Here is a 112,686-nt window from a genome sequence, read left to right as displayed (position 1 = left end):
TGGGCCCGCCGACTCAGCCCGGAGGTTGAGGAGGGCCGAAGACCGGCACGTACGGCTCGGAGGTTGAGGAGGGCCGAAGGCCCGTCACGAAACCGGAGGTGGGCAGCCGAAGACCGACCAGCGCGGCCCGGAGGTTGAGGAGGGCCGAAGGCCCGTCACGAAACCGGAGGTGGGGCAGGCGTCGTGGGCACAGCCTTGCGGACCTGTTGCGCCGCCCAGGCACGGCTAGCCAGTTGTCTGATCACGGCTTCGTCACCCTTGATCAGGGCTTCTCGCTTGGCGCGTGACCAGCCCTGGATCCGCTTCTCCCACTCGAACGCTTCTGCGATGCGCTGGAACTCAGCGCACCAGACGAGTTCGACGGGCCGTCGCCGACGGGTGTAGGCAGCGCCTTCCCCGCCTTGGTGCTGGTTGACCCGGCGTTCGAGGTCCCAAGTGCTGCCGACGTAGTAGCTGCCGTCGGCACAGCGGAGCATGTAGGTCCACGGCATGCGGTCCACAGTTGCCTCGTGAGTGGTTTCCAAAACCACCTTCTCGGACCTGTGGACCAACCCCGGGGTTTCGTGACAGGCCTTCGGCCTTCCTCAACCGCCGGGTCCCTCGGCCTTCCTCAACCGCCGGGTCGGTGGCGCCTGCCCGGCGCTTCGTGACAGGCCTTCGGCCTTCCTCAACCGCCGGGTCCCTCGGCCTCCTCAGGCGCCGGGTCCCTCGGCGCTTCTCGAGCCCCGCGACAGCATTGGGTCCCAATGAGCCTGGGTGTTCCCGTGCGCGGCTTCGGTTTCTGGATAGGGTCGTGTGCATGGCCCAGGAACAGAAGCAACCGCGCAAGTCCAGCCAGGATCAGACGGCGACCGAAGAGGTCGTCGAGTCCGACGTGGCCGAGCGCAAGGAGGTCCTCGATGACGACATCGACGCCATCCTGGACGAGATCGACGACGTGCTCGAGACCAACGCCGAGGACTTCGTGAAGTCCTTCATCCAGAAGGGCGGCCAGTGAACACCCCATCGAGATCCTCGCTGCGCTGCGGTCTCGACAGGGACCCCGTATGAGCGACCCACGCCTGCCCGCGGCCTACCTGATGCCGGGCTCCTCGTCCTTCAGCGACTTCCTCGCCGTACAAGCACCCGACCTCCTGCCCTCGCGGCGCGCCGTCCCGGCGGGCAATGCCGGCGACCTCGCACCCCACGGGACCACGATCGTCGCCGCGACCTTCCCCGGCGGCGTGGTCATGGCCGGTGACCGTCGGGCGACGATGGGCAACATCATCGCCCAGCGCGACATCGAGAAGGTCTTCCCCGCCGACGAGTTCTCGGTGGTCGGCATCGCCGGCACAGCCGGCCTGGCGGTCGAGATGGTGCGGCTGTTCCAGACCGAGCTCGAGCACTACGAGAAGATCGAGGGGATGACGCTGTCGATGGACGGCAAGGCCAACCGCCTCGCCGCGTTGATCCGCGCCAACCTCGGTATGGCGATGCAGGGCCTCGCGGTGGTCCCGTTGTTCGCCGGCTTCGACCTCAACCACGACCAGGGCCGCATCTTCAGCTACGACGTCACCGGCGGCCGCTACGAGGAGACCGCCTTCCACAGCGTCGGGTCCGGCTCGCTGTTCGCCCGCGGGTCACTCAAGAAGCTCTATCGGGAGGACCTCTCGGCGATGGAGTGCGTCACCGCGGTCGTCCAGGCGCTCTATGACGCCGCCGACGACGACTCGGCGACCGGTGGTCCCGACCTGACCCGCCGGATCTTCCCGGTCGTCCACGTCATCACCGCCGACGGCGGCCGACGGGTGCCCGACGCCGAGGTGGCCGAGATCGCCGATCGCATGCTCGCGGCCCGCATGCAACGTCCCGACGGCCCGGCCGCGGCCCTGATCTGAGGACTGAGATGAGCACCCCGTTCTACGTATCGCCCGAGCAGATGATGAAGGACCGCGCGGACTTCGCGCGCAAGGGCATCGCCCGCGGTCGTTCGGTCGTCGCCATCCAGTACGTCGATGGCATCCTCTTCGTCTCCGAGAACCCCTCCCAGGCGCTCCACAAGGTCTCCGAGATCTATGACCGGATCGCGTTCGCGGCCGTGGGTCGCTACAACGAGTTCGAGAACCTCCGGATCGCCGGTGTCCGGCTCGCCGACATGCGCGGCTATGCCTACGACCGGCGTGACGTGACGGGTCGCGGACTGGCCAACGCCTACGCCCAGACCCTGGGCACGATCTTCTCCAGCGGCGGCGAGAAGCCCTACGAGGTGGAGATCTTCGTCGCCGAGGTCGGTGACGCCGCCGCCGACGACCAGATCTATCGGCTCACCTACGACGGCCAGGTCGCCGACGAGCACCAGTTCGCGGTCATGGGCGGCAACGCCGAGTCGACGGCCGCCCACCTCAAGGAGCACTACGAGGCGGGCGCCACCCTCGAGGACGCCCTGCACGTGGCCGTGGCTGCCCTCGGCCACACCGACGCCGGCGACCGCGTGATCCCGGTTGCCGACCTGGAGGTCGCCTGCCTCGACCGCACCCGGTCCCAGCCGCGCAAGTTCCTGCGTCTGCGGGAGAGTCGGCTGACCGAGATCCTGGGCGATCGCGGACCCGAGCAGCCCGACGCACCCCAGCCGGACGACACCAGCGGGGCCAGGCCCCCGTCTGCGCCCGCGACCGACGACCCGGCAGACCCCACCGATCAGGTGAGCGGAGGCATCCCCCCGCTGGAGAACCCGATGACCGGTGCTCCCCACCATTCAGACCCGGCGCCGACAGGTCCGCCCACCGCACCGGCGCCGGCGCCCCAGCCCCCGCCCGTGGCGCCACCGGCTCCGCCCCAGCCCCCGCCCGGACCGTCCCAACCCCCGCCGCCGGGGAGCCGGGTCAGATCTGACGCAGCGGCTCGGTCGTGGGGCCCTCGAGCACGGACCCGTCGGGGGCGAAGCGTGATCCGTGGAGGGGGCAGTCCCAGGACTTCTCGGCGTCGTTCCACGTCACGATCCCGTGCAGGTGGGGGCACACGGCCGAGACCTCACGAGTCTCGCCCGCAACGGTGCACCTGGCGATCGGGGCGAGACCCCGGCGCGTGACGACACCCTCGCCCTCCTCGGGTCGGTCATCGTCCGTGGCGACGGCTGCGTCGAGCCAGCCGCGCGCCATCTGGAAGCCGACGGAGCCGTTGGCAACCAGCGCCTTGGGCAGCCCGGTCGCCTCCCACGGTGACCAGCTGCTCATGGCCGCCGAGTCCGGCTGTGTGGCTCCGGTGATCTGCGCCGTGAGCAGCTCGGCCGCCGCCGGAGCATTGGTGAAACCCCACTTGTCGAAGCCGGTCGCGACCAGGATGTGGCCGTCGTGGGGCAGGAGCGGCCCGACGTATGGCAGCTCGGCGGCCGGCCCGTGGTCCTGGGCCGACCAGGTGTGCGTGACTTCCGTGGCGCTGAGCTCGGTTCGCGCCCAGTCGAGCAGGCCTGCCAGCTGCTTGGCCTCCGAGCTCGTCCGACCCGTGACGTGGCCGTGCCCACCGACCAGGAGCAGGGGAGCACCGTCGTGGTCCACCCGACGGATCGAGTGGCTGGGGGAGTCCGCGGAGAGATACATGGCGTCGGGCACCCATCCCGGACGCAGCGCCGCTGCGTAGGACCGCTGGGGCACGAGCCGGGCGAAGAAGCCGCCCCGGTCGAGGATGGGCATGCTGGTGGCGATGATTAGGTGGCAGGCCGTCACCGACCCAGCCTCGGTCTCGGCCCGGACCCCGGGGGACTCATGGCGCACGCGACGCACCCGGGAGTGCTCGAACAGCTGACCGCCGGCGTCGATCAGCGCCTGCGCCAGCGCGTCGACCAGCTCGACCGGGTGCATCTGGAACTGGTCGCCGAGGCGGATGGCTCCTCGTATGGCGAAGGGCAGCTCGGTCTCGTCGGTCCACTCCACCGGCAGGCCGACCTGTTGGGCCACCTCGAGCTCGCGTCGGATCTGCTTCTCGCCGCTGCGGCCGGTCGCATAGGTCAGGGCGGCCTGGTCGTCCACGGGCACGCCGTGGTCGAGGCAGAAGCCGCGCAGCCAGTCCTGGCCGCGGCGGTTGGCGTCGACGTACGACCTGACGAGGTCTTCGCTGCGACCACGCCGGATCCGGGACAGCTTCGTGCCCTGCAGCAGGCTCACCTTGGCGGTGGTGTTGCCAGTGGTGGCGGCGCCGGCGGTCCGTGCCTCCAGGAGCACCACGGATCGGCCAGCGCGGGCCAGCAGCAGGGCGGTCACGAGTCCGGTGACGCCAGCGCCGACCACCGCCACGTCGCAGGCGACGTCGTCGTCGAGGGTCGGTCGGGTGGGGCGGGGTCGATCGAGCCACAACGAGGTCATGCCCCGTGTCTACCCGATCAACGCTCGCCCAACCCCTGCTGGGCCCCAGGACCGGGCCGGCGAACCGCGACAGGGCCTCAAGTTGTCCGATTGCTTGATTTCATCCCCCGCTGCCGTGGCATCGCGGACTAGGGTCTGGTCATGGACCGGCGGATCTTCGGGATCGAGAACGAGTACGGCGTCACGTGCACGTTCAAGGGGCAGCGCAGGCTGAGCCCGGACGAGGTCGCGCGCTACCTGTTCCGCAAGGTCGTGAGCTGGGGGCGGTCGAGCAACGTCTTCCTCCGCAACGGCGCGCGGCTCTATCTCGATGTCGGCAGCCACCCCGAGTACGCCACCCCGGAGTGCGACGACATCGTCGAGCTGGTCACGCACGACAAGGCGGGGGAGCGGATCCTCGAGGGACTCCTGCTGGACGCCGAGCAGCGCCTCCACGACGAAGGCATCGCGGGCGACATCTATCTGTTCAAGAACAACACCGACTCGGCAGGAAACTCCTACGGCTGCCACGAGAACTACCTCGTGGGACGCGCAGGCGAGTTCAGCAAGCTCGCCGACGTCCTGATCCCGTTCCTGGTCACCCGGCAGATCGTCGTCGGTGCCGGGAAGGTCACCCAGACGCCGCGGGGTGCCTCCTTCAGCGTCTCCCAACGAGCAGAGCACATCTGGGAAGGCGTCTCCAGCGCCACCACCCGCAGCCGACCGATCATCAACACCCGCGACGAGCCCCATGCCGACGCCGAGAAGTATCGACGCCTGCACGTGATCGTGGGTGACTCCAACATGAGCGAGACGACCACGATGCTCAAGGTCGCCTCCTGCGACCTGGTGCTGCGGATGATCGAGGAGGGCGTCGTGATGCGCGACCTCACGATGGAGAACCCCATCCGCGCGATCCGGGAGATCTCCCACGACATGACGGGCCGACGCAAGGTCCGGCTCGCCAACGGCAGGGAGGCGAGCGCGCTGGAGATCCAGGGCGAATACCTCGGGAAGGCCCGCGACTTCGTCGACCGGCGACAGATCAGCACCCCGCTCATCGAGCAGGCCCTCGACCTGTGGGAGCGCGGACTGAAGGCCGTCGAGTCCGACGACCTCGGCCTGGTCGACCGCGAGCTCGACTGGGTGATCAAGTGGAAGCTGATCGACCGCTACCGCGCCAAGCACGGCCTCCCACTGGGGCACCCGCGGATCGCGCAGCTCGACCTCGCCTACCACGACATCCACCGCGGCCGAGGCCTCTACTACCTGCTCGAGAAGCGGGGAGCCGTCGCCCGGGTGACCACCGACCTGAAGATCTTCGAGGCCAAGAGCGTCCCACCGCAGACCACCCGGGCCCGTCTGCGGGGCGACTTCATCCGCCGGGCGCAGGAGCGCCGCCGCGACTTCACGGTCGACTGGGTCCACCTCAAGCTCAACGACCAGGCCCAGCGCACCGTCCTCTGCAAGGACCCGTTCCGGGCCTTCGACGAGCGGGTGGAGCGGCTCATCGAAGGCATGTGAGTCGTCCCCAGCGCTCGGCGCAGCCACGCACTCGACACACTCAGGTTCGGCTCAGCCCCGCCGGATAGGGTGACCGCGCTGTCCTGCTCCCCAGATGATTGGTTCTCCCACCGTGCCCCGTCTCGCTGCCACCGCCCACCCGCGCCGCTCCCGTCTCGCCGCTGCGGGCGGGGTCCTGCTGCTCTCCACGCTCGGGCTGTCGGCCTGCGGCGACGACGAGGGCGGATCCGGGAGCGAGCAGGCTGCCGGCCTGAGCAGCCTCGAGGTCAGCGGAGACGTCGGCAAGGCACCCGAGGTGACGTTCGACGGGCAGGTCAACCCCGACGAGATCGAGACCGAGGTCCTCACCGAGGGCGACGGCGAGACGCTCGAAGCCGGTGACGGCGCGTTCGCCCACATCTGGATCGGCAACGGCTACACCGAGTCCGAGGTCTACAGCACCTATGAGACCGAGACGCCCCAGCTGCTCAACGGAGAGATGTCCGAGCCGTTCAAGCTGGCGATGGAGGGCCACAAGGTCGGGTCCCGGGTCGCCGTGGTGAGCAGCGCGGAGGATGCGTTCGGCGAGTCCGGCAACCCGCAGCTCGGCATCGGCAACAAGGACGGTGTCGTGTTCGTCGTCGACCTGATGGGCAAGGTCATCGACGAGCCGGCCGGCGAGGACCGCGAGCCCGCCAAGTGGGCGCCCAGCCTGGTCGAGTCCGACGGTGTCATCACCGGGTTGGACTTCGCCGACGCCAACAAGCCGAGCAAGAACCTCCTCGACACCACCCTCATCAAGGGCGAGGGCGCAGTTGTCGAGAAGGGCCAGACCATCGCGGTGAACTACCTCGGCCAGGTCTACGAGGCCAAGAAGCCCTTCGACGAGAGCTACTCCAAGGACCCGACCTCGTTCAAGATCGGTGTCGGCGCGGTCGTCACCGGCTGGGACAAGACCCTCGTCGGCAAGACCGTCGGCTCGCGGGTGATCCTCTCCATCCCGCCCGCGGACGGATATGGCCCCCAGGGCAACGAGGGCGCCGGGATCAAGGGCACCGACACGCTGTTCTTCGTGGTCGACATCCTCGGCACCACTTCCTGAGTCGCGAACGGTCAGGGGAGCGGCATGGCGGAGAAGTCGGAGCGGTTGCTCAACCTCTACATCATGCTGCTCGCCCAGACCCGGTTCGTCTCCAAGCAGGACATCCGCCGGGCCAACTACGCCGAGCACCCTGACTCCGCGCGCGGCAACGAGGCCTTCGAGCGTGCCTTCGAGCGGGACAAGGAAGACCTGCGAGAGCTCGGTGTGGTGATCGAGGTCGGATCTCTCGACAACTACTTCGAGGACGAGCCGGGTTATCGCATCTCGCCCGACAGCACTGCGCTGCCGGAGATCCGGTTCGAGGCCGACGAGGCGGCGGTCCTGGGCATCGCCGCCCGCGCCTGGGAGCAGCACACCCTGGCGCGCGCCACCACCGAGGCGATGCGCAAGCTCACGGCCCAGGGCGTGGAGGTCGACGCGACGCGCCTCGACCTGGTCCCGCCCAGCCTGCGGGCCGAGGAGCCGGCCTTCGACGCGTGCTGGGAGGCGACCCAGAAGCGCCGGGTCATCACGTTCGACTACCAGCGACCGGGCGAGGAGCCTGCCACCCGTCGCCTCCAGCCGTGGGGAGTCGTCCGATCCTCAGGACGCTGGTATGTCGTCGGCCTCGACATCGACCGTCAGGCCGAGCGGGTCTTCCGGCTCTCCCGGGTTCGCGGCCGGGTCCGGCTCGGTGGACGGACCGAGGCCTTCGACCTCCCGGACGGCGTCGACGTCGCTGCGATCGCCGACCGTCTGGCCCACCGGGCCCCGGACGTCGAGGCGACGGTGCTGCTGCGGCAGCGGACCGGGGTGGCGCTCCGGCGCACGGCCGACAGCATCGAGGAGGACGTGGCCGGACCGGACGAGCTCTCGACCTGGGACCGCCTGGTCGTCCGCGCACCGTCTCGTGAGCTCGTCGACCAGGTGCTGACCCTGGGTGCCAACGCCGTCATCGAGAGCCCGACCGATGTCAGAGACTCCTTGGTGTCGCGACTGAGCGAGGTCGTGCGATGACGCCTCCGGTGCACTCTGCGCGCGAGCAGGTGGGACGTCTCCTGGCGCTCGTCCCCTATCTCCACCAGCACGGGGAGGTGCGGGTCTCCGAGGCTGCCGCCGCGCTCGGCGTCGAACCGGCACAGCTCGACAAGGACCTGCGGGTGCTGTTCATGTGCGGACTTCCCGGGGGCTATCCGGACGACCTGATCAACGTCGATCTCGACGCCCTGGAGGGCGAGGGAATCATCCGCGTCGACAACGCCGACTACCTCGCTCGCCCGGTCCGCTTCGGGCCCACCGAGGCCGCGGCCCTGGTGGTCGCCCTGCGCGTCATCGCGCAGAGCGCCTCTCCCGAGACCGCCGAGGTCGTCGAGCGAACCCTGTCCAAGCTGGAAGCGGCAGGGGCGGCCTCCATGCACGACCAGGTGCACGTCGACGCCGATCCGGACCCCGGGTCCGAGCTGCTCCCGGTGTTGCAGGCTGCGATCGACCGCGGCCGCCAGCTCGAGATCACCTACTACGTCCCGAGTCGCGACGAGCAGACCACCCGAGTGGTGGAGGCGCGAGCGATCACCCGCGTCGGTGACGCCTCCTACCTCGACGCCTGGTGCCACACGGCCAACGGCGACCGCGCGTTCAGGATCGACCGGATCCTGGCCGCGACCGAGCTCCCTGAGCCTGTCTCGGAGCGCGCCGGCGGAGCACGTGACCTGTCGGACGGCTGGTTCAGCGGGGGAGACACCGTCCAGGTGACGTTGCGGCTCCAACCGCCCGCGCAGTGGGTGCCGGAGTACTACGCGGTGACCAGCAGTGCGCCCGGCCCGGACGGCTCGCTGGACGTGGTGCTCGACGTCGCCAGCGAGGCGTGGCTGCGACAGCTTCTCTTCCGCGTGGCGCCCGATGCCCGTGTCGTCGAGCCCCCAGAGTTTGCCGAATCGTTCATCTCAGGTGCGCGAGCCACTCTCTCCCTCTATCAGGCTGGCGGCGTAGGATGAGTCACACAGCCGTCCCAAGAGCTTGGAGCAACCCATGATCAACCCGCAGTTCGGTATGCCCCAGGGCATGGAATGGCTGATCATCCTGGCGATCGTCGTCCTCGTCTTCGGCGCGGCCAAGCTGCCCGAGCTCGCGCGCGGCACCGGTCAGGCCCTGCGGATCTTCAAGACCGAGACCAAGGGCCTGCACGACGACGACAAGAAGGACGCGCAGACGCCGCCTGCCGCGCTGCCGCCGACCTCGACGACCCAGGCGCAGCCGGTCGAGCAGTCGGATGTCGAGCCGGAGTCCCGCGCTGACAAGCACACCGGCTGAGCCGGACCGCAGCAACCGACACACGTGAGCTTCGTCGGACGGTTCGCCCGTCTCTACTCGACCAAGCCCTCGCAACCCATCGGACCGGGCGGCCAGATGGCACTGGGCGACCACCTGCGCGAGTTCCGTGGACGGGTGTTGCGAGCCGGGACCGTGATGATCCTGGTGCTGATCGTCTCGCTTCTCTTCTTCGACCAGATCTTCGACGTGGTCTACGGCCCCTACGACAGCGCGCGGCAACGTCTGGACGAGGGCACCACCATGCCCACGACCAGCGGTGCCGGTGGTCCGCTGATGCTGCACCTGAAGCTGTGCGGCTTCACGGCGCTGGTCCTGACGGCGCCGTACTGGCTCTATCAGGTCTGGGCGTTCATCCTGCCCGGACTGCACGCCAATGAACGCAAGTGGTCGCGGATCTTCATCGCGGTCGCCGGTCCGCTGTTCCTCGTCGGCGTGGTCCTGGGCTACGTCACGCTCGCCAAGGGCCTCGAGGTGCTCATCGGGTTCACCCCGGAGGGCTTGTTGAACATCGTCGACTTCAATGACTACCTGCAGTTCTTCACCCGCACCCTGCTCGTGTTCGGCCTTGCCTTCGAGATCCCGGTGTTCGTGGTGATGCTCAACCTGGCCGGGATCGTCAGCGGCAAGACCCTCGGCGCCCACCGTCCGTGGATCATCGTCGGGATCTTCGTCTTCGCTGCGGTGGCGACGCCGTCGGCCGACCCCTTCACGATGACGTTCATGGCCGTGCCGATGGTGATCCTCTACTTCATCTCCGAGGTCGTCGCGCGCTGGAACGACCGCCGCAAGGCCGCACGCTCCGTCAACGCGGGACTGTCGCCCGACGAGCTCTCGCCGATCTGAGGTCGACGAGCCGATGACCGCCCCTGCTCCGCTGGCCGACGTCGATCCTTTCGACCTGCCCGACTGGCTGGGAACGGGTGAGGTGATCTGGCACGCCGACGAGGGCCTGCGCTCGGGACACGTCGTGGCCGGTCGGCTCGTCTGCGGTGACGACGCGCTGGTCTGCGACCTCCTCGCCGTGGACGAGGCATTCCCCGTCCCGGTCGCCGACGACGCCACCCGCCACCGTGCCCACCAGGCCTGGCGGCACGGGCAGGTCCTCCTCGGGGAGGCGGCTGGCCGTCTGACCCTGGCCGTCCCCGGCACCCGGTTCGACGCCGAGCTGGTCCTCGACGCGCTCGCACGCCTGGCCCGAGCAGTGGGCGGGTCACCGGACAACATGGCAGCGCTCCTGCGGATCGGTTCCGAGAAGCCGACCCGCCGCTGACGGGAGGCCGGTCTGCTGCCCTGCGCTGGATAGGGTCGCGGCATGGCCCGCGAGATCGCTCTGATCACCAACCCGACGGCGGGCAAGGGGAAGGGCGGTCGCTACGGCGACGCGGCCCTGGGACGTCTGCGCGACAGCGGTCTGGTGGTGCGCAACCTGCAGGGGCGAGACGGCGACGAGGCTCTCGACCTGGCCCGTGCATGCGTGTCCGACGGCGTCGAGGCGCTGGTCGTGTGCGGCGGTGACGGACTCGTCCACCTGGGCGCGCAGGCGGTGGCCGGCACCGGTGTCCCGCTCGGCATCATCCCTGCCGGCACCGGCAACGACGTCGCCCGCTACTTCGGCCTGCCACGCAAGGACCCGGTCGCCGCCGCCGACCGCGTGATCGCGTCGAGGACCCGCACGATCGATCTCGCCCGCGCCGGGTCCAAGGTCTTCGTCACGGTGCTGGCCGCCGGCTTCGACGCAGTCGTCAACGAGCGAGCCAACGAGATGAGCTGGCCGCGGGGCCAGATGCGCTACAACATCGCCACGCTCGCAGAGCTCCGCACCTTCCGGCCGCTGCGCTTCTCCCTCGACCTCGACGGCCGAGCACTCTCCCTCGACGCGATGGTGGTCGCAGTCGGCAACGGGCCGTCCTACGGCGGGGGCCTGCGCATCGCCGAGGGAGCCCTGCTCGACGACGGTTTGCTCGACGTGGTCATCATCAAGGAGATGACGAAGGCCAAGCTGGTCCGCACCTACCCCCGACTCTTCTCGGGGACGCACGTGACGGTCCCCGAATACGAGCACCACCGCATGCGGTCGGTGACGGTCGCCGCGCCGGGCGTCGTGTCCTATGCCGACGGCGAGCGGTTCGGCGAGCTGCCGTTGACCATCACCTGCGAGCCCGGTGCGATGGCGGTGTTCGCATGAGTGAGCACGAGCTCGATCGGGAGCTGTCGCCGTCCGAGCGCTACTCGGCATACGCGAAGAAGAAGGCCCACCCCGTGACGGCCGAGTTCAGTGACCTCTACGCCTTCCCGCTCGACGACTTCCAGGTCCGCGCCTGCAAGGAGATCGAGGAGGGGCGCGGCGTCCTCGTGGCCGCGCCGACCGGGTCCGGCAAGACCATCGTCGGCGAGTTCGCCGTGCATCTCGCCCTCGAGACCGGCCGCAAGTGCTTCTACACGACGCCGATCAAGGCACTGAGCAACCAGAAGTTCAACGACCTCGTGGCGCGCTACGGCGCCGACAAGGTCGGGCTGCTGACCGGCGACAACGTCGTCAACGGCGAGGCCCCGATCGTGGTGATGACCACCGAGGTGCTGCGCAACATGCTCTATGCCGGCTCCCAGACCTTGATCGGGCTCGGCTTCGTGGTGATGGACGAGGTCCACTACCTCGCAGACCGGATGCGCGGCGCCGTCTGGGAGGAAGTGATCATCCACCTGCCCGAGTCGGTCACCCTGGTCTCGCTGTCGGCGACCGTCTCCAACGCCGAAGAGTTCGGCGAGTGGCTCGAGACGGTGCGCGGTGAGACCACCACGATCGTCGAGGAGCGCCGACCCGTGCCGCTCTTCCAGCACGTGATGGTCGGCCGCCGCCTCTTCGACCTGTTCGCCTCCTCCGACGTCGACGCGAGCGCCGGCTTCGTCAAGGAGGGCGCACCCGTCAACGACGAGCTGGTGCGGATCGCGCGCGACGACTGGGCCAGCTCGAGGCTGATGCGTGACCGCCGCTCGCCCCGCAAGGGCAAGCCTGGCTCCTCGAAGAACCCGCGTCAGGTGGGCAACGGGCGGCGGGTGTGGATCCCCAGCCGGGTCGAGGTGCTCGAGCGACTCGAACGGGAGGGGCTGCTGCCGGCGATCGTGTTCATCTTCAGCCGGGTCGGCTGCGACGCCGCGGTCACGCAGTGCCTGGCGGCCAACGTCCGCCTCACGACGAGCGAGGAGCGCGACACGATCCGTGCCTACGTCGAGGAGCGCTGCCGTCATCTGCCCGACGACGACCTGCACGTCCTGGGCTACCACGACTTCCTCGAGGGGCTCAGCCGAGGCGTGGCCGCCCACCACGCGGGGATGCTGCCGGCGTTCAAGCAGTGCGTCGAGGAGCTCTTCGTTCGCGGGATGGTGAAGGCGGTCTTCGCCACCGAGACGCTGGCGCTGGGCATCAACATGCCGGCCCGGACCGTGGTGATCGAGAAGCTCTCGAAGTGGAACGGCGAGACACACGCCGACATCACACCGGGGGAGTACACCCAGCTCACCGGGCGCGCCGGACGCCGCGGTCTCGACATCGAGGGACACGGCGTCGTCCTCTGGCAGCCCGGGATGAACCCGAAGGAGGTCGCGGGCCTGGCCAGCACCCGCACCTACCCGCTCCGCAGCTCCTTCCGGCCCTCCTACAACATGGCCGTCAACCTGGTGCACCAGTTCGGTCGGGAGCGGTCGCGCGAGCTTCTGGAGCAGTCCTTCGCGCAGTTCCAGGCCGACAAGGCGGTGGTGGGTCTTGCCCGCCAGCTGCACAAGGCCCAGGAGGCGCTCGACGGGTATGCCGAGGCGGCGACCTGCCACCAGGGCGACTTCATGGAATATGCCGCGCTGCGCCGGCGGATCTCCGACGTCGAGAAGACTGCCGCTCGCGAGCGTCGCACCGATCGGCGCAACGATGCCGTGGAGTCCCTGTCGAAGCTGAAGCCGGGCGACGTGATCATGGTGCCGGGCGGGAAGTTCGCCGGTTTCGCGGTCGTCATCGACCCCGGGACCAGCGGCTACGAGCCCCGCCCCTACGTCCTGACTGCGGAGCGACAGGCGCGCAGGCTGGCGCCGATGGACTTCCCGACCCCGGTCGTGGCGCTCGCCCGTCTGCGGCTGCCCAAGTCGTTCAACGGTCGCAACCCCGCGATGCGACGTGACCTGGCCTCGGCACTGCGGGCCAAGACCCACAACCTCACGCCACCCCCCGTTCGCCGTACGGCGGCGCGTGACTCCTTCGCCGAGGCGCCGGCCCACGACGAGGTGGCCGCGCTCCGGACCCAGCTCAAGCAGCACCCGTGCCATCAGTGCCCCGAGCGCGAGGACCACGCGCGCTGGGCCGAGCGCTGGTTCAAGCTCACCCGCGACGCCGAGACCCTGAAACGGCGGGTGGAGTCGCGCACCAACACCGTGGCCCGGACCTTCGACCGCGTCTGCAGCGTCCTGACGGCGCTGGACTACCTCGAGGGAGACTCCGTCACCGAGCGGGGTCGCCACCTGCGTCGGATCTACACCGACATGGACCTCGTGGCCGCCGAGTGCCTGCGCGACGGACTCTGGGACGACCTGACGCCCTCCGAGCTCGCAGCTGTGCTGTCCGCGCTCGTCTATGAGGCGCGGCGCGCTGACGACGCCTCCGCGCCGCGCGTGCCGGGGGGCCGGGTGCAGCACGCCCTGGTGGAGACGGTCCGCATCTGGGGACAGCTCGACGCCCTCGAGCGCGAGAACAAGCTCGACTTCCTGCGCGAGCCCGACCTCGGCTTCGCCTGGGCCGCCTACCGATGGGCCGAGGGCGACGACCTCGACGACGTGCTCGGGGATGCCGACCTGGCCGCCGGTGACTTCGTGCGGTGGATGAAGCAGCTGCTCGACCTGGCCGGTCAGGTCGCCGACGCGGCGGGCGATGCACCGCTGCGCAAGACCGCTCGGCAAACGGTGACGGCGCTCAAGCGGGGGGTCGTCGCCTATTCCTCGTTGACGGACTGAGCGACCCCGACCTGGCGCAGGCCCGGCTGACGGCGGCGGATCCACGCCGCCACCTCGTCGGCGTCCGGCCTCAGACCGGGCAGCTCCAGCCAGACGAGCAGCGCGCCGCGTTCGGAGACGCCGGGAACGACGTCGCGGCGGGGGTCGCGCGTGGGCACCCGGCCGGCCACCCGGTCGTCACTGACCGGCACGAACTGGACGTAGCGGCGGGGCTGGATCGGGAGAGCGTGGTCACGTCGGGCCGGGCTGACCACGACGGCCGCGCAGTCGGTCCACGACAGCTGGGCGGGCTCGGGGTTCAGCGGAACGTCGCGCACCGTGATCCCGAGGTCGTCGAGGACCAGCGTGGGGACCCCATCGAGAGGACTCGCCACTTCACCCTGGCCGGCTGGACGGTCCGGACGAGCACATAGGTCGACCAGAGGACCACGATGGCTGCAATGGCCAGGACTGCGGCGTGGCCGGGACGGGACAGCACGAAGGCTGCCGATCCGCCGATGCTGGCCAGGGCCCACAGCGCATAGGCCACTTCCCGGGCGAAGGCCGCCCGGACCAGCGCCGGGTTGGGCGTCACCCGGACGACGAGGGTGCCGGGGGCGTCCATCGGAACGTCTCCTCGCGTCATCTGCCTGCGAGAACTCCGGTCAACCGTTCGACAGGGCTCGTGAGCCCCCAACGCTCGACGAGTGCAGCCAGCGCGTCGGGGTCCCTGGGGGAGTCCGGGAGCGCCGAGTCGACGACCTCCAGGTCGATGTCGCGTGCCACGGCCACGACGGTCGGTGCCACCTCGAGATAGTCCGCCGCCGCGAGGATCTTGCCGCGGGGCCCGGGGCCGAGCCCGGACGCCGGATCGGCCGCTGCTGCCCGGATGCCGGCCATGTCGCCATACTGCAACAGCAGGCTCGCGGCCGTCTTGTCACCGACGCCGGCGACGCCCGGGAGCCCGTCGGAGCTGTCACCGCGAAGGGTCGCGAAGTCGGCATACTGCTGTGGCAGGACCGAGTACTTCTCGACCACGGTGTGCTCGGTGAACCGCTCGTGCTTGCCCACACCGCGGGCGGTGTAGAGGACGCGCACCTCGGCGGCGTCGTCGATCAGCTGGAAGAGGTCACGGTCTCCGGTGACGATGTCGACGGGCATGCCCGCCCCGGTCGCGAGCGTGCCGATGACGTCGTCGGCCTCGTAGCCGTCGGCGCCGACGATGCAGATGCCGAGGGCATCGAGGACGTCGACGATGATCGGGATCTGGACCTCCAACGGGTCGGGGACCTCCTCGATGTCAGGAACCCCCGCGGGACGGGGCGACTCGACGCGGTGCGCCTTGTAGGAGGGGATGAGATCGACCCGCCACTGGGGCCGCCAGTCGTTGTCCCAGCAGCAGACAAGGTGAGTCGGCTCGTACTGCTCGACGAGGCGGCTGATGAAGTCGAGGAGTCCCCTGACCGCGTTGACGGGGGTGCCGTCGGGGGCCTGCACCGAGTCGGGCACACCGAAGAAGGCCCGGAAATAGAGCGAGGCCGTGTCGAGGAGCATGAGTCGCTGTGTGGTCACGCCGGGATCCTGCCACGAGTTCTCGCTAGCCTGAGCGCGTGACGAGCCCCGCAGTGGAGACCACCGACCGCCTGATCCTGTCGCTGCTGGCTGCCGAGGGGCGGATGTCGTTCACCGATCTCGGCAAGGCCACCGGCCTCTCGACGTCGGCGGTGCACCAGCGCGTGAAGAGACTCGAGTCCAAGGGCCTGATCCGGGGCTATGCCGCGCTCATCGACCACGAGCAGCTGGGCCGGCCACTCACGGCGTTCATCTCCATCACCCCGATCGACCCCGCCCAGCCCGACGACTACCCCGAGCGGCTCGTCGAGATCCCCGAGATCGAGTCGTGCTGGTCGGTGGCCGGCGAGGAGTCCTACATCCTCAAGATCCGCGTCGCCACGCCGAGCGACCTGGAGAACCTCCTCGCCCGCGTCCGCGCAGCCGCCAACGTCTCCACCCGGACCACCATCGTGCTCTCCACGGCCTATGAGAACCGTCCGCTCGACTGATTGGCCGGCGTCCCCGGGGAGGTTGCCTCCGAAGGAACGGGCTGTGCGCCGCCTTTCGGGTGCGGGCTATCCGCTCTTGTCGGGGTCCCCGCCCGGGCGGGGACTCCTGCACGTATAGGGGGTTGCAACCGGCACCCAGTGCCAGACTCGCCGACAAAGTCCGCTTCAGGCGGCGGGCTTCGTCCGACCTGACAGGAGCTGCGAAATACGGCGTGCTGTCCGGACGGGGTTCTCGAGGTCGGCCCACGTGATTCGGATGCACACCCACCCGGTGACCTGACAGATCAGCTCTTCTCGGCGTTTCTCGCGCATGAGGTATTGCTCGAGGGTCTCGCCTGGGCGACGAAACTGCTCATACTTGAGCCTGCCGTCGAACTCCAGAAAGACCCCGGCCTTGCGCCAGAGGAAGTCGACGATGCCGAGCAGTGCGCCGAACTCGTCATGCACCTTGACCTGGGGCTCCGGCCTTGGGATCCCGCGGTCGTGGAACAACTGCCAGGTGCGAGCCTCGGCGACACTGGTGAGTCGGTGATCGGCGCGCGCGAGCACGATCCGCGCGTGGAGACTGTTCGGCCAGCGCTGGGCAGCCTTGGCGGCTGAGCGCAGATCGCCACTGGTCGCGTGCCCACGGCTGAGAACGCCGCACGCCGTCACCAGGCCCACCTCGGGGCGATGAGTGAGGATCACCTCGATCGCGGCGCGCGCGGGCACGACGACAGGAACTCCGTTGCGGACCGTCCAGTCATCTGCCGGCAGGTTTGCTCGGTGATGGACGATCCCGGCTTCCCTCCGCCCGGCCCTACCGTCGGTCCTGGTCAAGTCGACCGCGTCCAGCGGAAGGCCCCAGAGCGGTTCACCCCACTCAGCGAGAGATGCCTGGTGACTCAGCACCGAGGACGGATGAGTGGTCTTGAGCACGGCCCGCGAGCGCACTCGCATGCGTCCGACCGCGTCCAAGTGGACTACGAGCGAGGCTGAGACGTAGGCGCCGTACCGCACCCGGGCCAACGTCCCGAGGCGGACCTGACGTGCAATGTCACGGTCGGTCCACCCTTCCTCGATGAGGTCGCGTCGCAGCCGGATGTCCTCGAGCTGGACCGGAAAGTCGTCGCTGTCCATGCTGCCATCCGTGCCCGACTGGACCGTTCGTCCAAACCGGGGCGCGCGGGCCTGTGGACAACCCGAGCGCCGCCACTTGGTGGGCGAGTCGCGCACGTGTTGGGTGGTGCAACCCCCTATGGGTGCAGGAGTCCCCGCCCGGGCGGGGACTCCGCAGCCTCAAGCACCGACCGATGACTCGAGTGGAGGCTCACCAGGCCTGCAGTGCAGCGGTACGCCGCGACGCCTCCGCGACCTCGGCGGCCTTGAGCGCGGACTCGTCGAGCTGGCCGTGCTCGGCCCACCACGCCTGGCCCGCAGCGGGGAGGGTGTGGATCGGGTCGTAGTACTCGTAGGTGCGGGTCAGCGCGTCCTCGTCGGTGGCCTCGATGGAGGTGCGGTAGTTCTTGCTCCAGTAGGAGATGCCGCGCTCGGTGTCGTAGTCGGCGAGCTGGTGGACCCAGCGCTTGCCGACGAACGGCACGTCGCAGACGATGCGCGGGGTTGCGAAGCCGGGGAGATATCCCATGATGTGGTGCTGGAGGCGCTGGGCGTCGGCCACCGAGACGCGCCAGTGCTCCGAGAACGGGATCATGTCGCACATGTAGAAGTAGTAGGGCATGATCTGCGCCCCGTCGAGGAGACGGAAGCAGAGGTCGAGGAGCGCGTGCGGGTCGGCGTTGACGCCGTTGAGCAGCACTCCCTGGTTGCGGACGTCGCGCAGCCCCGCGTTCAGCATCGCGCCGGCGGCCTGGGCCACCAGCGGCGTCACCGAGTTCGCGTGGTTGGCGTGGGTGTGCATCGCGATCGAGACACCACGCGAGCGCGCGACGGCGCAGACGCGGGCGACACCGTCGACGACGTCGGGCTGGAGCCAGTGCTGGGGGAGCCCGACAAGCGCCTTGGTGGCGAGGCGGATGTCGCGGATGTTGTCGATCTCGAGCAGCTGGTCGAGGAAGGCCTCGAGCCTGGGCCACGGCATGTTGGCCACGTCGCCGCCGGAGACCACGACGTCGCGCACCGACGGGGTGCGCCGCAGGTAGTCGATCATGTCCCCGAGCCGGTCGTTGGGCTTGCCGACGAACTTGAGCTTGTCGATGACCGGGGTCGAGTTTCCGACGAGGTCCATGCGGGTGCAGTGGCCGCAGTACTGCGGGCAGGTCGGGAGCAGCTCGGCGAGGACCTTGGTGGGATAGCGGTGCGTGAGCCCCTCGGTCGCCCACATGTCGTGCTCGTGGAGGGAGTCGCGCGCCGCGTGCGGGTGCGACGCCCAGTCCGTACGGCGATCGCTGAACACCGGGAGCATGTAGTGACGCACCGGGTCGGCATAGAAGGCCTCGGTCACCGCGCCGGGGCGGGTCGGCTCGAAGCTGGGGACCATCGTGTTCATCATCTGCGGGGGGACCAGCATCGACATCGTGGCGCGCTCGGCCTGGTCGCGCTCGAGGTCGGCATAGAACCGCTCGTCCACCACGTCGCCCAGCAGCTCGCGCAGCTGCTTGACGTTCTTGATGCAGTGGGCGCGCTGCCACTGCACGGAGGCCCACTCGGCACTCGTGACGTCCTTCCACCCCGGGAAGCGGGTCCAGTCGGGCTCGACGAGCTCCGTGCGCTGGTAGGGGTACGGCTGAGCCGTCTCCAGGCCGATGGCGGTCTCGATGCTCATGCTGCTCCCAGGTGAGTGTGCGTTCCACGGTTACGGCGCGTCAGTTGTGTGACCTGCGCCTCCTCTGTCACGATACGAGGAGATCATCCGGCAAGTCCAATGGCGCTCCGCAAGATTTCCGGTTAGACACCACCCACGACGGAGGACAAGCGGCATGACCCGCCCTCGACCCAGCGATCCAACGGGCCTGCACCGGGTCCTCGACCCCGGCAGGGTGCTGCCGCAGGCCGCACAGCGCCTCGACACCCGCTGCGAGCTGTGGCCCGACGAGGTGCGGGTCCGTGTCGAGCGGCTCAACCTCGACGCCGCCTCCTTCCGTCAGCTGGAGCGCAAGCACGGCGGCGACGGGGCAGCGGTTCGCGCCGAGGTCCTCGACATCGTGCGCACGCGCGGGAAGATGCAGAACCCCGAGACCGGCTCCGGCGGGATGCTCATCGGCGTGGTCGAGGAGGTGGGTCCCGAGTCGACCCTGGGGCTCGAGGTGGGGGACCGGGTGGCGACGCTCGTCAGCCTGACCCTGACCCCGCTCGTCATCGAGGACGAGCTGGCCGGGTGGGACGGGCTGGGGGAGCAGGTGCCCTGCTCCGGCTACGCGGTCCTCTTCGGCCGGTCGATCGCCGCGCGGATTCCCGACGACCTGCCGGCCGACCTCAGCCTGAGCGTCATGGACGTGTGCGGCGCGCCCGCCCTCACCGCCCGCGTGGTCGCCGACTACGTCGAGCCGACCGTCGCGGTGATCGGCGGCGGAGGCAAGTCCGGCTCGTTGAGCCTCGCGGCAGCTCGCCAGGCCGGCGCCGGTCGGCTCATTGGCGTCGTGCCGCACGAGACGGAGGCGGCACTGCTGAGAGACTCGGGGCTGGCCGACGAGGTCGTCGTCGCCGATGCGCGCGATCCGATCGTGCTCCGCGACGAGGTGCACAAGGCCGGGGGACCGGCCGACGTCACGGTGGTCTGCGTCGACGTACCAGGCTGTGAGGGTGGCGCGATCCTCGCGACCGCCGAGCGCGGCACCGTCATCTTCTTCTCGATGGCGACCTCCTTCCCTGCCGCAGCGCTCGGCGCCGAGGGGCTGGCGGCCGACGTGCGCATGGTCATCGGCAACGGCTACGTCCCGGGGCACGCGTCCTACGCCCTCGAGCTCCTGCGCGGCAACGACGGCGTGCGCGACCTCTTCGAGCGGCGGCTGTGATGGCCGGCAAGCTCGGGCTCGACGCTGCCCAGGTCCGCGAGGCGCGCTCGCTCGCACGCCGGGTCGGGCGGCCCATCGTCAACACCGCCAAGAAGCACACGACCGTCTCCGTCGAGCGCGCCACCCTGCGGCTCGCGGGCCTGCAGGGTGCCGACGCCGAGGGCACACCCTGGGTCAACCGGCTGCTCGACGTGGTGCGCGCCGACGTCGGCCTCGAGCACGGTGTGGCCCTCCCGGTCTGGGACGCCCTGCGGCGCGGTGAGGCCGAGGACCTCCTCGTGCTGGCCCAGAAGGCGTCCGCAGGTTCGGTGACCTTCCGCCTCCCCGAGGGCAAGGACGCCGCGCGGGCCACCTCGGCAGCGCGTACGGCGGTGGGCAAGGGCATCCGGCGCATCGACCGCCGCCGCGTGGAGCGCGAGCGCATGATCACCAGGATCGGCGACGCCCCGCACAAGCCGTGGATCTATCTCATCGTGGCCACCGGCGACATCCACGAGGACATCCCGCAGGCGCAGAACGCGGCCCGTGAGGGCGCCGACGTGATCGCGGTCATCCGCAGCACCGGGCAGTCCCTGCTCGACTTCGTGCCCGAGGGTGCGACGCGTGAGGGTTTCGCCGGGACCTACGCCACGCAGGAGAACTTCAGGCTGATGCGCGCGGCGCTCGACGAGACGTCACGCGAGCTCGGCCGCTACGTCCGGCTGACCAACTACGCCTCGGGGCTCTGCATGCCCGAGATCGCGGCGCTGGCCGGCATGGAACGCCTCGACATGATGCTCAACGACTCGATGTACGGCATCCTCTTCCGCGACATCAACCCGATCCGCACCTTCGTGGACCAGCGGTTCAGCCGCCAGGTCCACGCCCGCGCAGGCATCATCATCAACACCGGCGAGGACAACTACCTCACCACCGCCGACGCCGTCGAGGCTGCACACACGGTCACGACCAGCCAGCTCCTCAACGAATACTTCGCCAAGGAGGCCGGGCTCGAGGACTGGCAGCTCGGCCTGGGGCACGCCTTCGAGATCGACCCCGAGGTGCCGGACTCCTTCCGCCTCGAGCTCGCGCACGCGATGCTGGCCCGCGACCTGTTCCCGAAGGCCCCGCTGAAGTGGATGCCGCCGACCCGGCACATGACCGGCGACGTCTTCAAGGGCTATCTCCTCGACGGCTTCTTCAACCTGGTGGGCGCCCTGACCGACCAGGGGATCCTGCTGGTCGGGATGATGACCGAGGCCGTGGTGACCCCCTGGCTCTCCGACCGCGACCTCGCGCTGCAGAACGTCCGCTACGTGATGAACGCGGTCGGCAACCTGCACGAGGACTTCCAGCCCAAGCCCGGCGGGTTCATCGTCAACCGGGCCAACGAGGTCCTCGGAGACTCCATCCAGCTCCTCTCCGACATCGAGAGGCACGACAACGGCCTGCTCGACGCGATCGCCGACGGCACCTTCGGCCTGATGAAGCGCCCCGCCGACAAGGGCCGGGGCCTCGACGGCGTGGCTCGCAAGGCCCGCGACTACTACAACCCGGCGACCGAGATCCTGGAGGCCAAGGAATGAGTGCGGGCACCGACACGCAGTCCCACATCGTCCGTCCGTATGGCGACACCACCGGCGACGGCATGGTGCAGCTGTCCTTCACGCTGCCCGTCTCCTCGGTCGGCGAACGCGAGTCGAAGGTCGCCGAGGGTGCGGCGGCGCAGCTCGCCAACAAGATGGGCATGGACCCGGCCCTCGTCGTGCACGCGAAGGCGATGGGACCCGACTTCACCTTCTTCGTCGTCTATGGTCGCGTCAACCACCTCGTGGACACCAGCAAGGTCGAGGTCGTCGAGCGCGACTACCCCCTGCTGACGCCCAAGGAGGCCAACGCGGCGATCAAGCGGGCCATGCGCCGCCGGCTGGTGGTCGTGGGCGGGTGCATCGGCACCGACGCCCACACCGTCGGCATCGACGCGATCTTGAACATCAAGGGGTTCGCGGGGAGAAGGGGCTGGAGTACTACCGCGAGGTCAAGGTCGTCAACCTCGGCGCCCAGGTGTCGGTGCCCGAGCTGGTGGCGGCTGCTCGCGCGGAGAAGGCCGACGCCGTCCTGGTCTCCCAGGTCGTCACCCAGCGCGACGCCCACCTGCTCAACACCCGCGAGATGTCGGCTGCCTTCCGCGAGTCCTACCCTGCCGCCAAGCGACCGCTCCTCGTGGTCGGGGGCCCCCGGTTCGACGAGAGCATGGCTGCCGACCTGGGCGTGGACCGGGTGTTCAGTCGCGGCACGACCCCCGGCGAGGTCGCTTCGTTCCTCGTCCACCGCCTCACCGCAGCCCCCCAGGACAGGACGGCGTCATGAACGACTCTCGTGTCGGTACGGCGATCACGCACCGCCGCTACGTGCCGTACAGCCACACCCACTACGCCGGCAACCTCGTGGACGGCGCCTACTCGCTCGGGCTCTTCGGCGACGTCGCCACCGAGCTCTGCATCCGTCTCGACGGAGACGAGGGACTTTTCGCGTCCTATTCCGACGTGCAGTTCAAGGCCCCTGTCCGGGCAGGGGACCTCCTGGAGGTCACCGCGACCCTGGTCCGAGCGGGCACCCGCAGCCGGGTCATCGACTTCGAGGTGAGGGTGGTCGGCCGAGGTGCGCCCACCCCTGAGGCACCCGGTGCCGCCACGATCCTGGAGCCGGCCATCGTCGCCACGACAGCCACCGGAACCGTGGTCGTGCCCGCTGCCGCCCCCTGACGAAGACCGCTCCCGGCGTGTCTCGCGACGACACGCCGCTCTCTCGACAATTTGCCCACTCGTTGTGCGGAGCGGACGCTGCGCTGACCAGCCAGAACACCCGTTTCCGCAGGTCAGCGACGTGTTGACACCAGGGCTCGCGGCGACGAAGGTTCCGGAGTCCACCCGTGCAGAACGTGCCGGGCGGACCGACGTCCGAGTGGCGGATCGGAAGGTGTGAAGCCAGCATCTGAGCCGAACCGGTCCACGGAGGTCGGTTCGCTCCACGTGGGCGGACACGGGAGGGGCGCAGGCTCCGTAGACAACTTCCTGCCGTCCGCAGCCAGCGCGACGTCGGGTTGGTCCGAAGGGTGTGCGACCCTCCCGTCCACTGCAAGTCAGGTGTCTGAGGCTAGTTTGTGCCCGTGCTGGTCCGCTGCCTCGCCGCCGTTCTCGGCGGCCTCGTGCTGTCGACGGGGTTCGCGCCGGTCGGTTTCGCAGCCGCACTGCCGTTGGGGGTGGCGGTCCTGGCCCTCAGCGTGCGCGGGACCTCACTGCGCCGCGCGTGGCTGCCGAGCTGGACCTTCGGGCTCGCGTTCTTCGGCGCCCTGCTGTGGTGGCTGCGAGCGGTCGGCGTCGACGCGTGGGTTGCCCTGGCCGGCGTGCAGTCGCTCTACTTCATCCCCCTGGGGCTCGGCCTGGCCGCGGTCGCTCGGCTGCCTGCCTGGCCCGTGTGGTCGGCCCTCCTGTGGGTCTCCGTCGAGACCTGGCGCGGGGCCTGGCCCTTCGGAGGGCTCACCTGGGGGCGGTTGTCCTTCGGCAGTGCCGACACGGTGTGGGCGGCCGGACTGCCCTGGCTCGGCATGACCGGCACCAGCCTGCTCATCGCCCTGACCGGCACGACTGCGGCCTGGCTGGTCACCAGCCGGCTGCGCAACCGGATCCCGGCGGCCGCGGCGGTGGCGGCGCTGGTGGCGGCCTGCGGGCTGCCCATGGCGCTCGACCTCGACATCGCGCACGAGGAGCGGCTCGACGTCGCAGCGGTGCAGGCCGACGTGCCGGGGGACGGCACCGACGTCCTGGCCCACCACCGCGAGATCACCCGTGCCTTCGCCGACGCCACCGTCGACCTGGCTGAGTCCGGCGACGGCGTCGACCTGGTCGTGTGGTCGGAGAACTCCACCGCCGTCGACCCGTTCCTCGACGCGGAGGCCAACTCGCACATCACCCGGGCCTCTGATGCCATCGGGGTGCCGATCCTGGTGGGCGGCATGGTCGACTCGCCGCGCGAGAAGGAGGTGCTCAACCAGGGCATCGTCTGGCAGCCCCAGACCGGCGGGGGAGACCGCTACACCAAGCGGCACCCCGTGCCGTACGGCGAATACATCCCGTTCCGCGGTTCGTTCATCCCCGACTCCTACGGCCAGCTCGCCCTGATCCCGCGGGACATGGCGCGCGGCACCAGCCTGGAGCCGCTGCGTGCGGCCGGTGCCCTGGTCGCCGACGCGATCTGCTTCGACGTGTCCTACGACGACGTCATCCACGGCCAGGTGGCGGGCGGCGGCCAGCTGGTCACCGTGCAGACCAGCAACGCGATGTTCATCAACACCGCGCAGATCGACCAGCAGTTCGAGATCAGCCGCCTGCGTGCCATCGAGACCGGGCGCTATGTCGTGGTCGCGGCCATCAACGGCGTCTCCGGGATCATCGCCCCCGACGGGAAGGTCCTGGAGTCGGCACCCCCGCGGACCCGAGCCGTCCTGCAGGGTGAGGTCGCCCTGGCCGATGACCTGACACCGGCGGTGGCGATGGGAGCATGGCCGGGACGCGTCATCGTCTTCATGTCCATCCTCTGTCTCACCTTCATCCTGGTCACGTATCGTCGACAAGGTTCGCCCACGTGGTCGGGCAAGCGACCGACCCGAGACCGAACACACCTGAGGGGAGACCGGTGAGCCCAACCGAGCTGGGACGGATCGTGATGGTCGTCCCGACCTACAACGAGGCCGCCAACCTCGAGCTGATCGTGGGGCGCCTGCGATCAGCGCAGCCCGGGGTCGACATCCTGGTCGTCGACGACAACTCGCCGGACGGCACGGGCGACATCGCCGACCGGCTCGCCGCCGCCGATCCGCAGGTCAAGGTCGTCCACCGCACGGCCAAGCAGGGCCTCGGCGCGGCCTACCTCCACGGCTTCGCCGTCGCCCTCGAGCACGGTTACGACGTGATCGGGGAGATGGACGCTGACGGCTCGCACCAGCCCGAGCAGCTGCACCGGTTGATGGCAGCCCTCGCCGACGCCGATCTGGTGATCGGATCGCGCTACGTGCCCGGGGGCGCGGTCGTCAACTGGCCCAAGGGGCGCGAGCTTCTCTCCCGCGGCGGCAACCTCTATGTCCGGCTGCTGCTGGGAATGGGCATCAAGGACGCGACGGCGGGGTTCCGCCTGTTCCGGCGTCCGACCCTGGAGAAGATCGACCTGCCGAGCGTGAAGTCGAGCGGATATGTGTTCCAGACCGACCTGGCCTACCGCACGATCATGGCCGGGCTGCACGTCGTCGAGGTGCCGATCGAGTTCATCGAGCGGGAGCGAGGGGACTCCAAGATGAGTGGCCAGGTGGCGAGCGAGTCGCTGAAGAAGATCACCATGTGGGGCCTCCACGAGCGACGCAAGCGACTGAGGGGCGTCCTGGACCAGCGCAGGCGGCGCGGATGAGTCGACGCAGGTTTCCGGCATGGCTGCTGGTCGTGGCGTTCGTCGTCGTCCCGCTGGTGGAGATCTTCGCCCTCATCCAGGTCGGGCAGGTCATCGGGCCGTGGTGGACGATCCTGCTCCTGGTGGCCGACAGCGTCTTCGGCGCGTGGCTGATCCGACGGGAGGGGGGCCGCGCGTGGACAGCCCTGCGGACGTCACTGCAGTCGGGCCGTATGCCGAGTCGCGAGCTGGCCGACGGCGCGCTCATCCTGGTCGGCGGGACGCTGATGCTCACCCCGGGTTTCGTGACCGACGTGTTCGGGATCCTGCTGATCCTGCCCGTCACGCGCCCCGTGGCTCGTCGACTCCTCACCAGGGTCCTCGCCGACCGTCTGGTGGGCGGGCGGACGGGTGCCCAGGGTCGTGTCCCCGGAAATGCACGACGCCCCCACCCGGATCCTGGGGGATCCGTGGTGGAGGGCGAAGTGGTCGACTAGGAGCCCAGGGCCCCGGTCAGGAGACCTTGCGCTTCTTGGCATTGGCCCGGTGCAGGTGCGCCGGACCGATCTGACCGCCACGGAGCAGGTCGAGCCGCTCCTTGAGGATGTCCTCGAGCTCCTGCGTCGAACGCCGTTCCAGGAGCATGTCCCAGTGGGTTCGAGCAGGCTTCTCGGCCTTCTCCTCCGGCAGGATGCCGGCCGTGCTGAGTGCCTGCGCCCCACAGCGCGGACACTCCCAGTTCGCGGGCACATCGGCCTCGACGGACATCGTGATCTCGAACTCGTGGCCCTGCTCGCAGCGGTATCCAGACTGCTGCCGGGCCGCGAACTCGATGCCTCGCTCGTCCTCGAAGCTCTGGCCGCCGAGCCTTGCGCCGCGTAGCGTACGTTCCGCCACCTCGCCACCTCCAAGTGTTGCTGACCTCATCCACCGGTGGGTGGATGCGAAATCGAGACGAACGGGACTGGTTGTCTCAGACGCCGATGACCGGCGTCCTTCGCCTCTATTCCAACAACGGTAGCGGTGCGGTCGAAGTTTCGGGCAATCCCGAGATTTCGCTCACCCCTGTGGGTGCGGTGCCCTCTCAGACGACCTGCGGCACCTCGTTGCCGGCGTCGCGGATGCCCCGCTCGGTGTCGACGCGCGTCAGGAGCAGGGCGCCCAACGCGAAGAAGATGATCAGGGCGAAGATCGCGGGACGATAGGACCCGGTCCACTGCAGCATGATCGCCATGGTGGCCGCCCCGAACCACGAGGTTCCTCGGTCCATGGCGTGGTAGAAGCTGAAGTATTCAGCCTCCTTGCCACGGGGGATCAGCAGCGAGAAGTAGGAGCGGGCCAAGGCCTGGGTGCCGCCGAGGACGACGCCGATCGCGACCCCCAGGGCGAGGAAGAACGGCACGTTCTTCTCCGGCAGGAACAGCGCAGCCGTGACGATCACCATCCAGATGACCAACCCGCCCAGGATCGTCCGCTTGGCGCCGTACGTGTGCGCGAGGCGTCCGAAGAGGAGCGCACCGCCGAAGGCGACGAACTGCACGAGCAGGATGGTCGCGATCAGGATGGTCTGCGAGTGGCCGAGCTCCTCGGAGCCATAGACCGCCGAGGCGCCGATGACGGTCTGGATGCCGTCGTTGAAGAAGAGATAGGCGAGCAGGAACGTGATCGCCATCGGGTAGTTGCGCAGCTCGCGCAGGGTGTCGCCGAGCTGTCCGAAGCTCTGCTTGATCACGTTGCCGCTCTGCGGCACGACGTCGGCCGGCGGGTGGTTGCTGAGTCGCAGCACCGGGATCAGGGTGAAACCGGCCCACCAGATCGCGGCCGAGAGCATGCACAGGCGCGCCGCCAGACCCTCGGTCAGACCGAAGGTCTCGTGCATGGTGAAGACGACCAGGTTGACCAGGAGCAGGAGACCGCCGCCGAGATAGCCCATCGCCCAGCCGCGGGACGAGACCCGGTCGCGATCGTCCTCGTCGGAGATGAGCGGCAGGATCGAGTCGTTGACGACCATCGACGCGGCCAGGAAGAAGTTGCCGCCGACGATGCCGACTGCGGCGAGGTGCCAGTTGTCACCGGTGGCGAAGAAGATCAGCGCGGCGAACGCCGCCCCGGTCCACGCGAAGATGCCGAGCAGGCGCTTCTTGTTGGCGGTGCGGTCTGCGATCGCACCCAAGGGGGCAGGAGGAAGGCGCCCATGATCGTGGACGCGGTGATCAGCCAGAAGAAGATGGAGCCCGGCTCGAGGTTCATCCCCAGCACCGGCACCCGGTCGCCGCCTGCGTTCTCGGCCGCCTTGTCGGCCAGCGAGATGAAGTAGGGCCCGAACATCACGGTGCCGATGGTGGTGACGTAGGCGCTGTTGGCCCAGTCGTACCAGTACCACGCCTTCTGGTCCTTGGCCTGTGCGAGCGGCTCCAGGTTGGCGATGCCGGTGCTCCCGGCGGCGTTCGTGTCGGTCACGAGTTCCCCTCCCATTGGCCGCGGGCTCGCAGCACATCGATGAGTATGTCGGTGCGATCGGTGATCAGGCCGTCGACACCACGGTCGAGCAGCTCTGACATCTCCGCCGGGTCGTCGATCGTCCACACGTGCACGTGCAGGCCGTTGGCGTGGGCCCGGCGCACCACCCCAGCAGAGGCCACCCGGAGCCGCCCGCGACGATGGGGGATCTGTAGGGCGTCCGGACGACCGCGCGTCAGCACCCGCGCGAGCCTCGCGCTGGGGCTGAGCACATAGGCGGCGACCTCCAGCGGGTGCGCCGAGGTCGCCACCCGCCGACGGGTCAGCCGGCGGAACGCCGCGAGCCGGCGCTGCGAGAACGAGCCGACCAGCACCCGGTCCCAGGCGTCGTGCTCAGCGATGAAGTCGACCAGCGCAGGCACCGCGCCCGCGGACTTGATGTCGATGTTGATGCGCACGTCGGGGAATGCCGAGAACAGCTCAGCCAGGGTCGGCACCCGCTCGCTGCCACCGATCAGCGCGGCCTGCACCTCGGCATACGTCGTGTCGGCGATGTTGCCGGTGCGGTCGGTGACCCGGTCGAGGACGTCGTCGTGGAAGGCGAGGAGCACCCCGTCGCTCGTGACGTGCACATCCGTCTCGAGATAGGTGTAGCCGAGGGCGACGGCGTGCCGGAAGGCCGCCATCGTGTTCTCCAGGCCCTCGATCTCGGGATGGTAGGCACCACCGCGGTGGGCGAACGCCAGCACGCCGTGGTGTTCGAGGTAGCCCCGGGTGTTCACGGCAGCAGTATGGCGGCCTCAGCCGCCGCTGTGGTCGCGACGCCACACAAATGGCGACGTGGTCGTGACCCGGGTCAGCCCCGCACGCTCGAGGATCGGCCGCGACATCTCCGTGCAGTCGGACTGGAGATAGCGGGCTCCCAGGCGAACAGCCGACCCGGCGCGAACGGCGACCAGGGCGCGATAGATGCCCCTGCCCCGCCACGGCTCCGCGGTCGCACCGCCCCAGAGACCCGCGAACTCGGTGCCCGGGACCACCTCGAGCCGGCCGGCACAGACGACCTCGTCGCCGACCTCGGCCACCCACGCCTCGCACAGGCCGCCGGGATGCGTGAGCCGGGCCACCAGGTCGTCGCTCGCGGCGGCCGGGCCGAACGCGGCGGCCTGCATGCCCTCCATGCGTCGGACGTCGTGGACGAAGCCGGGGGAGCCGGGGTCGAGCCTGCGGATCGACACGCCGTGGGGCGGGTCCGCTGTCGCGGCGAGGAGAGCCGCCTCGCCGACCATCACCGTCTCCTCCGCCTCGGCACGCAGGCCGGCCGCCGTGAGCCGCCCGCCCAGATCGCCGGGGACGTCGTGACCGCGCGTCTTCCACTCGAAGTCCTCGACATCGGTCTCGTCGCGGAAGTAGGAGATCGTGCGGTCGATCAGCGCGTCCAGATCGGCGCCGCTGTGCCCGCCCAGGTCTCGATAGGTGACGAAGCCGCTGTGGTGGAAGCGGGCCCGGACCAGCGGGCCGTCGAGGGTGACGTCCGTGGCCGTCAGCACCTCGGCCTCGCGCCGCAGCTGGGCGTCGTAGGCGGCGAGCAGGGCCGACGAGACCCTCAACTCAGATGTCTCGGAACGTCTCGATGTTGGCGCCGAGGAGGTTGAGACGCTCGGCGAGGTCCTCGTAGCCGCGGTGGATGACGTAGGTCGAGCGCAGCACCGAGGTGCCCTTGGACGCCAGCATCGCCAGCAGGATCACCACGGCTGGGCGCAACGCCGGGGGACACACGATCTCCGCGCCCGACCAGTGGGTGGGGCCTTCCACCAGCACCCGGTGCGGGTCGAGCAGCTTGACCTGCGCACCCAGTTTGTTGAGCTCGGTGAGATAGATGGCGCGGTTCTCATAGACCCAGTCGTGCAGCAGCGTCTGGCCGTCCGCGACAGCGGCGATGGCGGCGAAGAACGGCAGGTTGTCGATGTTGAGACCGGGGAACGGCATCGGGTGGATCTTGTCGAGCGGCGCGGTCAGGTCGCTCGCGTGCGTCGTGATGTCGACGAGACGGGTGGCGCCGTTGGCGGCGACATATTCGTCGGTCCGCGAATAGCCGAAGCCCATCTCCTCCAGGGTCGCCAGCTCGATCTCGAGGAACTCGATCGGCACCCGCGTGATGGTGATCGACGACCTGGTGACGATGGCGGCCGTCAGGAGCGACATCGCCTCGATCGGGTCTTCGGAGGGGGAGTAGTCCACGTCGACGTCGATGCGCTCGAGCCCGGTCACTCGCAGCGTGGTGCTGCCGACACCCTCGATCGTGACGCCGAGCTTGCGCAGGTAGAAGCAGAGGTCCTGGACCATGTAGTTGGACGAGGCGTTGCGGATCACCGTGGTGCCGGGGTGGAGCGCGGCTGCCATCAGCGCGTTCTCGGTGACGGTGTCGCCGCGCTCGGTGAGCACGATCGGCCGCTCCGGCTCGACGGCGCGGTTGACCTGCGCGTGATACATGCCGTCGGTCGCCTTCACGTCGAGACCGAAGGGGCGCAGTGCGGACATGTGGGGCTCGACCGTGCGGGTGCCGAGGTTGCAGCCGCCCGCGTAGGGGAGGTCGAAGCTCTCGTTGAGGTGGAGCAGCGGGCCCAGGAACATGATCACCGAGCGGGTGCGCCGGGCGGCGGCCTCGTCGATGTTGGCGAGGTCGAGCTCGGCCGGCGGAATGATCTCGAGGTCGTTCTGCTCGTTGAGCCAGCGCGTCTGAACCCCGAGGGACGAGAGCACCTCGAGCAGTCTGTTGACCTCCTCGATCCGGGCCACCTTGCGCAGGGTCGTGCGGCCCCGGTTGAGCAGCGAGGCGCAGAGCAGGGCGACCCCGGCGTTCTTCGAGGTCTTGACCTCGATCGATCCCGACAGGGTCGTGGGACCGTTCACGCGCAGGTGGGTGGGGCCGGCGCCGAGGGCGACGATCTCGGAGTCGAGGGCAGCGCCGATGCGCGCCAGCATCTCCAGCGAGAGGTTCTGGTGCCCCTTCTCGATGCGGTTGATCGCGCTCTGGCTGGTGGCCAGCAGCTCTGCCAGCTGGTGCTGGGTCAGACCACGGTGCTTGCGGGCATCGCGGATCAGGTTCCCGATACGACCCTTGTAGTCCGTTTCCATGCCAAGCACGGTATCTCAGATATGAGATAATGCCAGAAACCTCGATGCGGCGAGTCCCTCGAGCCACCGTCCGTCACCGGTCCTCGTGCAAGGATCCCACCATGCGCGCAACCACCATCCATGCCCCCGGAGACATCCGCGTCGAAGAAGTCGCCGACCCCACGATCACCGCCCCCACCGACGCAATCGTCAAGGTGACCGCCGGCTGCATCTGCGGCTCGGACCTGTGGCCCTACCGCGGCCACAACGACATCACGCCCGGCGACACGATCGGCCACGAGTGCGTCGGCGTCGTCGAAGAGGTCGGCTCCGAGGTGAGCGACTTCAAGCCCGGCGACTTCGTGATCGTGCCCTTCGACCACTGCGACAACACCTGCGTGCACTGCGTCGCAGGCATGCACTCCGGCTGCGTCAACCTCGGCTTCACCGCCAGCGGGCAGGCTGAATATGCGCTGGTGACCCAGGCCAACGGGTCGCTGGTCAAGACCGACGGCATGCCGGACAAGGACCTGATTCCCTCGTTGCTGACCCTCTCCGACGTCATGGCGACGGGGTGGCACGCCGCCGTGACGGCCGGCGTCAGGCCCGGGGGCACCGCGGTCGTCGTCGGCGACGGTGCAGTGGGACTGTGCGGGGTGCTGGCGGCAGTCCAGCTCGGGGCCGAGCGGGTGATCGCGATGTCGCGACACGAGCCCCGCCAAGCGATCGCCCGCCAGTTCGGGGCCACCCATGTCGTGGCCGAACGCGGCAAGGAGGCGTCGGCCCGGGTGGCGGAGATCACCGACGGCGTCGGCGCTGACGCAGTCCTCGAGTGCGTCGGGACCAACGACGCGATCCGGACCGCCTTCGCGGTGGCACGCCCGGGCGCCACGGTCGGCTTCGTCGGCGTACCGCACGACGTCGAGCTGCCGGTCCGCAAGATGTTCCAGAAGAACATCGGGCTCGCCGGAGGTATGGCGCCGGTGCGCAAGTACCTCCCGGAGCTGCTCGACCTCACCCTGAGCGGCAGGATCAACCCCGGCCTCGTGTTCGACCTGACCCTGCCGCTGGACCAGGCGCCGGAGGGCTATCGCGCCATGGACGAGCGGCGTGCGATCAAGGTGCTGCTGGAGCCGTGAGATGACCTCGCTGGTGGCGGGCCCACTGCTGCGCTACGTCGACCAGACGACCGCGACGGTGTGGGTGGAGACGAGTGAGAGCGGGCGCGTGAGCGTGACCCGCGACGGGTCGACCTGGTCGGCGCGGACGTTCGAGGTGCACGGGCACCACTACGCCCTGGTCGAGCTCGAGGACCTCCAGCCGGCCTCGCAGGCGGCCTACACCGTGTCGATCGACGACAGTCACGTCTGGCCGCCGCGTGACACCGGGCTGCCGGCGCCCGTGATCGCCACCCTCGAGCCCGGCAAGCCGCTGAGGATGGCCTTCGGCTCCTGCCGCACGTCGGTGTCCCACGACGAGAAGGGCAATACGACCCACGGTGTCGACGCGCTTCGTGCCTACGCCCTGCGGATGGCAGGACTGACCCTGCCCGACGACGAGTCCGACAGCGACCTGGCCGAGCCCCGGTGGCCGGACCTCGTGCTGTTCCTGGGCGACCAGGTCTATGCCGACGAGACGACCGACGAGATGCGCGACTTCATCAGCTCACGTCGCGACATCGAGCAGCCGCCGTGGACCGAGCTGAAGGACTACGAGGAATACGCCCACCTCTACAAGCTGGCCTGGACCGACCCCACCAACCGCTGGCTGCTCTCCACCCTGCCGAGCGCGATGATCTTCGACGACCACGACATCCGCGACGACTGGAACACCTCGCAGTCCTGGCGCGACGACATGGAGGCGACGTCGTGGTGGCACGGACGGATCGTGGCCGGCCTGGCGTCCTACTGGGTCTATCAGCACCTCGGCAACCTGTCGCCGACCCAGCGTCTCGAGGACGAGATCTGGCGCCTCGTGCTGGCGCACACCGGCGACGAGGAGCTCGACCTGAGCGAGGCGCTGGACGAGTTCGCCGACCGGGTGGACCAGCAACCCGAGACCTACCGCTGGAGCTATGCGCGTGAGTACGGCGACCACGCGCGCCTGGTCGTGGTCGACTCCCGGGCCGCACGGGTGCTCGACCCGGAGAACCGTGCGCTGCTCGACCCTTCCGAGCTCGGCTGGCTCGACGAGCACATGCGCGGCGACGTCGAGCACCTGCTCGTGGCGTCCTCGATCCCCTTCATGCTGGCCCGCGGCCTGCATCACCTCGAGGCTGCGGGGGAGGCCCTGGCGGGGGGTGCCTGGGGGCCTAGGGGCGCCCGCTTCGGCGAGTGGACACGCCAGCTCGTCGACCTGGAGCACTGGGCTGCCTTCCAGGACTCGTTCCAGCGGGTGGCAGACATGGCGATCGAGGTGTCGCAGGGCCGACGGGGGCGCGCTCCGGTCAGCGTGACGTTCCTGTCCGGCGACGTGCACCACAGCTATGTGAGCGAGGCGCGACTCGCTCGCCGTGAGTCCCGCCGAGGTCGGGCGCTCCAGGGGCGACTGATCCAGGCGGTCTGCTCACCGATCCGCAACCCGCTGCCGCGCAGCATGCGGTTCGCGACCGCGGTGCTCAGCTATGGGGTGGCCGGTCCGCTGGGGCGGTTGGCGTCGCGCTCGGCGAAGGTGGCCACGAGCCCGATCACCTGGAAGTACGCCAAGGGGCCGTGGTTCGACAACAACCTTGCGTTCCTCGAGCTCTCGCCGTCCACGCTGCGGATGTGGTGGGTCAGCGGCAAGGTCGTCGACGGCGACCATGCGTCGCCGGTGCTCACGAAGGTCGCCGACTATCGGCTCCAGGACTAGTGGCCGGTCAGGGGCGACCAGCTGTCGTCTAGCGGGAGCTGCCGATCAGGATCCGGCCGTGGGCGCACTGGCAGCTGTCCGAGCACGGGAGGTAGGTGTGCTGGCCGTGACCGCAACCCACGCAGGGCCGGTCGTGCGAGAGGTGCTCGTTGCTGGTGGTGACGGTGTCCCACATGATGCGCTCCTACGCGGTCGGTCTTGCCTTGGGACGACCGTGCCACTGTCTGGCGTACGCGGTGGTTGAAGTCCCGATCAACGGGGTCGATTGACCATCAGGACCACCCGTTGTGACCACGACCGTCTGCCCGGTCGGTGCTGCGCGTTCATCATCTGGCCGTGGAGAGTTGCGCCGGTGGCGCTTGGCACAAGACATCGACACGTGTGAACATAGACAGGTGTCGAACTCATCCCTCCTTGACCCGAGCGCCGACGCGCTGGCTTGCTGCACACCCCTTGCCCGCGAGCCGATGAGCGAGGAGCAGGCCATCCGGGTCGCCCCACTGCTCAAGGCCATCGCCGACCCGGTCCGGCTCCGGCTGATGTCGATGGTGCTCTCGCACGAGGGCGGCGAAGCATGCGTGTGCGACCTGACGCCAGCCTTCGACCTCTCCCAGCCGACCATCAGCCATCACCTCAAGATCCTCCACGAGGCCGGACTGCTGGACCGGGAGAAGCGGGGCGTCTGGGTCTACTACCAGGCCAAGCCGGCGGCCATGGAGGCGATGATGGGTCTCTTCTCCACGACGACTGCCGGGGCCTGCTGATGAGTGACGTCGTCCACGAGCACCCGCGCGCCGACCACCCCGAGGACGCGGCGGTCCTGCAGCGTCTCTCCACGCTCGACCGGTTCCTGCCCGTGTGGATCATCGCCGCCATGGTCATCGGACTGCTGCTCGGCAGGTTCGTCCCCGGACTGGACGACGCCCTGGCCACGGTGGAGATCGGTTCGGTCTCGCTGCCGATCGCCATCGGCCTGCTGGTGATGATGTATCCCGTGCTGGCCAAGGTCCGCTACGACGAGCTCGGCCACGTCACCGCCGACAAGCGGCTCCTCGGCGCGTCGATCTTCCTCAACTGGATCGTCGGCCCCGCCCTGATGTTCGCCCTCGCCTGGCTCATGCTGCCGGACCTGCCGGAATACCGCACCGGCCTCATCATCGTCGGGCTGGCGCGCTGCATCGCCATGGTCCTGATCTGGAACGACCTCGCGTGCGGTGACCGTGAAGCAGCCGCGATCCTCGTCGCCATCAATTCGGTCTTCCAGATCATCGCCTTCGCCGGCCTGGGCTACTTCTACCTCGAGCTCCTCCCCGGCTGGCTCGGTCTCGGAGACGGAGCGACCGGCGGCGGCCTGGACGTGTCGATGTGGGAGATCGCCAAGTCGGTGCTGATCTTCCTCGGCATCCCGCTCCTGGCTGGGTTCCTGACGCGCACCTATGGCGAGAAGACCAAGGGCCGTGAGTGGTACGAGAACCGCTTCCTGCCCAGGATCGGACCGGCCGCGCTCTACGGCTTGCTGTTCACGATCGTCATCCTGTTCGCCCTGCAGGGCGACACCATCACGAGCCAGCCCCTGGACGTGGCGCGCATCGCCCTGCCCCTCCTGGCCTACTTCGGCATCATGTGGGCCGGGTCGTTCGCGCTCGGCAAGGGCCTCGGGATGACCTACGAGCGCACCACCACGCTCTCGTTCACGGCCGCCGGGAACAACTTCGAGCTGGCCATCGCGGTCGCCATCGGCGTCTTCGGGGTCACCTCCGGGCAGGCGCTGGCCGGCGTCGTGGGACCGCTCATCGAGGTGCCGGTCCTCGTCGGACTGGTCTATGTCGCCCTGTGGGCACGCCGCTTCTTCGCCACCGACCGCGACAGTGAGGTGCCCGCATGACCGCCGTCCCCGAGGTCCTCTTCGTGTGCGTCCACAACCAGGGCCGCTCCCAGATGGCCGCCGCGCTGCTCGAGCACCACGGTCAGGGCCGGGTCAGCGTCCGATCGGCTGGCTCCGCACCCGCCGACAGCGTCAACCCCGCTGTCGTCGAGGTCATGGCAGAGGTCGGCATCGACATCTCGAGGGAGCTCCCCAAGAAGCTGCTCACCGAGGACGTGGCAGCCTCTGACGTGGTGATCACCATGGGTTGTGGCGATGCCTGCCCGATCTTCCCCGGCAAGCGCTACGAGGACTGGGCGCTCACCGATCCCTCCGGGAAGGGACCGGAGGCCGTCCGGGCCATCCGCGACGAGATCGACCAACGCGTCCGGGCGCTCCTGGCCGACCTGGCGCCATAGTCGATCAGACGGCCCGGATCCCCGCTGTCACCGCCATGGCGACGACCACCGCCAGCACCAGCGAATGACGGCGCCAGAGCAGCACGGCCGCGACGCCGACCCCCACCGTGTGCGCGCCCACCGACCACGAACGGCCCTCGGCCAGGACCGAGGTGACGACGAGGGCGCACAGCAGGGTCGGGGCCATCAGCACGATCACCCGGGTGAACCAGGGCGGAAGGTCGCGACCACCGAGAAGGACCGGCCCGAACGCCTTGATCATGATCGTCAGCACGGCGCAGCCCACGATCATGGCCCAGATCTCCGGGTGGGAAAGGGTCACGGCCGCCTCCTCGTCAGTCCGAGCAGCGCCACCGCGCTCGCTGCCAGGATCGGGATGCCCGGGGGAGTGAGCGGCACCAGCGCCAGCGCGACGAGACCTCCGCCCACGGCTGCCCAACGCGCCTCGGGGACCCGGAGCTCGGCCACGAGGATGGACAGGAAGAACGTCGGATAGATGGCGTCGAGGCCGAAACGGTGGGTGTCACCGAGCGCGTCACCGAACACCGCGCCGACGACGGCGCCCAGCGTCCACGTGACGTATTGCGGGAGGGTCGTGCCGAAGAGCAGCCAGCGATCGAAGGTCCCGTCGCCGCGGTTGGCCAGCGCCCACGAGCTGTCGACCACGGCCTGGCCCTGCAGCGCCCGCTTGAGCGGCCCCCCGGGCAGGGAGGGCGCCAGGGCGACGCCCATGGCCAGGAACCGCGAGTTCATCAGGCTGGCTGCCGTCAAGGCGGCGGGGATGCCGCCGCCGGCCACCACGACCGCGAGCATCGCGAACTGTGCCGACCCCGCGAACACGATCGCGCACGTGACGATGGCCTGGGTCGTGCTGAAGCCGGCTTGTCGCGCGAGCACGGCGAAGGAGAGGCTGAGCAGGAAGCTGATCGCACCGAACGGCACTCCGAGTCGCAGGCCGCGACGAAACGTCGTACGCGCGTCCTCCGCCGAGCCCCTGTCCGTCACGAGGGTTCAGTCTAGGAACTCGTCGGGGAGCCGATTCGTTGGCACCCCGGCCGTCCGCACGAGAGGATCGGCTGGTCGACCCGCCTGCCACGAGGGAGCACCATGAGCACGCACGCCGCCGACAGCCACGACCTGATCCGCGTCCAGGGGGCGCGGGAGAACAACCTCAAGGACGTCAGCGTCGAGATCCCGAAGCGGCGCCTGACGGTGTTCACCGGCGTCTCCGGCTCCGGCAAGAGCTCGCTGGTGTTCGCCACGATCGCCGCGGAGTCGCAGCGGATGATCAACGAGACCTACAGCGCCTTCGTGCAGGGCTTCATGCCCAACCTGGCCCGACCCGAGGTCGACTACCTCGAAGGCCTGACCACGGCGATCATCGTCGACCAGGAGCGGATGGGCGCCAACCCGCGCTCGACCGTCGGCACGGCGACCGACGCCCATGCGATGCTCCGGATCCTCTTCAGCCGGCTCGGCGACCCCTATGTCGGCCCGCCCACGGCCTACTCGTTCAACGTGCCGACCCGCAAGGCGAGCGGCGTCATGTCCACCGAGAAGGCCGGTGGCCGGGTCGAGAAGAGCATCGTCAAGCAGGAGGTCTACCTCGGCGGCATGTGCCCGCGCTGCGAGGGGATGGGCAACGTCAGCGACATCGACCGGACGGCGTTGTACGACGACAAGAAGTCGCTCGCCGACGGCGCCCTGACGGTGCCGGGCTATTCGATGGACGGATGGTACGGCCGGCTCTTCGAGGGCGTGGGCCTGCCGATGGACAAGCCGATCGAGAAGTTCACCGCCAAGCAGCTCGACACGATGCTGTTCGCCGAGCCGACCAAGATCAAGGTCGAGGGCATCAACCTGACGTTCGAGGGGATCATCCCCAAGATCCAGAAGTCGATGCTGTCCAAGGACCCCGAGGCGATGCAGCCGCACGTGCGCCGGTTCGTCGAGCGTGCGGTGACCTTCCAGCGTTGCCCCGACTGCGAGGGGACCCGCCTGACGAGGGAGGCGCTCTCGTCGCGGATCAGGGGACAGAACATCGCCGAGCTGTGCCAGCTGCAGATCAGCGACCTGGCCGACTGGGTGCGCGAGCTCGAGGAGCCGTCGGTCGCCCCGCTCCTCAAGGGGCTGCAGCACCTCCTCGACTCCTTCGTCGAGATCGGGCTGGGCTATCTCTCCCTCGACCGTCCGGCCGGCACCCTGTCCGGGGGTGAGGCCCAGCGGACCAAGATGATCCGGCACCTCGGGTCGTCGCTGACCGACGTCACCTACGTCTTCGACGAGCCCACCATCGGGCTGCACCCGCACGACATCGAGCGGATGAACCAGCTGCTGCTCCAGCTCCGCGACAAGGGCAACACCGTCCTGGTGGTGGAGCACAAGCCCGAGACCATCGCGATCGCCGACCACGTCGTCGACCTCGGGCCGGGAGCCGGTACGGCGGGTGGCGAGGTCTGCTTCGAGGGCTCGGTCGACGGGTTGCGGGGGAGCGACACCACCACCGGCCGCCACCTCGACGACCGGGCCCGGCTGAAGGAGTCGGTGCGGCAGCCGTCGGGTCAGCTCGCTGTCCGGGACGCCTCGACCCACAACCTGCAGGACGTCAGCGTCGACGTCCCGCTCGGCGTTCTCTGCGTCGTCACCGGTGTCGCCGGCTCGGGCAAGAGCTCGCTCATCCACAGCTCGGTGGCGCCCCAGGACGGCGTGGTGGTGGTCGACCAGGGCGCGATCAAGGGGTCGCGGCGCAGCAACCCAGCGACATACACCGGACTGCTGGAGCCGATCCGCAAGGCGTTCGCGAAGGCCAACGGGGTCAAGCCCGCGCTGTTCAGCTCCAACTCGGAGGGTGCCTGCCCGTCCTGCAACGGCGCCGGCGTGATCTTCACCGAGCTGGGTGTGATGGCAACGGTCGAGTCGCCCTGCGAGGAGTGCGAGGGCCGCCGCTTCCAGGCATCGGTGCTGGAGTTCACCCTCGGGGGCAGGAACATCGCGGAGGTGCTGGCCATGTCGGTGACCGAGGCGGCGGCGTTCTTCGCCGAGGGCGATGCGAAGACACCGGCGGCCCACAAGGTCCTGGACCGACTCGCAGACGTCGGGCTCGGCTACGTCAGCCTCGGCCAACCCCTGACGACCCTGTCCGGCGGTGAGCGCCAGCGGCTCAAGCTGGCGACGCAGATGGCGGAGAAGGGAGACATCTACGTCCTGGACGAGCCGACCACCGGTCTGCACCTGGCCGACGTGGAGAACCTGCTCGGGCTGCTCGACCGGCTCGTCGAGTCCGGCAAGTCGGTGATCGTCATCGAGCACCACCAGGCGGTCATGGCGCACGCCGACTGGATCATCGACCTCGGCCCCGGCGCCGGCCACGACGGTGGCCGGGTCGTCTTCGAGGGCACCCCGGCCGAGCTGGTCGAGGACCGGTCGACCCTGACCGGCGAGCACCTGTCGGCATACATTGAGCGACTGTGACCCCACTCTCGAGACTCGTCCATGACCGCAAGGGGGCCGGGGAGCCCCTCGTCCTGATCCACGGCATCGGCCACCGCCGGCAGGCCTGGTATCCCGTCTTCGAGCGCCTCAGCGAGCGCTACGACGTCATCGCGGTCGACCTCGCCGGCTTCGGCGAGTCACCGCCATACCCGCGAGGCGTCCCCTACGACATGGACAACGCCTGCCACAACCTCGAGCAGAACTTCGCCGAGTGGGGCATCGAGCGCCCGCACGTGGTGGGCAACTCGCTCGGTGGGGCCATCGCGCTGGAGCTCGCCTCGCGCGGCCTGGTCTCGTCGGTCACTGCCCTGAGCCCGGCGGGGTTCTTCCGCCGCTTCGACGCCGTCCGGGCGCTCGTCCTCCTCGGCCTCCTGCGCCTGACGAGCAAGGCCCCGGACCGCGTGCTGCGCACCCTGGCCCGCTCGTCGTTCGGCCGCCGCCTCATCGGCTGCACGCTCTACAGCCACCCCGGGCGCCACGACTTCGACACGACGTATGGCGACGCGCTGGCCCTCAAGCGCTGCACCGCGTTCGAGGACGTGGCCCGCCGGGGCATCCGCTACCAGTTCGACCAGCCGGTCTCCGTCCCGACGACGGTCGCGTGGGGGACCAGGGACCTGATCCTCCCCTTCGGCCAGGCGGCCGTCGCACGAGCGCGGTTCCCCGACGCCACCCACGTCACGCTGGACGGCGCCGGGCACGTGCCGATGGTCGATGCTTCCGAGGACATCATCGAGCTGATCGACGCAACCGTGGTCCGAGCGCGACCGCACGTCCGTTAGCCCGCGGGAGCCGGCTTCGCGCCTCGGCGAGGTTCAACGCCGCCGCCAGGACCAGGACCAGGGCGGTGACCAGGAAGACGCTGCGGAAGCCGGTCTGCGCCGCCACGAAGCCACCGGTGACCGGGCCCAGGACGAGACCGACGTATTGCGCGGACACACCCAGTCCAAGAGTCCGTCCCAGCCGGTCCGGCGGCGTGATGTGACGGATCGAGGCCGTCACCGACGGCATCAGGCCACCGAGGCAGACCCCGAGCGCCAACTGGGTGGCCGCGAGCTGTGCCGCGTTGGCCACGTGTCCCTGCAGCAGCACGCAGACCGCCGCCGTCCCGAGGCAGCCGACAACGACCCGACGATGACCGACACGATCCGCCATCCTGCCGACGATCGGGGCCGACAGGATCGATCCGGTCGCACCCAGCGCCAGCACCAGACCGCTCCATGCGATCGCGCGATCTGGACCGTTGATCTGCGTGACGTAGGCCGCCACGATCGGCTCGATCGCCATCGTCGCGAACATCAGCATGCTGGCCGTGATCAGCAGGACGACCACGGAGTGGGCCGGGCTAGGGCTGGACTGCCCGCTCGCTGACCGGGTCAGGGGCCGGGGTCCTTGCTTGACGTCACCGTGGAGCAGCAACGCCGTCGCCAGGAAGGCGCAGAAGATCAGGGCGCCGGTGAGCATGAACGTTGCGCGGATGCCGATTGCTCCGGGCAGGATCCCACCCAACAGCGGTCCCGCGACAGCGCCTGCCAGCATCCCGGACGAGAGCACGCCGAGGGCCCAGGCAGTGCGCTCCTTGGGGGCCTGGGCGGCGACGAGGATTGTGGCGGCGGAGCTGTAGCCGCCCAGCAGGCCCACGAGGAGCCGGAGGGCCACCAGCTGCCATACGGTCTGGGCGAACCCGATCAGCGACATGGTCACCGCCATGCCGAGGCTCGCGCGGATGAGCATGGGCTTGCGGCCGAACCGGTCGCCCAGTGCCCCCCACAGGGGAGCGGCGAGGGCCGCGGTGAGGAAGGTGGCACCGAACGCGATGCCCGACCACCGCAGGACGTCGGCGTCCGAGATCACCCCGAGCTCGCGCACATAGAGCGGCAAGAAGGGGATGAGCAGCGTCATCCCCACGTTGGTGGCGAACGAACCGGCCGCGACGATCCACAGGTTGCGGCGCCAGTCCGTCTGCGCTGGCGTCGCCGCGCACGGCACGGCATCGGCACCCCCTCGAGCCGTGGCTCGACACTGTCAGCGGAACCACATGTTGAGATGCAGATCTCAACATGTGGAACGCTGGCTCAGCGCAAGGCCGAATACCAGGCCTGTGAGCGCCGACCCGCGGCGATCGCCCGCTCCCAGGCAACGCCGCCGATGAGCAGCAGCGTGCCACCGAGGACCAGCGTCACCCACGTGGGCACGTAGCCGACGTAGGGCCCACCCTGATAGATCGCGACGACGACCAAGGCCACGCCGCCGACGGTCACGGGTGCGCGCCAGCCCTTCAGCAGACCGATCGCGAGGACGACGATCGCCGCCAGCGTCACGCCGGCCAGCCTCACGGCGCTCCCGCCATCCAACGCCGCCGCCAGGCTCGGCAAGAGCGCGACGCTGAGCGCCGGGCCCATGGTCAGCAGGGTCGGCGCGTGCGGGTTGCGCGCGTGCTGCACCACGCCGATCGCAGCGAGGAGGGCCATCAGGGGAGCGGTGTAGAGCTCGATGGTCGTGATGCCCTGCTCGTCCAGCAGGATCGAGGTCCCGATGCTGACCAGCAGCGACCCGAGGTAGGCGAAGGGCAGCCTGTTTCGCGAACCGGAATAGACGATCGTGAGCACGCCGACGGCGATCCAGGCCGCCGCCTGCAGCGACCGCGTCTCCTCGAGGGACGAGACGATCGCGCCCGCGCCATAGAGCAGGGCGAACGCGATCGCGCTGTAGTCGAGGAGCCGGGACTCGGTCGAGTCCGCGAGCGTGCGGGCGAACCCGGCCAGGACGAAGCTCACCGCGCACGCCAGAAGGGCCACCATCACCCAGATGAACTCCTGCGAGTCGCGCAGGGCTGTCAGCAGCACGCACAGCACCGCCACCTGGGCGACGACGACCCACGCGGCGGATCGGGCCCGGACCGCTGCGACGACGGCAGAGGTCGCCCAGGCGATGGCGGGCAGGACCGGCAGCCACAGCGAATAGGGCGCGTCGGCGGCCTCGCCTGCCAGGAGCGCCTGACCACTCGAGTAGTCGAGGTTGACGAGCAACAGCACCACCAGGAACAAGGCCGGTTGCGCGACCCACGCCACGAGCAGAGCGGCGTCGGACCAGGGGGCCCGGGCCTGCGGACGCCCCAGGAGCGTCAGGGCGCAGAGGGCCGCCGCCAGCAGGACCGCCAACAGCACCACGACGATGCGGTGCGCGTCGATCACCGGGATTCCGAGCGCCGGCAGCAGTGCCACGACGCCGATCATCGGCAGCAGCCGAAGGTCCGGCCCGGTGTATGGCGACTCCGACCGCCCCGTCGCCACGGACTGGAGCCGAGGTGCAGCCAGCGCCATCGCAGGGACCGCGAGCAGCAGGGCAAACGCCGCGTAGCGCTCCACGCCGGAGGAGTCGGGGTCGTAACCGACGTAGGCGCCAGCCAGGAAGTGCACCGCGACCGTCGTGACAGACAACAGCAGCAGGGGAGCGGCCGCCCACCGGTTGGATCGGCCGACGACGACTGCTCCCACCCCGCTCACCACTGCGAGGAGCAGGGCGACGAGACCGAGGCCCAATGGTTCGAGATCCAGGGCGCTGAGCAGGGACCAGCCGGCCACGGCGAGCAGGGTGGTCGCGGCGGGTGGATAGACCACCATCCGTCGTGCAGGCTGGCCGTCGACCGTGCGGGGGACCAGGCGGTCGAACCCGATCAGCAGCGCGGCCCCGAGGACGCCGGCCACCGCCCAGTACGCGTCACCCGGCAGGTCGCCGAGACCAGCGAGGTTCAGACGGTGTGCGGCCCAAAGGTCGAGCACCAACAGCCCCGTCGCAATCGATCCAGCCGTCTCTGCCGCAGCCGGAAGACCGCGCCTGGTGGCCAGGACTGCGCTGCCCGCGGCGGTCGCTGTGAGCGCCACCATGATCGCGGCCTGGCCGACGAGTCCGATCAGGAACCAGACCACGAGCAGGAAGAACGCCACCCCCGACAGCAACAACAGCGCGCCCAGCCCCAGCAGGATCTGCTGGCCGGTGAGCTGTTTGCGCGGCACCGCGGGAGCGGCCGGCGGTGTGAACGGATGAGGTGCGGGGCGACCCACCTTCGACGGCGGGCGCAGCAGCACGGCAATCAGGGAGTCGGCCTCTGCGGTGAGAGCGGCGATGTGCTGGTGGACCTGCCACAGCCGCGCTGCCTCGGGCCCGGTCAGACGCAGTCCGCACGCGGGGCAGGCGTGAGCGCCGGGGATCACCGGGGCTTTGCAATGGGGACACGGGAACGGCTCGGGAGTCGACACGCGCTCATCTTGGGCCATCACGGCAGACAAACCATCGGTAGTCGTACTCACAGTGGACGAGTCGGGCACACTCACCGCGTTCTGAAATGTCTGACCAGCGGAGTCCTGGGGGCAGATGCGTGGGAATCCACCCGTCCGACCTTAACGCCGATAACTGACATTATGTCAGTTAGTCTTCTTCCTGGGACCCCTCCCCAGCATCTGGCGGCCACACCGCTCGCAGGCGGCTGAGCGCCGACTCCGTCTCGGCCAGGACCGGGCCATCGCCGCCGGCCCGGACCCACTGGGCCAGCATGGCGTCGATGGCACCCATGTAGGCGCCGGCGACGACGTGTTGGGTGGTTGGCGACACAGGCTGACTCTGTCGCTCGAGCAGGCTGACGATACGACTGATCCATTCGTGGTGAATGGTTCCGGCTGACTCGAGCGACGGCGACTCCGCCAACGCGGCATACGCCGTCAGGACGTCCGCTCGATGGGCATCGATGTAGTCGGCCACGGCTCGCGCGGCCGACTCCACCACCGTCAAGGGCTGCCCATCCGGCGCCGCCTCGACGACCTCGTCCCACACGTCGAGCCAGCGCAACGGCACGGCCAGCACGACGTGCCCCTTGGTCGGGAACCGTCGATAGACCGTACGGCGAGACACGTCGGCTGCAGTGGCGATCTCCTCCATGGTGACCTGGCCGAAGCCGCGCTCGGCGAAGAGCTCCAGCGCCGCAGCGACGACCCGCTCCTCGGTGTCGTGCCGTCGAGCCCGTCCTGCCATGGCCCGACACTACCCGAACATGGCACAATGTGCCATGCTCGGCTCATGACCACCTCAGGCTCCGCCGCCAGCACGACCAGCACCCCCTCGACAAGGTGATGCCCGAGCCACACTTCACCGAGCGGCACACCCGCACGGTGCAGGCGCCGATCGACCTCGTCTGGGCCGCAGCCACCGCGCTCACCCCAGGCGAGATCCGCGTGGCCGGCCCTCTCATGGCGCTGCGGTCGCTCCCCCGGGTCCTGAAGGAACGACGCCTGCCCGGGCGTGGACCGGACTGTGCCTCGTTCCTCGAGGTCTTCGAGCGCGAGGGCTTCATCGAGCTCAGCCGCGACAGCGTGGTCCAGGACGGCCGTGCCTCGGTGGTCTATGGAGGAGCTGGTCGTTTCTGGTCGCCCTCCGACAACTCGCCCCTCCCCCTGGCCGACCCCGCAGCCTTCGAGGCGCACAGCGGCCCCGGCACGGTGAAGGTCGCCTTCTCGCTGGAGGTGTCTGCCGTCGGCGGCGCCACGCAGGTGACGACCGAGACCCGGATCGCTGGCACGGACCACCGCGCGCGCCGGGTCTTCGGTCGCTACTGGCTGATCATCCGGGGCCCGAGCGGTCTGATCCGTCGCAGCTGGCTGGCCGCCATCGACCGTCGGGCCAGGAAGGGAACGGACCGCCCGACGCCCTGAGCGGTGCAGACTGGGCCGCACGAGAGCCGGACACCCACACCACTCCCCTGGAGGCTGGCATGCGCATCGTCGTCGCCCTGGGTGGGAACGCCCTGCTGCAACGTGGGCAGAAACCCGACGCGGAGCTCCAGGAGGAGAACGTCCGCCGAGCAGTGGCCGCCCTGGCGCCGATCGCGCGTGAGCACGAGCTGGTGATCACGCACGGCAACGGTCCACAGGTCGGGGTGCTCGCCCTCCAGAGCGCCTCCGACCCACACCTGACGACCCCCTACCCGTTCGACGTCCTCGGCGCCCAGACCCAGGGCATGATCGGCTACTGGCTCCTCCAGGCGATGGAGAACCAGGTCCCGGAGCGCCAGGCGGCGGCCATCATCAACCAGACGCTTGTCGACGCCGCGGATCCGGCGTTCGACGACCCCACCAAGTTCGTGGGCGAGGTCTACACGCGCGACGAGGCGGCGCGCCTCGCCGCCGAGCGGGGCTGGGTCGTCAAGGCGGACGGCGCCGACTGGCGTCGGGTCGTCGGGTCCCCGTTGCCGCAGCGCGTCGTCGAGACACGCTTGATCAGGCTCCTGCTGGACAGCGGCTCCGTGGTCATCTGCGCCGGAGGCGGAGGTGTGCCGGTGGTCGTCGACCCGGACGGCCGGCTCCGGGGAGTCGAGGCAGTCGTGGACAAGGACCTCACCAGTGCCGTGCTCGCGGAGGCTGTGCACGCGGACGCCTTGCTCGTGCTGACCGACGTGGCGGGCGTGATGCGAGACTTCGGCACCCCACAGGAGGCGCGCATCAGCCGCGCCACGCCGGCGGAGCTCCGCGCCGAGGACTTCCCGCAGGGGTCCATGGGACCCAAGGTCGAGGCTGCGTGCAGCTTCGTCGAGAACACGGGTGGGGTGGCTGCCATCGGCGCGCTGCTCGACGCCGCCGACATCCTGAGCGGCCACGCCGGGACCGTGATCACAGCATCGGGCGACCACCCACCTTCCTGCGAGTGACCCGATCGGTCGGATCACTCGCAGGGGTCGACGCCCGGCTCCCCCGGCCGCTCGATCCCCCGCTCGGTCAGGACCTGCTCCAGCACCGTCGGCTTGGAGGGCATCAACCCGTCGGCACACGTGTCGATCATGGCGTTGTAGGTCGCGGCGTCGTCGGGCGCCGTACCGCTGAACCACACGTGCACGGCAAAGCCGTCGGCGTGGGCGCGCTCCACGAAGGAGCGGGTGGCGATGGGAATGCCCTGGAACTTGACCGGCACCTGCAGTGCGACGGTCCCCTCCATGGGCTTCACCCCAGCCAGGAAGTAGGCGGCCAGGGTCGCCATGCCGGGTGACAGCCCGATCTGTGGCGCCCGTTGGTGGAAGTCGACCAGGGCCTCGTCCTTGAACGAAGCGACGATCACGTCGGTTCGCCCGGACCGGTTGAGGAAGCCGGCCAGCAGCCGGCCGGTCCGCAGGAACGAGGGGACGTCAGCGTCCGAGGTGCCCTTGATCTCGATGTTGATGGGCGTGTCGGGGAACGCCTTGAAGACTTCGCGGAGGGTCGGGACGCGGAAGTCACGGGGCTCGTAGCCGGGTACCTTGACGTCGCCATACCTCGCTCCGCGCAACGGGTATGCCGCCGCCGGCAACCCGTGCACCGTGCTCTGGCCCGGCACGAACCAGTGCGCTGCGTCGAGCTCCCTGACCTCGTCGAGGGTCATGTCGACCACCCGCCCCGTGCCGTTGGTGCTGTCGTCGACGGTGGCGTCGTGGATCACCACGAGCTTCTCGTCGGCGGTGGAGTGGACGTCGAGCTCGATCATGTCGGCTCCGATGCGTTCGGCCCGCTCGAACGCATACATCGTGTTCATCGGGGCTTCGTCCTCGCCGCCGGAGTGCGCCATGTTCATGACGCGCATCTCCTGCCAGTCTGGCGTGGCCGCCGGGCTGGGTGGATCGGCGAGCGCCAGCTGGGTGGGTGCGAAGAGGGCGAGCGCGAGTGCGCCGGCAAGCACGAGTCGGAGTCGCATCACTCCACGCTAGGCGCACCAGCGGGCAGCGTCGAGGCCTTCAGACCCCGCTCGCCTACCATCGACCCCATGTTGAAGCGACTCGTCGCCGTCTCGGCGACCCTGGCCTGCCTGTCCGCCCTCGCTGCCTGCGGCAACGAAGGAGACGACCGAGCGAGCGATCCCTCGTCCAGCGAGTCGACCAGCGAGTTGACGACTGAGACGCCGGAGAGCGGACCGGATGCCGCCGGGGCGTGCGAATACACCGAGGGAGCCCCGGCAGCCAAGGAGGCTGAGCTGCCGCCCACCGAGCCGACCGAGTCGGGCGAGGTGCCGATCGTCTTCGAGACGACGCTCGGCGAGATCTCGGCCACCCTGGATGCTGAAGCGGCCCCTTGCACGGTCAACTCCTTCGTCTCGCTGGCCGAGCAGGGTTATTTCGATGACAGCCCCTGCCCGCGCATGGCCACCTCACCCGACTTCGGGATCCTCCAGTGCGGCGACCCGTCGGGCACTGGCGCAGGCGGTCCCGGCTACACCTATGCCGACGAGCTCACCGGCGAGGAGACCTACACCGCCGGCACCCTCGCCATGGCCAACGCAGGCGCGGACACCAACGGCTCGCAGTTCTTCTTCGTCTTCAACGACTCCCCCGGGCTCACCCCGCTCTACACCGTGTTCGGGCAGGTCGACCCCGAGGGGCTCGACCTGCTGACCAAGGCCGCGGAGAAGGGCGACGACGGTTCGCACCCCGCGGGCGGCGGCGTCCCCAACGCCGGTCCGATCGACATCACCGGCGTCACGATCGGCTGAAGCGCCTCACAGCGGCCACTCGACACCGGTCAGCGCCTCCGAGCTCGCCCAGAGCGCCTTGGCGAGGGCGGGGTCGCCGGCCCGGGGGCTGCGCCCCACCTGCACCGGCGCGCCCCAGAGCTCCCTGGGTCCGCGCGGACCCACGTAGGTGTTGCCCGGCACGTCCAGGGTGGCCACGAAGAGGATCGGCAGCACCCCCCGCTCGACCGGCATCCCGACGAGCCGGTTGCCGAGCGAGCCGACCCGGTTGAAGACCCTGCTCCCGGTCCCCACCTGGATGCCGGTCGACGTGTAGCCGGGATGGGCGCCGACGGCACGCAGTGTCGAGCCTGCTGCGGTGAGACGCCGCTGCAGCTCGGCCAGGAACACCAGGTTGGCGAGCTTGGACGCCGCATAGGCGGCATAGGGGTGATAGGGCCGACGCGTGAAGTTGAGGTCGTTCACGTCGAGCACCCCGGCCCTGTGGGCCGCCGACCCGACGACGACCACCCGGTCGGTCAACCTGGGCAGCAACAGGTTGGTCAGCGCGAAGTGGCCCAAGTGGTTGGTCGCGAGCTGGGTCTCGAACCCGTCCACGGTCTGCGAGCGGGGCAATGACATCACCCCGGCGTTGTTGACCAGCACGTCGACGTGGGGCGTCTCGTCCGCGAAGGCTCGCACCGACGACAGGTCGGCGACGTCGAGGCGGCGGATGACGAAGTCCCCCGCCGCGCCGGACACCGCCGCGCGCGCCTTGTCAGGACTGCGTACGGCGAGGACGACCTGCGCGCCGGCCGCACCCAGCGCCGTCGCAGTGGCGAGCCCGAGCCCCGCGGACGCACCGGTGACGACGAACGTCCGCCCGTCCTGGCGAGGCATCTGCGCCGTCGACCAGCCGAGCCTGTCGCGGGGCACGGCCCAGCTCAGGCCTGGCCGTAGGCGACGTCGGCGCCGAGCTGGACCGTCCGGCTGACGGTGCACAGGCGATCACGCGACTGCTCGATGGCACGAGGCAGGAACTCTCGCGCCGCGTCGCCCTCGGGCCCGTCGGGGAAGGCGACGTCGAAGGTGATGCGCAGTCCGGTCATGTGGTTGCCGTCGTCGTCGCGGACCTTGTGGCCCTCGGCGGCGACCTCGAACTTCGTGCTGACGGCACGCTTGGTCGTGATCAGGTCCACGTCCATCGCGCTGCAGCCCGCGATGGCGGCGAGCAGCAGCTCGACGGGCGTGAAGTCCGGGTCCACTCCCCCGGTCCCCATGAACGTCTCACCTCCCCGCGCATTCGTCGCCTTGAACCGGGCGTCCCCGATCTTGGTCAGCTCGATGCTTCGCAGGGTGTCGTCGCTCATGCTTGGTGAGCATAGGGGCCAGCCGCACGCGCGGGGGTGGCGCGTCGCCGTACGCTCACAGGCATGAGCGCCCTCGATGCCTCCGGCGCCCAACGGTCCCGGCGCCCGGGGCCGTCGGTGCGCACCCACGTGACCGAGCACGCGCGCGACGGTGAGCGCAGACGCGAGGACCGGGTGGCCACCGAGGAGCCGCTCGAGATCCGGATGGCGGGCCCCGGCTCGCCGGCGCGACGCGTGTGGGTCACCATGCGGACCCCGGGCAACGACTTCGAGCTCGCGGCCGGCTTCGTCGTGAACGAGTCACTGGCCGCCGCCTCCGACATCGTGCGGGTCGCCTACTGCACCGACGCCGAGCTGGCGCCGGACCAGGAGTTCAACGTCGTCACGATCACCGTGTCGTCGGCCACCGACATCGGGCACCGACACGTCGCCCAGTCCGCAGGCTCGTCGGCGTGCGGTGTCTGCGGCAAGGACAGCGTCCAGGCCGTCCTCGACGTTCGACCCGGCGAACGGTGGTCGGGACCCCTCCCCTCGCCTGACGTCGTCCGCGGGCTCCCCGCTGCCCTGCGGGAGCGACAGACCCTCTTCGCCCGCACGGGCGGTGTGCACGCCGCGGCGCTGGCAGACGCCGACGGGCGGGTCCTCGTCGTCCGCGAGGACGTCGGCCGCCACAACGCCGTCGACAAGGTCTTCGGCGCCCGCGTCCTGGCCCAGGAGCCGCGGGGTGTCGCCTGCCTGGTCGTCAGTGGTCGGGCCGGTTTCGAGCTGGTCCAGAAGGCGGTGGCCAGCGGTGTCGGGTCGTTGCTCGCCGTGGGTGCGCCGACCAGCCTGTCGGTGTCGCTCGCACGAGAGTCGGGCCTGGCGCTGTTCGGCTTCACGGGCCCGGATCGCTGCGTGCAGTACGCCTGAGTGAGGCCTTCGCGGCGTGGGATCCCGGCCGTTGTCGGTGGTCGAACCTAGGTTCGACCCATGCGGATCCTGCACACCTCCGACTGGCACCTGGGGAGGTCCTTCCACCGCGAAGGGCTCCTCGGGCACCAGGGCGTGTTCATGGATCATCTGCTGGAGGTCGTGGACTCCGAGCGCGTCGACGTGGTGGTGGTCGCCGGCGACATCTATGACCGGGCCCTGCCGCCGGTGGACGCAGTGCACCTGGCCGACGAGACCCTGGCACGACTGGCCGCGTCCCGCGCCACGGTGGTCGTCACCAGCGGCAACCACGACTCCGCACGCAGACTCGGCTTCGGCAGCCGCCTGATCGATGCCTCGGGTGTCTTCCTCCGCACCGACGCCCGCACCGTCGGCACCCCGGTCCTCCTCGGCGACGAGCACGGCGAGGTCGCCTTCCACCCCCTGCCCTATCTCGACCCGACGGCGATGCTGGAGCCCTGGGCGCTGCCGGCGAGGTCGCACGAGGTCGTGCTCGGCGAGGCGATGCGTCGGGTGCGCGCAGACCTGTCGACCCGACCGCGGGTGCGCTCGGTCGTGCTCGCCCACGCCTTCGTCGCCGGTGCCGCGCCCTCGGAGTCCGAGCGCGACATCAGCGTCGGCGGGGTCAGCCGGGTGCCGACGAGCGTCTTCGACGGCATCGACTACGTCGCGCTGGGTCACCTCCACGGCCAGCACACCCTCGCCGAGGCGATCCGCTACAGCGGCTCCCCGCTGGCCTACTCGTTCGGTGAGGCCAGCCAGGTCAAGGGCAGCTGGTTGGTCGACCTCGGCGCCACCGGAGTCAGCGCCGCCCACTTCATCGAAGCGCCCGTCCCGCGGCGCCTTGCCTGCCTGACCGGAGAGCTCGAGTCGCTGTTGACCGACACCGCGCTCGAACGCCACCAGGACGCATGGCTGCAGGTGACCTTGACCGACCGGCTGCGCCCGGCGCAGGCCATGGAGCGACTGCGGCGCCGCTTCCCGCACACGCTCGTGCTGGCGTTCGCCCCGGCCGGCGGGTCCCCGACGCCGACGCCGCACGCACGCGACGACGGGCGCAGCGACCACGACATCACCCTCGACTTCGTCAAGGACCTCCGCGGCGTTCCGGCGACCCCCTCGGAGTCCGCCCTGCTGCGCGCGGCCGTCGACGCCTGCTGCGAGGACCCCGACCTCGACCCGGTCGTGGGTGGCGACTGATGCGCCTGCACTCGCTCGACATCACGGCCTTCGGCCCGTTCGCCGAGACAGTGTCGATCGACTTCGACGCACTGTCCGGGAGCGGCCTCTTCCTCCTCAGCGGACCGACCGGCGCAGGCAAGTCCAGCATCCTCGACGCGGTCTGCTTCGCTCTCTACGGCGACGTCCCGGGCGACCGCAGCACCGCTGGCCGGCTGCGCTGCGACCAGGCGGCCGCCGGGGTCGCCCCCCACGTGCGCCTCGAGGTGACCCTCTCCGGGCGCCGCTTCCGGATCGAGCGCTCACCGAAGTGGGAGCGACCCAAGAAGCGGGGTTCCGGCCTGACCACCGAGCAGGCCAGCGTGGTCATCAGCGAGCGCACCGAGGGCGCCTGGCGGCCGCTCTCCACCCGGCTCGACGAGACCGGCCACCTGGTCACCGGACTGGTGGGACTGACCCTCTCGCAGTTCTGCCAGGTGGCGATGCTCCCGCAGGGACGGTTCCAGGCCTTCCTGCGCGCGCGCTCGGAGGACCGTCACGCCCTGCTGCGCCAGGTCTTCCGCACCGGCCGCTTCGATCGCATCGAGCAGTGGCTGCGTGAGCGCCGCCTCGAGCTGCAGCGGTCGTCGGCGAGTCACGCGCGAGGGGTTGCTCAGGTGATCGGCCGGGTCAGCGAGACGGCCGGTCAAGCACTGCCCGAACGCTGGGACCTCGCCGATCTTTCCGCACCAGCCGCGGAGGGCGACATCGCCACGTGGGTGCACGATCGGCTGGAGCAGGCGCAGGCGGACGCAGCGGAGTCAGTCGCTGGCGCTGCTCGCGCGGACGCGGCCGTCGAGGAGTCCGCCGCCGCGGTGTCGCAGGCCGCTTCCCTCATCTCGCGTCAGGACGCACACGCCGAGGCCCTGCGCCGCCTGGCCGAGCACGACGTCGAGGAGCTCCAGCACCAACGCCTCAGGCTGGCGCGGGCTGAGCGCGCCCAACCCCTGTGGTCGCTGGCAGACACGCTCGAGAAGGACGCCGACCAGCTCGAGCGGCTCCGAGCCACCGCCACGGCCGCGACGAGGACGTGGTGCGAGGTCACCGGGACCCTCGATCACGAGCCGTCCTACGACGAGCTCCCCCGCCTCATGACCCAGGCAAGCCGCGCCGTGGACCGGGCGGAGGCGGCTCGACCCGAGGCCGAACGGCTCCTCGAGGTGACCCGGTTGTGCGATGAGGTCGAACGGCACCTCGTCGAGGCCACGACTGCTGAGCGGCGCCTGGCGGACGAGGCTGCAGCTGTGCCGGCCATGCTGCGGGAGGCAGAGCGCTCGGCAGCACAGGCCGAGACGGCCCAACAGCAGCTCACCGCCACCACCGCCGAGCTGGACGCGACCCGCCTGCGCGCTGCGGCCGCGCTGGAGCTCGTCTCGGTGTCGGCGTCACTACGGCAGGCCCAGACAGAGCGCGATGCTGCGCGTGTGGCGGTGACAGACCTGAAGGAGACCTGGCTGACCATTCGCGAGGCCCGCCTCGAGGGCATGGCCGCCGAGATCGCCGGCGCGCTGACCGTCGGCTGCGGGTGCCCGGTCTGTGGCTCCCCCGATCACCCGCGCCCTGCCACGGCCCGTGCGGGCAGCCCGGACGCCGCGGCTGATCGGGCGGCACGCAAGGACGTGGACGACGCCGAGGCAGATCTGCTGGTCCGCAACGAGCAGGTCAGGGAGCTCGAGACCAGCCAGACCCGTCTGGCCACTCAGAGCGACGGTCGGTCCGTGGCCGCGGCCGACGAAGAGCTGGCAGCCGCCGAGCGCAAGCACGCCGAGACGTCGGCGCTGGCCCAGCAGACCGCCCGGCTTCAGGCCGAGGTCGCACGCCTGCGCCGGCACAGCGACGACCAGCGCGAGGCGCACGAGGCTGCGCGCCAGCGAGTCGTGGATCTGACTTCCCGGCTGGCGCTCCACACGGCCGAGCGCAACCGACTCCGCACCTGCGTGAGCGAGGTGTTGAGCGGATCGGGCTGTTCGACAGTCGGCGAGCTCGTCCGGCTGCGGACACGCCAGCTCGAAGCCCTGGCCGCGGTGTGCTCTGCGCGTGAGCTCGTCGCTGCCGCCCAGCGTGACCTGGTCCGGGCCGAGCGCACGCTCGCTGACGCGGCCGCCGGCGCGGGATTCAGCTCGACGGCCGAAGCAATCAACGCGCGCCTCGACGTCGACGAGCAGGTCGCCCTCGCCGCCGAGATCGATCGGGTGCGGGAGCTGCTGCGAGCCGCGCAGACTGTCGTCGAGGACGAGGACCATCGGCGTGCGGCTGCGCTCGCCCGCCCCGACACCCATCGGCTCGCGCACCTCCACACTGCGGCGCAGGAGCACGCGCGAGCGGCCCACGCCCAGCAGGTCGCGGCGCAGCGCCGCCTCGAGCGCTTGGGGACGCTCTTCGACGAGACCATGGCTGCGCTCGCGCGGTGGGCGCCCGTTCGCGACGAGCTCGCCAGCACGGCCCGGATCGCCGGGCTGGTCGAGGGCAAGTCGTCCGACAACGCCCTTCAGATGCGGCTGTCGGCATACGTCCTGGCTCATCGCCTGGCCCAGGTCGTCGCGGCGGCCAACGAGCGACTCGCCCGGATGAGCGACCAGCGCTACTCCCTCGAGCACACCGGCCGCCGGGGGGCGGGCGAGTCCCGGGGCGGGCTGAGCCTGCTGGTGCGTGACGACTGGTCCGGAGAGACGCGCGACCCGGCGACCCTCTCTGGCGGTGAGACCTTCGTGGTCTCGCTCGCCCTCGCTCTCGGGCTCGCTGACGTGATCACCCAGGAGGCAGGCGGCAGCGAGCTCGACACCCTCTTCGTGGACGAAGGCTTCGGCTCCCTCGACGCCGAGACCCTCGAGGACGTGATGGACACCCTCGATGCCTTGCGCGACGGCGGCCGGGTGGTGGGGGTGGTCAGCCACGTCGCGGAGATGCAGACCCGCATCCCCAGCCAGCTTCGGGTGTCCAAGGACCGTGCCGGCTCCCGGGCCACGGTCCGCATCGGTTGACCGCGGTCAGCGTCGATCAGGGCTGGGTGGGCCAAGTCGTCACGTCGAGGTCCCAGTCCTCGATCAGGCGACGCACCTGTGGCCGATAGAGCACCCGGAGCGAGTCGAGAAGCCCCTCGGGCGGGGTCCAGGTCGCCTGGCTGCTCGACCTGGAGGGCCGATCGACGTCATGCAGCGGCACCGGGGCGAGCCCGAGCCGCGACCACACCGCGTCGACTGCGGCCTGCGGGTCGACACGGACGCTCTCATAGACCATCACGCGCAATCGCGAGCGACCGACGTGGTGCGCCCACATGGCCAGCTGATCGGCATAGAAACCGCTGAAGGACTGCACCGTGATCGGCACCGGGTAGGGCCAGGGCGACTTCGCGCGCGTCGCGGCCAGGCGCATCGCCGACATGAACCGCTCGACCGGGTCGCGCAGCAGCACCAGCACAGGGGCGTCGGGGCCAATCAGTCGCGCCGCGGTCGCCGGTGCGGACGCATGGCGCAGGTATTGCGGGGTCCAGTCGCCGCGACGCACACCATCGTCGGGGAACAGGTCGAGATAGGCAGCGGGCGGCTCGACGCCATCCCCGACCTTGTGGAGCAGGTGCTGCTCCTTCTTGCCGTTGGTGCCGAGCCCGACGTCGGGGTGCTGGATGAGCAGCTCGGTGAACCAGGTGGTCCCGGACCGCTGGGCCCCGATGCCCAGCCACGCCGGTGAGGTCATGGGCGTCACCCTAGGGGCCGGCCACCCGGGATCGGCACACCGGCCTCGTAGGGCTCGCGCGTGAGGATGAACGTGCCGACGTCGAGGTGGGAGACCGAGCCGTCCTCGCGGCGGACGACACGCAGCTCCTCCCCGGCGTGGTAGCCGGCGCTGCCGACGATCCGTCCGTCGGTGGCTGCGAAGCGCCATACCTCCACCGATCGGCGCCTCGCCACCAGGTCAGCGCCCTCGCAGGTGAAGACATGAGGCGTCGCGCCCCAGTGCCACACCCCCAGGACATCGACGAGCTCGGGCGGCACGGTCTCGGTCGGCTGCCAGACCGGAGGCAGCGCCGGCTCCCACTTCTCGAGCTCATCGAGCAGTGAGGCGCCGAAGGCAGCCACGGGCACCCCCGAGGTGCCGTTGACCAGCCCGACCACTCCGTTGTCGCGCAACCGGTCGACCAGCAGGATCGCGTGGAAGCCCGGCATCGAGCCGGTGTGTCCGACGAGGGTCCCGGCCCCACCGCGGAACATCTGGAACCCCAAGCCGTGCGCATAGGCGAGACCGGGCCTCTCCTCCCCGACTGTGGGGTGAACGCCTGGGCGAGCACGCTCGCGGGCAGCACCTCGTCGTGCCCATGGAGCAGGAAGTCGCAGTATGTCGCCAGGTCTGCCAACGTCGACCACACCTGACCGGCGGGCGCCATGGCCGCGGTGTCGGGAAGCGGCTCCGGGATCAGGACCTGCGAGTAGGGATGGACCGACCAGCCCTCGGCGTGCGCCCCGGACGCCTGGTAGGACGTGCGACTCATGCCCAGGGGTCGCAGCAGCCGCGACTCGGTCGCCTCCCACCAGGTCACTCCCCGCAGTCTCGCGACGACCTCACCGAGCAGGCCGTAGCCGAGGTTGGAGTAGTGGAAGCGGCGGTCGGGATCGAAGGCTGCAGCCGAACCGTCGTTGGCCGCGGCGAGGGCGTCGAAGTCGCCGCCGTCCGTGCGCTCCCACCACGAGCCGACGGGCTCGGCCTGGAGGCCACCGGAGTGGGCGAGCAGCTGGCGGATGCTCCGATCGGCATAGCCGACGTCGCCGAGGACCTCCGAGGCCGGCGCGTCGAGCGACAGCCTCCCCTCCTCGACCAGCTGCAGGATGAGCACGGCCGTGAACGTCTTGGTGATCGACCCGATCTTGTACTGCGTGTCGGTGACCTCACCCGGCACCTGTCCGACCCCGCACGACCAGGCCAGCCCGCCGTCCCGGACGACACCGGCCACCACGGACGGCACCCGGCCATCCGCCTGAGCCCTGGCGACGAGCCAGCGGAGCCGGTGTGCCGTCAGGTCGGAGACGGGTTCGCTCATTCGGCGAACGCCTCGGGCGGCGGACAGGCGCAGACGAGGTTGCGGTCGCCGTACGCCTGGTCGATGCGGCCCACCGGCGGCCAGTACTTGTCGGGGTCGACCCCTGTCGGGAACACCCCGACCTGTCGGGAGTAGGACCGGTCCCAGTCGCTCACGAGCGCTCGCGCGGTGTGGGGGCGTGGCGCAGCGGCGACTCCTCGGGGACCACTCCCCCGCCTGGACGCGGTCGATCTCGCCCTTGATCGCGATCATCGCCTCGCAGAACCGGTCGATCTCGGCCAGGTCCTCGGACTCGGTGGGCTCGACCATCAGGGTGCCGGCGACCGGGAACGACATCGTCGGGGCGTGGAAGCCGTAGTCGATGAGCCGCTTGGCGACGTCGTCGACGCTGACACCTGATTCCTTGGTCAGGGCACGCACGTCGAGGATGCACTCGTGGGCGACCAGACCGCCGTGGCCGCGATAGAGCACCGGGAAGTGCTCCCCCAGGCGGTGCGCGATGTAGTTGGCCGAGAGCACGGCCACCGCCGTGGCGCGGGTGAGGCCGGGCCCGCCCATGAGCCGGATGTAGGCCCACGAGATCGGCAGGATGCCCGCCGAGCCGTAGGGCGCCGCACTGATCGGCCCGATCCCCTCACGCTTGTCGACCTCGGGGTGCATCGGGTGCGAGGGCAGGTATGGCGCCAGGTGCGCCCGCACCGCGACCGGCCCGACCCCGGGGCCGCCACCACCGTGCGGGATGCAGAAGGTCTTGTGGAGGTTGAGGTGGGAGACGTCGCCGCCGAACTCACCGGGCTTGGCATAGCCGAGCAGGGCGTTGAGGTTGGCGCCGTCGACGTAGACCTGGCCACCGTGGTCGTGCACGATCCGGCACAGCTCGCTGATGGTGTCCTCGTAGGCACCATGCGTCGAGGGGTAGGTCACCATGACCGCGGCCAGTGAGTCGGCGTGCTTCTCACACTGGGCGCGCAGGTCGTCGAGGTCGACCGATCCGTCGTCGGCGCCCTTGACCACCACGACCCGCATGCCGGCCATGACCGCGGAGGCCGCGTTGGTGCCGTGGGCCGACGACGGGATCAGGCACACCGTGCGCTGCGTGTCGCCGTTGGCGAGGTGATAGCCGCGGATGGCCAGGAGTCCGGCCAGCTCGCCCTGAGAACCCGCGTTGGGCTGGATGGAGACGCGGTCATAGCCGGTCACCTCGGCCAGCCAGCCCTCGAGGTCGTCGACGAGCTTGCGATATCCGGCCGTGTCCTCGGCGGGCGCGAAGGGGTGCAGGTCGGCGAAGCCGGGGAGGCTGATCGGCTCCATCTCCGTGGTGGCGTTGAGCTTCATCGTGCACGAGCCCAACGGGATCATTCCCCGGTCGAGGGCGTAGTCGCGCGCTGAGAGGCGGCGCAGGTAGCGCAGCATCTGGGTCTCGCTGTGGTGACTGCTGAAGACCTCGTGCGTGAGGTAGTCGGAGGTGCGGGACAGTGCGGATGGCAGGCCGGACGGCGCATCGGCGACGTGCTCGGTGATCCCGAACGCCCGCAGGACGCTGGCCTCGGTGGAGTGTCCTGTCGTCTCCGAGGTGGACAGGCCGACGTGGTCGGCGTCCACGAGCCGCAGGTGCAGTCCGTGTGCCCGGGCGCTGGCGACGACGTCCTGCGCGCGGCCCGGCACCCGCACCGTGAGGGTGTCGAAGAAGGTGTCGTTGACGACCTCCACTCCCCCGGCGGCCAGGGCGGCCGCGATCCGCGCGGCGTAGTCGTGGGTCCGCTCGGCGATCGCCCGCAGCCCATCCGGCCCGTGGTAGACAGCGTACATCGACGCAACGACGGCGAGCAGGACCTGCGCCGTACAGATGTTGGACGTCGCCTTGTCCCGCCGGATGTGTTGTTCGCGGGTCTGCAGCGCCAGTCGGTAGGCCGGGCGCCTTTCTGAGTCGATCGAGACGCCGACGAGCCGACCGGGCAGGTGTCGCTCGAGTCCGGAGCTGACGGCCATGAACCCCGCGTGGGGGCCGCCGTAGAACAACGGCACCCCGAAGCGCTGCGACGATCCGACCACCACGTCGGCGCCGAGAGCACCCGGTGCCTCCAGGACGGTCAGGGCGAGCAGGTCGGCCGCGACGACCGCGAGGGCGTTGCGGGCGTGGGCTTCCTCGATCAGCGGCCGGGGGTCGAGGATCCGGCCACTGGCGCCGGGGTATTGCACCAGCAGCCCCGAGAGCTCCCCTCGGGCAGGCCGGCGTCGAGGTCCGCGACGACGACCTCGATGCCCATGGCCGTCGCCCGGGTGCGGACCACCTCGATGGTCTGCGGGAGGGCGTCGGCGTCGATCACGAACGGTCCTGCGGCGCTCTTGTTGCCCCGGCGAACCAACGTCATCGCCTCGGCGGCGGCCGTGCCCTCGTCGAGCAGGGAGGAGTTGGCGGTGGGCAGACCGGTCAGGTCACCGATGACGGTCTGGAAGTTGATCAGGGCTTCGAGTCGGCCCTGGGAGATCTCCGGCTGGTAGGGCGTGTAGGCGGTGTACCAGCTCGGGTCCTCGAGGACGTTGCGCCGGATCACGGGCGGCGTGATGGTCGCGTGATAGCCGCAGCCGATCAACGACTCAGCGGGCCGGTTGAGGCCGGCCAGCTGGCGCAGCTCCCGAGCGGCAGAGTCCTCGCTCACCGCCTCAGGAAGGTCGAGGTCCTCGGCGGCGCGGATGCCGCCGGGGACGGCCGCCGTCATCAGCGACTCCAGCGAGTCGTGCCCCAGGGTGGCCAGCATCGTCTCGATGTCGGCGGGACGCAGACCGATGTGACGATCGACGAAGGGCGAGTGCGGCGCGGACGGGTCCGTCATCTGGGGGCTCCCTGGTGCTAGCGGTCAAGGGGTGCCTCCCCTCTGTCGTCCCAGCCTGACGGCCGGATCTCCAGAGTTGCCTGCTCCACGCGGTTCTGGTGCCTGAGAGGTTCCGGGAGGATTGCCCCTTCGGCGCAACGCATGCGACCACGGGTGAACGCACCGTCGACTCTCCCGCGCGGGATCGTCAGCCGGACCAGCCTAGCGCGTCGATGGGCCTGTGACACGCACCGTTGTCAGTGGCGGTCAGCCGATCTTGCGCGCGGCACGCCGGGCGGCGAGCTCATCGCCGGGACTGGGGGTCTCGTCGGCGCTCGTGCGCTCGCTCGGCAGCTGGGCCAGGGTGCCCTCGATCTCACGCCAGACACCACCGATCGCGATGCCGAAGACGCCCTGACCACCCTGGAGGAGGTCGATGACCTCGTCGTTGCTGGTGCACTCATAGACGCTGGCACCGTCACTCATCAAGGTGACGCGAGTCAGGTCGTCGGTGCCGCGCTCGTGCAGGTGCTGGACAGCGGTCCGGATCTGCTGGAGCGAGATGCCCGCGTCGAGGAGTCGCTTGACGACCTTGAGGATCAAGATGTCGCGGAAGGAGTAGAGACGCTGCGACCCCGACCCCGTCGCGCCGCGAACAGTGGGCTCCACCAACCCGGTGCGCGCCCAGTAGTCGAGCTGGCGGTAGGTGATGCCGGCGGCATTGCAGGCGGTCGGTCCGCGGTAGCCGGTGTCGCTGGGCAACGGCGAGACGTCGTCGGTGAAGAGCAGGCCTTGTTCGCCAGCGATCTCGGCAGCCTCGGCTGCCTTCGCGGCGTCAAGCTTGTCCTGCTCGTTCTCGTTCACACCCACGGCGACCCTCCAGGTCCTACTCCGTTGAACGTAACGTCCGGGGGAAGCGGCTGCGGGGAAGGGCAACCACACGGGTGGAGTTACAACGAAGACACTTCAACGTACGGCCAGCGAGGCCCGTGGTCAATCGTGCCCGCGGCGTGTCGCAACCCTCAACCTCAGGTGGAGAGTGAGCGTCGGCAGCGCTACTGCGCCTCGAAGTCCTCGGGCGAGACATGGTCGAGGAACTCGCGAAACGCCTCGACCTCGTCCTCCTGCTCGGCGGGCACGGCCAGCCCGGCCTCGTCGAGCACACCTTCTGCACACACGATGCGCGTGCCCGTGCGCAGCGCCAGGGCGATCGAGTCGGACGGACGCGCGCTCACCTCCTGCCCGGAGGCGAAGATCAGCTCCGCGTAGAAGACACCGTCCTTGACGTCGGTGATCTGGACCTCGGTCAGCTGCTGACCGGTTGCCTCCAGGATGTCCTTGAGCAGGTCGTGCGTCAGAGGACGCGGCGGCGTCACGCCCTGCTGGGCGAAGGCAATGGCTGTCGCCTCCACCGCCCCGATCCAGATCGGCAGATAGCGCTCACCACCGGTCTCGCGCAACAGCACGATGGGCTGGTTGGAGGGCATCTCCACCCGGACTCCGACGACCTCGACTTCGCGCACGCCCCAACCCTACTCCGCGCTCCAGACCGGGCGGGGCTGCCTTCAGGAACGCCGCAGTCCGACCTTGACGAGGGTGGCGTGCAGCCGGACCGAGAGCGCGGCGATGTCGCTCACCGCCTCTTCTGCGCGGGCCTGTGCGGCGGCGTCGCGACCGCGCTTGAGCGGAGCGACCACCTGCTCCACGAGTCCCACCTCGCGGTCAACCGCCGTCTTGAAGGCCCGCAGGTGGCGGGGTTCGAGCCCGAAGTCGGCCAGCTCACGCGCGGTCTTCGCCACGATCAGGGAGTCGGTGTCGTAGTGCTTGGTCCCGGGCCGGGCCGCGACCAGGCCGAACTGCTCGAGCTGCTCGAGCAGCTCCTCGGAGATGTCGGCCACCTTGATCAGCTCACGTCGCGAGAGCCGGACCTCGCTGCTGCGTCGGAACGACTCAGGCGACGGGAGCCCGTCGCGGTCGAGGACGACCTGAGGGACGACCGGGGCGACCCCGTCGATGGCAGGGGGCTCCAGCCCACGGTCGATGGCGTCGAGGTGTTCGGCGATCACCTTGTGGGGAAGGTAGTGGTCGCGCTGGACGCGCAGGATGTAGCGGAGCCGATCCACGTCGTCGGAGGAGAACTTGCGATAGCCCGCAGGGGTCCGTTCGGGCTTGATCAAGCCCTGGTCCTCGAGGAACCGGATCTTGGAGATGGTGACTCCGGGGAAGTCCCCGCGCAGCAGATCGAGCACCTGCCCGATGTTCATCCGGGCCCGGGCGAGCGCCGGTTCAGCCACCGACTCAGCCTGCGCTGGTGAAGAACACGAGGCGGTACTTGCCGATCTGCACCTCGTCGCCGTCCGAGAGCGTGACGGAGTCGATGCGGTCGCGGTTGACGTAGGTGCCGTTGAGGCTCCCCACGTCGCTGACCGTGAAGCCACCGCCGCTGCGACGGAACTCGGCGTGCCGCCGCGACACCGTCACGTCGTCGAGGAAGATCTCGCTGTCGGGGTGTCGGCCAGCGCCCACCAGGTCGGTGTCGAGCAGGAAGCGGCTGCCGGCGCTGGGGCCGCGCTGGACGATCAGCAACGCGTGCCCGGCAGGAAGGGCGTCGACGGCCGACGCGTCGACCGGGCTCAGCTTGCGGTCCGAGGTGTCGGTCGGCGCCGGTGCTCCGAAGGTGATCGTGGCAGTGGCGTCACTGACCTCGCCTCCGGCCGACTGCGCCGCGGCGTCCTTGTCCTCGGCAAGACGCGTTCCGCACTGGGAGCAGAAGCGCGCATCGTCCGGATTCTGCTTGCCACAGGCGGTGCAGAACGGCATGAAACCTCCTCCAGGTCAGACCGGCAGCGGCGATTCTGTGACTGTGAGGTCACAGCCGGCCGGTCGTCTCGAACCTATCAGCCGGGCGTTGTCCCGGCAGGGATGTCGAACAGGTCTGGGGTGCCTCTCAGCCCTCGAGCCCGCTCTGGTAGGTGGCCGAGTCGAGCAGCCCGTCGACAGCGCCCGCATCGGCCGGCACGATCTCGAAGAGCCAGCCGGCGGCGTACGGATCGTTGTTCACGAGCTCGGGGGTGGCGTCGAGGGCGTCGTTGCGGGCGACGACCTCTCCGGTCAGCGGCGCATAGATGTCACTGACCGACTTCGTCGACTCCAGCTCCCCGCAGGTGTCGCCCGCGGTGACCTGGTCGCCCACGCTCGGAAGCGACACGTAGACGATGTCGCCCAGTGCGTCCTGGGCGAAGTGGGTGATGCCGATCCTGACCGATCCCTCGGCCTCGCCGGGGCTGCGAACCCACTCGTGCTCGGTGGTGTACTTCAAGTCGTCTGGATACACGGTCGTCTCCTTGGGGTCGGCACGGCGAGGGATCGTGGGCAGGCTACTGGGCTGTGACGCGCTCCGCATTGACGGGTCGTTCGGGGGTGCGTCGGCTCTCGATGACGAGCGCGTCGAGCTCCTCGACGTCGACCGAGGCCCCGTCGAAGTCCTCGAGCTGCTCGATCGGGCCGCTGCCGAAGGTCAGGGCGCCGTGCAGGGCGTGCGGGTCGCCGATCACGTCGATCACGTATGGCGTCTCCAGCAGCTCACCGTCGAGCTCGATACCGCCGGACGCGGCGTCGTCGAAGGCACTCTGTGCGACGACACGGTGCTTGTCGTTGAACTCGATGGCCTCTGCATCAGCGGTGCGCAGCTCCTGGACCAGGTCGAGGAGCGAGTTGAGACTTGCCCGCCCTTCGGTCTCGGTGACGGTGACGCGGATGCCCGGTCCAGTGACCGGAACCAGACCGGCGATGATGTTGAGGGTCCTGATCCGTTCCTGGGTCTGGGTCAGTGCGGCCGTGCGGCTCGTGGCATCCGACTGCAGGCTCTCCAGGTCTTCCTCCAGGCGGGCGACCTCGCTCCGCGCGCGCTCGACGGTGCCGGACTGGGCGTTGAGGATCTCGATCAGGTCCTGCTCTCGCAGCCCGGAATAGGTGGTGTCACGGTCGATGTCGCTGACCTGGACCACGGCGGAGAAACCCAGCACCGCCAGCAGGGCGCCCACGACGAGCTGTCCGCGCGAAGGGCTGCGCAGCGCATCCAGGAGCCGGTCGCGGCCCGGAGTCGACTCAGGCATGGAACAGGTGGCGACGGATGGCCGCGACGTTGGAGAAGATCCGGATGCCGAGCACGACGATGACGCCGGTCGACAGCTGCTGGCCGACGCCGAGCTGGTCGCCGAGGAAGACGATGGCAGCGGCGATCACGACGTTGCTGATGAAGGACACGACGAAGACCTTGTCGTCGAAGATCCCGTCGAGGAGGGCACGCAGCCCACCGAACACAGCGTCCAGCGCGGCCACCACCGCGATGGGGAGGTAGCGCTCGAGGCCAACAGGCACGTCGGGTGCGAAGAACAGCCCTGCGAGGACGCCCAGCAGCAGGCCGAGGGCAGCGATCACGTCGTGTCTCCTCCCTTCGTGGGTTGTGCGGAGTCGGCCAGGGGCTTGTCCGTGGTGGTCACCTCAGCATGTCTCACCACCGGTGGGGGCGCGGCAGCCAGCCGGAGCTCCTCGACATTCTGCGACACGTAGCCGAATTCGTAGGTCTCGACGCGGCCGAAGAACTGCAACCCGGAGCTCGATTCGAGCAACCCCGCCGCCAACGTGCTGCGGTCTCCGATGGCCTGGACCACGTAGGGCGCCGTCAGCGGTCGACCGTTGACGTGAACCGCTCGATTGGTGTTGCGGATCCCGCCGAGGGCGTTGATCCGCTGGTCGTTGATGGCGATGGCCTCGGCCCCTGCCGTCCACAGGCCGTTGACGAGCAGGGCCAGGTCGTCGTCGCGCACCTCGTCGTTGGGGTCGGCGTTGGGGGCGCTGCTCACCCGGATCCGAACTCCCGGGCCGCGCACGGCCACGTGGCCGGTCGACACCTCGAGCCGACGCCGACGATTCTCCAGGTCGTCCGTCTGCTCGAGGAGGTCTTCGTTGGCAGCGCTGGCAGCCACACCCTGTTCCCGCAGTGACCGCACCCGCCGCTGGAGGACCGCCACGTCGACCCGGCCGCTCTGGACCTCCTTGATCAGCGCATCGCGGCTGAGCTCGTTCACGGCTGCGTCGCGAGAGGTCTGCACGGCTGCGATCGTCGCCAGTGCCCCGAAGAGGGCCACGACGAGCGGGAGGCTCCACGGCCTCATCCGCCGGGTGGGTGGACGCCCGGCGGCCGCCCTGCCAGCGGCGACGTGGGCATAGTCCTCGTCGAGCGATCGCTCCGTGATGAGGGTCAGGAGCGGAGTGGTGACGTGCTGGGGCAGTGGCTCGCCGGGCGGGCGGTCGTCGAGGTGGACCATCGTCAGGGTCCCGCTCTCGCCATACGTCGCGGAGTGTCCCGCAGGAGCTTGCGGACCTGCCAGGCATAGAGGATCCCCGCCCACCAGTAGAGCCCGATCCCCCAGGCTGCGAACGCCCAGCCGAACACGAGGGCCATCGTGGGCAGCACTCCGCTGCCGTCTCCGAGCAGGAGCAACGGGAAGGCGTAGAGCAGGTTGAAGGTCGCGGCCTTGCCGAGGAAGTGCACGGGCAGGGCGCTGTAGCCGCGGGTGCGCAGGAGCGGCACCAGCCCCCACAGCAACAGGTCGCGCAGGGGCAGGATGATCGCGACCCACCACGGGATGACGTCGCGCAGTGCCAGCCCGACGACGACGGCGAGGATGTAGAGACGATCCGCCACCGGGTCGAGGATCTCTCCCAGCTTCGAGCGCTGGTCGAGGCGTCGCGCGAGATAGCCGTCGAGGAAGTCGGTCACCCCGGAGACCATCAGCACGACGAGGGCGAGGCCGTCGGCCTCGGGGCCCAGGACGAGCCACAGGAACAGCGGGACGCCCGCCAGCCGTGACATGCTCAGCAGGTTGGGCACCGTCCACACACGGGACTGTCCGCTCCGCTCCTGCACTGAACTGCCTGCCATCTCCGCTGCCGTGGGTCGAGGGTCTGGGGTCGGGGTCACCCTATCCAGACTCGGTCGTGCTTCCGGCCCACTCGTGGTGCGAGCCGTCGCGGATCTCGCCGACCAGCTCTTCGAGCACGTCCTCGAGCGTCACCACCCCCAGCACGGCTCCCTCCCGAGTCACCACGCGTGCCATGTGGGCACCTCGACGCTGCAGGCTCTCCAGAGCCTCGTGCAACAGGTCCTCGGGTCCGACCGTGGCGAGTGGACGCACCCACTTGTGGTCGATGCTGCGCTGCCGGCGTTCTTCGTCGCTCTCCAGCACGTCCTTGATGTGGAGATAGCCCTGGAGCGTGCCGTCGGCGGTCGCGACGGGGAACCGACTGAAACCCGTCGCGGCGCACAGTGACTCGACGTCGGCAGGCGTCGATCCTGCAAGCACGGTGGTCAGGGTGTCGACCGGCATCAGCACCGAGGTCACGACCTTCTCGGTGAAGCCCAGCGCCCCGGCGAGCCGGTCGTACTCATCGGCCGCGATCATGCCCTCGCCGCGTGACTCCTCGACCAGCGCGGCGACCTGCTCGCGGGTGTAGCTCGAGCTCACCTCGTCCGCGGGCTGGATCCCCAGCATCCGCAGGATGAGGTTGGCGGTCAGGTTGAGCACCGAGATGAAGGGGCGCAGCAGCGTGACGATGACCATCATCGGCGGGCTGAGCACGAGAGCGGCGCGGTCGGCTCCGGCGAGGGCGATGTTCTTCGGCACCATCTCGCCCAGCACCACGTGGAGATAGACCACGATCGTCATGGCGATGACGAACGACACGGGGTGCAGGGCAGCATCAGGAACGTTCAACGCGTGAAGTGCGGGCTCGAGGAGGTGGGCGACGGCCGGCTCTCCGATCGCACCCAGACCCAGCGAGCAGACCGTGATCCCGAGCTGGGCGCCGGCCATGACGAGGGAGACCTGTTCCATCGCTGCCAGGGCGGTCCGTGCTGCCCGGGAGCCTTCCTGGGCGCGGGGCTCGATCTGGCTGCGGCGGGCCGACAGGAGCGCGAACTCCGCCCCCACGAAGAAGGCGTTGAGGGCCAGCAGCACCACCGCGACCAGGACTGCGACGTAGTCAGGCACGTGGCTCCTCCCCCGTCACGACTCGCAGCTCGATCCGGTCCACCCGCAGGCCGTCCATCCGTTCCACGGTCAGGGTCGCGAGGTGCTCACGGGGCACGTCGTGGTCGGCCCGATCAGGAATGGCGACCTCGACCCTGTCGCCGGCCTCGGGAATCTTCCCGAGCTCGCGCATCACGAGACCGCCGACCGTGTCGTAGTCCTCGTGGTGCGGCAGCTCGATCCCGGTTGCGTCCTCGACCTCGTCAGGGCGGAGCAGACCGGAGAGGCTCCAGCTGCCGTCGCGACGCTGCCGGGCGCGGGTGCCGAGGCGATCGTGCTCGTCGGAGATGTCCCCGACGATCTCCTCGACGACGTCCTCGAGGGTGACCACTCCGGCGTGGCCGCCGTACTCATCCAGGACGATGGCCATCTGGAAGCCGTCACCCCGCAGCAGCGCCAGCAGCGGATCGAGCCGCAGGCTGTCGGGCACCACGGTCGGCTTGACCATGATGTGCTTGATCCGGGTGGTGGCCCGCTCGTGCACGGGCAGCGCGACGGCGTGCTTGACGTGGACAGTGCCCACCACGACGTCCTCGGCGTCCAGCACCGGGAACCGCGAGATCCCCGTCTGCCGGGTGAGCTCGATGACCGCAGACGCGCGCTCGGTCTCGTCGATGGTGGTCGTGCGCACCCGCGGCGTCATGATCTCGCCCGCGGTGCGGGTGCCGAACTCGACGCTGCGCTCCATCAGCTCGGCGGTCTCCGGGTCGAGGGTCCCCTGGTCTGCGGAACGCTGCACGAGCGAGGCGAGCTCCTCGGAGCTGCGGGCCGAGCGGAGCTCCTCCTGCGGTTCGATCCCGAGGCGGCGTACGAGGGCGTTGGCCGAACCGTTGAGACCCCGGATCGGCCACTTGTTGATCGCGGTGAAGCCGCGCATGAACCGTTGGGTCCGGCGCGCGGTCTCCAACGGGAGCGCGAGCGCGACGTTCTTCGGCACCATCTCGCCGAAGAGCATCGTCAGGATCGTGCCCAGGGTCAGACCGATCCCGACCGCCACCGGGGACACCCACGACTCCGGGACCCCGACGGTGGTCAGTGGGCCGTCGACCAGCTGAGCGATCGCTGGCTCGGCCAGGAAGCCGATGGCCAGGTTGGTCAGGGTGATGCCCACCTGCGCGCCCGAGAGCTGGGTCGAGAGCGTTCGCAGCGCCCGCTGGACGCCCTGCGCCCCCGCGTCACCCGAGGCCGCCGCGCGCTCGACGCTCACACGGTCGACGGTGACGAGCGAGAACTCCGCTGCGACGAAAAGCCCGCAGATGGCCACCAGGAGCAGCGACACGAGCAGGAGCAGCCACGGAGTCACACCTCAGCCTAAGGGAGCAGGGCCAGCCATCGGACGAGCAGGGGCCAGTCGTCCCGCTTTGGGGACTCATGACACTGCCCCTACCCTGATCGCTCTGGCCGGGGCGATCCGAAGGACACGATGCAGGCGTGGGTGCGTGGCGCGTTCGGCGCCCTGATGATGCTGCTCGTCGTCGCATCGGCGATCACCGGCGCCGACCAGGTCACCAGTGCCCCCACCGCCGTCCAGGCTGCGTCGGGCTCGGTGCTGACCGGGCCTCCTGAGTCGCGTCCCAACATCGTCTTCGTGATGGCCGACGACATGCGCGACGACGACATCAGGTGGATGCCGCACACCCGCGAGCTGCTGGCGGAGCGTGGGATGGATCTCACGGACGCGATCTCGCCCCACCCGCTCTGCTGTCCGGCCCGCGCGCAGCTCCTCACCGGGCAGTACGCACAGAACAACGGTGTGCAGCACAACGCCGGACCCTTCGGCGGCTTCCAGGCCCTGGACCCGGCACAGGAGATCAGTGCCTGGTTCAAACGGGCGGGCTACCAGACCGGCTTCATCGGCAAGTTCCTCAACGGCTACTCCGCCGACGACGTGCGCCCTGCGGGCTGGAACCGTTGGGACCCGTTGAGCGCCGGGGTCTATGACTACTTCGACTTCGCCTTCGAGAACGACGGCGATCCCGAGATCTTCCGCGACAGCTATGTCACCGCCGTCATCGCGGCACGCACCAACGACACCGTCCGGGAGTTCGCGCGCAGCGACGAGCCGTTCCTCGTCTATTCATGGCACCTCGGTCCCCACTACCGGATCACTCCTCGGGGGCGGGCCGTCCCACCGCCGGCAGCTCCCGAGGACAAGGGGACCTACGCCGACGAGCTGCCCCCATCCTTCGAGACCGGGTCCTTCAACGAGCCTGACGTCCTCGACCAGCCGCGGCCCTTCCGCCTGCGCAGGCTCGCCGACGAGGCCGACGTGGTCACCGAGCACCGCGCGCGCCTGCGCTCGCTGCAGTCGGTGGATCGCGCCGTGGCCTCGTTGGTCGAGACGTTGCGCAGCACCGGAGAGCTGAACGACACGGTGATCGTCTTCACCTCAGACAACGGCTATTCGCTCGGCGAGCACCGCTTCCTGGGCAAGAACGTGCTGACCCGGGAGGTGCTCGACGTGCCCCTGCTCGTCCGTGGCCCGGGCGTCGAGCACGGGACCTCCGACCTCCCTGTCACCCTGGTGGACGTGCCGGCGACGTTGACCTCGCTGGCCGGGGTGCAGCCGGGGTGGCAGCTGGACGGCTCCTCGTTCGTGCCGTCGCTGCACGGCCAGGACCAGCCCTTCCGGGACACGACTCTCGTGCAGACCGGGGACGACGGCGGAGACGGGTGGGCCTACCGCGGGGTTCGCACCGACCGCTACCTCTACGGCGTCAACGGCTCGGACGGGTTTCTCTACGACGACCTGCTCGATCCCGCGCAGCAGGTCAACCGCTACGACGACCCGGCCTACTACGAGATCCGGGCGCGGCTCGAGCAGCGCCGCCGTGCACTGCTCAGTTGCCAGGGTGAGGCCTGCAACCGCACGTTCGGGCTCCTGCCCGACCCGACCTGATGCTGGGAACGGTTCGCGGCTGGGGTATGGTTTCGCTCGCTCAGCGCGTCGGCTCGCCGTCTGCATCTGGGTGTTCGGGCTGTAGCGCAGCTTGGTAGCGCACTTGACTGGGGGTCAAGGGGTCGCAGGTTCAAATCCTGTCAGCCCGACCGAAGAAATCGCCTCTGACCTGCGGAAACGCGGGTCAGAGGCGATCTCAACGTGAGGACCTGACGACGAGGTCCAGGAAGTCACCCGTGGTGAGTCCAGCCTCGAGCTCGTGCCTGAAGTGTTCGGCTCGGTTGACGGCATAACGGTTGCGCCGACCGACCTTCTCCTTGGCCACGTAGCCCTGCGACACCAGGTCACCGACGATCTGCTGCACAGCTCGCTCGGTGATCCCCACCGCATCTGCGATGTCTCGCATGCGCGCCTCAGGGTCGATGGCGAGCGAGACCAGCACGTGCCCGTGGTTGGACAGGAAGGTCCACTCGGTCTGGCTCACAGGAAGCAAGCTACGCGAGTCGGCGTTCGCATGATCCCGGCTCACGACCGGGCCGGTTCGTCGATACGCGTGGGCTGGTCGTCGCGCGTCGCGCGCAGGCTGGCGACGACGGCGATGGTGATGCTGGTCGAGATCACGAGCAAGGAGAGCCAGATCGGGATCTTGTAGACGTCGAGCAGGAGCATCTTGACGCCGACGAAGACCAGGATGGCGGCGAGGCCCGCCTTGAGGTAGATGAACCGGTGGATGAGGTCCGCGAGCAGGAAGTACATCGCCCGGAGGCCGAGGATGGCGAAGGCGTTGCTGGTGAACACCAGGAACGGTTCCTGGGTCACGGCGAAGATCGCGGGGATGGAGTCGACGGCGAAGATGATGTCGGTCGTCTCGACCATGACCAGGACGAAGAACAGCGGCGTGGCCACCCACTTGCCGGCCCGCTTGACCCAGAACCTCTGCCCGTCGTACTCATCGGTGGACGGGATGCGCTTCCGGGCCCACCGCAGCACCGGGTTGCGAGAGGGGTCGAGCTGGTCGTCGCGGTGGCTGAACATCTTCCAGCCGGTGTAGACCAGGAACGCGCCGAACAGGTAGAGGATCCAGGCGAAGTTCTCGATCAGCACCACGCCACCCGCGATGAAGATCGCTCGGAACACCAGGGCGCCGAGCACGCCGTAGAACAGGACGCGGTGCTGGTATTCCCGCGGCACCGCGAAGTAGGTGAAGATCAGCGCGAACACGAAGACGTTGTCGACTGCCAGCGACTTCTCGATCAGGTAGCCGGCGAAGTATTCGCCGCCGGCTTGGGAGCCGTAGGTCCACCAGACCACACCACCGAAGGCCAGACCGAGGCTGACCCAGACAGCCGACCAGATCGCCGCTTCCTTCACCGAGACGACGTGTGCCTCGCGGTGTGCGAACAAGTCGACGGCGAGCATCGCCACGATGACCGCAAGCACCGCGGCCCAGGCCCAAACGGGGACATCCATTGCTCAGAACCTCCATCTGCCCGCATGCAGCGGGCCATGGAGGTCTCCCCCACCGCGCGGACACGATGTGCCCAGGTCCACGCGGTCGGCGCACCGGGCCGGGCAGGGCCGACCGGAGTGACGATGACGCCGTGAGTGGGGTACTCCCCTCGTGCGAGACATCATTCACGAATCACGCTTCGTATGTCAAGCCGGCGGGTCAGCCCAGCCAGGTGATCGACCCGTCCACGCGCGCCACGGCCCCGTTGGCGACCTCGACCCAGGGCGCCTCGTGCGGAGCCACACCCATGAGGTGGGAGACCGCGGACCGGATCGCGTCGCCGTGCGAGACCAGCACCGTCACGCTGTCGTGGTCCTCGGCCACCTCGCCCAGCACGGCGGCAAGCCGGTCGTGGACGTCCATCATCGACTCCCCACCGGCCACCGGGAGGGTCGGATCGGCCCAGTCGTGCGCCTCCGCGGCCGCCCAGGTCTCGTCATACCCCCGTCCCTCGAGCCGGCCGAGGTGCTGCTCACGCAGGCGCGGGTCGAGCGCCAGGGCCACCCCGAGGACGTCGCCCACGACCTCGGCGGTCTCGACCGCGCGCACCAGGTCGCTCGTGACGAGCCGGGTGACCGGTCGGCAGGCCAGGTCGTCGCTGATCAGCGATGCGGCGCGGCTTGCCTGCTCACGGCCCAACATCGTGAGCCTCGGGTGGGAGGTCTGTCCCTGGGTCAAGCGCCGGACGTTCCACTCCGACTGGCCATGACGGACGAGGTAGACCAGATGAGTCACGGCCGGGAGTCTGCCGCACGTGTCAGTAGTCTCGGCGGGTGCCCGAGCCCACCACCCGTGCCCTGCCTGCCGCCGGCACGCACGGGGGTGACGGGCCGGCAGTGGCCCGGGCGCTGGGGCTCGACCCGAGCGACCTGCTGGACCTCTCGCAGAACCTCAATCCCTTCGCCGCCGACGTCTCAGCGCTGGTGACCCGCCACCTGAACACGCTCGGCCACTACCCCGACGACGGGCCGGCGACCAGGCTCCTGGCCCAGGCGCTGGACGTTGACCCGACGCGGCTGCTGCTGACCAACGGTGGCAGCGAGGCGATCGCTCTCCTCATCGCCGAGTACGGCGGGCAGGTGCTCGGTGAGCCGGAGTTCGCCCTGCACCCGCGCAGTAACCACGGGCCCGTGTGGCGCAGCAACCCGCACAGCCCGACCGGCAGGCTGGCAGGCGCCGAGGAGCACGCCGACATCTGGGACGAGGCGTTCCATGCGCTGGCCACCGGCCGTTGGACTGCGGGGCGTGCGGGCCTGGTCGTCGGTTCTCTGACCAAGACCTTCGCCTGTCCGGGACTGCGACTCGGCTATGTGCTCGTCGAGGACCCGGTCGACCTGGTCCGGGTGCGTCGCCACCAGCCGCACTGGTCGACCAGCGCCCTCTCTCTGGCGGTGCTGCCGGACCTGCTCGGGTCTGCAGACCTGCCCAGCTGGTCGGCGCAGATCAGCGACGCACGCGACGACCTGGTGGCGCTGCTGCGTGGCTATGACCTCGAGGTGACCCACGGCGCAGCACCCTGGGTGCTGGTCGACCGGCCGGCGCTTCGCGAGGCCCTGGCACCGCACGGAGCCCTGGTCCGCGACTGCACGAGCTTCGGCATGCCGGGTGTCGCGCGCATCGCCGTACCACATCCGGAACAGCTGGGCAGACTCGATCGTGCCCTCGCGCTCGCCCTGGACCCCCCGGCGACCTGAGTCCTCGTTGGGTGTAACTTTCGCGGCGTCTTGAAGACGAAGTCCGGTGAGAGTCCGGCACTGTCCCGCAACGGTCAAGCCACCAGAACCTGGTGGACAAGTCCGGTCGACCTTCACGACGTGAACCGCATCGCCCTCGAGGACAGGGGTGGGTTCGTCCGGCAATGACGTCGTGCGATCGCTTCCTCCTCGATCAACCAGGAGGAACGTTGAACCACATCCGACCCGTGCCCGCCGCCTTGTTCTTGGCCGCCTCGCTCGCCCTCACCGGCTGCAGCCAAGCCAGCTCGTCCGAGGCCTCCAGTGCGTCCGAGGACGCCACGACTTCTGCCTCGGCCGCCGACTTCCCGGTGACGATCGACGCCGCCAACGGCGAGGTCACGCTCGACTCGCGGCCCGAGCGCATCGTCTCCCTCTCCCCCTCGGCCACCGAGATCCTCTTCGCCATCGGCGCTGGGGACCAGGTGATCGCCGCAGACGAATACTCGACCTATCCGGCGGAGGCACCGACCACCGACCTGTCGGCGTACGACCCGAACGTCGAGGCCATCGCCGGCTACGAGCCCGACCTCGTCGTGATCGCCAACGACACCAACGGCATCGTCGGCGCGCTGGCCAAGCTCGACATCCCGACCATCGTCAACGAGGCTCCGGCCACCGTCGAGGACGGCTATGACGGGGTGGCGGCCCTCGGTATGGCCACCGGTCACGTCGACGAGACCGCGGAGGTCGTGGCCGACATGCGGGCCGAGGTCGACGAGGGGCTGGCAGCCGCTCCCCAGGACCGCTTGCGGATCTATCACGAGCTCGACGAGAAGCTCTATGCCGCCAGCTCGCACAGCTTCATCGGATCGGTGTACGACTCGCTCGGTGCGACCAACGTCGCCGACGCGGCCGACAAGCAGAAGAGCGGTTATCCGCAGCTGACCGAGGAGGCGGTGATCGCCGCCGATCCCGAGCTGATCGTGATCACCGACCAGGTCAGCTACACCGCCGACGACGTGGCGAACCGGCCCGGATGGGAGAACGTCAGCGCCGTCAGGAACGGCAACATCGTCACCGTCGACGCCGACATCTCCTCACGCTGGGGGCCGAGGCTGCCGCAGCTGATCGAGTCGATCGCCGACGCCATGGCCTCGGTCAAGACGCCAGTCGGCTGAGCACATGCTGACCGACACCACTTCGGCACCGGCACAGTCACCGGCGCTCGAGACGCCCGGCACGGTCGTCCGTGCGGCCGATCGTGCCTATCGGTTGTCCCTGCCTGCCCTGATGGTCGCGCTGGCCGTGCTCGCAGTTGCGGGCCTGGTCAGCGCGACCCGGGGCGCCGCCGGGCTGCCGGTGGCCGGAGTGGTGTCGGCGCTGCTCGACGCGTTGCCCGGGGTCGCGGTCGACTCAGGGCTGACCACCTCCCAGGAGGCGATCCTGTGGTCCATCCGGCTGCCGCGGATGGTGCTGAGCATGCTCGTCGGGGCGGCGCTCGGGATGGCCGGAGCCGCCTACCAGGGGGTCTTCCGCAACCCGCTCGCCGACCCCTACCTGCTCGGGGTCTCGGCGGGGGCCGGACTCGGCGCCGTGCTCGCGCTCGGCTTCGAACTGGACCTGAGCTTCGGGCCCTTCAGCGCAGTCCCTGCAGCAGCGTTCGCCGGCGCACTGCTCGCAGTCAGCGGGTCAGCCCTGATCGCTCGCGGCTCGTTCGCCTCGACCGCGACCCTGCTTCTCTCCGGCGTGGCGATGGCGGCGCTCTTCTCCGCAGCCCAGACCTATGCGTTGCAGCAGCTCGACGAGACAAGGGCGCGAGAGGCACTGAGCTGGCTCTTCGGGCAGCTCACCACCCACGGCTGGGACCAGGTGTTGCTGCTGCTCCCCTATGTCGTCCTCTCCGGCGTGGTGCTGCTCGGCTGCGCCCGACACCTCGACGTGTTGCGCCTGGGGGACGACGAGGCCATGGCGCTCGGACTCAAGCCGGCACGAGTGCGGCTGGTCGTGATCGTCGCGGCCACCCTGATGACGGCTGCGGCGGTGTCGGTCAGCGGCCTGATCGCGTTCGTCGGGCTGGTGGTGCCGCACGTGGTGCGGATGCTCACCAGTCACAGCTATCGGGTGATCCTGCCGCTCTCGGGGCTGCTCGGGGGTGCCTTCCTGGCCGGCGTCGACGTCGGCGCACGCACGCTGGTCGCACCGGCTGAGCTCCCGGTGGGCGTGATCACGGCGTTCGTGGGAGCTCCCTTCTTCGCGTTCGTGCTCTGGCGCCGGGGTGGACCCAGATGAGGCTCCGCGCCGCCGGACTGCGGGTCCGCCTTCGCCGCACGGAGGTGCTGCACGGCATCGACCTCGAGCTGGACGCCGGGGAGTGGCTCGGCGTGATCGGGCCCAACGGCGCCGGCAAGTCGACCCTGCTCAAGGCGCTCGCCGGCGTCCTGCGCCACACCGGCACCCTCGAGATCGGGGCCGGCCCGCGCGCCACTCAGATCGCGCTGATGCCGCAGGCGCCGTTGCTGCCCGACGGCATGTCGGTCGTGGAATACGTCCTGCTCGGCCGCACGGTCCACCTGGGCTGGCTGCGCGGCGAGACCCGCCGAGACCGCCGGATCGCAGCGGACGTGATCGGCAGGTTGGGTCTCGACGAGTTCGCCGACCGTCCCGTCACGTCCCTCTCGGGTGGCGAGGCCCAACGGGCGGTCGTGGCACGAGCCCTCGCCCAGCAGACCCGGGTCCTGCTGCTCGACGAACCGACCAGCGCCCTCGACCTCGGCCACCAGGCCGAGGTGCTGAGCCTGGTCGACGAGCTGCGACGACAAGACGGCATCAGCGTGATCGCCGCGATGCACGACCTCGGCTCCGCCGCGCGCCACGCCGACCGCCTCCAGCTGCTCGCAGCCGGGTCGACCGAGGCGGTCGGTGCCCCCAGCCAGGTGTTGGACCCCGCCGTGCTGTCGCGCGTCTATCGCACCCCGCTCGACGTGCACCGACTCGACGACGAGCTCGTCGTCCTCCCCCACCGCTCGACCACCACCGGAAGGAACACCCCATGACAGACCACGCAGAGCCGCGCACGAAGCGCCCCTACGACAAGCGCGAGCTGCACTCGGCGCCGTCGCTGGTGCTGGTCAACACCGGCCACGGCAAGGGCAAGTCGACGGCAGCCTTCGGCACCGTGCTGCGGTCGGTGGCGCGGGAGTGGCCGACCGCCGTGGTGCAGTTCATCAAGAGCGGCAGCTGGCACACCGGCGAGGAGAAGATCAGCCGTCAGATCGGGGTCGACTGGTTCACCGCCGGCGACGGCTTCAGCTGGGACTCCACCGACCTCGACGAGAGCCGGGCCAAGGCAGTGGCGGCCTGGGCGTTCGCCAAGGACCTCATCAACGCAGGCGAGCACCGGATGATCCTGCTCGACGAGGTCAGCTATCCGATGAACTGGGGTTGGATCGACGCCGACGACGTCGCCGCGACCCTGCGGGAGCGACCGACCGACACCAGCGTCTTCCTCACCGGACGTGAGATGCCGCAGCCGGTCATCGACGTCGCGGACACCGTCACGGAGATGGTGAAGGTCAAGCACGCCTTCGAACAAGGCATCCGGGCACGCAAGGGGATCGACTATTGAGCGGCGCCCTGCTGGTCTGCGGTGCCACCAGCGGTGCCGGCAAGTCCACCGTCACCTCCGCGCTGTGCCGGACCTGGTCAGACGCCGGGCGTGACGTCGCGCCGTTCAAGGCCCAGAACATGTCCAACCACGCCGCGGTCACGGCCGACGGTGGCGAGATCGGACGCGCCCAGGCGATGCAGGCGGTGGCGGCACGGGTGGCCCCGGACCGACGGATGAACCCGATCCTGCTCAAGCCGTCGGCCGAGCGGACCAGCCACCTCGTCGTGCTCGGTGACGAGCTCTCGCTCACGGACGCCGCCGGCTACGGCGAGGTCTCGCGTGGTCTGCGGGACGTGGTCCTCGACGCATTCACCTCGCTGCGCGCGGAGCACGACTGGGTGGTCGCGGAAGGTGCTGGTGGAGCGGCGGAGATCAACCTCCTGGACCGCGACCTGGTCAACCTGCCGCTCGCGGCTGCCGCCGGCATGCCGGCGATCGTGCTGGTCGACATCGACCGTGGCGGGGCGTTCGCGTCGGCATACGGGACCTGGGCGCTGCTCCCGGACCACCTGCGGCGTCAGGTTCGCGGCTTCGTGTTCAACCAGTTCCGCGGCGATGCCTCCCTGCTCGACTCCGGTCATGCAGAGCTCACCGACCGCACCGGGTTGCCAGTGCTCGGAGTGCTCCCGCACCTCGGTCACCATCCGATGCTCGGCCTCGAGGACAGCCTCGACCTGGCGGCGACCACGCGACCGGTCACCTCGCCGTCGCCCCTGCGGGTAGCGGTCGTGCGGCTGCCGCACCTGGCCAACCCGTCCGACTTCGACCCGCTCGTGATGGAACCTTCGGTGAGCCTGCGCTGGGCCACCCATCCCGACGACGTCGAGGACGCGGATCTCGTGATCCTGCCGGGCAGTCGCACGACGGTCGCCGACCTGGCGTGGGCCCGCGAGCGCGGCCTGGCCGACGCCGTGGCCCGCACCGATGCGGCTGTGCTCGGGATCTGCGCCGGCTATCAGATGCTCGGGCGGTGGATCGACGACCCGATCGAGTCAGGATCAGGCCGGGTGTCCGGGCTGGCCCTGCTGGACGTGGAGACGACGTTCGCCACGCCGAAGATCGTGCGCCGGACCGGCTCCGGCTATGAGATCCGGTGGGGACGCCCAACGGGTGGCGATCCCTGGGACGCCCGCGTCGAGGGCAGCCGCCGGGGTTCGGTGCACGGGACCAGCGTGCACGGCCTCTTCGATGACGACAGCTTCAGGCACTCCTTCCTGGGCGAGGTGGCACGGTCGCGTGGACGGCGTTATGTCCCGTCCCCCGTGCCCTTCGACACGGCCGTGGACGAGCACCTCGACCACCTGGCGGCATGGCTCGGCGACCACCTCGACCTGGCGGCCGTGGACGAGATCGCGACCTCGGCCCTGCCGGCCTCCGAGGCCCCGGGGTGGTTCCGATGACGTATGGCGCCAGCATCCTGCCTCCCGGCCCCGACCACCGGCACGTCCTGGTCTGGCAGTTCGATCGTCCGGTGCACGCGTTGTCGTCGGCCTCGGTCGGCGGTGGCTTCAGCACGCCTGCCTGGCTGCTCAACGTCGGTGTGCCGCACGACTACTCGCGGATCGACCTCGACGAGCACGCAGCAGCAATCGCGACCGGGCGGGACCTCTCCGGGTCGGGCATCGCGATGTTCACGGCCGTCGACGTCACCCGGGCGGAGCATGCGTGCTTCGAGGGAGCGTCGGTGTGCGCGACCGTCGGGGTCACCAAGCCGACGTGGGCCGCCGACCCGGAGGCCGGGCACGCCCTCTGGCCGGGCACGATCAACCTGGTCGCGCAGCTGCCGGTCGCCCTGGAGCAGCCCGCGATGGTCCAGGCCCTGCTCGCCATGACGGAGGCCAAGACCCAGGCACTGCTGGAGACGCAGGTGCCCGGCACGGGAACAGCGAGCGACGCGATCACGCTGGTCTGCCCCGTCGCAGACCGGGCGGAGCGGTTCGGGGGTGTGCGGTCCACCTGGGGTCATCGGTTGGCGATGGCGACGCATGCCGCCGTGCACCAGGGGCTGGCCGCACATCCGGGACGTGCCCGATGAGCCGCCTGGGACATCGCGCGATCGGCGTCGCTCTCGGGTTGCTGCTGCAGAAGGCATTGCCGGAGCCGCCGGACCGCTGGCACCCGGTGGGCTGGTTCGGAACGGCGATGCAACGGGTCGAGGCAGTCACCTACGCCGACAGCCGCTCCGCCGGGGTGCGCCATGCCCTCGCGGGTGTCGCGCTCGGCGCGGTGGCCGGCCGGGCGACAAGTTCCACCGTCCTGGCCGTGGGGCTCTGCGCGGCTGGTCGCGAGCTGCGCCGGGCGGCACGGCTGGTCGAGGCACCCCTGCTCGACGGTGACCTGGCAGGCGCTCGCGCCCACCTGCCCTCGCTCGTCGGTCGCGACCCGAGCCGACTCGACGCATCGGCGATCGCTGCAGCCGTGGTCGAGTCGCTGGCGGAGAACTCGGTCGACGCCGTGATCGCACCAGCCGCCTGGGGTCTCCTCGCCGGCGCCCCCGGGGTGCTGGCGCACCGGGCGATCAACACGATGGACGCCATGGTCGGCCACCACGACGACCGCTACGAGAACTACGGCTGGGCCTCAGCCCGCCTCGACGACGGCGCCAACTGGATCCCGGCCCGACTCTTCGCGCTGCTGGTCATGGCGGCCGAGCCCGGCCGCGCGAGCGCTGTCCGCGGAGCCGTACGACGCGATGCCCACCTGCACCCCTCCCCCAACGCCGGCGTGGCGGAAGCCGCGGTCGCTGCCGCGCTCGGGCGTGAGCTCGGCGGCCCGCTGCACTACGGCGAACGCCACGAGGACCGGCCACGACTCGGTGACGGCGCCCGCCCCGAGGCGGTCGACATCTCGAGGGCGCGAGAGCTGACGAGCCGGGTCGAATGGGCGCTCATCGGGGCGCTGGTGCTGCTGTGGTGGACAGACCGCCGGCTCGCGCCCGCCCACGCCGGGGCCATGCGCACGAGGAGGACCACCTGATGGCACTGACCTTCCTGACCGGCGGAGCCCGCAGCGGTAAGTCGGCTCGCGCCGTGCTGATGGCCAGCGCGAGCGACCGTCCTGTCACGTTCATCGCGACCGCGCGGGCAGGTGACGCAGAGATGGCGGACCGGATCCGGCTGCACCGGGCCGAGCGCCCAGCCCGCTGGGAAACCGTCGAGGCGCCGCTCGACCTCGGAGCGGCGGTCGCCGGGGTCGGAGCCGAGTCCGTGGGAATCATCGACTGCCTCTCGTTGTGGGTCGCCAACCTCCTCGAGCGCGGTGACTGCGGGGTCGAGATCGAAGCAGCAGCCGAGCGGGTCGCCGCAGCCTGCGCCGCCAGCAGGGCGGACTGGATCGTGGTCAGCAACGAGGTCGGCATGGGCCTGGTGCCGATGCATCCCCTCGGCCGCGACTACCGCGACCGGCTCGGCCGGGTCAACGCCACCTTCTCCCGCCATGCCTCGCTCGCCCAGCTCATGGTCGCCGGGCGCGCTCTCACGCTCGGTGACCACAACCACGACCTCGACCTCATCACAAGGAGAACCCATGACTGACCTGACCGTGCTGATGAGCACCATCGAGGCGATCCGGCCCGCTTCCGACCAGACCCGGCGGGAGGCCACGGCCGCCATGGCCGACAAGGTCAAGCCCCTGGGCAGCCTGGGTCTCCTGGAGGAGGTCGCGATCCGCATCGCGGCCCTGCGCGGCCGAGTCGACCTGCCCGACCCGACCCCCGCCGTCGTCGTCTGCGCCGCCGACCACGGCATCGCCCGCGAAGGGGTGAGCGCGTTCCCCCAGGCAGTCACCGGGCTGATGCTCACCGCGTTCGGCACCGGCGGGGCCGCCGTGGCGGTGCTGTCCCGAGCCGCCGGTGCCCGGCTGGTGGTGGCCGACCTCGGCGTGATCGACCCACCGGTGGTGCCCGGCGTGCTCGACCTCAGCATCCGTCCGGGCACCGCCAACAGCGTCGACGGTCCGGCGATGACCCCGGCCGAGGCCACTGCGGCGCTCCGCCAGGGCATCGACCTCGCCCATGAGCTCGTCGACGACGGTGTCGACCTCATTGCCCTCGGCGAGATGGGCATCGGCAACACCACCACCGCCAGCGCACTGACCGCTGCGCTCCTCGGTCTTGATGCTGCCGCGACGTGTGGCCGCGGCACCGGCCTCGACGACGAGCAGGTGGCCCACAAGGTCTCGGTGGTCGACCAGGTCCTGGCGCGACACGCATCAGTGTCCGACGACCCACTCGCCGTCCTAGCTGCGATGGGTGGTCTCGAGGTGGCGGCGCTTGCCGGTGTCGTGCTCGGCGCCGCAGAGCGGAAGGTCCCTGTGCTCGTGGACGGGTTCATCACCGGGGCCGCTGCGCTGGTGGCCGCCCGACTCGCGCCCGCGTGCACCGACGCGATGGTCGCAGCGCACCTCTCTCCCGAGCCCGGCCACGCCCTGCAGCTCGCCGCGCTGGGGCTGCGGCCGCTGCTCGACCTGCAGATGCGACTCGGCGAGGGCAGCGGGGCGGCCCTCGCGATCAACGTCGTGCGCTCGTCCATCGCTGTGCTCACCGAGATGGCGACGTTCGCCAGCCTCGGCCTGGACCAGACCAGTCCGGTGACCTGAGTGCGCACCCTGGCCGCGGCCACGATGCTGCTCACCCGGGTGCCGGTCCCGTCCTCGGCGGGAGGCGTCGATCCCGCTCGTGCCGCCGCGCTCTATCCCCTGGTCGGTGCCGGGATCGGGGGCGTCGTGGGGGGCATCGCCGTCGGAGCCGGGGAGCTGTGGCCGGTGCTGGTCGTTGCCACCTTGGCGGTCGCTGCAGAAGTGATCCTCACCGGCGCCCTGCACCTGGACGGGCTGGCCGACTGCGCCGACGGACTGGCCGGCCGCGACCGCGAGCACCGGCTGCAGATCATGAAGGACCACGCCATCGGTGTGTATGCCGCAGCAACCCTGTCACTGCACCTGCTGGTGAAGGTGGCCGCCCTGGCGGCCCTGCTGCACGCGCTTCGGCCGGAGGAGATGCTGCTTCTCCTGGTCGGCGTGTACGCAACGTCTCGCGGAGCGATGCTGCCGCTGGCGCGGCTGCTGCCCTACGCCCGGACCGACGGGACCGGCCGTGCCGTGGTCGAGGGACTGGGCACGAGGCAGCTGCTGACCGGTCTCGTCCTGGTGCTCGTCGGGTCGGCAGCGACGGTCGCTGTCGATCCCGGGGCGGCGCTGCTGGTCACCCTCGTTGCTGCGCTGACCACCCTGTCGATCGGGCTCCTGGCGCAGCGCCGCATCGGCGGCGTGACCGGGGACGTGCTCGGCGCTTGCGCGGAGCTGACCGTGTCAGCCATGTTGTTGGCGGCGGTCGCCGTCCTCGCCTGACGCCGGCCCGCGACGCGCCGTACGCCCGTGCGGGTGCAGACAATCGGGCGGGCATCCCCCTACCGTGGACGGATGGGCCGACTCATCTCTCTCCTTCTCGTCATCTGGTTGGTCATCGGCGCGTTCGCCGCCTACGACCGCGACTACTTCTCGGACGCCAAGACCAACTGCGCGGAGGCGAGCAACATCGCGCTGACCGTCGTCGCCGGTCCGCTGAACTTCATGGGCGTCAACCCGAAGGTGGACTGCAAGAAGGTCGACGTGGACCTCCCCGAACCTTCGAAGTGACCCGCCTGTAGCACCCATTCCCCGGCCCGGGGACCGTTTCGGGCAAACACCACCCGATCGAATCAATCACCGACCCAGTTGGCGCAAAGCCCCTCCGCGCACGCCTGCGCACAGCCACCATTGACGAGGCCGTCTCGTCGAAGGGTGTCTGTACATGTTGCTTGGTCGTGTCGCGACAGCGGTCATCGGTGCCTGCGCATCGCTGCTGTTCGTCGCCGGGCCGGCCAGCGCCGTACCCTCCGATCCCACCGGGGGGACAGCCAAGTCCGCCAGGTCTGCCAAGGCCCCGTCGGCTCTCGAGGCGGCTGTCGCGCGCCACGTCGACCACCGCGAGCAGGCGCTCACGGCCATGATGTCTGCGGCCGACGAGCACGCAGCGGTCGAGCAGGTGCGGGCCCAGCGCCTCGCGGCCCTCGGCTACCACGGCGACGTCACCGACCTCGACCACGTGCTGCCGGTGCCTGCTGACAGCTACCGCATCTCCGCGGGGTTCGGCCTCGCCGGCGCCATGTGGGCAAGCACCCACACCGGTCTCGACTTCGCCGCGTCCTCCGGCACTCCCCTGGTCGCCGTCGCCGACGCGACCGTGACCGAGGTCGCCGATGCCGGCCCCTACGGACTGCGCACGATCCTCACGCTCGAGGACGGCACCGAGGTCTGGTATGCCCACCAGCTGCTGTCACTCGTCGAGCCGGGCCAGACCGTGGAGCTCGGCGAGTCGATCGGGATGGTCGGCTCCACCGGCAACAGCACCGGCCCGCACCTGCACCTCGAGATCCACCCCGACGGCGGAGATGCCATCGACCCGGTCGAGTGGTTGACCGGCCACGACCTGGCTCCCTGAGCTCAGCGCTTGCGCTTCTCGCGTGGGCGCTGCTGCAGGATGATGGGTGTGCCGACGAAGCCGAACTGCTCACGCAGCCTGCGCTCGATGAAGCGCTCGTAGGAAGCGTCGAGCTTGCCGCTGGTGAACAGGATGAAGGTCGGCGGCGACGTCGAGGGCTGGGTGGCGAAGAGGATCTTGGGCTGCTTGCCGCTGCGGACCGGGTGCGGGTGCTCCCCCACCAGCCTGCCCAGGAACGTGTTGAGCGCTCCCGTCGAGATCCGCGTCTCCCAGCCTGCCAGCGCCTTGTCGAGCGCAGGCACGAGCCGGTCGACGTGCCATCCCGTCTTGGCGGTGATGTTGATCCGGGGCGCCCACTGCACCTGCACGAGATCGCGCTCGATCTCACGCTCGAGGTAGTAGCGGCGCTCGTCGTCGACGAGGTCCCACTTGTTGAAGGCGATCACCATGGCACGCCCGGCGTCGCGGATCGTCTGGATGATGCGCATGTCCTGCTCGGAGACCGTCTGGCCGGCGTCCAGCACCAGGACGGCCACCTCGGCCCGGTCGATGGCGGTCGAGGTGCGCAAGGAGGCATAGAACTCGTGACCCGAGGCTTCCTTGACGCGCTTGCGGATGCCTGCCGTGTCGATGAAGCGCCAGGTGCGGTCGCCCATCTCGACCAGCTCGTCGACCGGGTCGACGGTGGTGCCGGCCACGTCGTCGACGACGACCCGCTCGGAGCCGGCGAGCTTGTTGAGGAGGGAGGACTTGCCGACGTTGGGCTTGCCGACCAGGGCGATGCGCCGAGGCCCACCGATCTCACCGAAGGTCTCGGGCGGCGTCTCGGGCAGTGCAGCCAGGATCGCGTCGAGCATGTCGCCGGAGCCACGACCGTGGAGGGCGGAGACGGCGAAGGGCTCGCCCAGTCCCAGGTTCCACAGGCCGTAGGCCTCGGCCTCGGCGCGCTGGTCGTCGACCTTGTTGGCCGCCAGCACGACCGGCTTGCCGGACTTGCGGAGGATCTTGACGACTGCCTCGTCGGCGTCGGTGATGCCGACAGTGGCGTCGACGACGAACAGGACCGCGTCGGCCAGCGTGACGGCGACCTCGGCCTGTGCCGCGATGCGTTCGAACAGGCCACGGGCGTCCGGGTCCCACCCGCCGGTGTCGACGACGGTGAAGGCGCGGCCGTTCCAGTTGGCGTCGTAGGAGACGCGGTCGCGGGTCACGCCCGGCCGGTCCTCGACGACGGCTTCACGGCGGCCGATGATCCGGTTGACGAGGGTGGACTTCCCGACGTTGGGGCGCCCGACGACGGCGAGCACCGGTGTCGGGCCCGTGGGCTCGTCGTCGTACTCGGTCATGGGGCTCCCTGCTGGTCGGGTGGACTGCTGTCCTGGTTGGTGTGCCCGGCTGGTGCCGAGTAGTCGTCGGCATGGCTGCCGAACCCCGTCGCGGGGTCGGCCTCCCGGTCGCCTGCCGGCAGTGGTCCGGGCAGCGACCGCCCGAGCAGCGCGAGGGCTCGCGCTTGTTCCTGCCTGAGGTGCTCCCAGATCAACAACGAAGTGGCCAGGATGTGTTCCCGGGTGCGTGGCCACGGCAGGCGGGGGTGCTCCACGCCTGGCCGAAGACCATGTCGATGGTGCTGCCACGCGGGGGGAGGTCGCCGCTGTGCGCACCCCTGGCACGCGTCCCGACCTGGGTCACCGGGACCACCGGCGCCCCGGACGCCAGCGCGAGATAGGTGACGCCGTGGTGGAAGACGTCGAACTCCCCCGCCCCGCGGGTGCCCTCGGGGAAGATCCCGACCACGCCACCGTCGCGCAGCACGCGCAGGCACGACTTGACGGCGCTCGGGTCTGCGCCGAAGCGGTCGAGAGGGATCTGGCCCGCAGCCCGCAGCACCGGGCCCAGCCTGCCGGCGAACATCTCCTGCTTGGTCAGGGCGTGGACCGGTCGGGGGGACAGGACGGTGAGCAACGGACCATCGAGCCAGCCGGTGTGGTTGGAGGCCAGGATGACCGGACCGTCAGCGGGCACCCGGGTGCGGTCATGGACCTTGACGTCCCAATAGGTGCCCACTCCGGCACGCGCGACCGGTCGCAGGACCCGCAGCAGCCCGCGCCGCGGGTGTTGGTCACTCGGCCTGGGCAGCTCGGTCATGCCTCGGCCTCGAGGGCCTCCACGAGCGTCACGACCTGCTCGATGACCTCGTCCAGCGTGTATGGCGTGGTGTCGATGTGGACCGCGCCCTCGGCCAGCACGAGGGGAGCCGTGGCCCGCCCCGAGTCGATCCGGTCGCGAGCGAGCAGGGAGTCCTGGGTCGCGGCGACGTCGCCGCCGGCCTCGGCGGCCCGGCGGATGGCGCGTGCCTGGGCGTCGGCGCTGAGATAGACCTTCACCGGGGCGTCCGGCGCCACCACCGACCCGATGTCGCGGCCCTCGACGACGATCCCGCCGGCTCCGATGATCTGGCGCTGGAGCTCGAGCAGCCGGGACCGCACCCGGGGCACTGCACTGACCGGGCTCACTGCAGCGTTGACCTCGTCGCTGCGGATGGCGACCGAGACGTCGGCCCCGTCCACGCGGATCGTCGGGTTGTCCGGATCGGTGCCGGACTCGATCTGCGGCTCGTCGGCGTGCGCCGCGATCGCCTCCGGATCGGTCAGGTCGACGCCCTGGGCGAGCATCCACCAGGTGATCGCGCGGAACATCGCACCCGTGTCGAGGTAGCGCAGCCCGAGCCGCCCTGCGACTCCCCGCGAAGTGCTGGACTTGCCGGAGCCGGAGGGTCCATCAATGGCTACGACAAGTGAACTCACGGGGGGTGAGACTACCGGTGGATCGTCCATCCGCGGGATTCCAGGGCGTCGAGGAGGTGCTCGGCGCGACTCTCCTCCACCACCAGCTCGGTGAGCCCGACCGGCCGGCCGGGATCGTGGTCGATGTGCACGTCCTCGATGTTGACGCCGATCTCGCCGGCGTCGCCGAACAGGCGCGCGAGCTCACCGGGGTTGTCAGGCACGGAGACGAACACCGAGAGCATCGGCCGGACCGGACCGCCGTGCTTGCCCGGGATCGCCAAGGTGCCGGCGACCCCCTCACCGAGGATGGAGCGCAGGGTCTCCCACTCGTCGTTGTGGACCGCGTCGATGAGGACGTCGAGGCGCCCCCGCAGCTCGCCCAGGAGCTCGCCGACCGCCTGTGAGTTGGCAGCGAGGATCTGCTGCCACAGCACCGGGTCGCTCGCAGCGATCCGGGTGACGTCACGCACTCCCTGCCCTGACAGCGCGAGGTGGTCGGGTGGCGCGCCAGCAAGGCGTCCAGCGACCAGCACGGCCGCCAGGTGAGGCAGGTGGGAGGTGCGGGCGACGGCCTTGTCGTGCTCCACCGGGGAGAGCCTCGTCGCCATCGCTCCGCAGACGTCGATCAGCCGCATCACCGCCTCGACGGCCGCCGGGCAGAGCCCTCGTGCGGGGTGATCGCCCAGGGGCGACCGTCGAAGAGTGCGGCGCTTGCGGCCAGCGGCCCCGAGCGCTCGCTGCCGGCCATCGGGTGCGACCCGACATACCTCGACAGCTGGTCAGGTGTCACCCGGGGAGTCACCTCGGCCAGCGGGCGGCCCTTGACGCTGCCGACATCGGTGACGACCGCGTCGCTGCCGTCCAGCGCCGCCGTGATCGCGTCGGCGAGGTGATCGGGGGGTACGGCGACGACGACGAGCCCCGGCCGGTCGTCGGCCCGCCTGGGCCGACCCGCGCCCAGGCCGCTGGCGGTGCGGACGTGCTCGGCCGAGATGTCGGTGAGCACCACCTCCATCCCTGCACGACGGCACGCCAGACCGATCGAGGTCCCGAGGAGTCCGGTGCCGACGATCTCGATCAGCGTCGCGTCCTCAGTCGTCATCGGGGACGTCGCGCGTCTTGACGAGGTCGCGCCGCAGGTTGGCCGCTCCGTGCAGGTAGACGTGGGTGATCTCGGCGCGCGGCAGGTCGGTCTCGACGTGCGCGAGCATCCGCACGCAGCGCGGCATCGAGCCCTCGATCTCCAGCTCCCGGGCGCAGATCAGCGGGACGTCACCGAACCCGAGGCGGCGCGCGGCGTAGGCAGGGAACTCACTGACCAGGTCGCTGGTCGCGGTGAAGATGACGGAGATGAAGTCGTCGACCTCCAGGTGGTTGACGCTCATCACGTCGGTCACCATCTCCGCGACCCGGTCGAGCATGTGCTCGCGCGTGTCGGAGTCGAGCTGGGTCGCTCCCCTGATTGCCCTCGTTGCCACGGGCGTCACCCTAGCTGCGTGGGCTGCCCGGTGGATCAGCCCCGCTCGGTGTCGAGCAGCTCCCCCAGCTCGGTGAGCGTCAGGTCACGCATCTCCCCCAGCGGCAGCCGGCCGAGCTCGACGGGCCCGATCGAGGTGCGGGTCAGTCGGGTGACTGGGTGACCGACGTGCTCCAGCAGGCGCCGGACGATGCGGTTGCGGCCCTCGTGGATGACCAGCTCGACGATGGTGCGTTCGCGCGAGGTCCGCCCGTGACTGCCTTCGACGATGCGGGCGCGCGCGACCTCGACGGGTCCGTCGTCGAGCTCCACGCCGCGCAGCAGCTGCTTGATGATCCCCTTGTGCAGCTCTCCCTCGACCTCGGCGACATAGGTCTTCTCGATCTCGAAGGAGGGGTGCGCGAGCCGCTGGGCGAAGTCACCGTCGTTGGTGAGGATGATCAGGCCCGACGTGTCGGTGTCGAGCCGGCCCACGTGAAAGAGGCGTTCGGCACGCTCGGCCACCAGGTCGCCGATGCACGTGCGTCCCTCGGGGTCGGACATCGTCGACACGACCCCGCGCGGCTTGTTGAGGACCAGATAGACGTTTGCCGAGATGGGGGGCAGCAGACGTCCCTCGACCCTGATCACCGCGGTGCGCGGGTCGACCTTGGTGCCCAGGCGGGTGACCACCTCGCCGTCGACCTCGACCGCACCCTCGAGCATCAGCTCCTCGCACTTGCGCCGGCTGGCGACTCCCGACTGTGCGAGCAGCTTCTGCAGCCGGATCATCCCGTCGGCGTCGGTCTCCGGGCGCTGGGAGGAGGGGTGGTTGCCCTTGTCGTCGTGGGGCTTCATGCGATCTCGGTCCCGCCGTCGGGTTCGGTGCCCTGGCCGCTGTGGGGCGAAGAGTGCGCTGACGACTGCCCTGCCGGCTCCGCCGGCTGCTGCGGGGTCGGCTGCGGGGTCGGCTCCGCCGGCTGCTGCGCGGCCGGTTCGGCGGCGTGCGACGCCAGCTGGCCGAGCTCGCCCTCGAGGTCGTCCATGTCGGGCAGGTATGGCGCGAGCTCGGGCAGCTCCCCGAGCGAGGTGATCCCGATCCGCTCGAGGAAGTAGGTCGTGGTCCGATAGAGGTTGGCGCCCGTCTCGTGGTCCTGACCGGCTTCCTCGACCAGGCCCCGGTTGAGCAGCGTGCGCATGACACCGTCGACATTGACGCCGCGGATCGCCGAGACCCGTGCGCGCGAGACCGGCTGCTTGTAGGCGACGACCGCCAGCGTCTCGAGAGCAGCCTGGGTCAGCCGTGCCTGCTGCCCCTCGAGGACGAAGCCCTCGACCACGGCAGCGAACTCGTCGCGGGAGTAGAAGCGCCAGCCACCGGCGACGTTGCGCAGCTCGAAGCCACGGCCCTGCTCGACATACTCGCCGGCCAGCTCCGTCAGCGCTGCGTCCACCGCCTCGACGGGGTGCCCCACCACGGACGCGAGCTGGACCTTGTCGAGCGGTTCGTCGGCGACGATCAGGATCGCCTCGAGCGAGGGCCGCAGGTCGGCCACCGCGACGTCCAGCGTCTCCACCTCGGTCGGCGGTGGAGTCGGGGTCTCACTCATCGTCGTGCCCTTCAGGTTGCTCGGTGCCGTCGAACTCGTCGGTGATCTCGATGTCGCCCTCCTCGGCGCCGGTCCAGCGCACCGTGAGCTCCCCGAGGGGGTGACCTGTTCGAAGGAGATCACACCTTCGCGGAAGAGCTCGAGGAGGGAGAGGAACCTCGCGACGGTCGTCAGCCTGTCGGGTGAGTCGCCGCAGAGCGCCCGGAACGTCATGGTCCCCGACCGGCGCAGCCGATCGACGACGAGCGCCGCCTGCTCGCGCACGCTCACCTTGGCCGCGTGGATGTGCTGCAGCGACACCTCGAGGACCGGCTTGGGCTCGAGCGCCTTGGCGGCGAGCTGCGCGAACTGGTCGAGCCCGATCCCGATCAGCACCTCTGGCAACAAGGTGGCGAACCGCTCCTCCATGCCGACCTGGCGCGGGTGTCGGGTCGACTCGGCCGCGAGCCGCTCAGCGAGGGCGCCTGCGACCAGCTTGAAGGCGCGGTATTGGAGCAGTCGGGCGAAGAGGAGGTCGCGCGCCTCCAGCAGGGCCAGGTCCTCCTCGTCCTCGACGTCGCCCTGGGGCAGCAGCCGGGCGGCCTTGAGGTCGAGCAGGGTCGAGGCGACCAGCAGGAACGAGGTGGTCTGCTCCAGGTCCCACACCGGCCCACCGGTCTTGACGTGGGCGATGAACTCGTCGGTGACCCGCGACAACGCCACCTCGGTGATGTCGAGCTTGTGCTTGGCGATCAGGCTGAGCAGCAGGTCGAAGGGGCCCTCGAAGTTCTCCAGGTGTACGGCGAAGGCCGGCGCCTCACCGTCACCGGGCGCCCCTGCGACGAGGTTCCCGCTCCCGAGTGTGGCGCTCACTCCTCGCTCAGACGCCGGACCAGTGCACTGTCGTGCCCGTTGGCCTCGAAGTCGGCGAGCACGAGCGCGAGCGCCTCGCGCACCAGGCGCCCCCGATCGACGGCCAGGCCCTGGTTGCGGCGCAGCGTGAGCCGGGCGTGCTCGATGTCGAGGAGCTCGTCGGCGGTGACGTAGACAGTCATCTTCTCGTCGTGCCGAACCCGGCCGCTGGGCTTCTTGTTGGCACCGGCCTCGGGCTCTCCCGGACGGTCGGCCACGGCGCGGACCGGACGCGCAGCGGCCTCCTGCGCGTCGACGGTCTTGCGGAAGAGGTCGTCGGCCGAAGGCAGGCTCACTCGGCGGGCCATCGGGTGAGCACCTCCCTGGCGAGCTGGCGGTAGTGACCGGCGCCGGTCGAGCTCGACGCATAGGCAGTGATCGGCTCGCCGGCGACCGTGGCGTCGGAGAACTTCACGGTCCGGCGGATGACGGTGTGGAAGACCTTGTCGCCCCAGGCCTGCACGAGACGCTCCATCACCTCACGGCTGTGGAGGGTGCGACCGTCGAACATCGTGCCGAGCACGCCGTCGATCTCGAGACCCGGATTGAGTCGTTCGCGCACCTTGTCGATGGTGGTCTTCAGCAGGGCGACTCCGCGGAGCGCGAAGTATTCGCACTCCAGGGGCACGATCACGCCGTCGGAGGCCGTGAGGGCGTTGACGGTCAGCAGGCCCAACGACGGCTGGCAGTCGATCAGGATGACGTCGTAGTCGCTCAGCGCCGGCGCCAGCACCCGCTGCAGGGTCTGCTCGCGCGCGACCTCGTGGACCAGCTGGACCTCGGCGGCCGACAGGTCGATGTTGGACGGCAGGAGGTCCATGCCCGGCACCCCGGTCGGCACCACGACGTCCGCGAGCTCGATGTCACGCTGCATCAGCAGGTTGTAGATCGACAGGTCCATCTCGTGCGGGTTGAGGCCGAGCCCCACCGAGAGCGACCCCTGGGGGTCGAAGTCGACCAGCAGCACCTTGCGGCCGAACTCGGCCAGGGACGCTCCCAGGTTGATCGTCGTGGTGGTCTTGCCGACGCCACCCTTCTGGTTGCACATCGACACCACGCGGGCCCGGGTGCGAGCACCCACCGGGCGCGGTTCGGGGAAGTCGGGCATCGGCCGACCGGTCGGGCCGATCTCCGGGGCGCGCTGGGCCGCCTCGGTGACCGGGCTGGATTCCACGACGGACTCCACGGGGGTCTCCTCAGGACGGGGGAACGGGATGGTCTCGGTGACGCCGGTCGCCGGCTGGGCCGGGGCGCTCGGCTGGGGCGATCTCACCAGGGGCGGCATCTGCGGAGCGCTGCTGCCGGAACCTTGCGGAAATGATGTGGGTCCGCCACTGGTCACTGGACAACTCCTAGATTCGACTGGTCCGATTGCACCACGGACGGGGCGGAAGACTTTGTCGACACGGCGACACTTCTCGGGCAGTTCCGGGCGAGCCTAGGACCCGGGTCGGAAGGTCACAACAGGTGGGGCCAAACCGCACAGGCCGGCGGCGAAATCTGTGCAGGAGCCCCCGCCTGAGTGCACAGGGCACCTCGGACCTGTGCACAAACCTGTGCACTGCGCGGACCGGCCAGTCAGAGCCTGCGCATGGCAGCCGTCGCGAGCACCAGGGCGCCGTACTCGTCGGTGGCGTCGCAGTCCACGACGGCCTCGATCACCCAGTCGTGGTGGCCTTCGGGGTCGTGGATCGTCTGGCGTACGTCGCGGACCCGGGCGGTCTCGTCCTCCTCGCCGCCCACGGGGAGCCCGACGCGTTCGTCCCCGATGTCCAGCATCGAGGGACCGCGGGCATCGGCGTCGGTGAGGACGCTGTCGTGCTCGTCGTAGTAGGCCTCGATCGCCGCGTCCCACACCGACCTGCCCATCACGACCGCGCGCGGAGGGTCCAGCCGGTCCGCCGCGGCCCGCTCGAGCCGGAGGAGTCCGTCCAGGTCGTCGCGCACCACCAGGTCGACACGGGCCCACATCGCGTTGCGGATCATCACCTCGAAGACCCGGCCCTGCCTGCTCAGTGGCCTCGGCGGCGGTGGCGGCTCGTGCGCCACGATCCGACCCGGGACGTGCTCGGGGTCGGCGAGTGCCTCCCACTCGTCGAGCAGTGACGAGTCGGTCTGGCGGATCGTCTCCCCCAGCCAGTCGATGATGTCGTCGAGCTCGGGCGTGTGGTGCGCCTCGGGGACGGTCTGGCGCAGGGTGCGATAGGCGTCGGTGAGATAGCGCAGCACCAGGCCTTCTGAGCGCGCCAGCTGATAGCGGGAGACGAAGTCGGTGAAGCCCATGGCCTGCTCCCACATCTCCCGCACGACCGACTTCGGATCCAGGGCGTCCTCGCGCAACCACGGGTGGGTCTGGCGATAGATCTCATAGACGCCGGTCAGCAGCTCGGACAGGGGCTGCGGCCAGGTGATCTGGTCGAGCAGGGCCATCCGCTCGTCGTAGTCGATCCCGTCGGCCTTCATCTCCTGCACCGCCTCGCCCCGCGCGGCGAACTGCTGGGCCATCAGGATCTGCCGGGGTGCCTCGAGCACCGACTCGACCACCGAGACGATGTCGAGGGTGTAGGTCTCGGCCTCCGGGTCGAGCACGTCGAAGGCCGCGAGTGCGAAGTGGGCCAGGGGCTGGTTGAGGGCGAAGTCGACCGGCAGGTCGACGGTGACGACATAGCGACGCCCGTGCACGTCGGGCTCCTCGAGCCGGGTGACGACCCCGGTGTTGACCAGCGACCGCGTCAACCGCAGCGCCCGGCGAGCCAGTCGCAGCTGCTGCCGGCGGTCCTCGTGGTTGTCGGTGAGGAGCCGGCGCAGGACGGGGAAGGCGTCCTCCTCGCGGGAGAGGACGTTGATCAGCATCGCGTTGTCGACCCGCATCCGTGACGTGAGCTGCTCGGGCACTCCCGCGACCAGCTTGTCGTAGGTCTGCTCGGTCCACACGACTGTGCCCTCGGGTGGCTTCTTCAGCTGTGCCTTGGACTTCCGCTTGGCGTTGGCGCCGGGGGCACTGTTCTTCGCCTCCGCCTTTGCCTTGGCCCGCTCGTTGTCGATGACGTGCTCCGGCGCCTGGACGACGACGTTGCCGGCGACGTCGAAGCCGGCGCGGCCGGCTCGTCCGGCGATCTGCTGGAACTCCCGGGCCCGCAGGACCCGTTGCCGGTTGCCGTCGAACTTGGCGAGCCCGCTGAAGAGCACGGTGCGGATGGGGACGTTGATGCCCACTCCGAGCGTGTCGGTGCCGCAGATGACCGTCAGCAGTCCCGACTGCGCCAGCTGCTCCACCAGCCGGCGATACTTCGGCAGCATCCCTGCGTGGTGGACACCGATCCCGTTGCGGACCATCTTGGACAGCGTCCTGCCGAAGCCGGAGCCGAAGCGGAAGCCGCCGATCCGCTCGGCGATCGCCTCCTTGTCCACCTTCTTCGGGGGCCTGCGCAAGAGGTTTGTCGCGTGCTCGACCGCAGCAGCCTGGGTGAAGTGGACGACATAGACCGGGGCCTGACCGGTGGTGACGAGCTCCTCCAGGGTCTCGTCGAGGTGCTGCAGCGACCAGGTGAACGTCAGCGGCACCGGGCGCTCGGCGTCGGCGACCACGGCCACCTCGCGGCGCGTACGGCGATGCAGGTCCTCGACGAAGAAGGAGACATCGCCCAGGGTGGCCGACATCAGCAGGAACTGCGCGTCGAGCAGCTCCAGCAGCGGCACCTGCCAGGCCCAGCCGCGGTCGGGCTCGGCATAGAAGTGGAACTCGTCCATCACGACGAGCCCCACGTCTGCCGCACGGCCCTCCCGCAGCGCGATGTTGGCCAGGATCTCGGCCGTGCAGCAGATGATCGGTGCCTCGGGGTTCACGGCCGCGTCGCCGGTCAGCATCCCGACGTTGTCGGCGCCGAACACCTCGCACAACGCGAAGAACTTCTCGCTCACCAACGCCTTGATCGGAGCGGTGTAGAAGCTGACCTTGTCACCTGCCAGCGCGGCAGCGTGGGCCCCGATGGCGACCAGCGACTTCCCCGAGCCCGTCGGGGTGGCGAGGATGACGTGGTTGCCGCCGAGCAGCTCGATGACGGCCTCGTCCTGGTGGGGATAGAGCTCGAGGCCCTGCTCCCCCACCCAGGTCGCGAATGCGTCATAGACCTCATCCGCGTCGCCGCGGACCCGGCTCAGGTGGATGGTCATCAGTCCCTCGCTCGTGGGTGTGCCGTGGCGAAGACCTCGCGCAGGTTGTCGACCGTCACCAGGGTGTAGACTTGGGTCGTGGTGACGCTCGCGTGTCCCAGCAGCTCCTGCACGACGCGGACGTCTGCCCCACCGTCGAGGAGGTGGGTCGCGAACGAGTGACGAAGGGTGTGAGGGGAGACGTCGCGCGTGACACCGGCGCGTTCGGCTGTCCGGACCAGGACCGCCCAGGCGCTCTGCCGCGACAGCCGGCCGCCCCTGGAGTTGAGGAACAACGCCCCGGCGGGCGTCTTTGCGGTGGCCAGCTCGGGCCGCGCCCGGGTGAGGTAGGCGGCGACGGCGTCGAGGGCATAGCCCCCGATCGGGACCAGCCGTTCCTTGCTGCCCTTGCCTCGCAGCAGGACGGTCGCGTCGACCGTGTCCACGTCGTCCACGTCGAGCCCGACGGCCTCGGAGATGCGCGCGCCCGTGCCGTAGAGGACCTCCAGCATCGCCCTGTCCCGCAGGGCCAGGGCCGTCCCGGCCACTCCTGCGGCTTCCAGGATCGCCTCGACGTCGGCGAGCGGGAGCGCCTTGGGCAGCCGCTTGGCCGGGGTCGGCGGCTTGACCCCGCTGGCCGGGTCGGCGGCGGCCAGGCCGTCGGCCACGGCGAACTTGTGGAAGCCCCGCACCGCCACCACGGTGCGAGCAGCGGACGTCGCGCTGAGGGCCTGGTGGTCGGCGTCGCCCTCGCGGAGCCGCATCAAGAACCCGGCCACGTGCCCCTCCGTGACGTCGTCGAGCGAGCTCACGTCCTGGCTGGCCAGGAACTCGGCATACCGCCTCAGGTCGCGACGGTAGGAGCTGAGCGTGTTGGCCGCCAGGCCGCGTTCGACGGCCAGGTGGTCGAGATAGGTGCGGATGGCTCGCGTCAGGGCAGCCGTCTCACTCACGTGAGGACGGTATCCACCCCGACTGCCTCGATCCCGACCGCCTCGCCCACAGGGGCGTTGGTGAGCTGGCCCGCGTGCGTGTTGAGCCCGAACGCGAGGCTGTGGTCGTCCGTGCACGCCCGTCGCCAGCCCTTGTCTGCCAGGGCCACTGCATAGGGGAGGGTCACGTTGGTCAGGGCGTATGTCGACGTGTGCGGCACAGCGCCAGGCATGTTGGCCACGCAGTAGAAGATCGACTCGTGCACCTGGTAGGTCGGGTCGGCGTGCGTGGTGGGCCGCGTGTCCTCGAAGCAGCCGCCCTGGTCGACCGAGATGTCCACGAGGACCGAGCCCGGCTTCATCCGGGACACCAGGTCGTTGGAGATCAGGGTCGGCGCCTTCGCGCCGGGGACGAGCACGGCTCCGATGACGAGGTCGGCGTCGAGGCACGCGCGCTCGATCTCGTAGCCGTTGGACGCGATCGTCTGCAGGTGGCCCTGATAGATGCGGTCGGCGGCCCGGAGCTTGTTGATGTCCTTGTCGAGCAGCAGCACCTCGGCGTGCATGCCGAGCGCGATCGCGGCCGCGTTCATCCCCGAGACGCCGGCGCCGATGACGACGACCTTGCCGTGGTAGACCCCGGAGACACCGCCGAGCAGCACACCGCGCCCGCCGCCGCCGCGCATCAGGTGATAGGCGCCCGCCTGGGGGGCCAGCCGCCCGGCGACCTCCGACATCGGATGCAGCAGCGGCAGCGCACCGTCGGGGCTCTGAACGGTCTCATAGGCGATCGCGGTGATCCGGCGCTTGATCAGCTCCTGGGTCAACGCCTTGTCGGCGGCGAGGTGGAGATAGGTGAACAGCACCTGGTCCTCGCGCATGCGCGGGTATTCCTCCTCGATCGGCTCCTTGACCTTGAGGATCAGCTCGCCGGCCTCCCAGACCTCGTCGGCGGTCGCGAGGATGGTCGCTCCGGCGGCCACGAACTCGTCGTCGGTGATGGAGGAACCCAGCCCGGCACCCTCCTCGACCACGACGTCATGCCCATGGAGCGTGAGCTCGTGGACACCCGCCGGCGTGATCGCCACTCGGTATTCGTGGTTCTTGACTTCCTTCGGGACGCCGACCTTCACCTGTTCTCCTGGGGTTTCCTGGGATCGTGTGGCAGTTCGTCGTCGGGATTGCCGAGGCCGAACCGGCTGCGCTGCGTCGTGACGCGGGTCACAGCAGACTGAGGCTAGCGCCCGGGCCACCACCCTCTGACTAGAGGTCGCCCTTTCGCTTGAGCACGTCGTAGGCAAGGACTGCCTGGGCGAGTGGTCCTTGCCGTACGCGACCGTCCAGCACCGCGTCGAGCAGGTCGGCCATCGGGACCCACAACGTCTCCATCTCGGCCTCCTCGTGCTGCATCTCGAAGGCTCCGCGCGAGGCGTGGGACAGCTCTCGCGCCAGGAAGATCTCGTGCACCTCGTTGGTCAGTCCCGCACTCGGGTAGGTGCTCAGGAGCAGGCGCCAGGAGCCGGCCGCCAGCTCTGCCTCCTCCTGCAGCTCGCGCCGCGCGGTCTCGACGGCCGGTTCGTCCCCGGCGTCCCGCAGCCCGGCGGGCAGCTCGACGAAGACGTGGCCCGACGTGTGCCGGTACTGGCGCAGGCACAGCACCCGCTCGTCGGCGTCGACCGCCAGCACGATCACCGCCCCGGGATGGTCCACCGAGATCCGGGCGAACTCGTGCTCGGGATGCCCGGGCCGGGTGATGACGTCCTCGCGGACGACGACGACCCAGTCGTCGCGGTGCAGGACCCGGGTGCGCACCACCGGCCACCTTGCAGGACGGTCCGCGAGCGGCAGCGGGATCTCGTTCATGGCCGTGAGCCTAGGTCGCCGACGGTAGTTAGAGTTTGAACCATGACGCTGTCGAGCCTGACCCAGACCGAAGCTGCCGAACGTGCGCGACTGATCGACGTCCAGCGCTACGACATCGAGGTGGACCTCACCGGACTGCTCAGTGGTGACTCCTTCGACTCCGTCAGCACCATCACGTTCAGCTGCAGCGACCCCGGTGCCACCACGTTCGTCGACTGCGCCGCCGACGTCTCCCACGCATCCCTGAACGGCGTGCCGCTCGACCTGGCCGCTCACGAGAACGGTCGCCTGCCCCTTCCCGGCCTGGCCGCGGACAACGTCCTGGTCGTCTCGGCCTCGACCACCAACACCGCCAGCGGCGAGGGGATCCTGCGCACCGTCGACCCCACCGACGACCTCGTCTATGTGTGGACCAGCCTCGAGCCCGACGAGGCCCGAAGGCTGTGGGCGTGCTTCGACCAGCCCGACCTCAAGGCCCCCCACCGCTTCACGGTCCGCGCTCCGGGGACGTGGAAGGTCACGTCCAACACCGCCCCCGGGAAGATCGAGGAAGTCGACGGCGCAGCGCGCGTGTGGCGCTTCCCCGACACACCTCGCCTCTCGACCTACGTCGTGGTGGTCAACGCAGGTCCCTTCCACGAGGTCCGGCGCCAGCACGACGGCTACGACCTCGGCTTCCTGTGCCGGCAGTCTCTCGTACCGCACCTGGAGCGAGACCTGGACGAGCTGGTGACGCTGACGCGTCAGGGGCTGGCGTTCTTCGGGGAGAAGTTCGGCGTCGCCTTCCCGCAGGAGCGATATGACCAGGTCTTCGTGCCCAACCTGGGTGGCGCGATGGAGAACTGGGGCTGCGTGACGTATGGCGACTCGCAGCTGTTCCGCACTCCCCCGACCCACAACCAGCGCGCCGTGCGCGCCGAGTTCATCCTGCACGAGATGGCGCACATGTGGTTCGGCGACCTCGTGACCATGCGCTGGTGGGACGACCTGTGGCTCAACGAGGCGTTCGCGTCCTGGGCGTCCAACTGGGCGCTCGCCGAGGCGACCGAGTTCACCGACCAGTGGGCGAGCTTCCTGGCGCTCTACAAGCGCACCGCCTATGACATGGACATGGGCCCCGCCCGCCACCCGATCCGCAGCGAGGTCGACGACGTCAGCGGCGCGATGGCCAACTTCGACGCCATCACCTACGTCAAGGGCCAGAGCGTGCTCCACCAGCTCATGGCCTACATCGGCGAGGACGCCTTCGTGGAGGGACTCCGTTCTTACTTCGCCGAGCACGCCTATGGCAACACCGTCCTCGATGACCTGATGTCGGCCTATTCAGCCGCCGCTGGACGTGATCTGACCGAGTGGACGCAGACCTGGCTCGACCGGGCCGGCACCGACGTCATCTCGCTCGAGGGCGCCACCCTGCGCGCCGAGTCCCCGGACGGGGGCGCGCCTCGCCCCCACCGCCTCGACATCGCCTCCTTCGTGGTCGAGCCCGATGGCATGCGCATGGTGGACGTGCACGCTGCCGAGATGCTGGGCGCCTCGGTCGAGGTGGACCTGCCGACGGCCGACCTGCGGCTGCTCAACGCCGGCGACCTGACCTTCGCCGCCGCCCGTCCCGATGCCGGCTCGCTGCGGCTGATGCTCGAGCACCTGGGCGACTTCGCCGCCCCGTTGGACCGCGCGCTCGTGGTCGGCACCATGACCCAGCTCCTCCTCCTGGGCGAGCTCGCACCGCGAGACGTGGCCTCGGCCATCAGCGCCGCGCTGCACACCGAGCGCAACCCGGCGCTGGTCGAGCCCAACCTCTCGGTCGCCCACCTCGTCGCCGACCGCTGGGCACCCCCCTCGGAGTCGCCCGCGCTGCGATCGGCGCTTGCCGACGCTGCCCTGGTCCTGTCGAGCGACGACGTGAACCGACAGCCGGCGCTGCGGACGCTCGCCGCCAACGCGACCACCGACGACCACTGGACCGAGCTCGCCGCAGCGGCGGCGTCGGCCACCGACACCGACCTGGCGTGGCGGATGGCGATCCGTCGGGCGGAGCTGGGACAGCGAGACGACGAGGCGCTGGCGCAGCTGGTCGCAGCGGACCCCGACCCGGATGCGGGCGTCAAGAGGCTCAAGGTGCTGGCAGCCAGCCCGGACGAGGCGGCCAAGGAGGAGGTATGGCGAGCCTTCTTCGTCGACTACAGCGTGCCCGCGAGCCGGGACACCCTCGAGCTCGGCGCCATCTTCTGGCGTCCCGGCCAGGGGCAGCTGCTGGCGGCCTTCGCCCACCGATACCTCGACGAGCTGCGCACCCTCAAGGGCGGGCTGCTCAACCAGGGTGTGGTCATTCGCGCGATGTATCCGCACGCCGTCGGGGACGACGCGTTCCTGACGGCTGCCCAGGTGGCAAGCCAGGACGAGTCGATCAACCAGTACGCCCGCAACCAGCTGGTTGCGCAGTCATTCGTGCTCGGGCAGGTGCACCGCGCGCGCCTGCTCTGATCTCGGGCGTCGCTCAGTCGTTGACGTCGGGCACGTCGACGCGGCGCAGACCGTGCTCGTCGATCGGGATCCGCAGCTCGCGCTGACGGTCGATCGCCGCGGCCACCAGCCCCGCGAACAGCGGGTGCGGGCGGGTGGGACGTGACCGGAGCTCGGGGTGCGCCTGCGTGGCGACGTAGTAGGGATGGACGTCGGCCGGCAGCTCGACGAACTCCACGAGTCCCAGGTCGGGGTTGACGCCGGAGAAGACCATTCCGGCGGCCTCGAGCTCGGCGCGATAGGCGTCGTTGAACTCGTAGCGGTGGCGGTGTCGCTCCTCCACCCGCTCGGCCCCGTAGGCCTTCGACACCACGCTGCCCGGCACCAGGTCGGCGGGCTGCAGTCCCAGGCGCATCGTGCCGCCGAGGTCACCGGCGCCGTCGACGTACTGCTTCTGCTCCTCGATCGTGGATATCACCGGGGCCGCAGTGTCCGCGTCGAACTCGGTCGAGGCCGCCCCCTCGATGCCGGCGACGTTGCGGGCGTACTCGATCACCATGCACTGCAGCCCCAGGCACAGGCCCAGCGTGGGGATGCCGTGGGTGCGGGCATAGGTGAGGGCGCCGAGCTTGCCCTCGATCCCCCGGATCCCGAAGCCACCGGGGACGCACATCGCGTCGACGTCCTGGAGGTGCTTGGCGGCACCCTGAGGGGTCTCGCACTCGTCGGAGGGGACCCAGCGCAGGTGGACCTTGGCCTCGTGGGCGAAGCCGCCGGCACGCAGCGCCTCGGCGACGGACAGGTAGGCGTCCGGCAGGTCGACGTACTTGCCCACCAGTGCGACGGTGACGTCCTCCTGCGGGTGGTGCACGCGGCGCAGCAGGTCGTCCCAGACCGTCCAGTCGACGTCACGGAACGGCAGGTCGAGACGGCGGACGACGTAGGCGTCGAGCCCTTCGCGGTGCAGCACCTTGGGAATGTCGTAGATGGACGGCGCATCCGCGGCGGTGACGACTGCTTCCTCGTCGACGTCGCACATGAGCGAGATCTTGCGCTTGATGCTCTGCGGCAGCTCACGGTCGGCGCGACACACGACGGCGTCGGGCTGGATGCCGATGGAGCGCAGGGCGGCCACGGAGTGCTGGGTCGGCTTGGTCTTGAGCTCACCCGAGGGACCGATGTAGGGCACGAGGGAGACGTGGATGAAGAAGCAGTTGTCGCGTCCGATCTCGTGACGGGTCTGCCGCGCCGCCTCGAGGAAGGGCAGCGACTCGATGTCGCCGACCGTGCCGCCGACCTCGGTGATCACCACGTCGATGTCGGGCCCGCCCATCGCCAGGATGCGGTCCTTGATCTCGTTGGTGATGTGCGGGATCACCTGGACCGTGTCGCCGAGGTAGTCGCCGCGGCGCTCCTTGGCGATGACGGTGGAGTAGACCTGCCCCGTCGTGACGTTGGCGATCTGACCCAGGTCGGTGTCGAGGAAGCGCTCGTAGTGACCGATGTCGAGGTCGGTCTCCGCGCCGTCGTTGGTGACGAACACCTCTCCGTGCTGGAAGGGGTTCATGGTGCCCGGATCGACGTTGAGGTAGGGGTCGAGCTTCTGCATCGTGACCCGCAGTCCGCGTGACTTCAGCAGACTTCCCAGGCTCGAGGCGGTGAGCCCTTTGCCGAGCGAGGAGGCGACGCCTCCGGTGACGAATACGTGCTTGGTCGGCCTGGGGTTCTTCACGGGGTTCTAGCCTACCCCAGCGGGACCGGGCCGTCGGCACCCGACGCACCGAAGGCGCCACCCCGCTCATCGAGCGACCGGGCCAGGGCGAGCACTGCGGTGACTCGACCTGCAGCGACGTCGATGCCGTCGACGGTCGTCACCTCGGCCGAGACCGGCTCACCGCGCAACCGGCCCAGCTGTCCGTCTCCACCGTCGGCGACCGTGCCGGCCACGACCACGCCGGCAGCGGATCGGGCCAGACCGGCGGTCAGTCCGGCGCTGATGGCATCTCCGCCCTCCGCGTCGGGCTCGTCACCGAGCACCAGCAGCACCAGCGGCGCACGCCGCGCGGGGTCACCCTCGGTGGCCACGAGACCGGCACCGCCCAGGCTGTCGAGGATGCCGGCGTGCTTGGCGCTGGGCTCCTCACCTGCAGGTTCGGTGGACGCCACGGCAAGGCCCAGGAGCTGACCGATGCGGTCATAGGTCGTGGCGTCGGCAGCGACCGCATCGCCCTGCTGGGTCATCAGCTGCGCGCCGAGGGTGTCGACGAGAGCCTTCTGGTCGGGAGCGACCATCTGGTCGGTCAGGGCGTAGCGCTTCGTGATGGTCCCACCGGCGCCCTTGACCTGCTCGGCCAGCGCCGTCAGCGTCTCCTCGTTGACACCCGGCATCGTCACGACGGCGACGGCCCGCCCGTCGAGCCTGCCCGCCGTCAGGGTCGGGCCGACCGCGCCGGCGAACCCATCGGCATACGTGCCTGGCGGGGTGCTCGAGGCCTCGACGCTCGCCGCGGGCGACTGGCTGTCGTCGCCCACGTCCGACAGCGGACCGCCGCCCAGGACGATGCCGACGGCCAGCGCCAGGAACACCGCGACGATGGTGGTGAGGTAGTGGCGGAACGTGATCACTCAGAACAGTCCTTGCACATGATCGAGGAGGGTGGACAGCGCGTTGCTCACCGCGGGGGTGGCCGCACCGAGCCACTCCTGACCGACGGGAGTGACGCCGATCGCGGCGCCGAGCGCGACAAGGCCGGCGAGGGTGACGGCCAGCAGGTGACGTGGCCGCACCTGGCCGTCGTAGAGCTGCGGCACCGCCGCGGCATCGACGAGCCTCGGCCCGACCTTGAGCCGGGTGAGATAGGTGCTGGCGAGCCCCGAGCGGCGCCGGTCGAGGAACTCGTCCAACGTGGCGTGCATGCCGACGCCCACGATCAGGCTGGCAGGACCGGCGTCGGCGAGGAGCAGGGCGGCGTCCTCGGCGGTGGCACCCGTCTCGAAGCGGAGCGGCCGCACCCCGGCGCGCGTGAAGCGCTCTGTGACAGCCGCCGGCGCGCCCCGCTCCACGAGCGCGATGACGTCGGTGGCCTTCTTGAGCACGTCGAGGGGAGGCAGGTCGTCATCGGCTGCGCTCGCCACCACGACGTGCGGCTGGAAGCCGGCCTCCTTCAGTGCCGTGGCCCCGTCCTCGACCCCGATCAGGATGGGGTGCTGCTCGCGGATGAACGGCTTGATGGCTTCGAGCTCCTCGGCCCAGTCGTGGCCCCGGACCACCACGACGACCGGCCGGCCCGCCATGGCGGTCGCGGTGGGGGGCACTCCCCTGCCGTGCAGCAGGAGGTCCTGCTCCCGGCGGAGGAACTCGGTGCTGTTGTGGGTGAAGCTCTCCAGCTGGGAGTGCAGACCCGTGCGCGCCGACTCGAGCTCGCGGCGCACGATCTCGAGATCGACCGGCCGTCCCGTGGCGACGCCCTGCTCGCCGACGAAGACCTCGCCCTCGTGGATCCGCACCCGCGAACCGTCCTTGACCCGGCTGAAGACGTCGGGGCCGAGGCCGTCATAGACGCGAACGCCGGCATCGACCAAGACTTGCGGGCCGAGGTTGGGGAAGCGCCCGGAGATCATCGGGGCGCAGTTCAGCACCGCACCGACCCCGCGGTCGACCAGGCTCTGGGCCGTGGCCCGGTCCATGTCGGGGTGGTCGACGACCGCAAAGTCGCCGGGACGGAGACGGGCGAGCAGGTGCGACGTGCGCCGGTCCACGCGGGCCACCCCGGAGATGCCGGGTGCCGCCGGAGCGCGACGCTGTCGCGTGAGCTGGGAGCCAGGGAAGTTCATGTCCGAGCCATGGTGTCAGCCGTCGTCTGCTGATCTCGGCACCTGCGGGTGCGGGCGCGTCGCCGCGCAGGCGGTCCTCAGCCGTGGGCGCGCGCCGGGGCTGCGGTCTCGAGCAGCTCACGAGCGTGCGCGAGAGCGGTGTCGGACTCCTCGAGGCCGGCCAGCATGCGGGAGAGCTCACGCTCGCGCTCGGAGTCGTCGAGGACGGTGAGCCCCGACGTGGTCACGGTGCCGTCGCTGGCCTTGTGCACCACGACGTGACGATCGGCGAAGGCGGCCACCTGGGGCAGGTGCGTGACGACGAGCACCTGCGCATCGCGAGCCAGCCGCGCGAGTCGTCGCCCCACCTCGATCGCCGCCTTGCCGCCCACGCCTGCGTCGACCTCGTCGAAGACGAAGATCGGCACCGGGCTCGTCTCGGCCAGCGCGACCTCGACCGCGAGCATCACCCGCGAGAGCTCGCCTCCGGAAGCACCCTTGTGCAGGGGGCGCGCGTCGGCACCGGTGTTGGCTGCGAGCAGGAGCTCGACGTCGTCCACCCCGTCGGCAGTGGCGCGACACCAGCTGCCCTCGACCTCGAGCGCTCCCGGGGTGAGGGTGTCAGGGCGGTCGATCTCCTGGCGGCGTACGGCGACGCTGACCCGGGCGTGGGGCATCGCCAGCAGTGCGAGCTCTCCGGAGACGACCGAGCCGAGCCGCCGGGCCGCCTTGGTGCGAGCGGCGCTGAGCTTGGCGGCTGCGACACCGAGCTCCGAGCGCAGGCTCTCCTGCTCCGCGCGCAGCCGGTCGATCTGCTCGTCGGTGGTGTCGAGGTCGAGCAGGCGACGCGAGCCGGTCTCGGCCCAGGCCAGGACCTCCTCGATCGTCGAGCCGTACTTGCGCGTCAGGCCCGTCAGGGCGGCCCGGCGATCACTGACCGCCGCCAGCCTGGCCGGGTCGGTCTCCAGGCTGGTGGAGTAGGAAGCCACGTCGGCAGCGAGGTCGGAGAGGAGATAGGTGAGCTCTGCGAGCCGGTCGGCCAGCTCCCCCGCCTGGCGGTCGTGCTCGCGCACGCCTTCCAGGAGGCCACGGGCGGTCGACGTCGCCGACAGCGCATCGGCTGACCCTTGGTCGCTGCTGAGCGCTTCGCGCGCCTGCTCGGCCGCGGTCCGGAGGGTGTCGGCAAACCCGAGACGGGACTCCTCGGCAGCCAGGGCGGCGTCCTCGCCGGGCTCCGGCGACACGGCCTCGATCTCGGTGAGCCCGAACCGGAGCTGGTCGGCCTCTCGTGCGCGTTCCTGCGCACTGCGGACCACCTCGGTCAGCTCGCGTTCGACCTCGACGAGGCGCGAGTGCAGCCGCGTGTAGTCGCCGCTGAGCCGGGCGACGCCGGAGCCCGCGAACCGGTCGAGGGCGTCGAGCTGGGCAGCCGGGCGGAGCAGCCGGTGCTGGTCGGACTGGCCGTGCACGGCGACCAGGGGCTCGGCGATGCCGGCGAGCGCGGAGACCGGCACGCTGGCGCCGCCCACCCAGGCTCGTGAGCGGCCCTCAGCGGCGATGTTGCGGGCCAGGACGACCCGGCCGTCCTCGACCTCCCCGCCGACGTCCTCGACGGCTCGCACGACGTCGGGGAGCCCGGCAGCTGCGATGACGCCCTCGACCCGCGCGTGGGCCGCTCCTGTGCGTACGGCGCCGGAGTCGGCCCGGCCGCCGAGCAGCAGGCCCAGCGCCGTGACGACCATCGTCTTGCCCGCCCCGGTCTCGCCGGTGATCGCGGTCAGGCCGGGGCCGAGCTGCAGGGTGGAGGAGTCGATGACGCCCAGGGACCGGATCCGGATCTCCTCAAGCATCCTGACCCTCCTCGCGCCGGCGGCGCTCCGAGGCGCCTCGCCACCCCTCGACGGGGAGATCGAACTTGGCGACCAGGCGATCGGTGAAGGGCGCCTGGTGGAGCCGCACGAGCGGCACTGGGCGCGCACCCCGGCGAACCTCGATCCGGGCGCCGGGCGGCAGGTCCACGCTGCGCCGGCCGTCGCACCACAGGACGCCGCTCCCCTCGGTGTTGGCCAGCACCTCGACAGCCAGGACGCTGGTCGGCGCCACGACCATCGGTCGCGCGAACAACGCGTGGGCACTGATCGGCACCATCAGCAGGGCCTCGACCCCCGGCCACACCACCGGTCCCCCGGCGCTGAAGTTGTAGGCGGTCGAGCCCGTCGGCGTGGCGCACACGACTCCGTCGCACCCCCACCTCGACAGCGGGCGATCATCGATCTCCACCACCACCTCGAGCATCCGCTCGCGGGCAGCCTTCTCCACGCTCGCCTCGTTGAGCGCGAAGGTGGTCCAGACGACCTCCTTGTCGCGCAGCACGGTCACGTCGATCGTGAGACGGTCCTCGGTGACGTAGCGGCGCTCCACGATCGCCTCGATCGTGCTGGCGAGGTCTTCCTGCTCCGCCTCCGCCAGGAACCCGACGTGCCCGAGGTTGACGCCCAGCAGGGGGGTGCCGCTCGCGTGGGTCAGCTCGGCTGCACGCAGGATCGACCCGTCCCCACCGATGACCAGCGCGAGCTCGCAGCCGTCACCCGGCTCGGACTCGCCGTCCACGGTCTCGACCCAGCCACCGCTCACCGCGTCCTCGGACGCCTCGAGCTGCAGGTCGTCGGCCTCAGCCGCAAGCAGGCGTACGCCGATGCCGCGCTCCTGCAACGCCCGGGCACAGTCACGAGCGACCGCGCGCGCGGTGGCACGACCGGTGTGGGCCAGGAGCAGCACCCGCCGGGGCTTGTCGACACGTTCACGGCCCTGCGCGGAGTCGGTCACGGGTCCACCCTCTCACCCACCACCCCCAGCATGGCGCTGCGCTCGACCTCCGCGCGGACGTCGGCGGCGTCGATGCTCGCCGGTCCGCGGCGGAGCAGGAGGAAGAACTCGACGTTGCCGGACGGGCCGGGCAGTGGGCTGGTGGTGACCGCGACGGCCCCCCAACCGCGTCCAGCCGCAGCTTCGGCGACGTCGGTGACAGCCTCGGCGCGCAGGGCGAGGTCTCGGACCACGCCGCCCTTGCCGACCCGTTCCTTGCCCACCTCGAACTGCGGCTTGACCATCAGCGCCAACGCGCCGTCCGGCGACACCACCGCGAGGAGGGCGTCGAGGACCAGTCGCAGTGAGATGAAGGAAAGGTCGCCCACCACGACGTCGACAGGCTCGCCGATCACCTCGAGGGTCAGGTCGCGGATGTTGGTGCGGTCGTGGACGACGACGCGCTCGTCACTGCGCAGCGACCAGGCCAGCTGTCCGTAGCCCACGTCCACGGCGACGACCTCGCGGGCCCCCGAGCGGAGCAGGACGTCGGTGAAGCCTCCGGTCGAAGCACCCGCGTCCAGGCACCGAAGGCCGGCGACCGTCAGGCCGTGCTCGCCGAACGCAGCCAGGGCGCCGGCCAGCTTGTGGCCGCCGCGGGACACGTAGTCCTCGCGGTCGGGGTCCTGTTGCACCACGATCGCCACGTCGGTGGTGACGGCGGTCGCTGCCTTGGTCGCAACCGCGCCGGACACCTTGACCCGGCCCTGGCCGATCAGCTCGCTGGCGTGGTCGCGAGACCGCGCGAGCCCGCGGCGCACCAGCTCGGCATCCAGCCGCAGTCGACGAGGCGGCACGAAGGCCTCAGCCGTGGCGAGGGTCGAGCGCCCGGCGCAGGCGCTCGTGGGCCTGCTCGAAGACCGCGACGTGCTCGTGCACCGGTCGGTCGGCCAGGCCCTGCATCGACGCGAGCACGTCGTCCACCGCCGACCCGCCGCTCCGGTCTCCGGAGGCTGGCAGCGGACGGTGGTGGGCGGGCTGCTTGGAAAGGCGGTCAGCCAGCTCCTGGACCAGCCCACCGGGGGGCGCGTCGTGCTCACTCATGCAGGCGAGGCTACCTTCGCTGCCCGCCGTCCGGGGCCACTGGCGGATGCAGTTTGGTGACATCGATCACCGGCTTCCCGTCGTCGAGCGCCGTCCACCCGGCGGTGGCGACCACACGCCACCAGTCAGCGGGGCTCCCGTGCCCCGACACGTCGACGCCGCCTCCCTCCAACCTCGCTGTCCAACCCCCCAGGTGCACGGCGCTGCCGTCGCGTTCGGGAACCGGGTGCGCCTCGAAGAGCCCTGCGAGGTCAGGCGCGATGAAGTCGGGCCGCAGGGGCGCCTGCGCCGATACCAGCTCGCTCAGACCTGTCACCCCCGTCAGCACCAGCATCGAGTCGATGCCGGCTGCACGCGCGCCCTCGATGTCGGTGTCGAGCCGGTCGCCCACCATGAGCGGCCGCTCGCCGCCGACCCTGCGGATGGTCTCGTCCATCAGCGGGCGAGCGGGCTTTCCGGCAACGGTCGGTTCGACACCTGCGAAATCGGCGATCGTCCGGACGAGCACACCATGGCCGGGCGCGAGCCCGTAGGCCGTCGGGATGGTGAGGTCGGTGTTGCTGGCGACGTAGGGCAGCCCGTCCCGGACCATCGTCGCCGCTCGCATGACGTCCTTCCACAGCACGTCAGGGCCATATCCACTCACGACCGCCACGGCACCCTGCGGTTCCTCCGCCACCACCAGGCCCTCGGCAAGCAGCGCGGCCTCGAGACCGGGCCCACCGAGGAGCCACACCGCTGCGCCGTCGCCGAAACGGTCCCTGAGCAGCCGCGCCGCCGCCTGTGCGGACGTCACCACGTCGTCGGATGTCGCAGCAACGCCGAGCTTCACGAGCTTGGCCGCGACCTGTTCGGGAGAGCGCGACGCATTGTTGGTGACGAATGCGACGTGCGCGCCGGTGTCCCGCACCTGTCGCACCCGGTCCGAGACGCCCGCGACGGACTCGCCGCCGACGTAGACGACACCGTCCAGATCGAACATCACCAGGTCGTAGCTCCCGAGCAGCGGAGCCGCAGACGACTTGAGCACCTTCACCCTCCTCCTCGACGGCCACCGGCCGACACCTACGATGAGCCGATGGACCTCGCGCCCGCGGCCTCAGCTGCACCCGTCGCGAAACCGCTACGACTGGAACCGTTCCGAGCCAAGCTGCTGGCTCCGGCTCGAGTCGGAGATCCGACGTCAGCCCGGGCGTTCGCGCGACCCTATCGCGCAGTGTCGGCGCGGCTGCAGGACTGGGAGGCCGACGGACGGCTGACCCACATGAGCACCGAGGCCGTCTATGTCCACGAGTACACGGTGGGCGGCCTGACGGTCCGCGGACTCGTCGGCTCCCTGTCGCTCGCCAACCGCTCGGACCGCGCCGGGGATCGCGCAATCTGGCCGCACGAAGGCATTCATCCGGTCCAGGTGGGCGAGCTCGGCAAGCGCATGTACGAGATGGCGATGAACCCCGCCCCCATTCTGCTCGTCCACGAGGGCCCACCCGAGGTCCGGGCCCTGCTGCAGGCGGTCGTGGCCGCTCCCCCGGACGTGGCCTACCTCGATCGGGCAGGACAGCAGCAACGGATCTGGTCGATCACGCGTCGCGACCTTCTCGAGTCGATCAATCTCGGGCTGCAGGACAGCGACGCCCTGGTTGCGGACGGGCACCACCGCTATGCCGCCTACCTCCGCCTCCAGGAGGAGCACCCAGGCACCCCCTGGGACTGGGGGCTGGCCATGCTCGTCGACCAGCTCGACACCCCGCTGTTCCTGGGCGCCATCCACCGCAGCATGGGTGGCGTCACCTTCGCCGCAGCAAGAGCGGCCGCTCTGGCTGCCGGGGCGCAGGTGCAGACCCTGCCACGCCAGGTGGCCGTCCAGGAGCTTGCACCAGAGACCATCGTGCTGGCCGACGGGGCCTCGTGGGCGGTCCTGACACCGCCGCCAGGAAGCGGACTGGCCCAGGTCGAGTGGTTGCACAACGTGCTGCTGCCCAGACTGCCGCTGCCTCCCAGTGCCATCGCCTACCACCACACCGCCGACGAGGCCCTCCAGCGGGCCGACGCCCACACGGTGGCGGTGCTGCTGCCTGCGCTGGACTTCGCGGCGGTGCGCGATCTCGTCCACGCCGGCCGTCTCCTGCCCGAGAAGGCGACCTCCTTCCAGCCCAAGCCCAGCCTGGGCGTGCTCATGCGCTCGCTGCTCGACGAACCCGTCGCGCCGAGCTGACCTCGATGTCGAAGCGCGACGCCCGCCCCGCGGGCGTCGCGAAGAACCGCCTGCGCACCGCTCCCTCGATCTCGACCAGGTCTCCCCTCTGCCACCCGCGCACCGTCTTGCGGACCCGAGACGTCCAGGCCGTGCAGTCCAGCGTGTCGACGCGCTGGCCGGACCCATGACCCGCAGGTCGGTCCACGATCACCCGGAACGACGCGATGACGTCGCCGCTGGGCAGCTCCGACTCGACGGGCGGATCACCCAGCCGACCCACGAGCTGCAGACGGTTGACGTTGACGACCCGATCCCGGGTCACTGCTCGTGCAGCCATTGCACATCACCTCCGGGCATGACCCAACCCCCGAGTGCCCACAAGACCGACCGAGATCCCCAGGACCTGTGGATCAGCCATCGGGTCGCTCGCCTGTGAACGGATTGCGGTCCCGGCCGGCCGACAAGGCAGAAAAGGAAATGCAAAAAGAGGGGCCACAATGTGGCCCCTCTTTCGCAATTTATGTCCGGCGGCGTCCTACTCTCCCACAGCCTCTCGGCTGCAGTACCATCGGCGCTGAAAGGCTTAACTTCCGGGTTCGGTATGGGACCGGGTGTTTCCCTTTCGCTATGGCCGCCGTAACTCTGGCGGAACACACGCACCCACCACTGTGGGGGTGTTCCAAGCATGGTTGAAACTCAATTGTTCAGTTGTGTTCACTCAAACCAGCCACTCCCAATTGGGGTGTGTTGGTTGGGAACTGCATGTGGACGCGAATGATGGTGCAGGTGTTGATGCGCGGGTGCCGTACGGGTTCGATCATGGTAATTGGTTTTGTACGGTGTTGGGACAAGCCCTCGGCCTATTAGTACCGGTCGGCTGGGCATTGCTGCTGTACACCTCCGGCCTATCAACCCCATGTTCTGTGGGGGGCCTTACCCAGTTACCTGGTGGGAAACCTCATCTTGAAACGTGCTTCCCGCTTAGATGCATTCAGCGGTTATCACTTCCGAACGTAGCCAACCAGCCGTGCCCCTGGCGGGACAACTGGCACACCAGAGGTTCGTCCATCCCGGTCCTCTCGTACTAGGGACAGCCTTTCTCAAGTTTCCTGCGCGCGCGGCGGATAGGGACCGAACTGTCTCACGACGTTCTAAACCCAGCTCGCGTGCCGCTTTAATGGGCGAACAGCCCAACCCTTGGGACCTACTCCAGCCCCAGGATGCGACGAGCCGACATCGAGGTGCCAAACCATCCCGTCGATATGGACTCTTGGGGAAGATCAGCCTGTTATCCCCGGGGTACCTTTTATCCGTTGAGCGACCACGCTTCCACATGCCGTGGCCGGATCACTAGTTCCGACTTTCGTCCCTGCTCGACATGTCTGTCTCACAGTCAAGCTCCCTTGTGCACTTACACTCAAAACCTGATTGCCAACCAGGCTGAGGGAACCTTTGAGCGCCTCCGTTACATTTTAGGAGGCAACCGCCCCAGTTAAACTACCCATCAGGCACTGTCCCTGATCCGGATTACGGACCTAGGTTAGACATCTAATACTACTAGAGTGGTATTTCAACGATGACTCCACAACCACTGGCGTGGCCGCTTCACAGTCTCCCACCTATCCTACACAAGCAGTACCAAACACCAATACCAAACTATAGTAAAGGTCCCGGGGTCTTTCCGTCCTGCCGCGCGTAACGAGCATCTTTACTCGTAGTGCAATTTCGCCGAGTCCATGGTTGAGACAGCGCCCAAGTCGTTACTCCATTCGTGCAGGTCGGAACTTACCCGACAAGGAATTTCGCTACCTTAGGATGGTTATAGTTACCACCGCCGTTTACTGGGGCTTAAATTCTGAGCTTCGCACTTACGTGCTAACCCGTCCTCTTAACCTTCCAGCACCGGGCAGGAGTCAGTCCGTATACATCGTCTTACAACTTCGCACGGACCTGTGTTTTTAGTAAACAGTCGCTTGGGCCTGGTCTCTGCGGCCCTTCACGCTTCCCCCAGCAAGTGGGTTCACGCTCCGGGCCCCCCTTCTCCCGAAGTTACGGGGGCATTTTGCCGAGTTCCTTAACCATGGTTCTCTCGATCGCCTTAGTATTCTCTACCTGATCACCTGAGTCGGTTTGGGGTACGGGCGGCGCATAGCTCGCTAGAGGTTTTTCTCGACAGCATAGGATCACCCACTTCGCCTAACGGCTCCGCATCACGTCTCAGACATGTACCTGGCGGATTTGCCTACCAGGAGTCCTACACGCTTGCCCACAGACAACCATCGCTGTGGTTGGGCTACCTTCCTGTGTCACCCCATCGCTTGACTACTACCAGATCGGGTCCCACGCTCCGCTCGAACGCCTCGCCCCGAAGGGTCCGGTCACTCGAGTTTCGGGTGGTTAGCATCACCAGCCTCGTCATGGGCGCTACTTTGCCGGTACGGGAATATCAACCCGTTGTCCATCGACTACGCCTGTCGGCCTCGCCTTAGGTCCCGACTTACCCAGGGCAGATTAGCTTGACCCTGGAACCCTTGATCATTCGGCGGACATGTTTCTCACATGTCATTCGCTACTCATGCCTGCATTCTCACTCGTGTGGCCTCCACACCTGGATCACTCCGGCGCTTCACTGCCCACACGACGCTCCCCTACCCATCCAGCGCACTGAACACAGATCAAGTCCATGCTGGTGTATTCGCTGAATGCCATAGCTTCGGCGGATGACTTGAGCCCCGCTACATTGTCGGCGCGGAATCACTTGACCAGTGAGCTATTACGCACTCTTTCAAGGGTGGCTGCTTCCAAGCCAACCTCCTGGTTGTCACTGCGACTCCACATCCTTTTCCACTTAGTCACCGCTTAGGGGCCTTAGCTGATGGTCTGGGCTGTTTCCCTCTCGACTACGGAGCTTATCCCCCGCAGTCTCACTGCTGCGCTCTCACTTACCGGCATTCGGAGTTTGGCTAACGTCAGTAACCTGGTCGGGCCCATTAGCTATCCAGTGCTCTACCTCCGGCAAGAAACACACAACGCTGCACCTAAATGCATTTCGGGGAGAACCAGCTATCACGAAGTTTGATTGGCCTTTCACCCCTATCCACAGGTCATCCCCTCAGTTTTCAACCTAAGTGGGTTCGGTCCTCCACGTCGTCTTACCGACGCTTCAACCTGCCCATGGATAGATCACTTCGCTTCGGGTCTTGAGCGCGCTACTGAATCGCCCTATTCGGACTCGCTTTCGCTACGGCTTCCCCACACGGGTTAACCTCGCAACACACCGCAAACTCGCAGGCTCATTCTTCAAAAGGCACGCCGTCACAAGCCACAAGGACTCGCTCCGACGGATTGTAGGCACACGGTTTCAGGTACTATTTCACTCCCCGCCAGGGGTACTTTTCACCTTTCCCTCACGGTACTTGTCCGCTATCGGTCATCAAGGAGTATTTAGGCTTAACGGGTGGTCCCGCCAGATTCACACGGAATTTCAGGGGTTCCGTGTTACTTGGGGTACTGCTCCAGAGCCAGCACGATACGTCTACAGGGCTATCACCCGCTACGGCGCCACTTTCCAATGGGCTTCGACTTCGGTACTGGTTTCTTACTCTGCTCCACGCCGGCAGACATGG

Annotated in this window: 110 protein-coding genes, 1 tRNA gene, 2 rRNA genes, 5 pseudogenes and 2 riboswitches (1 of these 120 cut by a window edge); of the genes and pseudogenes, 51 read left to right on the top strand and 67 right to left on the bottom strand. The window is 69.6% G+C overall.

Annotation, left to right across the window (positions count from 1 at the left end; translation table 11 throughout):
- Nucleotides 1-155: 155 nt before the first annotated feature.
- Nucleotides 156-491, bottom strand: coding sequence for a GIY-YIG nuclease family protein (locus G7071_RS14855; RefSeq protein WP_166321183.1), 336 nt, complete (start codon nucleotides 489-491; stop codon nucleotides 156-158).
- Nucleotides 492-799: 308 nt separating this feature from the next.
- On the opposite strand from G7071_RS14855, the gene G7071_RS14850 reads away from it, so the two are divergent.
- The 3 genes and pseudogenes from G7071_RS14850 to prcA form a co-directional block, all read left to right on the top strand.
- A complete protein-coding gene (locus tag G7071_RS14850; RefSeq protein WP_166320024.1) occupies nucleotides 800-997 on the top strand; it encodes a ubiquitin-like protein Pup in 198 nt (65 codons plus the stop codon).
- Between the two features lie 49 nt (nucleotides 998-1,046).
- The gene (prcB, locus tag G7071_RS14845; RefSeq protein WP_166320023.1) at nucleotides 1,047-1,877 is read left to right on the top strand and encodes a proteasome subunit beta; all 831 of its coding nucleotides are present in this window, start codon (nucleotides 1,047-1,049) and stop codon (nucleotides 1,875-1,877) included.
- Between the two features lie 8 nt (nucleotides 1,878-1,885).
- A pseudogene (prcA, locus tag G7071_RS14840) lies at nucleotides 1,886-2,512 on the top strand (proteasome subunit alpha); the annotation flags it as partial.
- A 349-nt stretch (nucleotides 2,513-2,861) separates the two neighbouring features.
- On the opposite strand, the gene G7071_RS14835 reads toward prcA, so the two are convergent.
- A complete protein-coding gene (locus tag G7071_RS14835; protein ID WP_166320022.1) occupies nucleotides 2,862-4,337 on the bottom strand; it encodes an FAD-dependent oxidoreductase in 1,476 nt (491 codons plus the stop codon).
- Nucleotides 4,338-4,478: 141 nt separating this feature from the next.
- Here G7071_RS14835 and pafA point away from each other — a divergent pair, with 141 nt between their 5' ends.
- The 9 genes from pafA (at nucleotide 4,479) to G7071_RS14790 (ending at nucleotide 14,223) form a co-directional block, all read left to right on the top strand.
- Nucleotides 4,479-5,840: a Pup--protein ligase gene (pafA, locus tag G7071_RS14830; protein WP_166320021.1), complete on the top strand. Its 1,362-nt coding sequence runs from the start codon at nucleotides 4,479-4,481 to the stop codon at nucleotides 5,838-5,840.
- Between the two features lie 112 nt (nucleotides 5,841-5,952).
- Nucleotides 5,953-6,921, top strand: coding sequence for an FKBP-type peptidyl-prolyl cis-trans isomerase (locus G7071_RS14825; RefSeq protein WP_166320019.1), 969 nt, complete (start codon nucleotides 5,953-5,955; stop codon nucleotides 6,919-6,921).
- Nucleotides 6,922-6,945: 24 nt separating this feature from the next.
- Complete coding sequence (locus G7071_RS14820) at nucleotides 6,946-7,917, top strand: helix-turn-helix transcriptional regulator (RefSeq protein WP_166320017.1); 972 nt, start codon at nucleotides 6,946-6,948, stop codon at nucleotides 7,915-7,917.
- Entirely contained in the window at nucleotides 7,914-8,894 is a 981-nt protein-coding gene (locus tag G7071_RS14815; RefSeq protein ID WP_166320015.1) for a helix-turn-helix transcriptional regulator, read from the top strand. Before G7071_RS14820 ends, G7071_RS14815 begins: the two co-directional genes overlap by 4 nt.
- A 34-nt stretch (nucleotides 8,895-8,928) precedes the next feature.
- Complete coding sequence (tatA, locus tag G7071_RS14810; RefSeq protein ID WP_166320013.1) at nucleotides 8,929-9,210, top strand: Sec-independent protein translocase subunit TatA; 282 nt, start codon at nucleotides 8,929-8,931, stop codon at nucleotides 9,208-9,210.
- Between the two features lie 24 nt (nucleotides 9,211-9,234).
- Nucleotides 9,235-10,074 (top strand): twin-arginine translocase subunit TatC, encoded by an 840-nt coding sequence (tatC, locus tag G7071_RS14805; protein WP_246210046.1) that lies wholly within the window; start codon nucleotides 9,235-9,237, stop codon nucleotides 10,072-10,074.
- Between the two features lie 13 nt (nucleotides 10,075-10,087).
- Entirely contained in the window at nucleotides 10,088-10,501 is a 414-nt protein-coding gene (locus G7071_RS14800) for a hypothetical protein (protein ID WP_166320011.1), read from the top strand.
- A gap of 42 nt (nucleotides 10,502-10,543) precedes the next feature.
- Nucleotides 10,544-11,416, top strand: a complete 873-nt coding sequence (locus G7071_RS14795; RefSeq protein WP_166320009.1) for a diacylglycerol kinase — start codon at nucleotides 10,544-10,546, stop codon at nucleotides 11,414-11,416.
- Entirely contained in the window at nucleotides 11,413-14,223 is a 2,811-nt protein-coding gene (locus tag G7071_RS14790) for a DEAD/DEAH box helicase (protein ID WP_166320007.1), read from the top strand. Before G7071_RS14795 ends, G7071_RS14790 begins: the two co-directional genes overlap by 4 nt.
- Here G7071_RS14790 and G7071_RS14785 read toward each other — a convergent pair.
- Genes G7071_RS14785 through G7071_RS14775 form a run of 3 tightly spaced genes read right to left on the bottom strand, consistent with a single transcriptional unit; the run spans nucleotide 14,202 to nucleotide 15,756 of the window.
- Nucleotides 14,202-14,540: a hypothetical protein gene (locus G7071_RS14785; protein ID WP_166320005.1), complete on the bottom strand. Its 339-nt coding sequence runs from the start codon at nucleotides 14,538-14,540 to the stop codon at nucleotides 14,202-14,204. The two genes, G7071_RS14790 and G7071_RS14785, sit on opposite strands and share 22 nt — an antisense overlap.
- The gene (locus G7071_RS14780; protein WP_166320003.1) at nucleotides 14,522-14,827 is read right to left on the bottom strand and encodes a hypothetical protein; all 306 of its coding nucleotides are present in this window, start codon (nucleotides 14,825-14,827) and stop codon (nucleotides 14,522-14,524) included. Before G7071_RS14780 ends, G7071_RS14785 begins: the two co-directional genes overlap by 19 nt.
- 17 nt (nucleotides 14,828-14,844) lie before the next feature.
- Complete coding sequence (locus tag G7071_RS14775; protein WP_166321179.1) at nucleotides 14,845-15,756, bottom strand: 5'-3' exonuclease; 912 nt, start codon at nucleotides 15,754-15,756, stop codon at nucleotides 14,845-14,847.
- A gap of 56 nt (nucleotides 15,757-15,812) precedes the next feature.
- Here G7071_RS14775 and G7071_RS14770 point away from each other — a divergent pair, with 56 nt between their 5' ends.
- On the top strand, nucleotides 15,813-16,265 hold the full coding sequence (locus G7071_RS14770; protein WP_281351682.1) for an Lrp/AsnC family transcriptional regulator: 453 nt from the start codon (nucleotides 15,813-15,815) through the stop codon (nucleotides 16,263-16,265).
- A 165-nt stretch (nucleotides 16,266-16,430) separates the two neighbouring features.
- Here G7071_RS14770 and G7071_RS14765 read toward each other — a convergent pair whose 3' ends face one another.
- Nucleotides 16,431-17,384 (bottom strand): hypothetical protein, encoded by a 954-nt coding sequence (locus G7071_RS14765; RefSeq protein ID WP_166320001.1) that lies wholly within the window; start codon nucleotides 17,382-17,384, stop codon nucleotides 16,431-16,433.
- Nucleotides 17,385-17,574: 190 nt separating this feature from the next.
- Nucleotides 17,575-19,029: a KamA family radical SAM protein gene (locus tag G7071_RS14760; RefSeq protein WP_166319999.1), complete on the bottom strand. Its 1,455-nt coding sequence runs from the start codon at nucleotides 19,027-19,029 to the stop codon at nucleotides 17,575-17,577.
- A gap of 154 nt (nucleotides 19,030-19,183) precedes the next feature.
- On the opposite strand from G7071_RS14760, the gene kdd reads away from it, so the two are divergent.
- The 8 genes and pseudogenes from kdd (at nucleotide 19,184) to G7071_RS14725 (ending at nucleotide 26,133) form a co-directional block, all read left to right on the top strand.
- Nucleotides 19,184-20,218 (top strand): L-erythro-3,5-diaminohexanoate dehydrogenase, encoded by a 1,035-nt coding sequence (gene kdd, locus G7071_RS14755; RefSeq protein WP_166319997.1) that lies wholly within the window; start codon nucleotides 19,184-19,186, stop codon nucleotides 20,216-20,218.
- Entirely contained in the window at nucleotides 20,218-21,783 is a 1,566-nt protein-coding gene (gene kamD, locus G7071_RS14750) for a lysine 5,6-aminomutase subunit alpha (protein WP_166319995.1), read from the top strand. Before kdd ends, kamD begins: the two co-directional genes overlap by 1 nt.
- Nucleotides 21,780-21,998: pseudogene (locus G7071_RS19410) on the top strand (OAM dimerization domain-containing protein); the annotation flags it as partial. The gene kamD and the pseudogene G7071_RS19410, both read left to right, overlap by 4 nt.
- A gap of 143 nt (nucleotides 21,999-22,141) precedes the next feature.
- Nucleotides 22,142-22,567: a cobalamin-dependent protein gene (locus G7071_RS19405; protein WP_246210045.1), complete on the top strand. Its 426-nt coding sequence runs from the start codon at nucleotides 22,142-22,144 to the stop codon at nucleotides 22,565-22,567.
- Nucleotides 22,564-22,962, top strand: coding sequence for a 3-aminobutyryl-CoA ammonia lyase (kal, locus tag G7071_RS14740; RefSeq protein WP_166319993.1), 399 nt, complete (start codon nucleotides 22,564-22,566; stop codon nucleotides 22,960-22,962). The genes G7071_RS19405 and kal overlap by 4 nt, the downstream gene beginning before the upstream one ends.
- 404 nt (nucleotides 22,963-23,366) lie before the next feature.
- Nucleotides 23,367-24,896 (top strand): apolipoprotein N-acyltransferase, encoded by a 1,530-nt coding sequence (gene lnt, locus G7071_RS14735; RefSeq protein WP_166319991.1) that lies wholly within the window; start codon nucleotides 23,367-23,369, stop codon nucleotides 24,894-24,896.
- Nucleotides 24,893-25,657, top strand: a complete 765-nt coding sequence (locus G7071_RS14730) for a polyprenol monophosphomannose synthase (RefSeq protein WP_425489398.1) — start codon at nucleotides 24,893-24,895, stop codon at nucleotides 25,655-25,657. The genes lnt and G7071_RS14730 overlap by 4 nt, the downstream gene beginning before the upstream one ends.
- Nucleotides 25,654-26,133 carry an FxsA family protein gene (locus G7071_RS14725; protein WP_166319989.1) on the top strand — a complete coding sequence of 160 codons (480 nt, stop codon included), beginning with the start codon at nucleotides 25,654-25,656 and terminating at the stop codon, nucleotides 26,131-26,133. Before G7071_RS14730 ends, G7071_RS14725 begins: the two co-directional genes overlap by 4 nt.
- A gap of 16 nt (nucleotides 26,134-26,149) precedes the next feature.
- Here the strand turns inward: G7071_RS14725 and G7071_RS14720 are convergent, their stop codons facing one another.
- From G7071_RS14720 to G7071_RS14700, 6 genes are all read right to left on the bottom strand, one after another.
- Nucleotides 26,150-26,533, bottom strand: coding sequence for an RNA polymerase-binding protein RbpA (locus G7071_RS14720; RefSeq protein ID WP_166319987.1), 384 nt, complete (start codon nucleotides 26,531-26,533; stop codon nucleotides 26,150-26,152).
- 187 nt (nucleotides 26,534-26,720) lie between these two features.
- Nucleotides 26,721-27,809 carry an MFS transporter gene (locus tag G7071_RS14715; protein WP_246210044.1) on the bottom strand — a complete coding sequence of 363 codons (1,089 nt, stop codon included), beginning with the start codon at nucleotides 27,807-27,809 and terminating at the stop codon, nucleotides 26,721-26,723.
- Nucleotides 27,725-28,096 carry a hypothetical protein gene (locus tag G7071_RS19400; protein WP_246210043.1) on the bottom strand — a complete coding sequence of 124 codons (372 nt, stop codon included), beginning with the start codon at nucleotides 28,094-28,096 and terminating at the stop codon, nucleotides 27,725-27,727. Before G7071_RS19400 ends, G7071_RS14715 begins: the two co-directional genes overlap by 85 nt.
- On the bottom strand, nucleotides 28,093-28,878 hold the full coding sequence (locus G7071_RS14710) for a glycerophosphodiester phosphodiesterase family protein (RefSeq protein ID WP_246210042.1): 786 nt from the start codon (nucleotides 28,876-28,878) through the stop codon (nucleotides 28,093-28,095). The genes G7071_RS19400 and G7071_RS14710 overlap by 4 nt, the downstream gene beginning before the upstream one ends.
- Nucleotides 28,879-28,896: 18 nt before the next feature.
- Entirely contained in the window at nucleotides 28,897-29,706 is an 810-nt protein-coding gene (locus tag G7071_RS14705; protein WP_166319985.1) for a GNAT family N-acetyltransferase, read from the bottom strand.
- Between the two features lies 1 nt (nucleotide 29,707).
- Nucleotides 29,708-31,234: a helix-turn-helix domain-containing protein gene (locus G7071_RS14700; protein WP_166319983.1), complete on the bottom strand. Its 1,527-nt coding sequence runs from the start codon at nucleotides 31,232-31,234 to the stop codon at nucleotides 29,708-29,710.
- Between the two features lie 101 nt (nucleotides 31,235-31,335).
- Between G7071_RS14700 and G7071_RS14695 the strand changes: the two genes are divergently transcribed.
- Together G7071_RS14695 and G7071_RS14690 are read left to right on the top strand one after the other, a co-directional pair.
- The gene (locus G7071_RS14695) at nucleotides 31,336-32,352 is read left to right on the top strand and encodes a zinc-dependent alcohol dehydrogenase family protein (RefSeq protein ID WP_166319981.1); all 1,017 of its coding nucleotides are present in this window, start codon (nucleotides 31,336-31,338) and stop codon (nucleotides 32,350-32,352) included.
- 1 nt (nucleotide 32,353) lies between these two features.
- Nucleotides 32,354-34,063, top strand: coding sequence for an alkaline phosphatase D family protein (locus tag G7071_RS14690; protein WP_166319979.1), 1,710 nt, complete (start codon nucleotides 32,354-32,356; stop codon nucleotides 34,061-34,063).
- 28 nt (nucleotides 34,064-34,091) lie between these two features.
- On the opposite strand, the gene G7071_RS14685 is transcribed toward G7071_RS14690, so the two are convergent.
- Nucleotides 34,092-34,238 carry a hypothetical protein gene (locus G7071_RS14685; protein WP_166319977.1) on the bottom strand — a complete coding sequence of 49 codons (147 nt, stop codon included), beginning with the start codon at nucleotides 34,236-34,238 and terminating at the stop codon, nucleotides 34,092-34,094.
- A gap of 220 nt (nucleotides 34,239-34,458) precedes the next feature.
- Between G7071_RS14685 and G7071_RS14680 the strand changes: the two genes are divergently transcribed.
- Genes G7071_RS14680 through G7071_RS14670 form a run of 3 tightly spaced genes read left to right on the top strand, consistent with a single transcriptional unit; the run spans nucleotide 34,459 to nucleotide 36,346 of the window.
- Nucleotides 34,459-34,827 (top strand): ArsR/SmtB family transcription factor, encoded by a 369-nt coding sequence (locus tag G7071_RS14680; protein ID WP_246210041.1) that lies wholly within the window; start codon nucleotides 34,459-34,461, stop codon nucleotides 34,825-34,827.
- Nucleotides 34,827-35,948 carry an ACR3 family arsenite efflux transporter gene (gene arsB / locus G7071_RS14675; RefSeq protein WP_166319975.1) on the top strand — a complete coding sequence of 374 codons (1,122 nt, stop codon included), beginning with the start codon at nucleotides 34,827-34,829 and terminating at the stop codon, nucleotides 35,946-35,948. The genes G7071_RS14680 and arsB overlap by 1 nt, the downstream gene beginning before the upstream one ends.
- Complete coding sequence (locus G7071_RS14670; RefSeq protein ID WP_166319973.1) at nucleotides 35,945-36,346, top strand: arsenate reductase ArsC; 402 nt, start codon at nucleotides 35,945-35,947, stop codon at nucleotides 36,344-36,346. The genes arsB and G7071_RS14670 overlap by 4 nt, the downstream gene beginning before the upstream one ends.
- Before the next feature lie 4 nt (nucleotides 36,347-36,350).
- On the opposite strand, the gene G7071_RS14665 is transcribed toward G7071_RS14670, so the two are convergent.
- Both G7071_RS14665 and G7071_RS14660 read right to left on the bottom strand, forming a co-directional pair.
- Nucleotides 36,351-36,668, bottom strand: coding sequence for an AzlD domain-containing protein (locus tag G7071_RS14665; RefSeq protein WP_246210040.1), 318 nt, complete (start codon nucleotides 36,666-36,668; stop codon nucleotides 36,351-36,353).
- Nucleotides 36,665-37,351: an AzlC family ABC transporter permease gene (locus G7071_RS14660; RefSeq protein WP_166319971.1), complete on the bottom strand. Its 687-nt coding sequence runs from the start codon at nucleotides 37,349-37,351 to the stop codon at nucleotides 36,665-36,667. The genes G7071_RS14665 and G7071_RS14660 overlap by 4 nt, the downstream gene beginning before the upstream one ends.
- Before the next feature lie 102 nt (nucleotides 37,352-37,453).
- On the opposite strand from G7071_RS14660, the gene G7071_RS14655 reads away from it, so the two are divergent.
- Both G7071_RS14655 and G7071_RS14650 read left to right on the top strand, forming a co-directional pair.
- Nucleotides 37,454-39,817: an ATP-binding cassette domain-containing protein gene (locus G7071_RS14655; RefSeq protein WP_166319969.1), complete on the top strand. Its 2,364-nt coding sequence runs from the start codon at nucleotides 37,454-37,456 to the stop codon at nucleotides 39,815-39,817.
- The gene (locus G7071_RS14650) at nucleotides 39,814-40,620 is read left to right on the top strand and encodes an alpha/beta fold hydrolase (RefSeq protein WP_166319967.1); all 807 of its coding nucleotides are present in this window, start codon (nucleotides 39,814-39,816) and stop codon (nucleotides 40,618-40,620) included. Before G7071_RS14655 ends, G7071_RS14650 begins: the two co-directional genes overlap by 4 nt.
- Here the strand turns inward: G7071_RS14650 and G7071_RS14645 are convergent.
- From G7071_RS14645 to G7071_RS14635, 3 genes are all read right to left on the bottom strand, one after another.
- A complete protein-coding gene (locus tag G7071_RS14645; RefSeq protein WP_166319965.1) occupies nucleotides 40,568-41,740 on the bottom strand; it encodes an MFS transporter in 1,173 nt (390 codons plus the stop codon). The genes G7071_RS14650 and G7071_RS14645 overlap by 53 nt on opposite strands.
- Before the next feature lie 173 nt (nucleotides 41,741-41,913).
- Nucleotides 41,914-44,052, bottom strand: a complete 2,139-nt coding sequence (locus G7071_RS14640; RefSeq protein ID WP_166319963.1) for an SCO7613 C-terminal domain-containing membrane protein — start codon at nucleotides 44,050-44,052, stop codon at nucleotides 41,914-41,916.
- Between the two features lie 214 nt (nucleotides 44,053-44,266).
- Entirely contained in the window at nucleotides 44,267-44,866 is a 600-nt protein-coding gene (locus tag G7071_RS14635) for a TetR/AcrR family transcriptional regulator (protein WP_166319961.1), read from the bottom strand.
- A 98-nt stretch (nucleotides 44,867-44,964) separates the two neighbouring features.
- Between G7071_RS14635 and G7071_RS14630 the strand changes: the two genes are divergently transcribed.
- Entirely contained in the window at nucleotides 44,965-45,543 is a 579-nt protein-coding gene (locus tag G7071_RS14630; protein ID WP_166319959.1) for a hypothetical protein, read from the top strand.
- A 59-nt stretch (nucleotides 45,544-45,602) separates the two neighbouring features.
- On the top strand, nucleotides 45,603-46,535 hold the full coding sequence (gene arcC / locus G7071_RS14625) for a carbamate kinase (RefSeq protein WP_166319957.1): 933 nt from the start codon (nucleotides 45,603-45,605) through the stop codon (nucleotides 46,533-46,535).
- Between the two features lie 14 nt (nucleotides 46,536-46,549).
- Here the strand turns inward: arcC and G7071_RS14620 are convergent, their stop codons facing one another.
- Nucleotides 46,550-47,548, bottom strand: coding sequence for a glycerophosphodiester phosphodiesterase family protein (locus tag G7071_RS14620; protein ID WP_166319955.1), 999 nt, complete (start codon nucleotides 47,546-47,548; stop codon nucleotides 46,550-46,552).
- Nucleotides 47,549-47,617: 69 nt separating this feature from the next.
- Between G7071_RS14620 and G7071_RS14615 the strand changes: the two genes are divergently transcribed.
- Nucleotides 47,618-48,340, top strand: a complete 723-nt coding sequence (locus tag G7071_RS14615) for a peptidylprolyl isomerase (protein ID WP_166319953.1) — start codon at nucleotides 47,618-47,620, stop codon at nucleotides 48,338-48,340.
- Between the two features lie 6 nt (nucleotides 48,341-48,346).
- Here G7071_RS14615 and G7071_RS14610 read toward each other — a convergent pair whose 3' ends face one another.
- Nucleotides 48,347-49,234, bottom strand: a complete 888-nt coding sequence (locus G7071_RS14610) for an oxidoreductase (RefSeq protein WP_166319951.1) — start codon at nucleotides 49,232-49,234, stop codon at nucleotides 48,347-48,349.
- Nucleotides 49,235-49,242: 8 nt separating this feature from the next.
- The gene (locus G7071_RS14605) at nucleotides 49,243-49,668 is read right to left on the bottom strand and encodes an OsmC family protein (protein ID WP_166319949.1); all 426 of its coding nucleotides are present in this window, start codon (nucleotides 49,666-49,668) and stop codon (nucleotides 49,243-49,245) included.
- Between the two features lie 63 nt (nucleotides 49,669-49,731).
- Between G7071_RS14605 and G7071_RS14600 the strand changes: the two genes are divergently transcribed.
- The 3 genes from G7071_RS14600 to G7071_RS14590 are packed head-to-tail and all read left to right on the top strand — an operon-like array spanning nucleotide 49,732 to nucleotide 54,797.
- Nucleotides 49,732-50,577, top strand: a complete 846-nt coding sequence (locus tag G7071_RS14600; protein WP_166319947.1) for a formate dehydrogenase accessory sulfurtransferase FdhD — start codon at nucleotides 49,732-49,734, stop codon at nucleotides 50,575-50,577.
- 60 nt (nucleotides 50,578-50,637) lie between these two features.
- On the top strand, nucleotides 50,638-51,798 hold the full coding sequence (locus G7071_RS14595; RefSeq protein ID WP_166319945.1) for an exonuclease SbcCD subunit D: 1,161 nt from the start codon (nucleotides 50,638-50,640) through the stop codon (nucleotides 51,796-51,798).
- Complete coding sequence (locus G7071_RS14590) at nucleotides 51,798-54,797, top strand: AAA family ATPase (protein ID WP_166319943.1); 3,000 nt, start codon at nucleotides 51,798-51,800, stop codon at nucleotides 54,795-54,797. Before G7071_RS14595 ends, G7071_RS14590 begins: the two co-directional genes overlap by 1 nt.
- Before the next feature lie 16 nt (nucleotides 54,798-54,813).
- Here G7071_RS14590 and G7071_RS14585 read toward each other — a convergent pair whose 3' ends face one another.
- The 15 genes and pseudogenes from G7071_RS14585 to G7071_RS14520 form a co-directional block, all read right to left on the bottom strand.
- Nucleotides 54,814-55,509, bottom strand: coding sequence for a sulfotransferase (locus G7071_RS14585; RefSeq protein ID WP_166319941.1), 696 nt, complete (start codon nucleotides 55,507-55,509; stop codon nucleotides 54,814-54,816).
- A 5-nt stretch (nucleotides 55,510-55,514) separates the two neighbouring features.
- On the bottom strand, nucleotides 55,515-55,979 hold the full coding sequence (locus G7071_RS20065) for a DUF7586 domain-containing protein (RefSeq protein ID WP_425489431.1): 465 nt from the start codon (nucleotides 55,977-55,979) through the stop codon (nucleotides 55,515-55,517).
- Between the two features lie 110 nt (nucleotides 55,980-56,089).
- A pseudogene (locus G7071_RS20060) lies at nucleotides 56,090-56,743 on the bottom strand (serine hydrolase domain-containing protein); the annotation flags it as partial.
- 101 nt (nucleotides 56,744-56,844) lie between these two features.
- Nucleotides 56,845-59,682, bottom strand: a pseudogene (gcvP, locus tag G7071_RS20055) (aminomethyl-transferring glycine dehydrogenase).
- Between the two features lie 80 nt (nucleotides 59,683-59,762).
- A riboswitch (glycine riboswitch) is annotated at nucleotides 59,763-59,869 on the bottom strand.
- A 59-nt stretch (nucleotides 59,870-59,928) separates the two neighbouring features.
- Nucleotides 59,929-60,525, bottom strand: coding sequence for a MerR family transcriptional regulator (locus G7071_RS14570; protein WP_166321167.1), 597 nt, complete (start codon nucleotides 60,523-60,525; stop codon nucleotides 59,929-59,931).
- 191 nt (nucleotides 60,526-60,716) lie between these two features.
- Nucleotides 60,717-61,184 carry a bifunctional nuclease family protein gene (locus G7071_RS14565; protein ID WP_166319937.1) on the bottom strand — a complete coding sequence of 156 codons (468 nt, stop codon included), beginning with the start codon at nucleotides 61,182-61,184 and terminating at the stop codon, nucleotides 60,717-60,719.
- 42 nt (nucleotides 61,185-61,226) lie between these two features.
- Nucleotides 61,227-61,955 carry a transcriptional regulator FtsR gene (ftsR, locus tag G7071_RS14560; protein ID WP_246210039.1) on the bottom strand — a complete coding sequence of 243 codons (729 nt, stop codon included), beginning with the start codon at nucleotides 61,953-61,955 and terminating at the stop codon, nucleotides 61,227-61,229.
- A 4-nt stretch (nucleotides 61,956-61,959) separates the two neighbouring features.
- A complete protein-coding gene (locus G7071_RS14555; protein WP_166319935.1) occupies nucleotides 61,960-62,481 on the bottom strand; it encodes a zinc-ribbon and FHA domain-containing protein in 522 nt (173 codons plus the stop codon).
- Nucleotides 62,482-62,608: 127 nt separating this feature from the next.
- Nucleotides 62,609-62,995: a glycine cleavage system protein GcvH gene (gene gcvH / locus G7071_RS14550; protein WP_246210038.1), complete on the bottom strand. Its 387-nt coding sequence runs from the start codon at nucleotides 62,993-62,995 to the stop codon at nucleotides 62,609-62,611.
- 43 nt (nucleotides 62,996-63,038) lie between these two features.
- The gene (locus tag G7071_RS14545) at nucleotides 63,039-63,776 is read right to left on the bottom strand and encodes a DUF881 domain-containing protein (RefSeq protein ID WP_166319931.1); all 738 of its coding nucleotides are present in this window, start codon (nucleotides 63,774-63,776) and stop codon (nucleotides 63,039-63,041) included.
- Nucleotides 63,769-64,101 carry a small basic family protein gene (locus G7071_RS14540; protein ID WP_166319929.1) on the bottom strand — a complete coding sequence of 111 codons (333 nt, stop codon included), beginning with the start codon at nucleotides 64,099-64,101 and terminating at the stop codon, nucleotides 63,769-63,771. Before G7071_RS14540 ends, G7071_RS14545 begins: the two co-directional genes overlap by 8 nt.
- Entirely contained in the window at nucleotides 64,098-64,991 is an 894-nt protein-coding gene (locus tag G7071_RS14535; protein ID WP_166319927.1) for a DUF881 domain-containing protein, read from the bottom strand. The genes G7071_RS14540 and G7071_RS14535 overlap by 4 nt, the downstream gene beginning before the upstream one ends.
- A 2-nt stretch (nucleotides 64,992-64,993) precedes the next feature.
- On the bottom strand, nucleotides 64,994-65,539 hold the full coding sequence (gene clsA / locus G7071_RS14530) for a cardiolipin synthase ClsA (RefSeq protein ID WP_425489397.1): 546 nt from the start codon (nucleotides 65,537-65,539) through the stop codon (nucleotides 64,994-64,996).
- Nucleotides 65,540-65,648: 109 nt separating this feature from the next.
- A complete protein-coding gene (locus G7071_RS14525; protein ID WP_166319923.1) occupies nucleotides 65,649-66,716 on the bottom strand; it encodes a hemolysin family protein in 1,068 nt (355 codons plus the stop codon).
- Nucleotides 66,709-68,058, bottom strand: coding sequence for a hemolysin family protein (locus G7071_RS14520; RefSeq protein WP_166319921.1), 1,350 nt, complete (start codon nucleotides 68,056-68,058; stop codon nucleotides 66,709-66,711). The genes G7071_RS14525 and G7071_RS14520 overlap by 8 nt, the downstream gene beginning before the upstream one ends.
- A 120-nt stretch (nucleotides 68,059-68,178) precedes the next feature.
- Here G7071_RS14520 and G7071_RS14515 point away from each other — a divergent pair, with 120 nt between their 5' ends.
- On the top strand, nucleotides 68,179-69,654 hold the full coding sequence (locus G7071_RS14515) for a sulfatase family protein (protein ID WP_166319919.1): 1,476 nt from the start codon (nucleotides 68,179-68,181) through the stop codon (nucleotides 69,652-69,654).
- Between the two features lie 75 nt (nucleotides 69,655-69,729).
- Nucleotides 69,730-69,803, top strand: a tRNA-Pro gene (locus G7071_RS14510).
- Nucleotides 69,804-69,850: 47 nt separating this feature from the next.
- Here the strand turns inward: G7071_RS14510 and G7071_RS14505 are convergent.
- The 3 genes from G7071_RS14505 to G7071_RS14495 all read right to left on the bottom strand — a co-directional run bounded on the left by G7071_RS14505 (nucleotide 69,851) and on the right by G7071_RS14495 (nucleotide 71,899).
- Nucleotides 69,851-70,138 carry a helix-turn-helix transcriptional regulator gene (locus tag G7071_RS14505; RefSeq protein ID WP_206062820.1) on the bottom strand — a complete coding sequence of 96 codons (288 nt, stop codon included), beginning with the start codon at nucleotides 70,136-70,138 and terminating at the stop codon, nucleotides 69,851-69,853.
- 41 nt (nucleotides 70,139-70,179) lie between these two features.
- On the bottom strand, nucleotides 70,180-71,124 hold the full coding sequence (locus tag G7071_RS14500) for a TerC family protein (RefSeq protein WP_166319917.1): 945 nt from the start codon (nucleotides 71,122-71,124) through the stop codon (nucleotides 70,180-70,182).
- Between the two features lie 199 nt (nucleotides 71,125-71,323).
- On the bottom strand, nucleotides 71,324-71,899 hold the full coding sequence (locus tag G7071_RS14495) for a histidine phosphatase family protein (RefSeq protein WP_166319915.1): 576 nt from the start codon (nucleotides 71,897-71,899) through the stop codon (nucleotides 71,324-71,326).
- A gap of 38 nt (nucleotides 71,900-71,937) precedes the next feature.
- Here G7071_RS14495 and G7071_RS14490 point away from each other — a divergent pair, with 38 nt between their 5' ends.
- From G7071_RS14490 to G7071_RS14430, 13 genes are all read left to right on the top strand, one after another.
- A complete protein-coding gene (locus G7071_RS14490) occupies nucleotides 71,938-72,858 on the top strand; it encodes an aminotransferase class I/II-fold pyridoxal phosphate-dependent enzyme (protein ID WP_166319913.1) in 921 nt (306 codons plus the stop codon).
- Nucleotides 72,859-72,869: 11 nt separating this feature from the next.
- A riboswitch (adenosylcobalamin (AdoCbl) riboswitch) is annotated at nucleotides 72,870-73,018 on the top strand.
- Nucleotides 73,019-73,067: 49 nt separating this feature from the next.
- A complete protein-coding gene (locus G7071_RS14485) occupies nucleotides 73,068-74,018 on the top strand; it encodes an ABC transporter substrate-binding protein (protein ID WP_206062819.1) in 951 nt (316 codons plus the stop codon).
- Nucleotides 74,019-74,022: 4 nt separating this feature from the next.
- Entirely contained in the window at nucleotides 74,023-75,129 is a 1,107-nt protein-coding gene (locus tag G7071_RS14480) for a FecCD family ABC transporter permease (RefSeq protein WP_166319909.1), read from the top strand.
- Nucleotides 75,126-75,893 (top strand): ABC transporter ATP-binding protein, encoded by a 768-nt coding sequence (locus G7071_RS14475; RefSeq protein ID WP_166319907.1) that lies wholly within the window; start codon nucleotides 75,126-75,128, stop codon nucleotides 75,891-75,893. The genes G7071_RS14480 and G7071_RS14475 overlap by 4 nt, the downstream gene beginning before the upstream one ends.
- Nucleotides 75,890-76,465 carry a cob(I)yrinic acid a,c-diamide adenosyltransferase gene (gene cobO, locus G7071_RS14470; protein WP_166319905.1) on the top strand — a complete coding sequence of 192 codons (576 nt, stop codon included), beginning with the start codon at nucleotides 75,890-75,892 and terminating at the stop codon, nucleotides 76,463-76,465. The genes G7071_RS14475 and cobO overlap by 4 nt, the downstream gene beginning before the upstream one ends.
- Nucleotides 76,462-77,907, top strand: a complete 1,446-nt coding sequence (locus G7071_RS14465) for a cobyric acid synthase (protein ID WP_166319903.1) — start codon at nucleotides 76,462-76,464, stop codon at nucleotides 77,905-77,907. The genes cobO and G7071_RS14465 overlap by 4 nt, the downstream gene beginning before the upstream one ends.
- Nucleotides 77,904-78,542: an adenosylcobinamide amidohydrolase gene (locus G7071_RS14460; protein ID WP_166319901.1), complete on the top strand. Its 639-nt coding sequence runs from the start codon at nucleotides 77,904-77,906 to the stop codon at nucleotides 78,540-78,542. Before G7071_RS14465 ends, G7071_RS14460 begins: the two co-directional genes overlap by 4 nt.
- Nucleotides 78,539-79,483, top strand: coding sequence for a CobD/CbiB family cobalamin biosynthesis protein (locus tag G7071_RS14455; RefSeq protein ID WP_166319899.1), 945 nt, complete (start codon nucleotides 78,539-78,541; stop codon nucleotides 79,481-79,483). Before G7071_RS14460 ends, G7071_RS14455 begins: the two co-directional genes overlap by 4 nt.
- Complete coding sequence (cobU, locus tag G7071_RS14450) at nucleotides 79,483-80,040, top strand: bifunctional adenosylcobinamide kinase/adenosylcobinamide-phosphate guanylyltransferase (RefSeq protein WP_166319897.1); 558 nt, start codon at nucleotides 79,483-79,485, stop codon at nucleotides 80,038-80,040. The genes G7071_RS14455 and cobU overlap by 1 nt, the downstream gene beginning before the upstream one ends.
- A complete protein-coding gene (gene cobT, locus G7071_RS14445; protein ID WP_166319895.1) occupies nucleotides 80,033-81,103 on the top strand; it encodes a nicotinate-nucleotide--dimethylbenzimidazole phosphoribosyltransferase in 1,071 nt (356 codons plus the stop codon). Before cobU ends, cobT begins: the two co-directional genes overlap by 8 nt.
- On the top strand, nucleotides 81,104-81,853 hold the full coding sequence (gene cobS, locus G7071_RS14440) for an adenosylcobinamide-GDP ribazoletransferase (RefSeq protein ID WP_166319893.1): 750 nt from the start codon (nucleotides 81,104-81,106) through the stop codon (nucleotides 81,851-81,853).
- A gap of 72 nt (nucleotides 81,854-81,925) precedes the next feature.
- The gene (locus G7071_RS14435) at nucleotides 81,926-82,141 is read left to right on the top strand and encodes a hypothetical protein (RefSeq protein ID WP_166319891.1); all 216 of its coding nucleotides are present in this window, start codon (nucleotides 81,926-81,928) and stop codon (nucleotides 82,139-82,141) included.
- A gap of 154 nt (nucleotides 82,142-82,295) precedes the next feature.
- The gene (locus tag G7071_RS14430; RefSeq protein WP_166319889.1) at nucleotides 82,296-82,985 is read left to right on the top strand and encodes a M23 family metallopeptidase; all 690 of its coding nucleotides are present in this window, start codon (nucleotides 82,296-82,298) and stop codon (nucleotides 82,983-82,985) included.
- A 2-nt stretch (nucleotides 82,986-82,987) separates the two neighbouring features.
- Here the strand turns inward: G7071_RS14430 and der are convergent, their stop codons facing one another.
- The 16 genes and pseudogenes from der to G7071_RS14355 form a co-directional block, all read right to left on the bottom strand.
- On the bottom strand, nucleotides 82,988-84,331 hold the full coding sequence (gene der / locus G7071_RS14425; RefSeq protein ID WP_166319887.1) for a ribosome biogenesis GTPase Der: 1,344 nt from the start codon (nucleotides 84,329-84,331) through the stop codon (nucleotides 82,988-82,990).
- Nucleotides 84,328-84,528, bottom strand: a complete 201-nt coding sequence (locus tag G7071_RS14420; RefSeq protein ID WP_166319885.1) for a hypothetical protein — start codon at nucleotides 84,526-84,528, stop codon at nucleotides 84,328-84,330. The genes der and G7071_RS14420 overlap by 4 nt, the downstream gene beginning before the upstream one ends.
- Nucleotides 84,522-85,130 carry a lysophospholipid acyltransferase family protein gene (locus G7071_RS14415; RefSeq protein WP_166319884.1) on the bottom strand — a complete coding sequence of 203 codons (609 nt, stop codon included), beginning with the start codon at nucleotides 85,128-85,130 and terminating at the stop codon, nucleotides 84,522-84,524. Before G7071_RS14415 ends, G7071_RS14420 begins: the two co-directional genes overlap by 7 nt.
- Nucleotides 85,127-85,789: a (d)CMP kinase gene (cmk, locus tag G7071_RS14410; RefSeq protein ID WP_246210037.1), complete on the bottom strand. Its 663-nt coding sequence runs from the start codon at nucleotides 85,787-85,789 to the stop codon at nucleotides 85,127-85,129. The genes G7071_RS14415 and cmk overlap by 4 nt, the downstream gene beginning before the upstream one ends.
- Nucleotides 85,790-85,800: 11 nt before the next feature.
- On the bottom strand, nucleotides 85,801-86,406 hold the full coding sequence (locus tag G7071_RS19715) for a prephenate dehydrogenase dimerization domain-containing protein (RefSeq protein WP_281351679.1): 606 nt from the start codon (nucleotides 86,404-86,406) through the stop codon (nucleotides 85,801-85,803).
- On the bottom strand, nucleotides 86,406-86,873 hold the full coding sequence (locus tag G7071_RS19710) for a prephenate dehydrogenase/arogenate dehydrogenase family protein (RefSeq protein WP_281351678.1): 468 nt from the start codon (nucleotides 86,871-86,873) through the stop codon (nucleotides 86,406-86,408). Before G7071_RS19710 ends, G7071_RS19715 begins: the two co-directional genes overlap by 1 nt.
- On the bottom strand, nucleotides 86,863-87,249 hold the full coding sequence (gene aroH, locus G7071_RS14400; RefSeq protein WP_166319882.1) for a chorismate mutase: 387 nt from the start codon (nucleotides 87,247-87,249) through the stop codon (nucleotides 86,863-86,865). Before aroH ends, G7071_RS19710 begins: the two co-directional genes overlap by 11 nt.
- 35 nt (nucleotides 87,250-87,284) lie before the next feature.
- Nucleotides 87,285-88,085 (bottom strand): pseudouridine synthase, encoded by an 801-nt coding sequence (locus G7071_RS14395; RefSeq protein ID WP_166319881.1) that lies wholly within the window; start codon nucleotides 88,083-88,085, stop codon nucleotides 87,285-87,287.
- On the bottom strand, nucleotides 88,082-88,837 hold the full coding sequence (gene scpB / locus G7071_RS14390; protein WP_166319880.1) for an SMC-Scp complex subunit ScpB: 756 nt from the start codon (nucleotides 88,835-88,837) through the stop codon (nucleotides 88,082-88,084). Before scpB ends, G7071_RS14395 begins: the two co-directional genes overlap by 4 nt.
- Nucleotides 88,830-89,689: pseudogene (locus G7071_RS14385) on the bottom strand (segregation and condensation protein A). Before G7071_RS14385 ends, scpB begins: the two are co-directional and overlap by 8 nt.
- A complete protein-coding gene (locus G7071_RS14380) occupies nucleotides 89,686-90,036 on the bottom strand; it encodes a hypothetical protein (RefSeq protein WP_166319879.1) in 351 nt (116 codons plus the stop codon). The pseudogene G7071_RS14385 and the gene G7071_RS14380 overlap by 4 nt, the downstream one beginning before the upstream one ends.
- Complete coding sequence (locus tag G7071_RS14375) at nucleotides 90,021-91,013, bottom strand: ParA family protein (protein ID WP_166319878.1); 993 nt, start codon at nucleotides 91,011-91,013, stop codon at nucleotides 90,021-90,023. The genes G7071_RS14380 and G7071_RS14375 overlap by 16 nt, the downstream gene beginning before the upstream one ends.
- Before the next feature lie 293 nt (nucleotides 91,014-91,306).
- Complete coding sequence (locus G7071_RS14370; RefSeq protein WP_166319877.1) at nucleotides 91,307-93,901, bottom strand: DEAD/DEAH box helicase; 2,595 nt, start codon at nucleotides 93,899-93,901, stop codon at nucleotides 91,307-91,309.
- On the bottom strand, nucleotides 93,901-94,833 hold the full coding sequence (xerD, locus tag G7071_RS14365) for a site-specific tyrosine recombinase XerD (RefSeq protein ID WP_166319875.1): 933 nt from the start codon (nucleotides 94,831-94,833) through the stop codon (nucleotides 93,901-93,903). Before xerD ends, G7071_RS14370 begins: the two co-directional genes overlap by 1 nt.
- Nucleotides 94,830-95,945 carry an alanine dehydrogenase gene (gene ald / locus G7071_RS14360; RefSeq protein WP_166319873.1) on the bottom strand — a complete coding sequence of 372 codons (1,116 nt, stop codon included), beginning with the start codon at nucleotides 95,943-95,945 and terminating at the stop codon, nucleotides 94,830-94,832. Before ald ends, xerD begins: the two co-directional genes overlap by 4 nt.
- Nucleotides 95,946-96,075: 130 nt before the next feature.
- A complete protein-coding gene (locus G7071_RS14355) occupies nucleotides 96,076-96,675 on the bottom strand; it encodes an NUDIX domain-containing protein (RefSeq protein ID WP_166319871.1) in 600 nt (199 codons plus the stop codon).
- 42 nt (nucleotides 96,676-96,717) lie between these two features.
- On the opposite strand from G7071_RS14355, the gene pepN reads away from it, so the two are divergent.
- Nucleotides 96,718-99,162: an aminopeptidase N gene (gene pepN / locus G7071_RS14350; RefSeq protein ID WP_166319869.1), complete on the top strand. Its 2,445-nt coding sequence runs from the start codon at nucleotides 96,718-96,720 to the stop codon at nucleotides 99,160-99,162.
- A gap of 13 nt (nucleotides 99,163-99,175) precedes the next feature.
- Here pepN and pyrG read toward each other — a convergent pair whose 3' ends face one another.
- The 8 genes from pyrG to G7071_RS14310 form a co-directional block, all read right to left on the bottom strand.
- Entirely contained in the window at nucleotides 99,176-100,873 is a 1,698-nt protein-coding gene (gene pyrG, locus G7071_RS14345) for a CTP synthase (protein ID WP_166319867.1), read from the bottom strand.
- Between the two features lie 11 nt (nucleotides 100,874-100,884).
- Nucleotides 100,885-101,766 carry a copper transporter gene (locus G7071_RS14340; protein WP_166319865.1) on the bottom strand — a complete coding sequence of 294 codons (882 nt, stop codon included), beginning with the start codon at nucleotides 101,764-101,766 and terminating at the stop codon, nucleotides 100,885-100,887.
- Entirely contained in the window at nucleotides 101,767-102,975 is a 1,209-nt protein-coding gene (gene steA / locus G7071_RS14335) for a putative cytokinetic ring protein SteA (protein WP_166319863.1), read from the bottom strand. It lies immediately after the preceding gene.
- Between the two features lie 77 nt (nucleotides 102,976-103,052).
- On the bottom strand, nucleotides 103,053-104,804 hold the full coding sequence (gene recN, locus G7071_RS14330; RefSeq protein ID WP_166319861.1) for a DNA repair protein RecN: 1,752 nt from the start codon (nucleotides 104,802-104,804) through the stop codon (nucleotides 103,053-103,055).
- Complete coding sequence (locus tag G7071_RS14325; protein WP_166319859.1) at nucleotides 104,797-105,780, bottom strand: NAD kinase; 984 nt, start codon at nucleotides 105,778-105,780, stop codon at nucleotides 104,797-104,799. The genes recN and G7071_RS14325 overlap by 8 nt, the downstream gene beginning before the upstream one ends.
- Nucleotides 105,777-106,616, bottom strand: coding sequence for a TlyA family RNA methyltransferase (locus G7071_RS14320; protein ID WP_166319857.1), 840 nt, complete (start codon nucleotides 106,614-106,616; stop codon nucleotides 105,777-105,779). Before G7071_RS14320 ends, G7071_RS14325 begins: the two co-directional genes overlap by 4 nt.
- A gap of 7 nt (nucleotides 106,617-106,623) precedes the next feature.
- Nucleotides 106,624-106,863 carry a hypothetical protein gene (locus G7071_RS14315; protein ID WP_166319855.1) on the bottom strand — a complete coding sequence of 80 codons (240 nt, stop codon included), beginning with the start codon at nucleotides 106,861-106,863 and terminating at the stop codon, nucleotides 106,624-106,626.
- 10 nt (nucleotides 106,864-106,873) lie between these two features.
- On the bottom strand, nucleotides 106,874-107,893 hold the full coding sequence (locus G7071_RS14310) for an HAD-IIA family hydrolase (protein ID WP_246210036.1): 1,020 nt from the start codon (nucleotides 107,891-107,893) through the stop codon (nucleotides 106,874-106,876).
- Nucleotides 107,894-107,941: 48 nt separating this feature from the next.
- Between G7071_RS14310 and G7071_RS14305 the strand changes: the two genes are divergently transcribed.
- The gene (locus tag G7071_RS14305) at nucleotides 107,942-109,078 is read left to right on the top strand and encodes a DUF1015 family protein (protein WP_166319853.1); all 1,137 of its coding nucleotides are present in this window, start codon (nucleotides 107,942-107,944) and stop codon (nucleotides 109,076-109,078) included.
- Here G7071_RS14305 and G7071_RS14300 read toward each other — a convergent pair.
- From G7071_RS14300 to G7071_RS14290, 3 genes are all read right to left on the bottom strand, one after another.
- Nucleotides 109,038-109,397: a single-stranded DNA-binding protein gene (locus tag G7071_RS14300; protein WP_166319851.1), complete on the bottom strand. Its 360-nt coding sequence runs from the start codon at nucleotides 109,395-109,397 to the stop codon at nucleotides 109,038-109,040. The genes G7071_RS14305 and G7071_RS14300 overlap by 41 nt on opposite strands.
- Nucleotides 109,398-109,582: 185 nt before the next feature.
- A 5S ribosomal RNA gene (gene rrf / locus G7071_RS14295) occupies nucleotides 109,583-109,699 on the bottom strand.
- A 204-nt stretch (nucleotides 109,700-109,903) separates the two neighbouring features.
- A 23S ribosomal RNA gene (locus G7071_RS14290) occupies nucleotides 109,904-112,686 on the bottom strand; it runs 332 nt beyond the window's last position.

This window comes from Nocardioides piscis (genome assembly GCF_011300215.1).
In the GTDB taxonomy this organism is placed as follows: Bacteria; Actinomycetota; Actinomycetes; order Propionibacteriales; family Nocardioidaceae; genus Nocardioides; species Nocardioides piscis.
This window is presented reverse-complemented; position numbering and strand designations above follow the sequence as displayed.

Bases quoted from the DNA above. Each gene is read 5' to 3' on its own strand.
- G7071_RS14855 (WP_166321183.1), bottom strand. From the start codon at position 491: ATGCCGTGGACCTACATGCTCCGCTGTGCCGACGGCAGCTACTACGTC.
- G7071_RS14850 (WP_166320024.1), top strand. From the start codon at position 800: ATGGCCCAGGAACAGAAGCAACCGCGCAAGTCCAGCCAGGATCAGACG.
- prcB (WP_166320023.1), top strand. From the start codon at position 1,047: ATGAGCGACCCACGCCTGCCCGCGGCCTACCTGATGCCGGGCTCCTCG.
- G7071_RS14835 (WP_166320022.1), bottom strand. From the start codon at position 4,337: ATGACCTCGTTGTGGCTCGATCGACCCCGCCCCACCCGACCGACCCTC.
- pafA (WP_166320021.1), top strand. From the start codon at position 4,479: ATGGACCGGCGGATCTTCGGGATCGAGAACGAGTACGGCGTCACGTGC.
- G7071_RS14820 (WP_166320017.1), top strand. From the start codon at position 6,946: ATGGCGGAGAAGTCGGAGCGGTTGCTCAACCTCTACATCATGCTGCTC.
- G7071_RS14815 (WP_166320015.1), top strand. From the start codon at position 7,914: ATGACGCCTCCGGTGCACTCTGCGCGCGAGCAGGTGGGACGTCTCCTG.
- tatA (WP_166320013.1), top strand. From the start codon at position 8,929: ATGATCAACCCGCAGTTCGGTATGCCCCAGGGCATGGAATGGCTGATC.
- G7071_RS14800 (WP_166320011.1), top strand. From the start codon at position 10,088: ATGACCGCCCCTGCTCCGCTGGCCGACGTCGATCCTTTCGACCTGCCC.
- G7071_RS14795 (WP_166320009.1), top strand. From the start codon at position 10,544: ATGGCCCGCGAGATCGCTCTGATCACCAACCCGACGGCGGGCAAGGGG.
- G7071_RS14790 (WP_166320007.1), top strand. From the start codon at position 11,413: ATGAGTGAGCACGAGCTCGATCGGGAGCTGTCGCCGTCCGAGCGCTAC.
- G7071_RS14780 (WP_166320003.1), bottom strand. From the start codon at position 14,827: ATGGACGCCCCCGGCACCCTCGTCGTCCGGGTGACGCCCAACCCGGCG.
- G7071_RS14775 (WP_166321179.1), bottom strand. From the start codon at position 15,756: ATGCTCCTCGACACGGCCTCGCTCTATTTCCGGGCCTTCTTCGGTGTG.
- G7071_RS14765 (WP_166320001.1), bottom strand. From the start codon at position 17,384: ATGGACAGCGACGACTTTCCGGTCCAGCTCGAGGACATCCGGCTGCGA.
- G7071_RS14760 (WP_166319999.1), bottom strand. From the start codon at position 19,029: ATGAGCATCGAGACCGCCATCGGCCTGGAGACGGCTCAGCCGTACCCC.
- kdd (WP_166319997.1), top strand. From the start codon at position 19,184: ATGACCCGCCCTCGACCCAGCGATCCAACGGGCCTGCACCGGGTCCTC.
- kamD (WP_166319995.1), top strand. From the start codon at position 20,218: ATGGCCGGCAAGCTCGGGCTCGACGCTGCCCAGGTCCGCGAGGCGCGC.
- kal (WP_166319993.1), top strand. From the start codon at position 22,564: ATGAACGACTCTCGTGTCGGTACGGCGATCACGCACCGCCGCTACGTG.
- G7071_RS14725 (WP_166319989.1), top strand. From the start codon at position 25,654: ATGAGTCGACGCAGGTTTCCGGCATGGCTGCTGGTCGTGGCGTTCGTC.
- G7071_RS14700 (WP_166319983.1), bottom strand. From the start codon at position 31,234: ATGGAAACGGACTACAAGGGTCGTATCGGGAACCTGATCCGCGATGCC.
- G7071_RS14695 (WP_166319981.1), top strand. From the start codon at position 31,336: ATGCGCGCAACCACCATCCATGCCCCCGGAGACATCCGCGTCGAAGAA.
- G7071_RS14690 (WP_166319979.1), top strand. From the start codon at position 32,354: ATGACCTCGCTGGTGGCGGGCCCACTGCTGCGCTACGTCGACCAGACG.
- G7071_RS14685 (WP_166319977.1), bottom strand. From the start codon at position 34,238: ATGTGGGACACCGTCACCACCAGCAACGAGCACCTCTCGCACGACCGG.
- arsB (WP_166319975.1), top strand. From the start codon at position 34,827: ATGAGTGACGTCGTCCACGAGCACCCGCGCGCCGACCACCCCGAGGAC.
- G7071_RS14670 (WP_166319973.1), top strand. From the start codon at position 35,945: ATGACCGCCGTCCCCGAGGTCCTCTTCGTGTGCGTCCACAACCAGGGC.
- G7071_RS14655 (WP_166319969.1), top strand. From the start codon at position 37,454: ATGAGCACGCACGCCGCCGACAGCCACGACCTGATCCGCGTCCAGGGG.
- G7071_RS14645 (WP_166319965.1), bottom strand. From the start codon at position 41,740: ATGACGCTGCTCATCCCCTTCTTGCCGCTCTATGTGCGCGAGCTCGGG.
- G7071_RS14635 (WP_166319961.1), bottom strand. From the start codon at position 44,866: ATGGCAGGACGGGCTCGACGGCACGACACCGAGGAGCGGGTCGTCGCT.
- G7071_RS14630 (WP_166319959.1), top strand. From the start codon at position 44,965: ATGCCCGAGCCACACTTCACCGAGCGGCACACCCGCACGGTGCAGGCG.
- arcC (WP_166319957.1), top strand. From the start codon at position 45,603: ATGCGCATCGTCGTCGCCCTGGGTGGGAACGCCCTGCTGCAACGTGGG.
- G7071_RS14620 (WP_166319955.1), bottom strand. From the start codon at position 47,548: ATGCGACTCCGACTCGTGCTTGCCGGCGCACTCGCGCTCGCCCTCTTC.
- G7071_RS14615 (WP_166319953.1), top strand. From the start codon at position 47,618: ATGTTGAAGCGACTCGTCGCCGTCTCGGCGACCCTGGCCTGCCTGTCC.
- G7071_RS14605 (WP_166319949.1), bottom strand. From the start codon at position 49,668: ATGAGCGACGACACCCTGCGAAGCATCGAGCTGACCAAGATCGGGGAC.
- G7071_RS14600 (WP_166319947.1), top strand. From the start codon at position 49,732: ATGAGCGCCCTCGATGCCTCCGGCGCCCAACGGTCCCGGCGCCCGGGG.
- G7071_RS14595 (WP_166319945.1), top strand. From the start codon at position 50,638: ATGCGGATCCTGCACACCTCCGACTGGCACCTGGGGAGGTCCTTCCAC.
- G7071_RS14590 (WP_166319943.1), top strand. From the start codon at position 51,798: ATGCGCCTGCACTCGCTCGACATCACGGCCTTCGGCCCGTTCGCCGAG.
- G7071_RS14585 (WP_166319941.1), bottom strand. From the start codon at position 55,509: ATGACCTCACCGGCGTGGCTGGGCATCGGGGCCCAGCGGTCCGGGACC.
- G7071_RS20065 (WP_425489431.1), bottom strand. From the start codon at position 55,979: ATGCCGGGCTTCCACGCGATCCTGCTGGTCGACCGGTTGCGCGACAAC.
- G7071_RS14555 (WP_166319935.1), bottom strand. From the start codon at position 62,481: ATGCCGTTCTGCACCGCCTGTGGCAAGCAGAATCCGGACGATGCGCGC.
- G7071_RS14545 (WP_166319931.1), bottom strand. From the start codon at position 63,776: ATGCCTGAGTCGACTCCGGGCCGCGACCGGCTCCTGGATGCGCTGCGC.
- G7071_RS14535 (WP_166319927.1), bottom strand. From the start codon at position 64,991: ATGGTCCACCTCGACGACCGCCCGCCCGGCGAGCCACTGCCCCAGCAC.
- clsA (WP_425489397.1), bottom strand. From the start codon at position 65,539: ATGTCACGGCTGGCGGGCGTCCCGCTGTTCCTGTGGCTCGTCCTGGGC.
- G7071_RS14515 (WP_166319919.1), top strand. From the start codon at position 68,179: ATGCAGGCGTGGGTGCGTGGCGCGTTCGGCGCCCTGATGATGCTGCTC.
- G7071_RS14500 (WP_166319917.1), bottom strand. From the start codon at position 71,124: ATGGATGTCCCCGTTTGGGCCTGGGCCGCGGTGCTTGCGGTCATCGTG.
- G7071_RS14480 (WP_166319909.1), top strand. From the start codon at position 74,023: ATGCTGACCGACACCACTTCGGCACCGGCACAGTCACCGGCGCTCGAG.
- G7071_RS14475 (WP_166319907.1), top strand. From the start codon at position 75,126: ATGAGGCTCCGCGCCGCCGGACTGCGGGTCCGCCTTCGCCGCACGGAG.
- cobO (WP_166319905.1), top strand. From the start codon at position 75,890: ATGACAGACCACGCAGAGCCGCGCACGAAGCGCCCCTACGACAAGCGC.
- G7071_RS14460 (WP_166319901.1), top strand. From the start codon at position 77,904: ATGACGTATGGCGCCAGCATCCTGCCTCCCGGCCCCGACCACCGGCAC.
- G7071_RS14455 (WP_166319899.1), top strand. From the start codon at position 78,539: ATGAGCCGCCTGGGACATCGCGCGATCGGCGTCGCTCTCGGGTTGCTG.
- cobU (WP_166319897.1), top strand. From the start codon at position 79,483: ATGGCACTGACCTTCCTGACCGGCGGAGCCCGCAGCGGTAAGTCGGCT.
- cobT (WP_166319895.1), top strand. From the start codon at position 80,033: ATGACTGACCTGACCGTGCTGATGAGCACCATCGAGGCGATCCGGCCC.
- G7071_RS14435 (WP_166319891.1), top strand. From the start codon at position 81,926: ATGGGCCGACTCATCTCTCTCCTTCTCGTCATCTGGTTGGTCATCGGC.
- G7071_RS14430 (WP_166319889.1), top strand. From the start codon at position 82,296: ATGTTGCTTGGTCGTGTCGCGACAGCGGTCATCGGTGCCTGCGCATCG.
- der (WP_166319887.1), bottom strand. From the start codon at position 84,331: ATGACCGAGTACGACGACGAGCCCACGGGCCCGACACCGGTGCTCGCC.
- G7071_RS14415 (WP_166319884.1), bottom strand. From the start codon at position 85,130: ATGACCGAGCTGCCCAGGCCGAGTGACCAACACCCGCGGCGCGGGCTG.
- G7071_RS19715 (WP_281351679.1), bottom strand. From the start codon at position 86,406: ATGCGGCTGATCGACGTCTGCGGAGCGATGGCGACGAGGCTCTCCCCG.
- G7071_RS19710 (WP_281351678.1), bottom strand. From the start codon at position 86,873: ATGACGACTGAGGACGCGACGCTGATCGAGATCGTCGGCACCGGACTC.
- G7071_RS14395 (WP_166319881.1), bottom strand. From the start codon at position 88,085: ATGAAGCCCCACGACGACAAGGGCAACCACCCCTCCTCCCAGCGCCCG.
- scpB (WP_166319880.1), bottom strand. From the start codon at position 88,837: ATGAGTGAGACCCCGACTCCACCGCCGACCGAGGTGGAGACGCTGGAC.
- G7071_RS14380 (WP_166319879.1), bottom strand. From the start codon at position 90,036: ATGGCCCGCCGAGTGAGCCTGCCTTCGGCCGACGACCTCTTCCGCAAG.
- G7071_RS14375 (WP_166319878.1), bottom strand. From the start codon at position 91,013: ATGCCGCCCCTGGTGAGATCGCCCCAGCCGAGCGCCCCGGCCCAGCCG.
- G7071_RS14370 (WP_166319877.1), bottom strand. From the start codon at position 93,901: ATGACCATCCACCTGAGCCGGGTCCGCGGCGACGCGGATGAGGTCTAT.
- G7071_RS14355 (WP_166319871.1), bottom strand. From the start codon at position 96,675: ATGAACGAGATCCCGCTGCCGCTCGCGGACCGTCCTGCAAGGTGGCCG.
- pepN (WP_166319869.1), top strand. From the start codon at position 96,718: ATGACGCTGTCGAGCCTGACCCAGACCGAAGCTGCCGAACGTGCGCGA.
- steA (WP_166319863.1), bottom strand. From the start codon at position 102,975: ATGAACTTCCCTGGCTCCCAGCTCACGCGACAGCGTCGCGCTCCGGCG.
- recN (WP_166319861.1), bottom strand. From the start codon at position 104,804: ATGCTTGAGGAGATCCGGATCCGGTCCCTGGGCGTCATCGACTCCTCC.
- G7071_RS14315 (WP_166319855.1), bottom strand. From the start codon at position 106,863: ATGAGTGAGCACGACGCGCCCCCCGGTGGGCTGGTCCAGGAGCTGGCT.
- G7071_RS14305 (WP_166319853.1), top strand. From the start codon at position 107,942: ATGGACCTCGCGCCCGCGGCCTCAGCTGCACCCGTCGCGAAACCGCTA.
- G7071_RS14300 (WP_166319851.1), bottom strand. From the start codon at position 109,397: ATGGCTGCACGAGCAGTGACCCGGGATCGGGTCGTCAACGTCAACCGT.